Raw genomic sequence first — 115,343 nt, forward strand, 5'->3', positions numbered from 1 at the left:
GAGCTTCAACCTGTTCCCGCACCTGTCGGTGCTCGACAACATCATCCTCGCCCCGACCAAGGTCAAGGGCCTCAAGGGTGCAGCCGCCAGACAGCGGGCCATGCAACTGCTCGACCGGGTCGGTATGGCGCACAAGGCCGGCAGTTATCCGGGCCAGTTGTCCGGCGGCCAGCAGCAACGGGTGGCGATCGCCCGGGCGCTGGCCATGGAGCCGCCGGTGATGCTGTTCGACGAGCCGACCAGCGCGCTGGACCCGGAAATGGTCGGTGAAGTGCTGCAGGTCATGCGCGGCCTGGCCAAGGACGGCATGACCATGATGTGCGTGACCCACGAGATGAACTTCGCCCGCGAGGTCGCCGACACCATCTGGTTCATGGACGCCGGCCAGATCCTGGAGCGCGCCACCCCCGAGGTGTTTTTCAGCAAACCGCAACATCCACGGGCGCAGCGTTTTATCAGCGACTTGCGCGCTCACTGAGTTCATCGAGTCGCCACAGAGCGACCACGCCCTACCCCCACTGCCGGCCATTGTCTTATTCGAGGATCATTGCGATGCGTATCAAACAAGCCCCGTTGGCCCTGATGTTGCTCCCCCTGCTGGCCGCCACCGCCCACGCCGACCAATGGGCCGATATCCAGGCCAAACAGTCGATCAGCTGTGGCGTGTACTCCGACGTGCCGCCCTTTGCCTCGCCCAACCCGCAAAGCCGTGCACTGGAAGGCATGGATGTCGACCTGTGCACTGCGCTGGCCAAACACCTGGGCGTCAAACTGGAGCTCAAGCCGCTGTCGGGTGAAGCCCGGGTGCCTGAGGTGAAGATGGGCCGCGTGGATGTGGTGATTGCCAACCTGGCCTACACCAAGACCCGCGCCCAGCAGATCCAGTACTCCGACCCCTACTACGTGGCCAAGGAAGTGCTGGTGGTCAAGGCGCCGCTGGCTGACAAGCCGCGTTCGTACTTTGCCGGCAAGCGCATCAGCGCCACCAAGGGTTCGACCTCGGAGCAATCGATTCGCCTGGCCGACGCGGTACCGGTGACCTTCCAAGACACCGGCTCCGCCTACCTGGCGGTGCAGCAGAACAAGGTGCTGGGCGTGGTGACCAACACCATGTCGGCGAAAAAACTGGTGAGCCAGGCCAAGGCCGGCGGGGTCGACCTGGGCATCGTTGCCGAGCCGATGGCCCTGGAGCCGGTGGGCGTGGGCATGAAGCTCGAAGAGCCGGCGCTGCTGGCCAAGGTCAACGATGCGTTGTACGCCATGGACAAGGCCGGCGAGATCGACCAGATCTGGAGCAAATGGATCGGCCCGGCCACCGAGTACAACATGGTCCGTGAAGAGCGCGTGCAGAAGCTCGCCGACATGCAGTTCCAGGCCCTGGAATAACCCCGCCCAGCTCCGACACCCCGGCGCAAGGCCGGGGGTGTTTGCTGTTGGCGACCTGCACACAGCCATCCAGAAATCTTATGACCCGACAACAAAGCGCTATTGGAGCCTGCCGACAGGCCGCTCTTATGCTGTGCCTTGCCCGTTAACCCCCTCAAGAAGCCGCCCATGCCCACTTTTGCCGATCGTTTGAAAAACGTCTCTGTGTCCGCCTCTGTCGCCATGACCCAGAAAGCCCGTGAACTCACCGCCCAGGGCGTCAAGGTCATCAGCCTGTCGTCGGGCGAGCCGGACTTCCCCACCCCGCCCCACGCCATTGCGGCCGCCCATGCCGCCGCGCTGGCCGGTGACACCAAATACCCGGCCATCGAAGGGACCCCGGCGCTGAAAATGGCCATCCAGCGCAAGTTCCAGCGTGATAACCAACTGACCTATGAGCCGAACCAGATCCTCGTCGCCGGGGGCGGCAAGCAGGTGATCTTCAATGCCATGCTCGCCACCCTCAACCCCGGCGATGAAGTGGTGATCCCGACCCCGGCGTGGATCAGCTACGCCGACATCGTCAAGTTCGCCGGTGGGGTACCGGTGCCGGTGCCGTGCAGCCAAGCCAACAACTTCAAACTGCAGCCTGAAGACCTCAACGCCGCCATCACCCCACGCACCAAATGGCTGCTACTCAACTACCCAAGCAACCCCACCGGCTCCGCCTGCTCGCGCGCCGAAATGGCCGCCATCGCCGAGGTCATGCTGCACCACCCCGAGGTGTGGATCATGACCGACGACATGTACGAGCACTTGATCTACGACGGCTTCGAGTTCTGCACCATCGCCGCTGTCGAGCCGCGCCTGTATGAACGCACCCTGACCGTCAACGGCGTGTCCAAGGCCTATGCCATGACTGGCTGGCGGATGGGCTACTGTGGCGGCCCGCAAGAACTGATTCGCGCCGTAAGTAACGTCAACACGCAAAACAGCGGCGGCGTCTGCACCCTGACCCAAGCCGCTGCCACCGCAGTGCTCAACGGCCCACAGGAGCTGCTGGACGAGCGCGCCGGGGTCTACCAGCAACGTCGCGACTACGTGCTGGGCCGCCTGGCCGACATCCAGGGCCTGAGCTGCCACAAGCCCGAAGGGGCGTTCTACCTGTTCCCCAACATCGCCGAATTTATTGGCCGCACCAGCCGCGGCGGACGCAAGATCGGCAACGACACCGACTTCTGCATGGCGCTGATGGAAGAGCACCACGTAGCAACGGTACAAGGCGCGGCCTACGGCCTGTCGCCCTTCGTGCGGCTGTCCTATGCCACCAGCCAGGCCATGCTGGAGCAAGGCTGCGACCGCATCGCCGAGTTCTGCGCCGGCCTGCGCTGATCGGCAAGCACAAAAAAACCGCCGGTATCGGCGGTTTTTTGTGCTTTCCAAACGCTGCCGACAACCGGCACGGCGTCAGAGCATCGCCCGCAACCGCTGCATATCCTCCAGATAAGCCTCGATGGCCTGCTCGGCGGCAATCGCCTCTTGGGGACCCGCCTCGACAAACCGGATACGACTGCCGATGGCGGCCTGGCCGAGTCGCCACAGATCGGCGTCGATGACCCCGGCAATCTTCGGATAACCGCCGGCGGTGTTGGCGTCGCTGAGCTGGATGATCGGCTCGCCTCCCGGCGGCACCTGCACCACGCCTGGCACCAACCCGTAAGAGCGCATCTCCATGGTGGCGTGCGGCACGATCGGCTCGCCGCTCAGGCGGTAGCCGGTGCGGTTGCTCTGCGCCGAGATTTTCCAGGGCTGACGCCAGAAACGCTGCTGGTCGCGCTCGAACAACCCATATTCACCGGCGGGTATAGCGCGCAGCAACACGGTGCCATCCGGGTCGCTGGCAAAGACCTCGGCCATGGCCTGCACGGGGGGCCGCACGCCAAGCCCACCTGCCGGCAGCGGTAAGGCCGCCGTGGCGCCTGTTGCCAGCACATCACCGGCCTGCAACACGCGGCCTTCGAAGCCACCAAAGCCGCCGCGCAACGAGGTGCTGCGCGAGCCCATCAGCTCCGGCACATCGATGCCGCCGGCCACACACAGGTAGACCCGCGCGCCGCTGCGCGGGTAGCTGATACTCAGGGTCTGACCGGCCTTGACCGTTACCGCCCACCACGGCAACAGCGGTTGATCATCCAGTTGCGCCTGACCATCGGCACCGGTCAGCGCGATTGCGGTATCGGCGCCAAATCGCACTCGCAACGGGAAGGTCTGCACCTCCAGCGCCGCCAGGCCGTCGGGGTTGCCCAGCAAGCGGTTGCCGACCCGCAACGCCAGGCCGTCCATGGCGCCGCTGATCGCCACGCCAATATTGCGATACAGCGAACGCCCGAGGTCCTGCACGGTATTTTGCGGGCCGGTGGTTAGCACTTCGATCACAGTTCAATCCTCTCGGGCACGAAACGCAGGGTGTCACCTGGGGCCAGCAACGCAGGTTGCGCGGCCTGGGGGTCGAACATCGGGGTATGGGCAAAGCCGATCGAGTTCCAGCCATTGGGGCCATCCAGCACGGCAATGCCCGACTGCATACCGCCAATGGTGACCATGCCTTTGAGCATGTTCAGTGACGGGACCTTCTTGCGCGGCATGTAGATGGCCGGGTCCAGCCCCCCGAGATAACCAAAGCCCGGCGCGCTGGCGACGGCAAACACGCTGTATTGGCCTTGGTGATGGCGGCGAATCACTTCGGCGTCGCTCAGCCCACTGAAGTCACACAGCGCCGGCAGATCAATCGCGTGCTCGCCGCCGTAGACCACCGGCACCTCGATCAACCGGCCACTGCGATGCAACGGGTCGGCCTCGCGCCACAACTGCTGCAACTCGGCAAACACCGCTTGCGGCTGCAAGGGTATGGCGCTGAACACCACCAGCAGGTTGGTCATGCCAGCGATGGTGGCTTGCACATCACCGCGTTGTTCCAATGACTGCGCCAGGGCCCAGATACGCCGCTGGGTTTCAAGTTCCAGCGCGCCTGGGGCCTCCAGCAGGTAGGCCCGGGCACCGATCATCGAAACACGGGCAAGCGCTTCGGGCAGATGGGCCGCAGGCGTCGATACGACCTGCGCGGTTAGGGTCATGATTCACTCCTTGGGCGAGAACGATAATGGGGTAACTCAACGCAGGGCGCGGCGCTCGCCAAGGTCAACCGCCGGCAGCCGGCTCATCACCAGCAAAGCCAGCAAGGCGCACAAGGCGCAGCCCAGCAGCCCGCTACCCAGCGCCTGAACCAGGGCCTGGCGGGCCAGTTGCAGCTCAGCCATCGGCAACTCGCCGGCCGCGCTCATCAACACCTGAGGATCGGCCAGCCGGGCCAGCGCGTGCAGATCGCCGCTGGCCTGCAGGGCGACCTGCACGTAGCGGGCGTAGAGCAGGTTGACCAACGAGGCCATCAGCGCAGTACCGAGCAGGCCGCCGACCAGGCGCAGCGACTGCTGCAGCGCCGTGGCGATGCCCAGGTATTGGCGCTCGGCGAGGGTCTGGGTGAACACCGTGAGGTTGAGAAATACAAAACCCAGGCCAAGGCCGGCCAGCAGAATCAGCCCCAGCAAGGTATTGAACCCGGCCTCGCGCCCCACTGCGGCCAGTGCGGCGCAGGCACACAACAACGCGGTAAAACCGCCCAGCGGCAGCCAGTTGGGGTTGGCCAGACGGGTCATCAGCCGGCTGTTGACGATGGCCCCCAGAGTGATGCTCAGGGCCAGCGGGGTGATCAGCAGCCCCGCCTCTACCGGGCTGTAGCCGTAGCCGCCCTGCAGCAACAGCGGCAGGTAAAACAGCAAGGTAAACATCACCCCACCGGCCAACACCGCCAGCACAAACAACAGGCGTACGCTGCGGTCGGCAAACAACGCTCCCGGCAGCAGCGGATTGGGGCAGCGTCGCTGCTGCCAGACCAGCCCCAGCCAGGCCGCCAGGGTGATGGCTGCCAGGACCAGGCTGGTGGCCGCACTGCCATTGCTCAGGTGCTCGACGAACAGTTGCAAGCCGCCCAGGCTGAGCACCACCAACAGCGCCCCGAGCCAGTCCAGACGCACCGGCGCGCTGCGCTGTGGCCGGTACCAGGGCAGATAGCGCCAGGCAAAAAACAGCGCTAGCGCGCCCAGCGGCAGGTTCAGCCAGAACACCGAGCGCCAGCCGAACTGCCCGGTCAGGTAGCCACCCAGGCCCGGGCCGATCGAGTTGATCACGCTGAACATCGTACTGAGCAGCATCTGCCAGCGCAGACGCTGTGCGGTATCCGGGAACAGCTCGGGCACACAGGCAAACGCGGTCCCCACCAGCATGCCGCCACCGATGCCCTGCATGACTCGCCCGGCCACCAGCCACGGCATGCTCGGGGCCAGCGCACAGACCAGCGAAGCCAGGGTAAACAGGACGGTGGCCGCCAGCACGAACGGTTTGCGGCCAAAATAGTCGCCGAGGCGGCCAAACACCGGGATGGTCACGATGGACGCCAGCAGGTAGCCGGTGGCAACCCAGGCATAGAGTTCAAAGCCCTGCAGCTGGGCGACGATACTCGGCAGGGCATTGCCAATCACGGTCTGATCCAGTGCCGAGAGCATCAGCACCAGCGACACCCCCAGCATGGCGAGCAGGGCTTGGCGAAAAGTCAGGGCAGCAGGTTCGGCGATCATCGAGTACTCGGGCCAGCGGCAAAAAAACGGTCACCTGGCCACGTTACGGACCCCGGAGCCTGAGGCAAAAGAGGAGTTCGCTCTGTACGGATAAGCCAGCCTTATGACCGCCCGCAGCCGCCTGTCAGGCGGCAAGCGTTGTGCACGCTGACGGGCACGCCCCGCGCTGGCGCCCGACAATGGCGCACCGGGTGCCATAGGCAGCGCTTATGACCGCCTCAGGGGCTGGCCCGCTGCTTGCTACGCGTACCGGACCGTATACGCGAGTACTGCTGAGATGAACCTGCGCCGCCTCAAATATTTCGTGAAGATCGTCGATATCGGCAGCATGACCCAGGCCGCCGACATTCTGCACATCGCCCAGCCGGCCCTGAGCCAGCAACTGGTGACGCTGGAGGCCGAGATGCAGCAGCAATTGCTGATTCGCACCAAGCGCGGCGTGACGCCCACCGAAGCCGGCAAGGTGCTCTACGCCCATGCTCAGTTGATTCTGCGTCAGTGCGACCAGGCCATGAGCGATGTCACCTCCAGCAGCCGTGCCCTGTGCGGCAACGTCTCGGTCGGGCTGGCGCCTGGCACCGCGGCCTCAAGCCTGTCAGTACCGCTGATGCGCCGGGTACGCGAACTGCATCCGGGCATCACCCTGTACCTGAACGAAAACTTCGGCACCACCCTCAGCGAACTGATCATGAACGGTCGCATGGACATGGCCGTGCTGTACGGCGGCCGCGAGATTCATGGCTTGTCATTCGCCCCGCTGCTGCGCGAGCAGTTGTACCTGGTCAGCGGTGAGGCGCGCTTTGCCGACCTGCCGCAGATTCCACTGGCAGCGGTGGCCGGGCTGGACCTGCTGCTGCCACGCCCCTACAACGTGATGCGCCGCCTGGTCGACGAGGCGTTCAGCCAGGCCGGGCTGAGTGCCACGGTGATCGCTGAAGTGGAGTCGGCCACCACCTTGGCCAGCGCAGTGGGCGAATGCTTTGCCTCGACCATCCTGCCGGAGTCTGCGGCGCGCGCGCTCCGTGAGCATCAGGACGTTCATCTTTGCCGCATCGTCGACCCCGGCATCGAAGCACCGCTGACCCTGTGCCTGTCAGGCCATCTGCCGCTGTCGGTGCCGGCCCAGGCCGTCAAGGGTATCCTGCTGGAATTGATCGCACAGATGCGCGGCACCCTGAGCAGCGCCCGGGACTGAGCGCTGCGCAGGGCGTGGAGGTCAAGCGTGAGGTCAGCCCTTGACCGCGCTTGCGGGTACCTTGTCAGCCACTACCAGCGGCGCTTCAGGGCGACGTGCGTAGCGCTGCGCCAGCCAGGCGCAGACCATCAACTGGATCTGGTGGAACAGCATCACCGGCAGAATCAGCAAGCCGATCGTGCTACCGGCAAACAGTACCTGGGCCATGGGTACGCCGGTGGCCAGGCTCTTTTTCGAGCCGCAGAACAAAATGGTGATACGGTCTTCAACACTGAAGCCCAGCAATTTGCCCAGCAGCGCAGTGATGCCCAGGGCGATGGCAAGCAGTACGCAGCACCCCAACACCACCCAGAGCAGCATCACAGGCGGCACCTGTTGCCACAAACCGCCAATCACGGCAGCACTGAATGCCGAGTAGACCACCAGCAGGATCGAGCTCTGGTCGACGTACTTGAGCCAGTTCTTGTTGCGCCCCACCCAGTTGCCGATCCAGCGCCGGGCGATCTGACCGGCAATGAACGGCGCCAGCAGTTGCAGGCTGATCTTGCGGATCGCTTCCAGGGTCGAGCCACTGTCACCGTGCACGTTCATCAGCAAGGCCACCAGCAACGGCGTGAGGAAGATACCGATCAGGCTGGAGGCTGCCGCACTGCAAATGGCCGCCGGGATATTGCCCCGTGCCAGGGACGTAAAGGCAATCGCCGACTGCACGGTAGCCGGCAGCGCACAGAGGTACAGAAAGCCCAAGTACAGCTCAGTACCCACCAGCGGTTGCAAAACCGGCTTCATTGCCAGCCCGAGCAGCGGGAACAGGACGAAGGTGCAGCAGAACACCAGCAAATGCAGGCGCCAGTGGCCGGCACCGGCCAGAATGGCTTCGCGTGACAGCTTGGCGCCGTGCAGGAAGAACAACAGGGCGATGGCGATGTTGGTGATCCAGTCGAACGCCACGGCAACCTGGCCACTGGCCGGCAGGAAGGTGGCGGCGACGACCACCGCAAGCAACGTGAGCGTGAAGTTGTCCGGCAAGAAACGCGAACGGGCCATGGGTAAAGGTCCTTATGAGCAAAATAGCCTGCACACCTTAACGCTGATTGGATGTTCCGGCTAACGCGACAATGGCATCAAATGTCGATTAACGGACAATCTGCGCAGTTTGATGGCCTTATGGAACCTAACAACGGCACCTGCGTCCTATGCCCGGCAACCGGCAAGCACCCGGTTGACCCTGCGCAGGCACGCCGTTGCCGCGCCTGTGCCACATCCCACTGGAGTCATCATCGACATGAACGTCTCGTTCCGCCCGCACTGGCTGCTCGCCCTCGCCCTGCCCCTGGCCCTGATCGCCTGCGGCAATGACGAACCCAAGCAGCGCGCAGCTTTTACCGAGTTCCTGCAAACCCGCATCGTCGACAAACCCGGTGTCCGGGTGCCCAAGCTGACCGCCGAAGAGTCCAAGTCGTTTGGCGACTACACCCGCCATTACGCAGTGATCAGCGATTTCAACGGTGACATGGACACGGCAGCCAAACCGCTCAGCGGCCTGTTGCAAAAAGGTGCAGTGCGTTCGCTCAACGATGTGATCGACCGCCGCGAAGACATCAAGACCGCGCAGGCCGGTCTCAACGACATGGGCGTGCAGCTCAAGGAGCACAAGGCCAAGGCCGACAGCGCCCACGCCCAGCTCAAGCAGCCAGACGATTTGAAGGTGGTGTATGACAAGGCCTATGCAAAGACCGTGAGCGTGCCGGCCGATACCTTTCTGGAGGTTCTGCCGCAGATCAATGGCACCCTGGACAGCAGCCTGAAAGTTGCTGACTACGTGACCGCGCACAAAGAGCAGATCGATATCAAAGGCCCGGTGGTCACTGTCAAGGATCCGAACGTACAGGCAGAGTTGAATACCCTGCTGCAGGAACTCAACAGCCAGGCGCAAGCCGTGCAGAAGGCCCAGCAGAAGTTGCAGGGTGTGATGCTCGGGCGTTGATTCTCGCGCAGCGGTGCTGCGCTGCTGCGCCGTCCTGGCACAGTAGCGCAGTCATAGGCTGTAACGTTCCAGCAATTGCGGTAACGAATCTGCCGTGGGTAGATTTCCGTGAACCTCTATTCAGGAAGCCAACCATTGGACTCTCTCACCCAGGCTGTGCTCGGTGCCGCCATTCAAGGTACGGTCTTGGGCCGCGTACAGGGCAGGCGTTCGTTGCTGTATGGCGCAGCATTAGGCACGCTCCCCGACCTGGATGTGCTGATCAGGTACGCTGACCCCGTGTCGCAGATGACCTTCCATCGCGGCTTCTCGCACTCTGTCTTTGTCCTTACAGCGCTTGCCCTGCTGCTGGCCTGGGGGGTTCATTGGCTAGCCAGGCGGCGCTGGCCGGATAAGGGCTATACCTATACCAGACTGTTCGTGGCCTTCTGGCTGGTACTGCTGACCCATCCGCTGCTCGACTCATTCACGGTCTTTGGAACCCAACTGTTCTGGCCGTTGCAGTGGGTGCCAGAAAGCTGGTCAGCGGTTTTCATCATTGATCCTGTCTACACCGTGCCACTGCTGGCGGCTGTTAGCTACGCGCTGGTCAAAGGTCTTGCCGGACGTGCGACCTATGTCATGGGAACGGCGCTGTTGCTGAGCACGGCTTACCTTGGCTTGTGCCTGGCGGGCCGGGTGGTCATCGAGCAGCGGTTTGCCTCGGCGCTGAGCCAGCAAGGTGTCATCGTAGCTGACGTGCGCGCGGTCCCGATGGCGTTCAACAGCCTGGTATGGCGGGTAATGGCCAAGGCGCCGAATGGGGAGTACTACGAGGGTGTGAGCAGCATCTTTGACCGGGCGCCCCCGGAAATGCAGCGCCATCGTTTCAACCTTGAACTGGCCAAGCCGCTGACCGACGTGCCATTGCATGATCGGCTGCGCTGGTTCACCGATAACTGGCTGCGGTACGACATCGTTGCCGGTGGCTTGATCGTCACCGATCTGCGCATGGGTACGCCTGGCAACTACACCTTCCGCTTCAAAATGGCCCAGCGCAATGCCGCTGGCAGTTGGGAAGCAATCACCCCCCAGAGGCATCGCAGTGCGGGCCCTGATGCTCTGTTCAATCGCCAGGACCTCAGCCTGATCTGGCAGCGCATCCTCGATCAACAGCCACCGCTGCCTTTGGCAGCATGGACCAGCAGATACCTGGCTGAGACCGAGGGGCAGTGAGCGGCTCCTACGGGGCAATGCCGATCAGTCAGGCGGTCGTCTTGCGCACCGCCGGTTGCTCGAACCGGACGGCTTCAGCAGCCATCAGCGACGCTGAATGGGCCTCAAGCAGCGACGCATTGGCAAACAGGCTGTGGGTCAGGCTGTAGCCGGTCAGCAGCATGTAGAACGCGATCGGCAGGCCCACCACGATACTTGCCATCTGGATCGCCACCAGCCCGCCAGCAATGATCAGGCTGGCGGCAATCGCCCCTTCCAGTACACACCACAGTACCCGTATCCAGTTCGGCGGGTTGATGCTGCCCAGTGAGTTGAGCATGCACAGCACCTGGGTGCCGGCATCGGCCGCGGTGACGAAGTGCACGGCCAGCAGCAGGCAGACAATCACACTGAGAATACCGCCCACGGTCGGCCCGTCCAGACGCTCAAGCAGGGTGAACATCGCCAGGGTGGTTTCCTTGCGGGTCGCCTCCAGCACCGGGCCACCCTTGAACTCGCCAGCCGCCTGTTGTTCGGCCACCGGCAATTGCGCATAAGCGTGGCGGGCCTGCTGTTCGTCCTTGAGCGACGCGCCGCCGAACACCGCCATCCACAAAATAGTCACCATGGTCGGCACCAGCAGCGCCCCGAACACCAGTTCACGGATGGTCCGGCCCCGGGAAATACGCGCGATGAACAGGCCCACGAACGGCCCCCAGGTCATCCACCACGGCCAGTAGAACGCAGTCCAGCTTTTCTGCCAGTCAGTATTGGCCTGGGTGTCGGTCCAGAAGCTCATGGCGACGATGTTCTGCAGGTAGTCGCCGGTCGATTCGAATGCCAGGTTCATGATGTAGTTGGTCGGCCCCAGGGTCAGCACCACCAGCATCAGGCCGAAGGAGATCCACATGTTCAGGGTCGACAGGCGCTTCATGCCCTTCGACACCCCGGCCACCAGCGAGATCGAGGCAATCACCGTCACCACGGCGATGATCGACAACTTGAAGCCCATGCTGACCGGTACGCCGAACACCTGATGCAGGCCCATGTTGATCTGCTCGACCCCCAGCCCCAGCGACTGGGAAACGCCGAAGGCGGTCACCGCACCGCCGACAATGTCCACGGTATGACCAATCGGCCCATAGATGCGCTGACCAATCAGCGGATAAAGGATCGAGCGCAGCGCCAGTGGCAGCCCTTCGCGGTAGGCGTAATAGGCCAGGCCCAGGCCGATGATGGTAAAGATTGCCCAAGGGTGCAGACCCCAGTGCAGCAGGGTAATGCGCATGGCCATCGACGCGGCCTGATCGGTCATCCCCGCAGTGAACGGGTTGCTGGCGTAATGCAGCACAGGTTCTGCGACCGACCAGAAGATCAGCCCAACGCCCATCCCGGCGCTGAACAGCATGGCAATCCAGGCGGCAAAGCTGAACTCTGGCGCTTCATCGGGGCGGCCCAGTTTCAGACTCCCGTGGCGGCTGAAGGCGATCACGATCAGCAGCGCCAGGACGCCGCTGACCAAGGCCAGGTAGAACCACTTGAGATTATCCAGAATGGCGTCGGAAGCGCCTTTGAACACCCCCGCTGCCTGGTCACCATAAGAAGCGCAGAGGATCACGAACGCGACGACGATGGAGATCGACCCCACCGTCACAATAGGGTTGAGGCCTTTGAACAGGCCTTGTTTTGCACGCATCAACGATGTCCTTCTTATTCTTGGAAAATGGGTGAAGCGTCCCCCCTGCGGGAGCGGGCCTGCCGGAGTGCCGGACCACAGCGAAAAGGCCGGAAAATTCACGGCATCTGCTGCGAATGTGCCGCCGTCTTCGTCAGCAAGCTGACTCCCACCGAGCTGCCAGAACAGCAGTGGGCTTACAGATCGACCACCAGGTCCGAGGTCGGGCGGCTGCAGCACAACAGGCGCAGGCCCTTGTCAATTTCACGCTGGCGGATGCCACCGTTGTGGTTCATTTCCACGCTGCCTTCCAGCACCGCGGTCTTGCAAGTGCCGCACACGCCCTGGCTACACGACGACGGCACCACTGCGCCAGCGGCTTTCGCCGCCGCCAGCACGGTCTGGCTGGCGGTCATGGTGAACTCCTTGCCGGAACGGGCCAGGCGCACGGTAAAGGTGCCCTGCTCCTGGCCTGGAGTGGCGGCTGGCGCAGGCGCTTCGGCCACCACTTCGGCAGTGATATCGAAGCTCTCCTGGTGGTAGCGCTGCATGTCGAAGCCGGCACTGCCGAGCAGCGACTTGACCGCGTCCATATAGCCCTTGGGTCCACAGGTAAAGACTTCCCGCTCTTGGTAGTCAGGAATCTGCCGTTGCAACTCTTCGACCGACAGGCGCCCTACCGGCCCGCTCCAGTCCGGCTCGTCGCCCAGGCCCTCGCAGAAAAACAGGGTGCGCAGGCGTGGCATCGTGCGCTCCAGACGCGCCAGCTCATCACGAAAAATGATGTCCTTGGGGGTGCGCGCGCTGTGCACGAAGACAATGTCCAGATCCGCGTGCAGATCAGCAGCGGCGCGGGTCATGGCCATTACCGGGGTGACCCCGGAACCGGCCGACAGGTACAGCAGTTTGCGCGCCGGTGCCGCCACCGGGGTGAAGATCCCGGCAGGTCCCGAGGCTGCCAGTGCATGACCGGCGCGCAGGTTATCGTGCAACCAGTTGGACACCGCGCCGCCCGGCACCCGTTTGACGGTAATCGAGAAAGTGAACGGCCGGGTCGGCGTCGAGGACAGCGTGTAGCAGCGTGAGACGCTCTGCCCATCGATGACCGGCGATACGGTGAGGAACTGCCCCGGCTCATAAGCCAGTGCCGAATAATCCGGGCAATGGAAAGTAAAGGTCTTCACGTCGTGGGTTTCATCCACGACGCTCAGGCATTCGATGCGCCTGGTATCGCCGCTGCCCCACTGGGCGCCATAGGCGCTCCAGTGGTCGGTGTCGGCAAAGCGCTGGTCAGCACGCAGGCTGGCCACGTTCTGCTGCAGGTTCTCGAGCATATTCATCGGCGGTCAGACTCCGTGGGCGGCGAGGCGCGCGCGATACCAGCGAGCAAACTGGTCGACATACGGCTCGGTGAATTCGGAATACGGGCCAGGCGCGAACGCCGGGTCCTGAGTGCCGCTCTGGGTGATCGCCACCAGTGCCGCGTCTTGCTGGGTGGTCGCCACCCAGACTTCGGTGAGCCGCTTGAGGTCATAATCGACGCCTTCTACGGCGTCCTGATGCACCAGCCATTTGGTGCGCACCAGAGTGCGGTCCGGCGACAGCGGGAAAATCCAGCTGATCATCGCGTGGTCGCTCATCACGTGCGCCCAGGCGTTGTTGCCCCACATATGCGTATCGCCCAGATCACGCCGGGTCAGGTTGCCCAGCAGCTTGGTGCAGGCCACTTTGGTGTCGAGTGTCTGCGACTCGCCGGCGCCTGCGATGATCATCCGCTGGGTGCGAAATTGAGTCGGCGCGTTGTCGTCCAGGTGCTCGACGGTCTCATACAACAGGCCGTCGCTGGCCCAGCTGGCTTCGATGCCGGCCTTGCGAATCTGATAGGCGTCATAGGAGGCCCGATCGGCTTCGCTCATTTCTTCCAGGCTTACCCCCAGGTCTTCAGACTGATAGGAGACGATCAGTTCCGGGTGGGTGCCTTCGCAGTGGTAGCACTCGCGGTTGTTCTCCATCACCAGTTTCCAGTTGCCGTTCTCGACATAGTCCAGCTCGTAGGCAATCCGGGTCTTGCTCAGGTCAAACGGCTCGAAACGCGGTGCCATCGCCGCCTGTAAATTGGCGATGTCCTCAGGCGGGTTGTCGGCCAGACACACCAGTACATGGGCGCCGACCACCACGCAATTGACCGGGATCAGACTGCGGCACTTGGGATCAAAGCCTTTGCCCATGTTCTTGGCATGCTTGAGGCTGCCGTCCAGGTCGTAAGTCCATTGGTGATAAGGACACACCAGCATGCCCACAGTGGACTTGCCGGCCGGTTTGAGGCGTGCGCCACGATGACGGCAGACATTGCGGTAGGCGCGAACCTGCTCATCGTCGTCACGTAACACCAGAATCGAAGTCTTGCCGATATCCACCGCATACACATCACCCGGCTCCGGCACGTCGGCGGTGACCGCAACGGTGATCCAGTGTTTGTGAAAGAACACATCGACATCGGTCTCGAAAACATCCTGGCGACTGTAAAGTTCGCCATCCATGCCAAAACCGGGGCGGCGTGCATCGAGCAATTCGCTATGCGATTTGTTGGGTGAAGTACTCATGTTGACCCTCAGGCACTTATTTTTTTGTTTGTTAACCCAGCACAGGTTTGAGTGGATTATCAAAGTGCCCCGAAAGTGCGTCAATGCGCTTAATTTTACCGTTCTCATCACCTCAGGTTATTCAGCAATTTCCTGCACCTGAACCGCCTGGGTTTTTACTTGCAGCCATTGCGCAATCGCCAATACATCCGGATTAACACAATGACCATGTGGCACCACCAGGTAATAAGCATCTTTGGGGCGCACGACAAACGGCTCCAGCCGGACCAACGTGCCGGCATCAATAAAGTGCTCCACCATGCGCCCCCAGCCTAACGCCACACCATAACCGTTCAACGCGGCCTGCACCGCGTCGGTATATAAACTGCAACGCAAGTTGTACTTCAGCCCGGCCAGGTTTACCCCTTCATCCTTGAACCAGCTTTGCCAGGTTACCCAACCTTCGGAGGTGGCGTCAGCATCCAGCAAACCGGCACCGGCCAGTTCATCGAGGCTCAGCGGTATGGGATTGCGCGCCAGCCAGGCCGGCGAGCACACCGGGAAGACCTCTTCTTCGAATAGCAACAGCGCATGGCCGTCGTCCCACTCGCCGTTGCCAAAGCGCACATCCAGGTCGAAATCCGGGGTGCGCAGGTTGCCGGTGAACATCTGGGTCGCAAGGCGCAAACGGATATGCGGCAAGGTCTCGCTGAGGCTGGCCAGCCGCGGCATGATCCGGCAATGCGAGAAGGTGGCGGTCGAGCCCAGCACCAGTTCGCGCTTGTCACTGCCCTGGGTGATCTGGTCAAACCCACTGGCAATTTTTTGCAGCGACTCGGAGATGATGGCAAATAACGTCTCGCCGCCTTCGGTCAGGTAGATGCTGCGGTGCAGGCGCTGAAACAGCTGCACGCCGATATTCTCTTCCAGCACCTTGATCTGTTTGCTGACCGCCGCCTGGGTGACGCCCAGCTCCTTGGCGGCCAGGGTAAAGCTGTTCAGCCGTGCGACTGATTCGAACTGTAACAGGGCAGTCATCGACGGGATGATGCGCCGGTAACCCTTCTGGGTACTGCCAGCTTGCTGGGTTTTCATTATTGTTCCGCAATCAGGTTTTAACGAATCAGGTTTTAACGAACAGCTAGCAATAAACAGGCCGACAACGCATGGAGCCTATCGCTCGGGTCGCCATCGTCCGGTCATCGCGTTCAGGCCGCGGCCAATATAGATATCCGCACACCGCCCTACAATAGCGAAGCCAGACAGCAGCACCCTGCATAACCTTAGCTCATGCAAGAGACATTTTAAGTTATCCATCCATTAACTACCCCGACACCCGCCAACCCGACCTGCCGCCCGATCATACAATTTGACCCATCCATACAATCAAGCCCTTGCCACCGGGATTAAAGTGAATCAAGTTCTGCAAACACAAGCATCCCTTAGTGTGCAATGAACGATAATTAATAAAAACAACGCATTGTTAGCAGGCCATCTTTCAACCCACGCCTGCAACAAATAAATCGCCCTACCTTTTTACTCGCTCACTGTGCTGAGCGGCCTGCCAATCACCAGCCGGTATCCAGAACGTTTAGTTGGGTCTCAGGCATTAATTGGTCACAACTATAATAAAGAGGGTCGTATGAGTGATACCGATGAAATCCTTGCGGTAAAAAACATCTTCAAGGTCTTTGGTCCGAATCCGGACATGGCCATGCAGATGTTGCGCAACGGAGCCGATAAAAACGAAATATTCAGCAAAACCGGCCATGTGGTCGGTGTCTTCGACGCCAGCTTTTCGGTCAAACGCGGCGAAATCTTCGTCATCATGGGCCTGTCCGGTTCGGGCAAGTCGACCATGGTGCGGCTGTTCAACCGACTGATCGAACCCACCTCCGGCAGCATTCATCTCAACGGCAAGGAAATCACCGGGCTGTCGGACAAGGACTTGCTTAACGTGCGCCGCAAGGACATGGGCATGGTGTTTCAATCCTTTGCCCTGATGCCGCACATGAGTGTGCTGGAAAACACCGCCTTCGGCCTGGAAATTTCCGGCGTATCCGAGCAAGAGCGCCATGCCCGAGCCAGTGAAGCGCTGCGTCAGGTGGGCCTGGCCGGTCACGAATACAGTTACCCGCATCAACTGTCTGGCGGTATGCAACAACGGGTCGGCCTGGCCCGCGCGCTGGCCAACGACCCGGCGATCCTGCTGATGGACGAGGCCTTCTCGGCCCTCGACCCGTTGATTCGTCACGAGATGCAGGGTGAACTGATCCGCCTGCAGGCCGAGCAGCAACGCACCATCATTTTCATCTCTCATGACATCGAAGAAGCCATTCGGATCGGCCACCGCATCGCGATCATGGAAGGCGGTCGGGTGGTGCAGATCGGCACCCCGCAAGAGCTGATCAATCAGCCGGCCAACGACTACGTACGGACCTTTTTCAAGGGCTTCGACAGCTCGCGGGTGCTCAAGGCCGGTGACGTGGCGCGCCTGGACCCTGGCATCGTGTGCAAACTCAATGGCAAGGCGCCACAGTTCAAAACCGGCAACGATTACGGCTATCTGATCGACGAGCATGGCCACTTGTTGGGCGTGGTCGACACCGATGCGAGCGGTGTTCCGGCGCCAGAACGCTATCGCCTGCATGAACAGCAGCCGGTGTACACCGACACCCCGCTGCACGAAGTGCTCGGCATCGTCGCCCGCCTGCCCTACCCGGTTCCGGTACTGGACCGTGGCGGTGCGTTCAAGGGCACGATTTCCAAGACCCTGTTGCTCCAGACCCTGAGCCGCGACTAAGCGCCCACGCCAAAAAGAGGTAGCCCCCATGTCCGAATTCAGCCTTCTCGATCCATTCCAGTCGATCACCATTCCCTTGGGTGACTGGGTAGAAGCCGCTCTCAATTACCTGGTACAGAACTTCCGCGAAGTGTTCCGCGCCATCCGCTGGCCCATCGATCAGGTGCTCAACGGCACCGAATACATCCTGCAAAGCATCCCGCCGAGCATCGGCATCCTGTTGTCGTCATTGCTCGGCTGGCAACTGGCGGGCAAGCGCATGGCCCTGTTGTGCTTTGTCACCCTGACCCTGCTGGGCTTGATCGGCGTGTGGTCAGAATCGATGACCACCCTGGCGCTGGTGCTGACGGCGGTGTTTTTCTGTGCGGTGATCGGTATTCCGCTGGGCATCCTCTGCGCCCGCAGTGACCGGCTGGAAAAGATCATTCGTCCGGCACTCGATGCCATGCAGACCCTGCCAGCCTTTGTGTACCTGGTGCCGGTGGTGATGCTGTTCGGCATCGGTAACGTGCCTGGCGTGCTGGTCACCATTGTGTTTGCCCTGCCGCCGCTGGTGCGGCTGACCAACCTGGGTATTCGCCAGGTGCCGGAAGACAAGATCGAAGCCGCCCGCGCCTTTGGCTGCACGCCACGACAGATGCTGACCCGCGTCCAGTTGCCGCTGGCGACCTCGACGATCATGGCCGGCATGAACCAGACCCTGATGCTGTCGCTGTCGATGGTGGTCATCGCCTCGATGATTTCCGTCGGCGGCCTGGGCCAGATGGTCCTGCGCGGCATCGGCCGGCTGGACATGGGCCTGGCCACCGTCGGCGGGGTCGGTCTGGTACTGCTGGCGATCTTCCTTGACCGCCTGACCCAGGCGATGGGTGAAAGAACCGCCGCCGAGCCTGGCCGGCGCTGGTATCACACCGGGCCGCTGGGCCTGCTGCTGCGCCTGTTCGGCGCCAACCCGGCTGCAGGGCGGCGCAAGACCGCCTGATTCATTCCCCTCTTGACCTGCCGTACTTGAATAACAACCAGAAGAAGGTATGCCACGATGTTTGAATTCAAGATATCCCAGCGCTTTAGCCAATGCGCCTGCGCCGTCGCGCTGGCGGTCGTGTCACTGGGCATGGCGACAGGCGCCAGCGCGGCGAGCTTCGAAAAACCGGGCGACGGCGTGAAGATCACCCCGGCCTTTCCGACCGTCGATGAAGAACGCTTTCGCGGTGAAATCGCCATCGAGGGTCTGCGTGAGCTGGGTTACAACGTCCAGAAACCCAAAGAAACCGAATACGCCACCATGGTCCTGGCGGTTGGCTTCGGCGATGCCGACTTCAGCGTCAACCTGTGGGACAAGTTGCATGCCAGCTTTTATCAGAAGGCCGGTGGCGACGCGGCGATGATCAAGGCAGGCGACATTCTGCCGGGCGTATTGCAGGGTTACCTGATCGACAAGAAAACCGCCGATGCCTACAACATCAAGTACATCACCGACCTGAAGAAACCGGAAATTGCCAAGCTGTTCGATGTGGATGGCGACGGCAAGGCTGACCTGACCGGCTGCAACCCCGGCTGGGGCTGCGAGCTGGTGATCGCCCACCACATGAAGGCGTACGAGCTGGACAAGACCGTGCATGTCAACCAGGGCTCCTACTTCGCCCTGATGGCCGACACCATCACCCGCGCCAAGGCCGGCAAGCCGGTGCTGTATTACACCTGGACCCCGCAATGGGTGGCCGGTGTGCTGGTCGAGGGCAAAGACGTGGTCTGGCTTGAAGTGCCCAAGACCGACCTGCCGGGCGGCGATAACAGCGTCAACACCCAGTACCAAGGCAAAAACCTCGGCTTTGCCGTGGACAAGGTCGAAGCCGTCCTGAACCGCAAGTTCGCCGAGAAGAACCCGGCGGCGCTGAAGTTCCTGTCGCTGGTGCAGATCAGCGCCGCCGACGAAAGCGCGCAGAACCTGAAGATGCAGAACGGCGAAAACAAAGCGGCAGACATCCGTCGCCACACGCAGGAATGGATCACCGCACACCGTGCCGACTTCGACGCCTGGCTGCAGGCCGCCCGGGACGCCGCCAAGAAGCCGTAAACCGTTCGCTGGCAAGTCGGCTGCCCCTGTCCGGTGGCAGCCGGCTTGCCAGCGAAGCTTTTGACGACTGGCATTACAAGAACAAGGAAAGTCCAGCCATGATGACCTCACCCTTCTCCATCGCGCACCACGCCCGGCGTATCGAGCCGGGCCGCGTTACCGACCGCCCGTGCAAACCCGACGGCTCGGAAAACAACAACGACCGGGTCGAGATCGGCCCGACCCCGCTGGCCTTCGCCGAGTGGGATGCCCTGGGCCTGCAGGCGCCGAACCTGGCAGCCATGCGCGAGTACCGCCTGCAACGCATTCGCGAGCAACTGATCAAGTACGATCTGGCCGGCATCCTGCTGTTCGACCCGCTGAACATTCGCTACGCCACCGACACCACCAACATGCAACTGTGGACCACTCACAACCCGGCCCGTGCCTGCTTCGTCGCGGCCAGCGGCCATGTGGTGCTGTGGGATTTTCACGGTTGCGATCATCTTTCAAGGCACCTGCCGCTGATCAGCGAACTGCGCAGCGGCGCGTCGTTTTTCTACTTCGAAACCGGCGAGCACACCGACCTGCACGCTAAACGCTTCGCCGGGCAAATCAATGAACTGCTGCGCAACCACGCAGGCTCCAACCGCCGCCTGGCCGTGGACCGCATCGAGGTGGCCGGCCTGCGTGCCCTCGATGCACTGGGCATCGAAGTGCACAGCGGCCAGCAAGTCACCGAACTGGCGCGAGTCATCAAGGGTCCGGACGAGATCCTCGCCATGCGCTGCGCGGTGGCGTCCTGCGAAGCATCTATCGCCGAGATGCGCCTGGCGATGCGCGCCGGCGCCACCGAGAACGACGTCTGGGCCGCGCTGCATGCCGGCAATATCCGCCGCGGCGGCGAGTGGATCGAAACCCGGATTCTCAGTTCCGGCCCGCGCACCAATCCCTGGTATCAGGAATCGGGGCCACGGGTACTGAGCGATGGCGACCTGCTGAGCTTCGACACCGATCTGATCGGCGTGTACGGCATGTGCGTGGACATGTCGCGCAGCTGGATCTGCGGCGACCTGGAGCCGAGCGCCGAGCAAAAACGCCTGTACCGCATCGCCCATCAACACATCAGCGTCAACACCCAGATGGTGCGCCCCGGCGTCAGCTTCGCCGAGCTGACCGCCCAGGGTCATCGCCTGCCCGAGAGCTGCCGCGCCCAGCGTTACGGGGTGATGTTCCACGGCGTGGGCCTGTGTGACGAATACCCCTGCATCCGCTACCCCGAAGATTTTGAGTCGCACGGCTATGCCGGCGAGCTGGAGCCGGGCATGGCGCTGTGCGTGGAGGCCTATATCGGCGAGGTTGGCGGCAAGGACGGTATCAAGCTGGAGAACCAGTTGCTGGTGACCGAGACCGGCTGTGAAGTGCTGACCCATTACCCGTTCGAGAGCAGCTTTCTCAACGATTGATTTGCATCGCCGCAGTTTTTGTAAAAGGAGAAGTAGCAATGAGTACAGGCAACAGAGGCGTGGTGTACCTGGGGGCCGGCAAGGTCGAAGTCCAGAACATCGATTACCCGAAAATGCAGGACCCGCGCGGCAAGAAGATTGAGCACGGTGTGATCCTCAAGGTGGTCGCCACCAACATCTGTGGTTCCGACCAGCACATGGTGCGTGGCCGTACCACGGCGCAGATCGGCCTGGTATTGGGCCACGAGATCACCGGTGAAGTGATCGAGAAAGGCTCGGACGTCGAGAGCCTGAAAATCGGTGACCTGGTCTCGGTGCCGTTCAACGTGGCGTGCGGTCGTTGCCGCTCGTGCAAAGAGATGCACACCGGCGTGTGCCTGACCGTCAACCCGGCCCGTCCGGGCGGTGCTTACGGTTACGTTGACATGGGCGACTGGACCGGTGGCCAGGCCGAGTACGTGCTGGTGCCCTACGCCGACTTCAACCTGCTGAAACTGCCGAACCGCGACAAGGCCATGGAAAAGATCCGTGACCTGACCTGCCTGTCGGACATTCTGCCTACCGGCTTCCACGGTGCGGTGACCGCTGGCGTTGGCCCAGGCAGCACGGTCTATGTCGCCGGTGCCGGCCCTGTGGGTCTGGCCGCTGCCGCTTCGGCGCGCCTGCTCGGCGCTGCCGTGGTGATCGTCGGTGACCTGAACCCTGCGCGTCTGGCGCATGCCAAGGCCCAGGGTTTTGAAATCGCCGACCTGTCGACCGACACCCCGCTGCACGAACAGATCGCCGCGCTGCTGGGCGAGCCGGAAGTGGACTGCGCAATCGACGCCGTGGGCTTCGAAGCCCGTGGTCATGGCCATGAAGGTGCCAAGCACGAGGCGCCGGCCACGGTGCTCAACTCGTTGATGCAGGTGACTCGCGTGGCGGGCAAGATCGGTATTCCGGGCCTGTACGTGACCGAAGACCCCGGTGCGGTAGACGCGGCGGCCAAAAACGGCGCCCTGAGCATCCGCTTCGGCTTGGGCTGGGCCAAGTCGCACAGCTTCCACACCGGCCAGACCCCGACCATGAAGTACAACCGCCAGCTGATGCAGGCGATCATGTGGGACCGTCTGAACATCGCTGAAATCGTTGGCGTGCAGGTGATCAGCCTGGATCAGGCACCGGCTGGCTACGGCGAGTTCGATGCAGGCGTGCCGAAGAAATTCGTCATCGATCCGCACAAGACCTTCAGCGCCGCCTGAGCGTCACGCCAGCCGCACTACTGATCTCTGTGGGAGCGACCTTGGTATGGGCGGCATTCCGACGAAAGGGCCAGGAAAGTCACAGCATCTGCTGCGAATGTGCCGCCGCCTTCGCTAGCAAGCCAGCTCCCACACGTCTAATAGAACAGTATCGAGGCGAGCAGTAAGGGGCCGGGTCTTCTGCACATCAGCAGGCCCAGTCCAGCTCCATCTTCACCAGGTCGATCTGGCCGTTGCCGCTACCGAAGTTGAAGCCGCCGAAATCCTCTTCGATCTCCAGATAGCGCGGGCCGAACTCCGGGTAGCCCTGCACCGGGAACATGGTCCCGCCAAGGTGATTGCGGGCATGCCAGCGCTCCAGATTCTGCGCCGTACCGGCATCGCTGAAACCCTGGATGTAACCGCTGTCCTTGCACTCCTCATCCCACTCGCGTGGCGGCTTGCCGACATTCGGGTCGTCCTCGCGCTGTTCGGCGCGGATGGCAAAGGCAGTGTCGATACCCGCCTCCCGGCCCTCACCGGGCAGCCACTCATAAGCATCGGAGCCTGGGTTACGCACTTTTTCATACCCCAGGTATTCGAAATAGCTGTGCTCAAGCCAACGTGGCGCCTTGCCCAGCAGCGGATTGCCGCTCAGTGCCGGCGGCTCGCACAACGCCGCGTCAAACTCGGCCTGGGTCAGCCAGATCGCCGCGTAATGGGTGCCGAGAATGTCACTCATGTCGAACTGCTTTGGGTGGCGCGCCTGCCGATGGGTCCAGAACGGCAGCAGATGCGCATCAGCCGGTGGTTCGTCAGCCAGAGGTGCGGCAAAGAATGCTTCGATAGCCTCACTGGACTCCAGCTCTTCGAACTGGTCATCGACGAACAGGCTCAACGCCACGAACGGCTCACCCTGGCCGCGATACTGCGCCGGCACATGCAGCGTGAAGGCGTGGCGCAACGGGTAACCGTAGACCGGACTCAGCGGCCATTGCGCCGGCGTGATGCCCGGCGGCCGGCCCAGGCTCCAGCCGCCGGCCCATGGCGCGCCACGGTCGGCTACTGGCAGGGGCTGTTGCGGGTCGCGCAGCAGATCCCAGGCGGTGGTCAGGGTCGGGTCAGCGAGCAGTTGAGGCGTTGCGCAGGAAGATGTGTCAGTCATGATCGAGCTTGCCTGGATGGTTACAGATGGCTATCAGACCACGGTCGTGGCGGTTTTATCAGCAGCCGGAGAAAATTCCAGCGCAGACTGATGCAGCAGGTATCGGAAGCAGCACGAATTAAATCAGATTAATTAATATTAAAATCAATAATAATTCTTAAAAAGCATGATTAGCTTATAGCCAAATATGCTTTCCTCGGCTTTTTTAAAAAGCATATCTTTTATCCAACCCGACCCCACGACATGGCGGAGGCCATGGACTTCTGTTGCCGCGTGTGGGGCGGGCGAACTGCCGCCGACTTTCCAGTGCCCGCCGCTCAGCAGTTTCCGACATCACGACCCCGATCGCTGCATGACAGGAAACGTATCAATGCCCAACATCCCTTATCCTTTGCAACCGCTGCTGCTGGCCATGACTCTGGGCGTCCCGGCGCTGGCCAGTGCTGCCGAAGAAGACCGTTTGCCCACGGTGACGGTCACCGCCGAACACCGCGAAGAAAACCTGCAAAAAACCCCGGTGGCGATCAGCGCCTTTGACCAGACCACCTTGCAGGACCAGCAAATCAACAACGTGCGTGACCTGTCTGGCAGGGTGCCGAACCTGACCCTGCCGCGTCAGTCGATTTCCTACAGCGCACAGACCTACGGGATCCGCGGGATCGGCGAGACCGACCCGATCCAGGAAGCGGCTGTTGCGGTGTATGCCGATGACCTGTACATCCCCCGCGCCATTTCATCGATGCTGGACTTCAACGATGTGGAACGGGTCGAGGTGTTGCGTGGCCCGCAAGGCACGCTGTACGGCCGCAATAGCGCGGCCGGGGCGATCCGGGTCATCACCCGTGACCCCGACCAGAGCAGCCGTGGTTTCTTCGAGCTGGGCGCCGGCAACTATGACGCGCGTAACGCTCGCCTGCTGGTCAGTGGCCCGCTGGTGGACAACACCCTGTATGGCAGCTTCTCGGCGATTCGCCTGACCCGCGACGGCACCGTGCACAACCGCACCACCGACAAGGACGTCAATAACGTCGACATCCAGAGTTATCGCGGCAAGCTGCGCTGGGCGCCGGATGAGTCGCCATGGGATGTGCAATTGACCCTGGCTGCCACCGTCGACCGTGGCGATACCACCAGCTACACGCCATTCAACGTGGCCAACGAGCACTATGACAAGTTCACCACCTACAACAGCCTGACGCCGAAGAACAAGCTCGACCAGGGCAGCGCCGTGCTGCGGGCGATCTACAGCATTGACGACAACCTATCGTTCAAATCTGTCACCGCCTGGTCCGAGTTCGACCAGCCGGTGGACTACGACAACTCCGGTAAAGCCAATAGCGGCAATGCCTCGCCGATCCAGAACAACCTGATCACCTACAAGCAGCGTTATGCGACCCAGGAGTTCCAACTCAATGGTGACTATGACCGCTTCAGCTACACCCTGGGCCTGTTCCTTTATAAAGAGCGCTTTCGTGCCGAGCGCGACAGCCTGACCTACTCGGTAGCGACCGACCGGGTCAACGCCAGCGGCCAGTACAGCACCACAGACACCGAAAGCTACGCGCTGTATGGCCAGAGCAATTACAAGCTGACCCCGCGCCTGTCGCTGACCACCGGGCTGCGCTACACCTACGAGCACAAGAACTTCGATTACCAGAACTACGCCATTACCCCGGCGCGGCAAATCACCGGCATCAACTTCAGTGCCGAACCCAGCGAGTCGTGGTCTTCGGTCAGCCCTAAAATTGGTCTGGAATACGCCTGGACCGATGATCTGATCCAGTACGGATATGTCGCCCGCGGCTTCAAGGCCGGCGGCTTCGACAACCGCGCCCCGACCCGGGTAGCGGCTGAACAGGGCTTTGACCCGGAGAACGTCACCACTTACGAAATCGGTTTCAAGGGCGACTTTGCCGACGGCCGCCTGCGCAGCAACCTCGCGTTCTTTTACAACGATTATGACGACCTGCAGACCAACGCCTGGGACCCGGCGATCAGCGCCAACCTGCGCACCAACGTCGGCAGCGCCCACACCTATGGTGTAGAACTGGAAAACACCGCACTGCTGACCCGCGACCTGCGCCTGACCGCTAACCTCGGTTACCTGAAAAGCCAGTACGACGACTTCCAGAATGCCAGTGGTCCGGGGGTAAGTGCCGACGGCAAGGAAATGATCTTCGCCCCCAAATGGAACGCCAGCCTGGGCCTGAGCTGGACGGTGCCGGTGAACCTGCCCGGCGCACTGGTGGCCAGCACCGATTATCAGTACCAGACCCGCTCATACGCCAACCCGCTCAACGCCGACATCTACGAGGTGCCGGCCCAGGGCTTCTGGAATGCGGCCACCAGCTACAGCAGCGGCGACGGGCACTGGACCACCACGGTTTCGGTGAAAAACATCCTCGACCGCGCCTATCCGCAAGGGGTGAGTTATTCAGCGGCGAGCAACACCTCGCACTACGTGATCAACGACCCACGCACCGTGCTGTTGAGCGTGCGGTACGATCTTTGATGCTACCGGGCCAATACGGGTCCATTAGCGTGGAGAGAGTGGCCGGCCGGCGCTCCGGCTACCGACCAACAGGCCAGTAGATTCGCAGCAGATGCAGTGATTTTACTGACCTGCTCGCGAGCAGAGCACCCTCCCACAAGGTGCCGAGTAAGCACAAAACCAATGCTCGGCACAAAACTGTGGGAGGCAGCTCTGCTGGCGAATGCAGCGCCCTGCGGGCCTGATTGAGCAGAAGTGGTATCAGCCCAGAATCGAAAACTCAAATCCGGTGCTAGTGATCGCAATGCCAGATATATCAATTGTCACCGTGTCCTTGTCAGTCACGGTGAAAATGCTTCGTGTCGCACCATCGCCGACGTTGAGGACGTTTACATCCTTAAAGTCTTTGAACACATTATTGGCATCTACGATGCTCAAGATCGTGCCCCCCAACTGAATCGAGGCCCCCACAGGCATGTCGGCGTATATCTTCAAGCGGGTGCCATTCACGTCGAGCTTGATCTGATTGAACGAATTCGGGATGTCCCACTCATCTCCTGAGCCGACCGTAAAGGTAGCCAGCGTTGTATCGTCCGTTGAAAAAGCGCCCAGCGTACGGCCTTCAAAACTGATCGCTTTAGGCGTTGCTGGCGCAACGACGGGATTATCAAAGTAATTATTGATCGCCTGTGCCACGGTCAGTGAGCCTGCGTCACTGGTGACGTAGGTCAACATTGCCTTGGCGTAGACAAGATTGTTTCCAGACACTGACGCCGCGAACTTCTGACCGACCTCAAGCTTGTTTTGCAGCAATTGCTGGTCACTGCCGGTGCCATTCACGATCGCATCGATAAACTCGTGAATCATGATGGCGCGATCCTGCAAACTATCCAGACGCCCCTGCCAATACTGGCCACCCCCAATATCGGGGGTGCGACTCAATGTGTTCTGGTACAGGCTATTCAACAGCCCCTGATCAGTGATGTCAGGTCCAACCATCAAAGTCGCTTCTTTACTGAGCAAAAAACTGCCAATGACCTCATCGAAGGTCAAACCTGCATCCATCTGCGCATTCCAATAAGCCAGCCCGCCTTTATCAGGGGCGCGTCCGAAGGCGGCCACATACAGAGCGGTTATGGACTGGGAATTATCGAGAGCGGCCATGAGCGTTCCTTGGTGGTTTTTATTAGAGTAGGAACCCATTCTGCCACTATCACCTGTGCCTCAGGAATACCTATCCGGTTGACGACTCATGATGAGAGGACGGTAGCGAGTCCGGGGCGAGCTCCTCACGATCCGCAATAGCTGGCTCATCGGTGGCCGGTAACCGGTCAGGGTCACCGGGCCACTGAGGATCAGCGTCGGGCAGATCAAGAGGTGCAGGCTCCAGCGGCTGATCAACAGGCAGCGTAGCCGCGTGGTCAGCACTCTGATCGGTCGCATCTGCGTCACTTGTCATGGCATCTACTGCGCATCGATCTGGCTATCGGTATCGGCACCGCCATTTCTGCGCTGGGTCTGGGCGTCCTGATCCGAGCCTGGATTGCCGGGCGGCGGGCTCCAGTCGACGGGCCTTTTTTCAGCGCCATGTTCATCAACGCCCTGATGCGGCTCGGAAGCGGTCTGCTCCAGGCCAGAACCATGCCCTTCCCCGGTATCAGCGACCCTTTCCGCAGGGTCCGGATATGCACTTTGCGGTCCGTTGTGTTCGATGGTCATGATGGCTCTCCTGTCTGGGCACAGAACGTCTGCGCATACAGGTCAGAGAAAGTCGCCGGTAATGAAGTGCAGCGCAGCCGACGAGCGGCAGACGGCCACTTGCGCCGCAGGGCGTTTCCTGCGAAAAAGCCCGCCCTTTCTTTGTTCATAACGAGCACCCGCATGAGCGATACCCTGCAAATCACCGACCTGCATGAAGGCGACGGCAAGGCCGTGGTCAAGGGCGCCCTGATCACCACGCACTACACCGGCTGGCTGGCCGACGGCACGGTGTTCGACTCATCCGCCGAACGCGGCAAGCCGTTTCAGTGTGTGATCGGCACCGGTCGGGTCATCAAGGGCTGGGATCAAGGCCTGATGGGCATGCGCGTCGGCGGCAAGCGCAAACTGCGGGTGCCGGCGGCGCTGGGTTATGGCGACCGCAAGGTCGGCAGTATCCCGCCAGGCTCGGATCTGACCTTTGAGATCGAACTGCTGGAAGTGCTGACCCGCGACGACTGAGGGGTTCAGTAAATCCGGTAAGCCTTGATCGACACCGCATTGCGCGCCGGTCGCAGGCTGGTCAGGGTGCCGATGAACAGTGACTGGTTAAGCCACTCGTAACGGCCTTTGGGCGCATCGACGGTGATGCGCGAAAACGCATAGCGCTCGGCGCCTTCGCCGCGCACCAGCACCTGATTGCGCACGCTGAGGATCACCCCGTCGTCGGTCTGCATCTCGTAGATCGCGTCCAGCTCGCGCACGCCGTCGCTGCGGATCAACTGCCGGTCAGCGCCGCCCGCCAGCACCTTGCCGGCCAGGCCTTTACCGTGAAACTCACCGCCAGCAATCGGCACCATGCGCCGCTCGCCCAGCGGTCCCTGTCCGAGACTGACCGCAGGTTCGATATCGACGATGGCCTCATAAACCAGCTCGCTGCGCGGTGGCGCGCTTTCAGCGGCATGGGCCTGGTGGGCGGCAAACAAGGCAAGCGACAGAACGATGGCATGACGCATGGAGAAACTCCGTTTTTTTGTTGTAGGTAAGGAAAAGCTTGACCGGGCATTTAGTTAATACTATTAACTTTATAGCTCGTCTTTCCCAACTACCACAACAAGCAAAGGGAATTCTTAATGTCATTGGTTACTCGCCTTACCTTCTGCAGCCTGCCGCTTTTCGCTTTTCCGGTTGTCGCTCAGGCGGCCAGCGACGCCTGCGCCGGGCTCGCCAGTAACGATCCGCAGGTGCAACTGCTCAAGACCCTCAATGTGCCCGCCGGTGAAATCCCCAAAGCCAACCCCGGCCGCGCCGCACTGACCGGCCAGGCCCTGTCCAAAGCCGCGATGCCGGCCCATTGCCTGGTTGAGGGGCTGATCAACCCGCGTCAGGGCAGCGACGGCCAGGCGTACGGCATTCGCTTCGAGCTGCGCATGCCGCAGGACTGGAACGGCCGCTTTCTGTTCCAGGGCGGTGGCGGCATGGACGGGGTGGTGAACCAGGCGCTGGGCGCCATTCCGTTTCGCGGCGCCAGCGCCCTGCCCGCGCTCAACCGTGGCTATGCGGTGGTGGCCACCGATTCCGGGCATGCGGGCAAAGACAGCAGTGATGCGCGTTTCGGCCTCGACCAGCAGGCGCGGCTGGACTACGCCTACGCGGCCATCGGCCAGGTAACCCGCCAGGCCAAACAGCTGCTGGCCGAGCATTACGGGCGTGGCCCCGAGCACAGTGTGTTCATGGGCTGCTCCAATGGCGGGCGGGCGGCGTTAATGGCCGCGCAACGCTTCCCGACCGAGTTCGACGGCATCATTGCCGGCAACCCCGGCCTGCGCCTGTCGCGCGCCGCCGTGGCACAGGCCTGGGACACCCGCGCTCTGGAAGCCGCCGCACCGCGCACCGCTGCCGGTGAGCCGATCCTCGCCCAATCCCTGACCCGTGACGACATGAGCCTGGTCAGCCGCAAGGTGCTGGAACGCTGCGATGCGCTGGACGGTGCCCGCGACGGCAGCATTGATGCCATGAGCCAGTGCCGCTTCGACCCCGCTGACCTGCAATGCACCGCTGACGGCCAGGGCCAGTGCCTGTCGGCCGCCAAGGTCCAGGCTTTGCGCACGGTGTTCGACGGCGCCAAAGACAGCCAGGGCCGCAGCTTGTACGCCAACTGGCCGTGGGATGCCGGGATTGCCAGCGATGGCTGGCGAGCCTGGAAGCTGGGCACCTCGCAAACCGGCCAGCCCAACGCGCGTAACGCCACCCTGACGCCCAACTCGCTGGGCTATTACTTCATGACCCCGCCCAACCCCAACCTGACCCTGGCTGAAGTGGACTTCGACCAGGCAGCCGCCGCCGTGGCAGAAACCGGCGCCATCAACGACCCGACCGGCACTCAGCTGTCGAGCTTCATCACCAATGGCGGCAAGCTGATCGTGATCCACGGCAACAGTGACCCGGTGTTCTCGGCCAACGACCTGCGTCATTACTGGCACCGTCTGGCGCGTGACAACGGCGGCCAGCAACCGCTCGGCCAGTGGGCACGGCTGTTCATGGTGCCGGGTATGGCGCACTGCGGCGATGGCCCGGCGCTGGACAACTTCGATCCGTTACAGGCCTTGCAAGACTGGCAAGACCACAACACACCACCGCAGCAGTTGATAGCCACCGGCAACGCCTTCCCCGGCCGCAGCCGGCCGCTGTGCCCCTACCCGCTCGAAGCCCGCTACAGCGGCCAGGGCGATCTGCAGAACGCTGAGTCCTTTACCTGCAGCTTGCCGGATACTCAGCAACATGCCGTCCGTTAGACGTGCAGACCAAAAAACTGTCGATATAGCAAAAGGCTTACACAGGATAGCGAACAATTGCCATTTGCCTGCATGGCCGACACGCCTATATTTGGATCCAACCACTGGTGAACAGGAAGCTCACCAGGATCAAGGATGATCGACCGTGAAAGGATACTGCTGACAGGGAGTTGGAACGGTATGGACAAAGAACCCGCTTCGGCGGGTTTTTTATGCGTGCGGCAAAAGTCTCTGCTTCCCCCATGACAATGCCTCGCCAAATGGACCCGCACGGCGAGCGAATGACAGAGCCAGCATGACCGGACTATCTCCCTCGTTCGTGCCGCAGCAGTCGCCGCAGAGCGGCCTCCCACATCCGTTGACTGCAATCTCGGGTAACCTCGGCTGATCCACACCAACCGAAAACACGCATGTCTTTGACCCACCAGCAACTGATAGCCATAGCCTCAAACGATCCGGTGAATGCCGAGCTGATCCGGCGCTTGCCCGAACTGGGTCTGGAGCAATGCGCATTGGTTGCCGGTTGTCTGTTCCAGGCCGTGTGGAATCAGCGCTCAGGGCTGGCGCCGGGCTGGGGAATCAAGGACTACGACGTGTTCTACTTCGACACAGACCTGTCGTGGGAAGCCGAAGACGCGGTGATTCAGCGAGCCGGAATTCTGTTCAAGGATCTTGATGCAACCATCGAATTCAAGAACCAGGCCCGGGTTCATCTCTGGTACGGCGAGCATTTCGCCAGGCCTTACCCACAGTTGCAATCTACCCGCGACGGTATTGATCGTTACCTGATCGCCGGGACCTGCGTAGGGCTTGAACTCGACAGCGGCGAACTCTATGCGCCTTACGGGCTGGACGATATCGACCAGGGACTGCTGCGCATCAACCCACTGAATACCGAAGCGGAACTGTTTGCCAACAAGGCCAGCAGCTACCAGGCACGCTGGCCCTGGCTGCGCGTCGTGGACTGAGTCTGAGCAACAGACACAGATGACGCATGGCAGATAGCCAACCCAAAGACATACAAATATCTGATTATTAAAAAATCAATAGATAACCATTTTTCATAATTAGCTTAGAGCGAAAAAGACTTTCACAGTCATTTCTTATAGGGATAAGGTCTGATCCATACCCGACCCCTTTCCTGGTGGAGGCCATTGCCACGATTGATCCAGGACCTTGCGGCCCTGGTCAGGAGCCCTCTATGCCAACCCGTTCCCTGCTCGCCTCGCTGATTGGCACCGCCCTGCTTGGCGGCTCTTTGCTGTTCAGCACTCTGAGCCAGGCCGCCGACCTCGCGCCATTGAAAGTCGCCAACCAGAAATCTTCATACAAGTTGCTGTTGCAGGCGGCCGGTGAACTCAAGGATGTGCCCTACACCATCGAGTTTTCCGAGTTTCCGGCCGCCGCGCCGCTGGGCGAAGCCCTGAACGCCGGGGCGGTGGATGTCGGCGGGCTGGGCGATGCGCCTTACGTGTTTGCGCTCGGAGCCGGGTCGCCGTTGAAGGTGGTCAGCATTACCCACGCCGATGGACGCTTCTCGACTTCGATTCTGGTGCCCAAGGATTCACCACTGAAAACCGCTGCGGATCTCAAAGGCAAGCGGGTGGTGACCAACCGTGGTTCCATCGGCCACTTTCTGGTGATCAAGGCGCTGCGCGATGCCGGGCTGCAAAGCTCGGACGTCACCTTCGTCAACCTGTTGCCCAGCGATGCCCGCAGCGCGCTGGAAAGCGGCAACGCCGATGCCTGGTCGACCTGGGATCCCTACACCACCATCGCCATCACCCAGAACGGCGCACGCATTCTGCGCAAGGGTGACGACCTGCTGACCAACCACCTGTACACCGCCGCGACCAGCAAGGCGATTGCCGAAAAACGCGTGCAGCTCGATGATTTTGTGCAACGTCTGGACCGCGCCTGGGCCTGGGCCAACCAGCATCCCAAGGAGTACGCCCAGGCTCAGGCGAAGGTCACCGGGCTGCCGCTGGAAGTGCACCTGGCCAGCGCCGAGGCCACGGATTTCCAGAAGGTCGCGATTACCGACCAGGTGGTCGCCAACCTGCAGCAAACCGCCGACATCTACCGCGAGGAAGGCATTCTCAGCAAGCCGGTGGACGTCTCCAAAGGGTTCGATCCGAGCTTCAATACCGTGCGCGGTTTGCCCGCAGCGGCGGCGTTAGCCGCAATACCGTCCAGATAAGCCCTACGGACCCTGTGGGAGCGAGCCTGGTCTGGGCGGCATACCGACGAAGAGGCCAGTAAGTCGCAGCCTCTACTGCGAATGTGCCGCCGTCTTGGCTGAGCAACCGGAGCGTCGGCCGGCCACTCCCGCAGGTCTAATCGAACGGTATTGGTTTTAGCAGCCAGGCGGTATTAGCGGCTAACACGGAGCCCCGCCCGGCCGCTCCTACGATGCCCCCCATAAGGACATGTTCCATGAATGCATACACCCGTCTGCAGTCAGGCCCACGCTCGCCCGCGTTTTGCGGTCTGCTGCTGTGTGGCCTGGCCAGTGCAGTCCAGGCTGCCGACGCCGACACCGTGTTGGGCACGGTGTCGGTGATTTCCACCGGCACCCGTGGCAACACCCTGACCGTCGCCGAGAGCCCGTCGCCGATCGATATCATCAGCGGCGAGCAGATCCGCAAGACCGGCAAGGCCAGCCTGCGTGAAGCGCTGGGCAAGATCGTGCCGTCGTTCAGTGCACCGGCCCAGGCCGGTGGCGGGACCTCTTCGTCGGTGCGGCCGGTGTCGATCCGTGGTCTGTCCGGGGATCATCTGCTGGTGCTGGTCAACGGCAAGCGGCGCCACAACACCGCCGTGTACAACAACTTTGCGCGCATCGCCAGCGGCAGCGTGCCGGTGGATCTGGACCTGATTCCCACCGCCGCCATCGAGCGCATCGAACTGCTGCGCGACGGCGCGTCGGCGCAGTATGGCTCCGATGCGATTGCCGGGGTGCTGAACATCATCCTCAAAAGCCAGGCCGAAGGTGGCAGCGCCAGCGTCACCACCGGTCAGCAGCAAGACAAGCCCGGCGACCTGGTACAAACCGCGCTCAATGGCGGCTTCGCGCTGGGCCAGAACGGTGGGTTCTTCAACACCTCACTGGACATTCGCCTGCAAGGCCCATCCTATGCCGCAGGCGATGCTCAAGGCGCCTGGTATTACCCGGTACTCAATGGCCAGTCAGTGCCGTTCGGCACCCCAGGTGCCAGCCCCGACCCACGGGAAGGCTCGGTGGACCGACTGCTGGAGAAAGGCTATGGCCGCTCCAACCGCGACGAGGTCTATAACCTGTCGTACAACGCCGAACTGCCGATTCACGACAACCTCAAGCTGTATTCGTTTTCGACCTACAGCGACCGGACGATTGTCGACACCCGCGGCAGCTTTCGGGCGACCAATCTGGGCTCGATCCCGCAGATCGTCCCCGACGGCTTTCATGCCCAGCGGCTGATCGACGAGCAGGACTTTCAGGTCGCGTTCGGCGGCAAGGGCGATGTCGGCGGCTGGGGTTACGACCTGAGCACCACCTATGGCAAGGACGACGTACGGCTCGGTGCGCAGAACACCCTCAACTCGTCCATCGGCCCCACCAGCAAGACTGACTTCTACCTCGGCTCGCTGGAGTTCGAGCAGTGGACCAGTAACCTGGATTTCACCCGGCCATTCGACATCGGCCTGCCCAGACCGCTGCAGTTTTCAGCCGGGGTCGAGCACCGTTGGGAAAAGTATGTGCAAGGTGCCGGCGAGCCGGACTCCTACCGCGACGGCGGTTATGTGTACCCGGCCGGTCATCCGCGTGCCGGGCAACGCCCTACCGCCGGGCTGCAATCGTTTACCGGCACCTCGGTGGTGGATGCCGGTTCCCCGGACCGCGACAGCGTGGCCTTCTATCTGGACGCCGGCACCAATCTGACCGAGAAGCTCTACACCAGCGCGGCGTTTCGCTTCGAGCACTACGACGACAGCTCGGGCAACACCGCCAGCGGCAAGCTGTCGAGCCGCTATGAACTGGCGCCCGGCCTGGCGTTGCGCGGCACCTTCAATACCGGCTTTCGGGCACCGTCGCTGGCCCAGCAGACCTTCTCGGTGACCCAGAACACCGCGACCCTGCTGCCCGATGGCACCACCCAGTTACTCCTGGCCCGCTACCTGCCGCCAAGTAGCACCGCTGCCCAGGCGCTGGGGGCGCGGGATCTGGAGCCGGAGAAATCCACCAACTTCAGCGTCGGCCTGTCGTGGGAGCCAACCCGCAATGCACGGGTGACGCTGGACGCCTACCGCATCGAGATCAAAGACCGCATCGTCAAGAGCGAGATCATCCGCGACACCGGCACCTCGAGCCGGGTGCGCGACACCCTGGCCTCGCTGGGCATCAACGATTTGTACTCGGCGCAATACAACATGAACGGCGTCGACACCCGCACCGACGGTATCGATCTGGTCAGCGAGTTGCACAGTGACTACGGCCGCTTCGGTACGGTGCGCTGGTCGGCGCAATACAGCTACAACCGCACCACCCTCGAAGGCATCAAGCGCAACGGCACCGTCGACAGCCTGCTGGGTAGCAATTATGTGATTTTCGGTCATCAGGCGCAGACCGACCTGACCGAGGGCTCGCCGCGCGACAAGCTGGTGTTGGGCGGTCACTGGAAGGTCGGAGATTTCATCACCGACCTGCAAGTGAGCCGCTACGGCAAGTACACCGAGGCCGGCACCAGCGCCGCCGCCGATCAGCGTTTCGGCGCCAAGTGGATCACCGATCTGGACGTGACCTACCTGCTGACCGACAACATTTCTCTGTCGCTGGGCGCCAACAACCTGTTCGGCGTACGCCCCGACAAACAGGACCCGACCCCGACCGCCACCGGGTTGGGCAGCAGCAACCCCACCGAGATCAACAACCCCGACGCCTACGGCAGCTTCAGCCCGTACGGGCTGAACGGCGCGTTCTATTACGCGCGGGTTTCGTATGACTGGTAAGCGTCAGTGATTGCTTCGCGGCTAAAGCCGCTCCTGCCACCGCTATTACCGTAACCACAAGAGGACTACAGCATGCCCGCAGAAAACGTTGTATCCATCACTCCACCGCTCAGCGTAAAGCCGCTGGAACCCACTGTCGGGGCCGAGATCAGCGGTATTGATTTGAGTCGCCCGCTGAGTGCTCAGCAACGTGACGAGGTCCACGCGCTGATCCTCAAGCACAAGGTGCTGTTCTTCCGCGACCAGCACATCAACAGCGAACAGCAGATCGCCTTTGCCCGGCAGTTCGGTGAACTGTACGAGCACCCGACCACCAAGAAGCAGGACCACAGCAAGCCCCAGGCCCATCTGATCCTCGCCAGGGAGGCTCGCGAAGCCTACGGCAATGCGCCCAAGGGCCGGTGGCACACCGACACCAGCTGGATGCTCAAGCCGACCTGGGGCGCGGTGTTGCGCGCGGTGGCGTTGCCCGAGCTGGGCGGCGATACGGTATGGGCCGATGCCGGCCTGGTGTATCGCGGGCTATCTGATGAACTCAAAGCGCGCATCGACAACCTGTACGTGACGCATAACTTCAAGTCGTCGCTGGACAAGGTCGGCTATGCCTATCCGATCCTCGCTCACCCGCTGGTGCGCACCCATCCTGAAACAGGCGAAGACGCGATCTTCATCAACTTCTCGATGTCGCCGCAGTTTATCGGCTGGTCGGTAGAAGACAGCAAAGCGCTGGTCGCCGAACTGCTCAAGGAATTCAGCAACCCCGAATACCAGGTGCGCTTCAAGTGGACTCCCGGCACCGTGGTGTTCTGGGACAACCGCGCCCTGCTGCACTACCCGGTCTACAACTACGGCGAATTCGAGCGGGTGATGGAACGGGTGCTGATTGCCGATAACGATATCCCGCACCGGGTGCGCAAGCCTGAGGCGGCGCAATGACCCAGCCACCGGTAAATCGCCAATTGCACCTGGCGCTGTTCGTCAGCCACGCTGGCACGCATCTGGCGGGCTGGCGTTTGCCGGAGGCAGAAACCGGCAATGCGCTGGACATCCGCTGGTATCAGCAGCTTGCGCAAAAGGCCGAGGCGGCCAGGCTGGATATGCTGTTTGTCGCCGACAAACTGGCGCTGGACGATATTCATGGCGGCTCGTTCGACGCCGCCGTGAGCTGGCGACCGAATGGCTCACCGGAACCGCTGGCGCTGCTTTCGGCACTGAGCGTGCTGACCTCGCACATTGGCCTGGGCGCGACCATTTCCACCAGCTACCACCAGCCGTACCACGCGGCCCGCCAGTTCGCCACCCTGGACCACTTCAGCGGCGGCCGCGCGGCATGGAACGCGGTGACCTCGGTCAACGACGGTGAGGCGCGCAACTTCGGCTTCGACCAGCACCTGGGCCATGCCGAGCGTTATGCCAAGGCGGCCGAGTTTCTCGATGTGGTGCGCGGGCTGTGGGACAGCTGGCAAGACGAGGCGATTGTTGCGGACAAGGCCAGCGGTCGTTATGCCGACGCCAGCAAGCTGCACTACCTGAACCACGACGGTGAGCACTTCAAAGTGCGCGGGCCGTTGAACCTGCCGCGCCCGCCGCAGGGCCACCCGGTGCTGATCCAGGCTGGCGTATCGGCTGCGTTCCAGTCGCTGGCCGCGCAAAACGCCGAGGTGGTGTTCCCGGTGCAATCGACGCTGGAAAAGGCCCAGGCGTTCTACCGTATCTTCAAGCAACAGGTGGTGGATGCCGGACGCCAGCCAGACGATGTGAAGGTGCTGCCGGGCCTGTACCCGATCATTGCCGACACCGACCAGCAGGCCCATGAACTGGCCGCACGACTGGACGAATCAATCCTGCCCATCGCCGGCCTGGCGTTCATGTCGGCAAGCATGAACTACGACCTCGCCCGGCACGACCCGACCGCGCCGGTGCCCGACATCCGCGAGCAGATTCGCGGCAGCAAGGGCCGCTTCGACGTGGTGATCGGCAATGCCATCGAAGCCGGCTGGACGCTCGAACAACTGGGCCGCTGGTATGCCTCCAGCCTGGCCTTCGCCAAATTCATCGGCTCGCCGCAAACAGTGGCCGACCAGATGCAGCAGTGGCTGGAACAGAACGCTGCCGACGGCTTCGTGATCATGGCCCCGTACATGCCCGGCGGTGCCGAGCGTTTTCTTGAACAGGTGGTGCCCGAGCTGCAACGCCGCGGGTTATTTCGTACCGAGTATCAAGGCACGACGTTACGAGAACACCTTGGCTTACGAAAACCACAACGGCTGAATAGAGCCAGCCAATAAATAACCATTGAAAATAATATAACGATATTTTTATACGTTCTTTGCATATAAAAACCACCCCTCCTAGTATCGCCCTATTGCCCTGACGTGCATCACGACGCCGCTCCATGCAGAGCGGCGCCCACGGCGCCTCTGAAAACGCAGACAGTTTTGCGAGGCCCCATCCACCGGATCAACAGGAGTTTACCCACCATGAGTCTCGAATTTATCGGCCTGATCGGCCCTCAGGAAGGCAGCGAATCACAGGCACCGCGTGGTCCGGTGGTGGACGTGGCGTTCGTCAAGGCATTGGCCCAGGCCCAGGAATACGGCGGTTTCGACAAAGCCTTGCTGGCGGTCAGCACCAGCTCTGCCGACTCGATGATTCTCGCCAGTTATGCGGCGGCCGTGACCGACAAGCTTGGCCTGCTGGTCGCCCACCGGCCGGGCTTTCAGGCACCGACCTTCGCAGCCCGGCAGTTTGCGACCCTGGATCACCTGAGCAATGGCCGCGCCTCGATCAACGTGATCACTGGTGGCGACAGCGGCGACCTGCAACGCGACGGCGACTTCCTCGACAAGGACGCCCGCTATGCTCGCACCGACGAATACCTGGAGGTGGTGCGCAAGACCTGGACCGGCACCCAACCGTTCGATCATCAGGGCGAACACTACCGCGTCGAAGACAACCTGACCCTGGTCAAGCCGCTGCAAAAGCCCCACCTGCCGATCTACTTCTCGGGCGCCTCCGATGCCGCCGTGGAAGTCGCCGCCAAGCACGCCGACGTGTACATGATGTGGGGCGAGCCGCTGGAGCAGGTGCGCGAGCGCATTGCCAAAGTGCGCAAGGCCGCCGCCAAATATGGCCGCGAGCAACACATTCGTTTCAGCCTGTCGCTGCGGCCGATTCTGGGCGGCACCGAAGCCGAAGCCTGGGCCCGCGCCGAGCGCATTCTGGAAGACGCCCGGCATCTGCATCACCTGCGCCAGGGCAAGCGCCGCGACAAGGTCGGCATCAACAATATCGGCTCGGCGCGGCTGGTCGAACTGGCCAGCCAGCGCAAGGTGCACGACAAACGCCTGTGGACCGAAATCGCCGCGCTGACCGGCGCGGCCGGCAACTCCACCTCGCTGGTCGGCACCGCCGATCAGGTTGCCGAGGCGGCGCTGGATTACTACAACGCCGGTATCACTACTTTTCTGTTCCGCGGCTTCGAGCAACTGCGCGATGCCGCCGAGTATGGCCAGGACCTGCTGCCCCGCATCCGCGCACGGGTCACCCAACAAGGTTCGGCGAAGACCGCCCACGCCGGCTGATTGATCTCCTCTGGCAGTGCTGCGCACTGCAATCGCCGACAGAGCCGCCTCCCACTGGCTATGTGGGAGGCGGCTCTGCCGGCGACAAGGCCAGTAAACCGATATAAAGGACTCTGATCATGTCTCAACGTCAACTGCATCTGGGCGCCATCCTCACCGGCGTCGGCACCAGCCAGCATGAATGGCTGCACCCGGAAATCCCTGGCGACGCCAGCATCGATATCGACTGGTACAAACAGCAGGCCCGTGCGGCCGAAGCGGCGAAGTTCGACTTTGTGTTCATCGTCGACAGCCCGTATATCACCCCCGACTCCGCACCGCATTTTCTCAACCGCCTGGAACCGCTGACCCTGCTCTCGGCGCTGGCCGGCGCCACCGACAAGATTGGCCTGGTGGCGACCCTGACCACCTCTTACACAGAACCCTTCAACGTGGCGCGCCAGTTCGGTTCGCTGGACCAGATCAGCCGCGGCCGGGCCGGCTGGAACGTGGTGACCACAGGTCTTGAAGGCGCTGCCGGCAACTTCGGTCGTGAGCAGCACATCGACCACGGCGAGCGTTACCGCCGGGCCCACGAACATGTGGCGGTGGTGCAAGGACTGTGGGACTCCTATGAGGACGATGCCTTCCCGCGTGACAAAGCCGCCAAGCGCTTCATCGACCCGGACAAACAGCATCGCCTCGACCATCAGGGTGAGTTCTTCTCGGTCACCGGGCCGCTGAACATCTCCCGCTCGCCGCAGGGCCAGCCGGTGATTTTCCAGGCTGGGGTGTCGGAGTCCGGGCGCGGCCTGGCGGCTTCGATTGCCGAGGGCATCTTTGCCGGCGTCGATAACTTCGAAGATGCTCAGGAGTACTACGCCGACATCAAGCGTCGTGCCGCTGCGGCAGGGCGTAATCCTGAGCAGGTGCTGCTGTTTCCCGGCATCGACCCGATCATTGCTGATACTGACGAACAGGCCCAGGCCATCGAGCGGGCGCGCAAGGGTGAGCTGGACCTGAACAAGGCGCTGATTCAGTTGGGCCGGCCATTCAACTATCACGACTTCAGCCAGTATGACCTCGACGGGCCGTTCCCGGATCTGGGTGAGCTGGGCAGCAACGGTTATCGCGGCCATGCCGAGCGCATCAAGCGCGTGGCCCGCGAGCAGAACCTCAGCGTGCGCCAGGCGGCGCTGCGTTTCGGCCAGCCCTATTCCAGTTTTGTCGGTTCACCGCTGACTGTCGCCAACGAGATCGAACGCTGGTTCCGCGAAGGCGCAGTCGACGGCTTCAACATTCATGTCGGCGCACCGAGCGACTTCGCCCGCTTCACCAACGAGGTATTGCCAATCCTGCGCGAGCGCGGGCTGTTTCGCGACGACTACCGGCACAGCACCCTGCGTGGCCATCTGGGCCTGACGGTGCCACAGAACCGGCATGCCCTGGCCGCTCAGGCCGAACACACCATTGGAGAACCGGCATGAGTACTGTGCAAAGCCTGTGGCAACAACGCTATCGCCAGGCCGATGACTACGCCCCGGCGTTAGCCAACCCGGTGATCGAAGCCCTGCTCGGCCATCGCAGCGTGCGGCAGTATCTGGATACACCGTTGCCCGAGGGCACCCTGGAAACCTTGCTGGCCGCTGCGCAATCAGCGTCAAGTTCGTCCAACCTGCAGGCCTGGAGTCTGCTGGCGGTGCAAGACCCGGCGCGCAAGGCGCGTCTGGCAACGCTGGCCAATGATCAGCAGCACATTCGTCAGGCGCCGCTGTTTCTGGTCTGGCTGGCCGACTTCTCACGCGCCCAGCGGATTGCTGACGTGCAGGGTCTGGAGCTGGAAGTACCGGCCTTGCTCGACAGCCTGCTGGTCGGCAGCCTGGATGCGGCCCTGGCTGCGCAGAACGCGGTGGTCGCAGCCGAATCGCTGGGCCTGGGCACGGTGTACATCGGTGCGCTGCGCAATAACCTGCAGGCGGTGATCGATGAGTTGCAACTGCCGCCGCTGGTGTTTCCGGTGTTCGGTCTGGTGGTCGGGCATCCCGACCCGGCACGCCCGGCAGCGATCAAGCCACGCCTGCCGCAACCTGTGGTGCTGCACCGCGAGACCTATACCATTGCCGACGATGAGCAGCAACGCATCAGCGGCTACGAAGCGCTGGCCGGCGCGTTTGCCCGCGAGCAGGGACAGACCACGCCGTCCTGGAGCGAGCAGGTGCTCAATCGCCTGAAAAGCATTGAGGCGCTGCATGGCCGCGAGCGTATCGCCGAGACTTTACGCGGCCAGAAGCTGGCCCTTCGTTGATTACTGGTGAGTGAGTCATGACTGTACTTGTTGTCGAAAAACCCATCGCGCCCAGTGTCGACGCTGCCAGTTTCAAGCTGGCGATGCGTAACACCGCAGCGTCAGTGAATGTCATCACCTGCGGCAGTGACGAGGGGGATTTCGGGCTGACGGCCACCGCGTTCAGTTCGGTCACGGCCGACCCGCCAACGGTGCTGATTGCGGTCAATAGCGGCGCCAGCATTTATCCGCATCTACTCAAGCAGCGACGCTTTGCGGTGAATGTGTTGAGCGCCGATGCGCTGCAGGTGTCCAACGATTTTGCCGGTGGTCTGCCGCCTGAGGAGCGTTTTGCCCGACATGCGTGGACGCGCCTGAGCAGTGGCAACCCGGCGTTGGCGGCAAGCAGTGCCGGGTTTGATTGTGTGGTGACCGAGCTGAGTCAGGTGGGCTCGCATCTGGTGGTGCTCGGCCGGGTCGAGCATTGCTGGTACTCGGACCAGCAACCACTGCTCTATTCCAATGGCCGTTACGGGCGGTTTGTGTAGGCGCGAGCCTGGTCACGGACGGGCCGGCAGCATCAACACTTGCAGACCCGACCTAGATCAGCTGGGCGTCGGCTCGGCCGACGAATCCTGACACCACCCAGACAGCGGCATTTACCGCCGCTTCGCCAGCGAAGCTGCCTGCCACCAAGATCGGTGCTGTGCGCTTGAACCAACAAGGCGGCTTCAGCCGGACAAATACTCGGACACCTCGATCAGGTTCAGGTCCGGATCACGCACATACACCGAACGGATCGGGCCGGTGGCGCCAGTGCGTTGCACCGGGCCTTCGATGATGGGCCAGTTGTGCTGTTGCAGGTGCTTGATGAACTGCTCCAGCGGCACGGCGCTGATAAAGCACAGATCCAGCGCTCCTGATACTGGCAGATGGGCCTTGGGCTCGAATTCGCCGCCCTTCACATGCAGGTTGATTTTCTGATTGCCGAACCGAAAGGCTTTGCGACCCGCGCCGAAGACCTCCAGCTGCATCCCCATCACCCTCACATAGAAGTCTTCGCACGCGTGCGGGTCAGTGGTGGTCAGCACCAGATGGTCGAGCTGATCGATCAGCATGGGTCACTCCTTGGGGGTTGCGTTGAGGTTGTCGCTGCGCGCTTGCAGCAGCTCTATGAAGCTGGACAGGCTGCGCGATACCGTGCCTTTGCGCCATACCAGCCAGGTGTTGAGGTGACGAAACTGTTCGTTCAACGGCCAGACGCTGACCATCGCGCTGCCGGGCATGCTTTCGAGCATGCTGCGCGGCATCAGGGCCAGGCCGGCGCCGGCGCTGACGCAGGCGAGCTTGCCGTGGTAGGACTCCATTTCGAAGATTTTGCCCGGCACCGCCGAGTCATGGGCGAACCAGCTTTCGAAGTGGTGGCGGTAAGAGCAGTTGGAGCGAAAAGCGTAGATCTGCTCGCCGTTCACATCGCGGCCGCCATGGATCGGTGCGTGGTTGAGCGGCGCGATGACGACCATTTCTTCCTGAAACACCGGGATGCCTTCCAGCGCCGGGTGCAGGACCGGGCCATCGACAAAGGCCGCCGCCAGGTTACCGGCCAGCACGCCGTCGATCATGGTCCCGGAAGAGCCGGTGGACAATGCCAGTTCAACCTTGGGAAAAGCCTGGTTGTAGGCTGCCAGCAACGCCGGAATGCGCACCGCAGCGGTACTCTCCAGAGAGCCCAGCGCCAGCGGGCCGCGGGGTTCTTCACCGGCGACGGTCATCCGCGCCTCTTCGACCAGGTCCAGAATGCGCCCGGCGTAATCGAGCAGGTTCCAGCCGGCCGGTGACAGGCGCAGGCGTTGTTTCTCACGGATGAACAACTCAACGCCAAGATCTTCTTCGAGCTGCTTGATACGTGTGGTGAGGTTCGAGGGCACCCGGTGAATATGCTGCGCCGCAGCGCTGATGCTGCCGTGCTCGGCAACCGCCTTGAAGATTTCCAGCTGGACAAGATCCACAGCATTCTCCAAACGTGAATGGGTTCGTCATTATTATTCAGTTTTCAGGATCATAGCAGGGCATTAGTCTGGCATCACTTTCCAATAAGACCGGAGCCTGAAAATGACCAGCGTTTCCCATACGACCCACGCCATCTCGATCAACCCGAACGACGGTGAACAGATCGGCGCCTATCCCTATGAAACCGAAGCGGCACTGGAAGCCGCACTGTCGCGGGCTGCGGCAGGTTTTAGCGTATGGAAACGCAAGTCGCTCGCCGAGCGCGTCGAGCTCGTCACCGTGCTGGCCAGTGTGCTGCGCGAACAGGCCATCGACATGGCCCGCATGGCCACCCAGGAAATGGGCAAGCCGGCCACCCAGGCGCGTGGCGAAATCGAAAAATGCGCGCAGTTGTGCGAATGGTACGCCGAGAATGGCCCGGCCATGCTCGCCCCGGAACCGACCCAAGTGCCGGGCGGCAAGGCGCGTATCGAGTACCGCCCGCTGGGTCCGGTGCTGGCGGTGATGCCATGGAACTTCCCGTACTGGCAGGTGCTGCGCGGCGCGGTGCCAACCTTGCTGGCCGGCAATACCTACGTGCTCAAGCACGCGCCGAACATCATGGGTTGTGCCTATCTGCTGCGCGATGCGTTGCAGCAGGCCGGTTTCCCGGACGGCGTATTCGAGGTGATCAACGTCACCCCGGACGGCGTATCGAAAGCCATCGCCGATGACCGCATTGCCGCCGTGACCCTGACCGGCAGTGTGCGCGCCGGTATTGCCATCGGCTCGCAGGCCGGTGCCGCCCTGAAAAAATGCGTGCTGGAACTGGGCGGTTCCGACCCGTTCATCGTGCTCAACGATGCCAACCTGGATGAAGCAGTAAAAGCGGCCGTGATCGGCCGCTACCAGAACACCGGCCAGGTCTGCGCAGCGGCCAAGCGGCTGATCGTCGAGCAGGGCGTGGTCGAGGAATTTACCCGGCGGTTTGTCGAGCAGACTCGCCAGCTGGTCGTCGGTGATCCATCACAAAACGCTACCTATATCGGCCCGATGGCGCGCTTCGACCTGCGCGACGAACTGGACGGCCAGGTGCAGGCGACCCTGAGCGAAGGCGCGACCCTGCTGCTTGGTGGCAGTAAAGCCGAAGGCGCGGGTAACTTCTATCTACCGACCGTGCTGGGCGATGTCACCGACCGGATGACTTCGTTCCGCCAGGAGCTGTTCGGCCCCGTTGCCTCGATCATTACCGCCCGGGATGCACAGCATGCCCTGGAGCTGGCCAACGACAGCGAGTTTGGCCTGACGGCAACGATTTACACCCAGGATGTGGCGCGGGCTGAACAACTGACCGAACAGCTGGAAACCGGTGGGGTGTTTATCAACGGCTACAGCGCTTCCGACCCACGGGTAACGTTTGGTGGGGTCAAGAAAAGCGGCTTTGGTCGCGAGCTGTCACACTTTGGCGTGCGTGAATTCTGCAATGCGCAGACGGTGTGGCTGGATCGTAATTGATCGGCAGGCAACTTTGACATCCTCCCCGCCCTAAAGGGCGGGGATTCCCACAACTGGACGCTCATGCCCGAGCGCGAGAATGTTCTTTGCGGCGTTGACGTCGCGGTCGTGGGTGGCACCGCACCCACAACAAGTCCATTCCCTTATTCCAAGCCCTGCGATACCTCTGGGCCTCGAGTCCGGCAATTGCTTGCAGCTCGAACAGGTTTGGGTGGTGTTTCTCTCGCTAACAACCTTGAAAACCGTGCCTGCGTGATCGCATTTGTATTCCAGCATGGTTTTCAATTGACCCCAGCCGGCGTCCAGCACCGACTTGGCCATCCTGGTTTTCGCGAGTTTCAGTGAGTTCACATCGCCCACCACAATGACGCCACAACGCGCTACCAGCGCGTTGCTGAACTTATGCAGGCAATCCTTGCGGCGGTTCGCAATCCTAGCGTGAATCGCCCGCACACGGGCCTTCTTGCCGGCGCGCTGGGCAGTGCCCAGGGCGCTCTCCAGATCCCGGTAGAACCTGCCGCTTTCAAGGCGATCACCGTCGCTGCAGGTGGCCGTGGTTTTCAGTCCGAGGTCGATCCCCACTGCATCCTGGCCTGGCGATAACTGGCGATCGACCTCGACCACGACGTTGAAATACCAGCGTCCACGGCTGTCCTCGTTGAAGCTACCGGACCTGAATTTAAAGCCCGCCAGGCCGTAGCTGTCCCAGACCTTGAAGTGCTGTTTGTTGAAGACGACCTGGCCGTTTTTCCAGACAGCAGCGCCGGCCTTGAGGGGCACCCAGCCCAGGCTGCGCCGAGCGCCGCCCGAGCAGCGCCAGCGGAGCTGGTGCTTTTTGAACTGCTTGCGCCGTGTGACATATTCGTCGGCAACAGCCTGCACCGATTGGCTGTGCAGGCTCAGGTCTTTGCCGGCCCCGTTGGTGTACTTGTGAATGTCGAACGCCGACAGAAAACGACCACGCTCACGAATCGTGCGACTGCTCAACTCGTTTACGTAGTTCCACACAAAATTCACGGCACGAGAAGCTTCACGCAGCTGCGCTGCGTGCTTGTCTCGCACTCGAACCTTGAGGGTTTTGGTCGCTTTCATTTCGGTCATGAAACACAGAATAGGGGCGGTTTTTGGGATGTTAACCCCTATGACCGCTTCGCGGTGGCGCTTTCATCCCCCACCTGAAGGAAGGGGCTTTTCGCACCAGTTTGGTAAGGACACCCCGTAGGAGCAGCTTTAGCTGCGAAGCCTTTCGCAGCTAAAGCTGCTCCTACGGAGGTTGCGTGTTTGCTGCGCGACAGCGCGGTGCCATGGCAGCGGGTGATCTCCCACCGAAGCCGAGCCAAACCTGCTAATCGCTTAACTGATCGGCATTGTTTCTACTGCCCCTTTCGCAGGCCAGCGGGTTGCTAAGCCACCACCGACTCGCCAATGGCGTAATACTGCCCACCCGCAATGTAATGCAGGCTGCGCCATTCGGGGCCAGCCTCGGCGAATTGCCAATGCCCGTTGCGGAACACCCGATCGTCCGCCCAGGCGCCCACCACCTCACCAATGAACAGGTCGTAGGCTTGCTGGTTATGTGGCTCGTCGATCACCTTGCAGATCAGCCACGCCGAACAGCCCACCACCAGAGGCGTTTTGAAGCCGTCCACGTGCATCAATTGCACGCCACATTTTTCCAGTTTGTCCGGGTCGTCGTTCAGGCTGTGGGTGCCCACCGCCTGGGTCAATTGCAACTGGGCAACATTGGGCACTTGCAGGGCAAAGTAGCCACTGCCCTCGACCAGAGCACGGGTGCGGGCGATCTTGTCGATGACCACAGTGACTTTGGAGGGCGAGAAATCCAGGCCACAGGCCCAGGCGGCGGCCATGACGTTGTCGGTGCCGCCGTGGCTGGCCGAGACCAGGATGGTCGGGCCGTGGTTGACCAGGCGGTAGGCTTTGTCCAGTTCAACGGGAAGCATATGCGGATTCATGGGCGCTCTCTTGCTGATAAACGTGGTGCTGGCGAAGATGGTCGCCTTACACAAGGCTGCAAAGATGCCACACTTGCGGCTGGTAATGCTCAAACAAGGACTCAGCGCTTGATGTCTCCATCCCCTTCCCCTCTGGTGGCCGCGCTGATTCTGGCGGCGGGCAGCAGCCGACGTTTTGGCAGTGACAAGCGCCAGGCATTGATTGCCGACGGCCGCCGTGTGCTGCAAAGCAGTTGCACCAATGCCTGCCAGGCGTTTGCCGATGTGCGCGTGGTGCTGCGCGAGCAAGACGATGCCGCCGCGCTGGGCCTGGACCCTCAAGTGCGTGTGGTGCGCAGCCCGCAGGCAGATCTGGGTATGGGCCATAGCCTGGCCAGTGGCGTATCAGCGCTGACCGACGCGCCTGCCGAGGCGGTGGCCATCCTGCTGGCAGACATGCCCTGGCTGAACCCGGCAACCTTAGTGGCGTTGGCGGCGCTGGCAGGTCCGCAGCGCATCATCGTGCCGATGCATGAAGGTCAGCAGGGCCATCCGGTGATCATTGGCCGACACTTCTGGCCGCAGTTGCAGCAGTTGCGTGGCGACCGAGGCGCCAAGGCACTGCTCGCCGCGCACAGCGAGTACTGCGTGAGGGTCGAGACGGCCGACCGGGGCATCCTGCTCGACGCCGATACCCCGGCCGCGCTGGCTCAGGTGCTGCGCGACCAGACCTGTTGAGCGTGCATGCCATTGGCGCTGGCAAGGATATCCGCCATCACCGCCAGGGCAATTTCCGCCGGGGTCTTGCTGCCCAGATTCAAGCCGATCGGCGCATGAATACGTGCCAACGCCCGGGCGTCCAGCCCGCCGATGCGCTGGAGGCGCTCCATGCGCTTGTGACTGGTCTGCCGCGAACCCATGGCACCGATGTAGAACGCCTCGCTGCGCACCGCCTCCATGAGTGTCAGGTCATCCAGGCGTGGATCGTGGGTCAAGGCGACTACGGCGGTCGCCGCATGACAACCGCCCTGCTCGATGTACAGCGCTGGCAGCACCGGACACACCTCGACGCCCGGCACGCAAAACCCGGCCAGCAGTTCGGTGCGCGGTTCACAGAGAATCACCTCGTAGCCCAGCGCCAGAGCGAAGCTGGCACAGAACTCGGCCACCGGTGACAAGCCGGCCAGCAGCAGCCGGTGTACCGCGCCGATGCGGATTGAAACCTGCTCCGCACTGACCGCCACCCGTGGATGACTCAGGCTGCCGGGCGATACCGCTGGCAGTTGCCCGTGCAGGCTGACCTCGCGAATCAACCACGGGCCGGCGCTCAGGGCCCGCTCCACGCTGGCCAGATGCCGATCGACCTCGGCACGCGGTGGCAGGTACTCCACCAGCACGTCCAGTACACCGCCACACGGCAGCACCAGATTGGGCGCAAACCCGCCTTCGCCATAGCGCACCCGCTGGTTGCAACGCGGTAATGTGCCGTCGGCCAGACGCTGCAAAAAGTCCTCTTCGATGCAGCCGCCGGATAATGAACCGCGATGCTCACCGCCAGCCAGCGCAACCAGCATCGCCCCCGGCCCGCGCGGTGCCGAGCCATAAGTGGACAGCACCGTACACAACCACACCGGCCGGCCTTGGGCCAGCCAGTCACGGGCCTGCTGTATGACCTGCAAATCAAGCTGTTGCATGACACTCCCCTGGGCTCAGACCCCGGCCATCAGCTTTTCCTTGGTGATCGGCAGGCTGCGGATACGCTGCCCGGTGGCGTGGTACACGGCATTGGCGACTGCTGCGGCCAGACCGGTGATGCCAATCTCGCCGATGCCCCTGGCGCCGAATTCGTTGAGGTTCAGATCCGGATAATCGAGCAGGATCACCTCGATTTCGGGCTGATCGGCGTGCACCGGCACCAGGTATTCAGCGTAGTTGTCATTGACCGGCAAGCCTGTGCGCGGGTCGTGCTCGGTGGCCTCGAACAGGGCCATGCCGACCGCCATCACGATGGCGCCTTCGACCTGGTTGCGCGCTGCCAGTGGGTTGACTACCTTGCCGACATCGATGGCACTGACCACCCTGGCCACTCGCAGCCGCGAGATGCCCGGGTCCCAGCGCACCTCGACAAAATGCGCACCGAACGAGCGAAACGAGTATTTCTGTTCTTTGCCCTGCTCGCTGTGATACGTGCCTTCGGCGCGGGCCAGACGTTGCTGAGCCAGTACGTCGGCAAAGCTGACCTGCCGCTCGCCCTTGACCAACCGACCGTCACGGACCTGCAGGGTGTCGGGCTTTTCACCGGCAAAAAAACCGCTCTCGGCAGTGGCGTAGCTGCGCAGTTTATCAAGCGCCTCGCGGGTTGCACCGGCCAGCGCCGGCATGATGCTGGCGGTGACCCAACTGCCGCCAGACACCGGGCCTGGACTGAACGACGAATTGCCCAATTGCACCTCGATGCGCTCGACCGGCAGCCCGGTGAGTTCGCTGACCGTCTGGGCGACGATGGTGTAGGTGCCAGTGCCGATGTCCTGCACCCCGCATTGCACCAGCGCGGTACCGTTGGCGCGCAGGCTGACCCGGGCTTCGGTCGGGACCTGAAACGCCTCCCAGTTGCAGGCGCCCATGCCGTAGCCAATGATCTCGTCGCCATCACGCATCGAGCCGACCTGAGCATTGCGCTGCTTCCAGCCGAAACGCTCGGCGGCCTTGTCGATGGCTTCGGGCAGGTGATTACTTGACCACGGCAAATCAGTGCTCTCATCCTTGCTGGCCAGGTTGAGCTGGCGAAATGCCAATGGGTCAAGGCCGGCAGCCAGGGCCATTTCATCGATAGCCGACTCCAGGGCGAACAATCCTGGCGCGGCGCCGGGCGCGCGCATGGACGTCGGGGTGCCGCGATTGACCGCACTGGTGTGGTGAGTGACCAGCACGTTGGCGCAGCTGTACAGGCTCTTGGTCACGCTGCCGCAGGTTTCGATGTAGGTGTCCAGGGTCGAGGTGCTATTGAACGACTCGTGACGCAGCGATACCAGCCGGCCCTTGTCGTCAGTCGCCAGGCGCAGGCGCTGGCGGGTCTCGGGACGATGGCCCACGGTGCTGAACATCTGCGCACGGGGCAGCATCAGTTGCACCGGGCGGCCGGTCAGCCTGGCCGCTGCACAGGCAGCAATGGAGTGCGGCCAGGGCCAGAGCTTGCCGCCAAACCCGGAGCCAATGAACGGCGCCCGGACTTCGACCTGTTCCGGTGCCAGATCAAACACATTGGCCAGCAGGTTGCGATGGTTCACGACCCCCTGAGTGCTCTCTTCCACGTACAGCCGACCGTCCTGCCAGTGGGCGGTGGTGGCGTGCATTTCCATTGGGTTGTGGGTTTCCACCGGCGTGGTATAGGTCGCGTCGATGCGCTGCGCGGCCGACTGATAGGCCGGCTCTGGCGTACCCCGCTCGTGACTGCCGCTGGCGGGTTTGAAGCCGTTGATGCGCAGCCCCTCTTCCAGGCTCCGCACCGGGTCCTGGGCCGCGTAGCGAACCGTGACGCGCTGGGCCGCTGCCCGCGCCTGCGCGAACGTCTGCGCGACCACCAGCGCGACGAATTGGCCGGGGTAGTAAACCTGGTCATCTTCGAACGGCAGCCGGTGTTCGTCGGTCTTGCTGGCCTGCAGCAACTTGTCAAAGCTCATGGCCTCATCAGGTGTACGGTGCATGTCCGGGCGATGGCCGTGATGCAGGATATCCACCACACCCGGCATGGCGCGGGCGCTGGCATCATCGATTGCCAGAATCTTGCCACTGGCGATGGTGCTGAATACCCCGTAGGCGTAGAGCAGGCCTTGCTGCGGATAATCGGCCGCATAGCGCGCCTCACCGCTGACCTTGAGGCGGCCATCAACACGCTTGTGGGCCTTGCCAATCACGTTCTGGTTCATGCCAGCTCCTGGGCCGTGAGATCACGGAGGTTACGGGTGATGACCTGTTGGCCGAGAGGAATCTTGAACGCGTTGTGGGAATAGCCACGGGCGTCCTTCATCGCCAACTGCGCGACCTGGCCATACAGCGCCAGCGATACCGGCTGGCCAATCAGTGCCCGCTCGGCTTCGCTGGCGCGCCATGGCTTGCTGGCCACGCCGCCCAGGGCAATGCGCGCGTCGGTGATGCGCTCGCCATCGAGCACCAGCACCACAGCGCTGGAGGCCAGAGCGAACTGGTAAGAGGTTCGATCACGCAGCTTCAGGTAGGCCGAACGACTACCCGGCAACGGCGCATCAAGGGTCAGGTGAGTGATCAACTCGTGAGCTTGCAGAGCATGCTCCTTCCATGGCGTGCTGCCTGGCAGCAGATGAAAGTCGGCAAACGCAATGTCGCGGCTGCCTTGCGCGCTTTGCACCGTCACCTGAGCACCCAGTGCGGCGATGGCTACGCACATGTCCGAGGGGTGCGCGGCAATACACTGGTCACTGGTGCCCAGTACCGCGTGAACACTGCGGTTCAGGCCGTCAACGGCTGCGCAACCGGAGCCCGGCTCACGCTTGTTGCACGGTGACAGGCCGTCACGAAAGTAATTGCAGCGCACCCGCTGCATCAGGTTGCCGGCGGTGGTCGCCTTGTTGCGCAGCGCAGTACTGGCGCCCTGCAGAATCGCCTGGGCCAGTACCGGATAGCGCTCACGGACCAAGGGGTGATTGGCCAGCTCGGTATTGCTGACCAGCGCGCCGACCCGCAGACGGCCGTCGGACAGCGGCTCGACCTTGCGCAGGTCAAGCCGATTGATGTCCACCAGATGCTCGGCCTGCATCACATCAAGCTTGACCAGATCCAGCAAGGTGGTGCCGCCAGCCAGGTAGAACCGCTGACCGTCGCCGCTGGCCTGGCCGACCGCCTGGGCCGGCGATGAAGCTCGCAGATAGTCGAAGGTACGCATCAGGCCGACCTCCCCATCTTGCCCCGCGCCGACTGCACGGCCGCAAGGATGTTCTTGTAGGCCCCGCAGCGGCAGATATTGCCGCTCATGGCCTCACGCACGCTGGCGTCATCGCTGCCGATATTCGGGTCATTAAGGATGGCGACGGCGCTCATGATCTGCCCCGAGGTGCAGTAACCGCATTGATAGGCGTCGTGCTCCCAGAACGCTTGCTGCACCGGGTGCAGCTTGCCGTCCTGAGCCAGGCCTTCGATGGTGGTGATTTCATCACCGTCATGCTGCACGGCAATGGACAGGCACGAGTTGATCGCCACGCCATTGACCAGCAAGGTGCAGGCTCCGCACTGACCGTGATCACAGCCTTTCTTGGTGCCGGTCAGTTGCAGGCGGTCACGCAGCACATCGAGCAGGATCGCGTTGGCCGGCACGTTGAGCCGGTGGCTCTGGCCGTTGACCTTGAGTTCGATGCTTTGCTCCCCGGCGGCCGGCCCGGCGGCAGGTGGCTGGCTGACAGCCGGTGCTGATTGAGCCATACCGTCAGGAACCCAGGTTGCAACGGTGGCGGCGGCGATGCCGGAAGCGCCAGCCTTGAGAAAATTGCGCCGTGAGGCATGTAATGCGGGGCTGTCCTGCCCGGCCGCGGCCGGGCCTGGCGTGTTGGATTTTTTCATCAGGTTCACCATTGAGTGGTGCGCTCACGAAGGCGCTAACAGTCAGGTCGGGCGGTGGTTCATTGCCACACGCCTCGGTCCCGACCGGTCCAATCAGGTGACCCTGCCCGGATGAATAGATTCAGCTTGATTATGCGTTGAGCGGATCAGTTGCACGCCGCGCCCCCGCCTCGCCCCTGATTACCGGGCAGCACAGGCGGTGGGATAAACCTTACACCCCCAACGCTAGGGGTGGTATTAAGCGATTGATCTGTCGTCTTGCTGTGGCTGGCGCCTGAGCTCAGTCGCCGCTGCGCTTGCAGGTCACGATCACGATGCCGCCGAGAATCGCCATTACCCCCCCAATCAGCGGCAGGGTCAGTTGCTCGCCCATGAACAGCACCGACATCAATAGCCCCACCACCGGCACGCCGAGCATCGCGGTCGACATGCTGGTGCTCGACAGCCACATGCTCGCCGCATTGACCGCGCAGAAGCAGAACGCGGTCGCCAATGGCCCCATGAACAACAGGATCTGCCACAGCGCCATGGAGCCATCACCGGTGAACGGCCCTTCCACCACGTGCGCCAGCACCAGCAACGGTACGGTGGCGGTGAGCATCTGCCAGGGCGCCAGCTGATAGGCGCTGGTGCCTGTGGACGCATGACGCAGATGCAATATGCAAAGCGCCCAACAGATCGATGCCGCGATCAGCATCAGGTTGGCTTTGAGCAGGGTGGTATTACCCCAGTCGAGGGTCAGCGGGTTGAACAGCACAGCCACGCCAATGCCGCCGAACAGCGTGCCGATCAATTGCCGACGCGACAGCCGCTCGCCGAGGAAGGTCACCGCAATCGGCGTCACCCACAGCGGGGTGGTGTAGGCCAGCACCGCCGAGCGGCCGGCCGGCACTTCGGTCATGGCCATGGCACCAAGCACGGTAAAGGTCAGCATCTGCAGCAGGCCGACACTGAGAATCAGTGGCAGGTCGCGACGGCCCGGCACGCGCAGGCTACCCGTGGCCAGTTGCAGGGCAAACAGGCAGGCGGCACCGGCGGCGAAGCGCACGGCGGAGAACCACACCGGGGTGATGTGCTGCAAACCGGCCTTCATCACTGGCCAGTTGGCGCCCCAGATCAGGATCGCCAGTACCAGTAACAACACGCCCTTGGCCTGGGGCGAAGCCAACAGACCATGGCTTGCGGGCAAGTGGGTGGCGGGTTTGCTGGTATTGATCATGATGGCTCCGGCGGCAGTGGCTGTGCAGGAGAAATGTTAATAAAGGTGCAAGAGAGATTCTTTGCGCTTTTATCTACCCAGCAAGCCGTTTGCAGAACTAAACTCTGCCAATCAATCCTTTTAAAGAGGTTTATTCTCTTGAAGAAGCTCGACCGTACCGATATCAGCATTCTCGACAGCCTGCAGCGCGACGCCAGCATCACCAATGCGGACCTGGGCCGCGCAGTCAATCTGTCGCCGACGCCCTGCTTCAATCGGGTCAGAGCCATGCAGGAGGCCGGGCTGATCAAGGGTCAGGTCACCCTGCTCGACCCCAAGGTGCTGGGCCTGGACCTGAACGTATTCATTCATGTGAGCCTGGAGAAGCAGGACGAAGGCGCGTTGCAGCGCTTCGAGGCGGCGGTGGCCGGGCGACCTGAAGTGATGGAGTGCTACCTGATGACCGGTGACGCCGATTATCTGCTGCGCATTCTGGTGCCCAATATCCATGAGCTGGAGCGCTTCATTCTTGAGCACCTGACCAAAGTGCCGGGGGTGGCCAATATTCGCTCCAGTTTTGCCCTCAAGCAGGTGTTGTACAAGACCGCCCTGCCCTTGCCGCCAGACGGGCTGGCGTTGGCGGCCAATCGCGTCAGATAAAGCCCAGGGTCAGCCACACCACCACCAGATAGCGCAAGCCCTTGGCCAGGCTGACGATCAAGCTAAAACGCCACAGCGGCTCGCCCATGACCCCGGCGACGACGGTCAGGGCGTCGCCGATCACCGGCACCCAACTGAGCAGCAGCGACCAGTAACCGTAGCGCTGGTAATGACCACGAGCCTGTTGCAGGCGTTTTTCGCTGACCGGGAACCAGCGTTTGTGGCGCAACCGTTCGACCGAGCGGCCGATCAGCCAATTGCTGATCGAACCCAGCACATTGCCGGTGGTGGCGGCCAGCAATAGCAACCAGGTCAGGTAGTGGCCAGAGATCAGCATCGCGACCAGCACGGCTTCGGACTGCATGGGCAACAGCGTGGCGGCGCCGAAGGCGGCGAAGAACAGCCCGAGGTAGCTGGAGAGTTCGAACATGAAGGAAGGGTCGAGGCGATAAAGGCACGCATAGTAGCGTGAGATTTATCGCCGGTTGCATAAAGGTGTTGCTGAATAATGCCATTAGTCATTTTGACCAAAAGAGTCATCCTGACTACAAAAATACAAGAGTCGAAATGACACAAGAGCGCGTAAACCCTTGAATTAAAAGGCCCGAAGGCCTGGCACGGAAGTTGACTCTGCTATGGCAACCGTTAACCGCCAGGGAGTCATTCCATGTTCACCGACCCGCAACGCGCAATCATCAAGGCCACTGTTCCTCTTCTGGAGTCCGGTGGCGAAGCGCTGACCACTCACTTCTACAACATGATGCTCAGTGAATACCCCGAGGTGCGTCCGCTGTTCAACCAGGCCAACCAGGCCAGCGGTGCTCAGCCACGGGCGCTGGCTAACGCGGTGCTGATGTACGCCCGGCATATCGACCGTCTCGAAGCCCTTGGCCCGTTAGTGGGCCAGATCGTCAACAAGCACGTGGCCTTGCAGATTCTGCCGGAGCACTACCCGATTGTCGGCACTTGCCTGTTGCGCGCCATTCGTGAAGTGCTGGGTGAAGACATTGCGACCGACGAGGTGATCGATGCCTGGGGCGCCGCTTACGGTCAACTGGCCGATATCCTGATCGGCGCCGAAGAAGCCGCTTACCAGCACAACGAACAGGCCCGGGGCGGCTGGCGTGGGGCGCGTCCTTTCAAGCTGGTGGGCAAGGAAAAAGAAAGCGCGCAGATCACCTCGTTCTATTTCGAACCGCTTGACGGTGGTGCGGTGCTGGACTTCACCCCTGGCCAGTACCTTGGCCTGAAGCTGAACATTGATGGCCAGGAACTGCGCCGTAATTACTCGCTGTCGGCACTGGCCAACGGCCGTGGCTACCGGATCAGCGTCAAGCGCGATGAGCAGGGTATCGCTTCGAGGTATTTACACGATCACTTGCAGGTCAGTGACCGGGTCGAGCTGTTCCCGCCAGCCGGGCATTTCACCCTGCAAGACTCGTCGCGTCCGCTGGTATTGATCAGCGCCGGTGTCGGCATCACCCCGACCCTGCCGATGCTGGAAAGCGCGCTGGCTAGCGGCCGGCCGATCACCTTCATTCACAGTGCCCGCAATGCCAGCCTGCAGGCGTTCCGCCCATGGCTGCAAGAGCAGCAGCGCAAGCACCCACAGCTGAGCCTGTACGTCTGCTACAGCCAGCCTGAGGCCGGTGACCGTTTTGATGCCCAAGGGCGTCTTTGCCAGGAAGTGCTGGCCAGCTGGCTGCCTGCCGATCGCAATGTGGATGCCTACTTCCTGGGGCCGGTCGGTTTTATGAGCAGCGTGCGCCGCGATCTCAAAGCACTGGGCGTGCCTGAGGCGCAGAGCCATCACGAGTTCTTCGGCCCTACCGGGCAACTGCCTGACTGACCGATTGAGCTGAGCGGCGACAGCCCGCAAAAACAGCTGACCCGGCCTGAGTGCCGGGTCAGCCTTTTGTGTTCAGCCACCCAATAGTCTTCTCAACCTGCCTGGCCTGGCGCTCAGTGCCTGGCGCAACTCTTGGGCACTGATGGTTCTGCACGCCGGCACCAGCGCCAGCGCCTGGCGCAGCGCAGGCCAGCAATGGCTGGGCAGGCGGGCCGGTTTGCTTAGCGAGCGATCCAGCCGCGCCGCCTGGGCCTGGTCGCCGGGCAGGCGCTGGTAAGGGTGCCTGCCGCAGGCCAGTTCGAAGATCAGACAAGCGCAGGCATAGAGATCGGTGGCTTCAGACAACCCACCACCGGCGCAGAGTTCAGGAGCGGCGTAGGCCGGGGTCCAGGCGTTGTAGCGCTCGCGACTCAACTGCGGTACGCCGGGCAGAATGCCGGGCTGGCTCTGACCGAGACCGAAATCGAACAGCTTCAGCCCCTGCTCGCTGAGCATCACGTTGCCCGGTTTCAGGTCGCCATGCACGACCCCCCTTGCATGACTGTGCTCCAGAGCTTCAAGCAGCGCACTCGCCACCTCCAGCAACTCGCTAAACGGCAAGCCGGTCAGTTCGTCACAGAGCCAATGATCCAGAGTCAGGCCACGCAACAGCTCCAGGGTCATGAATGCACAGCCTTGCGGGATATCAACTTCAAAACTGTGGCAGCGCACCACGTTGGGGTGATGCAGATGCCGGGTCAGCGCAAATTCGGCAAACAACAATGACCCGGCATCCGGCACGTGCTGGAACGACTCACCCAGCAGTTTGACAGCGATATCGGCAGCCGGATCACCGTACTGCTCGTGCAACAGGTCGCGGGCCTGCCACACCACCCCCATGCCGCCAACGCCCAGCAAGCGGTCGAGACGATAGCGCCCGGCCAACACCCGTGGCGGCTTCATCGGTCAACCACCACAGCGGTCAGATTGTCCGGCGCCGGCCCCTGCAGAACCTGCGCGAACAACCCGTGCAACGCAGCCTGCGGGGTCGCCAGACCGAGCGCCTGGCCCAGCAGCGCTTGATCCAGCATGCGGTACAGACCGTCACTGCATAACAGATAGCGGTCACCGGGCTGAGCGTGCCAGCGCAGCACCTCCAGTTGCAGATGCTCGCGCCCGCCGAGTGCGCGGGTCAATGCGGCCCGGCCTCGCTCTGCGGCATGATCGCGGGTCAGTTGGTAAAGCTGCTGACCACGCCACAGGTAGCAGCGGCTGTCGCCAACCCAGACACAAGCGCCCTGCTGCCCCTGCAACAACAGCGTCACCAGGGTGCTGCCCATGACCCGCGGCGCTTGCCCCTGGCTTTGGGTGAGCTGCAACGCCAGATGGCGGTTGAGCCCATGCAGGCGGCAGCGCAGCAGCTCCAGGCGCTGCTCCAGCTCGCCGGGCCAGCACAGGCCTGCCAGCGTATCGACGATCAAACGGCTGGCAAGCTCGCCAGCCTGATGCCCGCCCATCCCGTCGGCCACCGCCCACACGGCCTGCTCCGGGCAGTCGAAAAAGGCATCCTGATTACACACGCGCACCTTGCCCGAGTGGCTGCCCGCCGCGCTGCGATACATCACAGTTGCGCCGGCAGACGGAAACCACGCAGCACACTCAGGTCCAATGGGTTGGGCATGCGTTGGCTGGTCAGCAGATAATTGGCGCGCAGGCCGCCGACATCGGCCTTGAACAGCAAGACATCCCGGCCACTGAGCGGCTCACTGGGCATCAGGTCGAGCAGCCGAAACAGCGACCAGGGGCCGAGGTTTTTCTCGATACCTACAGTGCGCCCGGCCATCCGCTCGACCAGCAGGCTCGCACTGCCCTGCCCGGCCTCGTCGGGCCAGCTAAAGGTCATGGGCACGATGGGCCCGTGACGGTACTCATGACGCCGCTCGCCAAAGCGGAATTCAGCGCGGCTGGCGCCGCTGTCAAGGCTGTAGGGTTCCAGCCGAAAACGCACTTGCGGCTGGCTCGGGTCTTCAGCGAAAAAACCCTGTCGGATGCGCTGGCCACGGGCAATCTGTTCCAGCACGGCGCGAGACATCGGCAGGCTATGGCCGTCGATGCTGCGCAGCCGGTAATTATCGGCAGAACCGCTGACAAACGCCTTCAGATGCTGCTCGAAAAAGCGTTCCAGGACCCCCTGAGCCTTGAAGAACTCACGAAAGTCATTGAGCGCCACATCGCTGCTGCTGTGGGCGTGAAACGGATAACGCTGGTCAATGGCACGGCTGTAAAAAGCGTACAGCTCACTCTGATAGCGCTGATCGAGATGCCGGTAGGCATCGGCCAGGATCAGGCGCCAGGCATCATCAGCCAGCAGGTTGAACCAGCCGCCCACCGGCCTTGGCAGGCGCGCTGCGGTGTTGCGCAACTGGCTCAGGGCATCGCGCTGCCCGGCCATCCGCGCCCGGGCCATTTCGTAGGCGAATGGCTCGGGTTGACTGGCACGGGCCAGGCTCGCCAGTTGCTGCTGGACCGCATCCAGTCCTTGCAGGACCGCCACCAGTTCAGCGGTGGGTGCGTCATTGTCATCCAGGAGCCGATGCAGCGGTTCGAAGCGCAACTGCATGGCTTTGCGAGCATTCTCCGGCAGCACCAGGGCCTTGCTCGCGGCCCCCGCAGCGGCCTGCAACGCAGCCCCCGCGACTGGCGCCGGCAGCGCTTGTTCAGGATCCGGCAGAGCCAACGGGAAACGCGTGTTGTCGCGGATCTGGGCCAACAACTGCACCACCGGCGAGTTGGCCGACAACAGACCGCTGACCAGATCGGCGCCCTCCCCGGCCTCGCTGAACGGCAGCAGGCCCAGGCGGCCCACGGCATCACTCCAGTGGCTGGCGTAGTCACGAAAATACAGTTGCTCCAGTTCGACCAGCAGGCGACGCATGTCCGTCCCGCTCAGCTCACTGCCCTCGCCCAGCACCCAGTTATCGCGCAACAGCTCGCTGATCTGCGCGGCACTTTGTACCGAAAAGAACTGCCGATAGCCTTGCCGGGTGAAGAATCCGGGAATCGCCTGCTCGGCACCGACGAACAATTCACGCTGCGGCCCCAGATGCTGGCCGAGGCGGTAATCCGGCAGGCTGCCCGCGCGCTCCCGCAAGACCTTATAGGCCAGGCTGGCTTGCGACTCGTTGCGCAATGCCTGACGGGCCTGGGCCACCAGCGGCTCATCCAGCGGCTGGCTGAAGGACAATTTCAACAGCTTGGCAACGTGCTGCCCCAGCCCTTGCTGCACCGCTGCATGACCTGGATACAACCGTGCCCACTCGCTGCCCAACTGTTCTTCCAGCCAGGCTGGATCACGGCGCGTCGGCAAGTGCAGCATCAGGTAGGCACGCAGATTATCCAGCAACGCCTCACGGTCGTGCAGGCTGGAGCGTACGCGGGCTTCGAGCAGGCGGGTCAGCCGCGGCAGCAAATGGCTGCGCAATTCGTCCTCGTAGCGCGCCTGCAACAACGGATTGCTGGCCCAGCCCTGATACAAACCGTTGCGCTCGTGCCAACTCATGGCCAGACCATCAGGAAACACCTGGGTCGCCTGCCAGCTGATATCAAGGGTTTTCAGCGCGGTCATGGCGTCGGCGGCCGGGTCCAGCGCCTGCCGCTGCTGTTGCCAGTCGCCGGCCAGTCGCCGCAGAGTTTCCAGACGCTGATGATTGGCGGAAAACCCGCTGGTCCATAGCGCGCCGCCGACCATCAAGGTGGCCAGCCCGCCCCCCAACAACAGCCGCTGCCCCCAATGGATACGCTGCCGTTCACTTGGTGCAAGGCTTTGCTGATGCGCCTCACGCAGGATCACCCGGGCGAACAGTTCATGGACGAAACGACCTTGCGCACCACCTGCCCCGCCGAGAGGCTGCGCCTGCGACTCAGGCTCCGCCGCGCTGGCGCAGGTCAGGTAAACGCCGCTCAGCCGATGACCACTGACATAGCGGCCGGAGAAAAACAGCTGATCGATGAGCATCTCCAGTTGCTCGCCAAGAGCAGCCATGCCTGGCGGGAAGTCGAGCATACGACTGCGCAGTTGCTTGTCGCGCTGCTGGTGCAGCCGGCCAATGAGCTGGCTGTCGAGATGGCGCAGCAACGCGTCGATCTGCTGATGTACCGCCTGCCGGTCGGTCGCGGGTTGTTCAGCGCTGAAGCTGACCCCCAGCGCCTGACTGTTTTGCTCGCGGCTCAGTGAATCGAAGAACGCGTTGAAACCCGGCAGTTGATCCGCTTTGCTCAGCACCAGATACACCGGCACCTGCACTTGCAGGTGCCGACGTACCTCCTGCAAGCGCTGACGAATCTGGCTGATCAGTTCCAGTAGCGCTGGCGTCTTGCCCAGCTCAGGATTGCGCGCCTCCAGTAGCATCGGCACCGCAACGGTGATTAGCACGCCGTCGAGCGGTCGCGCCCGGCGACGTTTGCGCAGCAGTTCCAGCAGCGTGCGCCAGCCACCGCCATCCACGCTGGCATCGGCCTGGGCCAGGTAGCGCCCAGGCGTGTCGATCAGCACCGCCTGGTCGGTGAAATACCACTGGCACTGCTCGCCATCGTGGTCCTGGCCGAGCGCCAGAGGTTCGCCGCGGTCGAGGGCGAACTCCAATCCTGAGCACGCCAGCAGACGGCTCTTGCCACTGCCTTGCGGACCGATCAGCAGATACCAGGGCAATGGCTGCCGATCCTCGCTGAACAGGCTGGCGTGCCTGAGGCTGCGCAGCGCTTCGGCAAAGCGTTTGTGCAGGCTGCGGCGCTCATTGTCGAAGCGCTGCTGGTCGGCCTGCTGTGCTGCCCGCTGCGGGTCAATGACCGATGGCCGGCCGCGCCACCAACGACTCAACAGCATGACCGCTCCCCAGAGCAGCAAAAGTGCGCAGACGGCCAGCAATCGGGCAAGCGCGCTGGCCAATACCCGCACATCATTGATCGCCAGTGTCGGGCCGCCCCACCACACCAGTGCGCCGCACGCCAATACCAGCGCCAGGCTCCACACCCAGGTCTGGCACATAGCCCCCGGAACTTTCTTCAGGAAATCTCTCATCATGCTCTCACGGCAGGTTCTGGATCAGGCTCGGGACGGCGACTTGCCAAGGCTGCAGCACGCTCTGACGCTGCTCATCGAGCACCCAGGCAAATCCGCCATACAACATCGCCAGGCCAGCGAGGGTAAACAGCAAAACCATCCACCACGGCACAATCCGCAAGGTGGCCTGGTGACTGTCCGGCACCCCAGGCCAGGCCGGGGTCAACCCGCCGGACGCCTCGCCGCGTAACTGGCGGATCTGCCGGTACAACGCATCGCGAACCTCCTCCAGTTCCACATGGCCGGCGTTACGCACCCGATAGCGGCCCTCGAAGCCCAGCGCCAGGCACAGGTACATCAGTTCCAGCAACGGCAGATGCCGAACCGGGTTGCGGCTCAGTTGCTCAAGCAGGCGAAAGAACTTGTCGCCACCGAAGGTTTCGTTATGAAAGTGGCTGAGCAGGCTGTTCTGTGCCCAGTCGCTCTGGCGCCCCCACTCGGTGGTCACCACCTGTTCATCGAGCACCGTGCACAACACGTAGCGAGCAGTGTTCAACTGCTCGCTGTCGATACCGTCGCGCAACGCCTGCCACTCAAACTGACGCACCTGTTCACGCAAGCGGTTGTTGAGCTGGCTGATATCGGGAGGTGGCAGATCAAGCCTGATGCGCACGATGCTCGACAGCAGTGCCGAAGCCGCCGCCACCAGAGCGTTCAGGCCCAGACTGAAGCCGGCCGCTGGCCGCGCCTCAGCGCTGTAGACCATGCGTTCCTGAAGCTGGGCAAAGCGCGGGGCGTCACTGGCGGTGGTCAGCGGTGCCTGGGTCGGCCCCTGGCCCTGATGGTCGAGCAACACCGTCATTTCATCGTCTGGCTGCGGATTATGTTGATTCATGAGGTTCAGTTCCTGATGGCCCAGAAGGTCAGTTCCAATCCGGCAAACTCGCCGGCGACATGAAAGGCAAAGCCTCCGGAGCGCCCCAGCAGTTCCAGTGCCTCGCGGTCAGGCTCCAGGACGAAGTAGGTCTTGTTGGCATGGAAAGGAATCTGCCGGGGTGCTACCGGCAGCGGTTTGAGACGGATGCCGGGCAGATGCAGGTTGACCAGTTGGCGGATGTGCTCCACCGCACCGGCCTTCAGGTGTGCCGGCAAGCGCTGGCGCAGCTCTTCGCTGTCGCACAGTGCACTGGCAGCGAGCACGAAGCTCGACGACGCCAGCAGGCTGTGGTCATGAAGGATCGCCACCTGCACGCCGTACTGGCGCTGTTGCAACGGCAGCTCGATGGCGTGCTGCTCAAGCACCATCGACAGCACCTGGCGGATCGCCTCCAGTAGCGGCCGCAGGCTGGCCCCTTGATCGTTGTGCCGATAATGGCTGTCAAGCACGGGGCGTTTGCTGTCGCTGGCAAAAGTTGCCAGTTCTCCCAGCAACCCCAATAGCAGGCGGTACAAGGCTTCGGGCGCGACCCGCGGTTGTGCCAGGCAGTGCCGCAGCAGCAGTTCGTTACGATTGATCAGTTGCAGCATCAGCAAGTCACCAACCTGGGCGCTGCCCTGCGTGCCGCTGCCGCGAATCCGCTCGGCAATGGTATCGCCTCGATGGGCCAACAGGCTGATGACTTCCTTGAGGCATGACAGCATCCATGGCGAAGCCTGCAGATGCACAAAACTGGGGATGAAGTCAGCCGCCAGAGTGATCGCGCCAGTGGCCGCTGCTTCGCGGATCTGGCAGATTTTCAAGCGCACCCAAGCCTGTTCGCCGGACGGCTCGCCCAGCAACAGCCGCAGGTCGGGCCGCGCACAGTGAATGGCGGTGCTGCCCTGCTCCCCAGCGTTGGAGTCACTGACCTGGGTCTGGTAGACCGTGTAGCGCGCCAGCACGTCGGACTGCTCGGGGTGCCGGGCTTCGATGTGGTTGCCGGTCACCAGTGGCAAGCCCAGATAAACTGCGGTATCGACAGTATTGGCCGGCACGTCGAGCGCCAGCGGCTCGGGCGTGTTGCCCAGTTCGAACAGGCTGCCGTCGGGCAGCACACCGCTGGCCTCGCTGACCACCAGCTTGCCCATATTGAGAAATTGCAGGTCGATCACCAGACTGAAAAAACCCCAGTTGTAGGCCCCCAGCAGGCAGGTGCGGGTCTTGAGCTGATGGTCGTGGTAACGATCGTTGTGTTGCAGGTGCTGGGGGCGCAGCAGCATCCCTTCCTGCCAGATGACTTTATGCGCGTTCATCACCACTCTCCGTCTGGCGCAGGCGGCCCGCGACGCTGTTCGATACCATTGTGATCAAGCAGCAGTACCGCCTGGTTGCGCTGACCGGGGCCGAGGGTCAGCACCTGGCGCCAGCGAGTCTCGTTAAGCTCACGGTAGGCCGCCAGCACGCCGAGGTGCCGGCCGCTTTCCACCAGCAACTTGAGCCGCCGGGTTTCCCCAGGACGCAGTTCAAGCTCTTCGCTGACCAGCAGATCAGCCGCCAGGGTGTCGCGAGGTCGTTCATACAGACTGAAAAAATCCGCCGTCTCGAAGGCCACCGGGTGGCGCAGTTCGAACAGGCGCAACACAACCGGTGAGGGACGGTCATGTTGGTCCGGGTTAAGCCGGTCACTGGCCGCCAGGGTCAGGTCCAGACGGGTCGGTTCAGGGGCGGACGACAAAAGGCTGCAACCGCTCAATGACAGCAGTGCAATCAAGGTCAGCCAGCGCTGTGGCGGGCATTTGAAAAATGGCATCGGCATCACTTGCGAAGATCGCTATGAAGGGCCCTGATCAGGCGCAGTTGTTCGCCATAGGCACGGGTCAGGTCCTGGACCAGCAGGTTCTGGCGCAATAAAGCAGCGCCATCGAGTGCCAGTTGTTCGCACGCGGCCTGGTCAATACCGTCCAGGCAAACCCCAAGCGCTGTTGCGTAGGCCTGCCAGAAGGCTGCGGTCGGTGGTTGGTGCGCGATCGAGTCAGCCAGCAGTCGGGGCACTTGCAGTTGTTCCCTGTCGATGCCGGCAGGCGGCAACTGTTGTTGCTCGGTATGTTGGTCATCCAGATCGCTCAGGAGCCGTCCCAGCGGCTGCCGATGAGCCAGGGACTCACTGAGCAGAAAGGCGTCGTCCGGAATCAGGCTGCCTGTCGGCATCGGTCGCCCGACCCGTATTTCGCTGTCATCTGCTGCTGGCAGCAGGCGTGCATGCAGTGTCAGCGAGCCAAGGCGATAGCAGGCGTCCGCCGCGACCGGTTGCGCCACGCCTCTGGGCAGCCGGCTGCCGGTGCGCAAATCGAAGGAGCCGTTGCGGCTGACATCGGTCAGCCAGAACCGGCCGTCCTGCCAGCTGATGCGCGCATGCCGGCTGGATACGTGGCGCAGCGTGTCCACCAGTACCCAGTCAGCCTCCGGACTTCGGCCAATCAGGCCACCAGCCTGGCCGAAACACATGTGCGCAGTGCTCACCTGCTGGCGCTGAGCGGGGTCGAGTATCTCCAGGATCAATTGCATTTCTACACTCACACTCCAGGCCCACGTTCGGCCGCCCGAGGGTCACCCAACGGGCGGTAATCACTGTCATCATTGGCCTGAAACAGGCCACAAGCGCTAAGACCAAGCATCACCAGAACCAGCAACAAGGCATGCCGAAGGCGCAGGAACATAGGTTTCTCCATTTATGAATCGAGGTTCAGCTCAGCAATCAGCGGGAAGTTCGCAGCGGATGTTGAGTCGTTGCAGGCGGTACAGCAGCGTGCGCCGGGCCATGCCAAGCTCGCGGGCCGTCTGGGTGCGATTGCCACCGTTGTTGTGCAGGCTTTCGATCACCAGGGCACGCTCGACCCGCTCCAGACGCTGGCGAAGATCGCCGCTGCCTGACGCCGGCAAGACGCCGGGCGGGCCGATGAAATGCTCAAGGCGCAACTGGCGGCCCTCACTGAGCAGTACAGCGCGCTCGACCAGGCCTTTGAGCTCGCGGACATTGCCGGGAAAGCCGTAACCATTGAGGTAATCCAGGGCCGCTTCTGACCAGCGCACCGTGCCCTGGCGCTTGGCAACCGCCAGCGCGGCAAAATGGCGAGCCAGGGTCGCCACATCACCCTGGCGATGACGCAGGGCCGGCAACTCGATAGGAAATTGTGCAAGCCGGTAATACAGGTCCTCACGAAAGGCTCCGGCCTTGACCAGCGCCCGCAGGTCGCGATGGGTCGCAGCGATCACCCGCACGTCGATCCGGTGCGGCTGGTTACAACCCAGCGGGCGAATCTCGCCTTCCTGCAAGACCCTGAGCAACTTGGCCTGCAAGCTCAATGGCATGTCACCAATCTCATCGAGCAACAGCGTACCGCCGCACGCGGTATCGAACAGGCCGGGGCGGTCGCGCAACGCACCGGTAAACGCGCCTTTGCGATAGCCGAACAACTCGCTTTCCAGCAGACCTTCCGGGCAGGCCGCACAGTTCTGCACCACGAACGCACCGGCCCGACGCTCTCCGTAATGATGGATCGCCCGCGCCACGACTTCCTTGCCGGTGCCAGTCTCGCCATTGAGTAATACGGTGCAGTCGCTACGCAGAACCTTGCCGATCATCTGCCGGGTCTGGCTGATCGCCAGGCTATCGCCGATCAGGCCATAGCCGTCAGCCGGCGCCACCGGCGAGTGAGTCGGCCCCGCCACGCCGGACGGCTCAAGCGCTGCGTGGTCGGCCTTGCGGGCAAGCATCAGCGTGCCCAACTGCGCCAGCACCCCGGCCGCGCCATGCAGTGGTCGCTGGCGGCTACTGGCGCACAGCATCAGCCCTTTGACCTGCCCGGCGACATCGGCCAGCGGCACACACAACAAGGTCTGCCAGCGGCACTCCGGCAGGAAGCTGATGTCATGCAATACCGCAATGATCGGGTTCAGGTACAGCGGCTCACCCTGACGCAAAGTGAAATGCAACAGCGGGCAGTCGCGGTAGTCCAGCGCCGGCTGCGCGGTGCCGTGCACCACAGCGTCGTCAGCCACAGACGCGGCAACGTGATGTTCTGCATCCAGATGCAGCCTCACGCCTGTGCTGTCGAGCAGGTAGACCTGAGCCAGTTCGCAGCCGGTGATGTCACTGAGAATGCGCACAAAGTCGTGCAGTAGAGTCTCATGCCCGGCGCTGGCCAGGGTCACGCACTGGCGCAACAGCTCAGTGGTTTGTTCATCGAAGCTCAGAAGCGGCATTTCAGGAGAACTCCCAAGCCACATGACCATCGCTGGCGAGACCGGCATGGGCCCGCTCAAGGGGTTCGCCACTGGCCATGGCGGCCAGCAGGCGATCGACCAGAACCGGCATCAGTTGCTGGTCGAACAGAGGGTCGATCAGCCGCGCGCCACTGGGATCCTGCTGGCAGCGCTGCGCCAGTTGCACGACCAATTCAGGGCTGTAGCTGAACTCCAGCTGACGCTGGCGCAGGCGTTGCCCCAGCTGTTGCAGCTTCAGGCCGACCAGTTCGCCCAGCACGGCGGTTCCCACCGGGTAGTAAGGCACCACACGCATCCGCGCCAGCAACGCCGGCTTGAAATGGCGACTAAGCGCGGGGCGAATCTGCTCGACCAATAACCCTGGCCCGGGACGCGCACCCTCGGCACACAGCGCTTCGATTTGCTCGCTGGCAAGGTTGGAGGTCAGCAGGATCAAGGTGTTGCGAAAGTCGATCTCGCGGCCCTCGCCATCGTTGGCAATGCCTTTATCGAAGATCTGGTAAAACAGGTTGAGCACATCCGGATCGGCCTTTTCGACTTCGTCGAGCAGCACCACCGAATAGGGCCGCCGGCGTACCGCCTCGGTGAGCATGCCGCCCTCGCCATAGCCGATGTAGCCCGGCGGTGCACCGATCAGCCGGGCCACGCTGTGCTTTTCCTGAAACTCCGACATGTTCAGCGTGGTCAGAAAACCCTCACCGCCATACAGCAATTGGGCCAGCACTCGCGCCGTCTCGGTCTTGCCCACGCCGCTGGGGCCGACCAACAGAAATACCCCTACCGGCGCATCGGGGCGATTGAGCCCGGCAGCAACCGTACGCACTGCTTGATCAAGGATCTGTACCGCCTGGTCCTGGCCTCTGATCCGCGCCTGCAAGTCTTGGGCAAAGCCTGCGACCCGCGCATTGTGTTCGCGAGCCAGTTGTTCTACCGGCACACCGGTCCAGGCACTGATCACTTGCGCGACCAGCCGTGGGCAAACTTCACAACTGGCCAGACGCTGCTGCGCATGGGCGTCGGCCAGGGCTGCGCGGGTTTGCAGCAGCTCACTCAGTGCCACGCCGTCATCCTGGCCGGCCGCTCGGACCTCACTGAGTTGCTGACGCAGCTCAGGCAAGCGCTCGGCCAACTCGCGCTGCCGATGCCAGTCGGCTTCCAGCGCCGGGAGCTGTTGTTCGGTATGCACCAACCGGTCTTGCAGCCGGGCCATGGCCTGCGCCGCCACGGTGAGTCCGGCGTCCTGATCGCGGCGCAGCGCCTGAAGTTGGCGCAGTTGTTGGGCATGCTCATCACGTAGCCGCTCCAGCTCCGCTGGCGCCGCGACCAGACTGATGCGAGCTCTGGCACAGGCGGTGTCCAGCACATCCACGGCTTTGTCCGGCAGTTGTCGGCCTGCCAGGTAACGTGCTGAAAGTTCGGCAGCGGCCACCAGCGCATCGTCGCGGATGTAAACACCGTGGCTGTGTTCATAGGCAGGCGCCAGCCCACGCAGGATCGTCAACGCCTCAGCCACGCTGGGTTCGTGCACCTGCACAGGCTGAAAGCGTCTGGCCAGGGCCGGGTCTTTCTCGAAGTATTTTTTGTATTCCGACCAGGTGGTGGCCGCAATGGTACGCAGCTCACCGCGGGCCAGGGCCGGTTTGAGCAGGTTGGCGGCATCGCTGCTTCCGGCCTGGTTACCGGCACCGATCAGGGTGTGGGCTTCGTCAATGAATATGATCACCGCTGGAGTGGCTGCGCGGGCCTCCTCGATCACGCCCTGCAAGCGCCGCTCGAACTCGCCCTTGATGCTCGCCCCGGCCTGCAACAGCCCCAGATCCAGCGCCAGCACGCGAACGCCTTGCAGCGCCGGCGGCACTTCACCGGCGCTGATGCGTAGCGCCAGGCCTTCGATCAAGGCGCTTTTACCGACGCCAGCCTCACCGACCACAATCGGATTGTTCTTGCGCCGCCGCAGCAGAATGTCGATCAACTGACTGATTTCGGCATCCCGGCACAGCACCGGGTCAAGTCGGCCCTCCAATGCCTGACCGGTTAGATCATGGGTAAAGCGCGGTAACAGTGCTTCGCTACTGGCCGCCAGCACAGCGTGCTGGCTGTCGGCTTGCGCGGCCGCCTTGAGTCGTTCGAGATTGAGTGACGCCAGCAATGGCTGATAGCCCTGACCGGCGTGCGCCAGCGGGTTGCCCAGCAGCGCCAGTAACAGTGCCGCCTGGTCGATGCAGGCCCGGCCCAGATCCAGATTGGCCACCAACAGCGCTTGCTGCAGCCATTGCACCAGCTCCGGGGCAAACGTCGGATGGCGCGAGGTGCTCTGGCCTGGGCGCGGTTGCAGCACAGCCTGCAACCGGCCAGCGTCGACACCGGCATCGCGCAAACCGCGCTCAAGCAGGCCCTGTGGGCGCTCAAGCAGACACAACAGCAGGTCGTCGACCAACAACTGACTGGCGCCACGGCTGACACAGCGCTCGGCGCAGGTTTGCAGGTCGGCGCGGGTTGGGGCATCGACTGCCTGAATGAGTTTTTGCAGGTCCAGGTTGATCATGCTTCAAGAGGTCCTTTAGTGAGTCCGGTTGCCCAGCGTGACCAGACCATCCGCCTGGTCAGCGCCCAGCCAGCTGGTCCAGCCCAGCCGGCAGGGGTTCTGCTCGCCAATGCGCAATTCACGAATCTGCTCGTGGCGCAGTTGCAGGCGGATGTCGTAGTCGAGCGGGTCACGCAGCGTGAAACGCACCAGCGCGCACAGCGGCGCAAAGCCACTGCCGATCGGTAGAAAGTCGTGGAAGCCTTGCCAGTCGAGCTGGCAGACATGAATGCGGAATTTGCCGCCACCATCGCGCACCCGATGGCCGACAATCAGGTCGTTGCCCAGGCGGCAATTGTCTGCCCCCAAACGGTTGCGTTGCTGCTGGTGCACCGTGACCCGGCGCTCGACACACTGCTCGATGTGCAAAAGCGGATGCTTGAAGTAGTAGCGCAACACCGCCTCGATCAACGCCGCCGAATGGGCGCGCAGGCTGAGCAGCCCCAGATAGGGCAGCAGGCGCTTCCAGTTCAGGTGCCGAGACTGGCGAATCGTCTCGCCGCCCAGGCCAATCAGCGCAAACAGCCGCTGCGAAAAGCGGTCATCGGCCCCACTCCTGAAGCTGGCGTGGTATCGGTATTTGGTCCATACCGGCAGCAGCAGCCGCTGCAAACGATGGTGGAAAAGATCGAGAAACAGCCGGGCTCGCTCACCCTCGCAGCCGTCGCGCAGTGCCTGCTCGGCATAGAAGGCCGGTAACGGTGAGGCAGAACCACACAGGCCGAGCAGGTTCAGGCGCAGGCGGGCACGTAACCGGCCATGCTCGGTAAAAAACTCGACCCGCTCCACGTCACTGACCGGAAACCCCAGGCTCGGGTTGGCCTGGAACTCCAGCAGCTCGTAAAGCTCGTCGTCGTCCAGTTCAGGGTGTTGCTCAGCCAGCCGGGTAATGATCTGGCGTACCGCCTGAAACAGCGAGTACTCGCGGATTGCGCTGCACAGCCCGCTCAGAGCAGGGGCTGCTGACCCATGCGTGGCGTCCATTGATACACGTCTCCCTGTGTGGTGCTGACTTGCAGCTCGTGAAAGGAATTGAGGCTGGCGTAGAGCGCGAAAAACTCATTGAGTACCGAGCCGAACAGATACAGGTCGCCATCTGCGATGTAGTGACGCGCGTCGATGCTCAGTTCGGTGCGCAGGCCACGCAGCGGCAGAGCGCCGTGCATCCGGTCGACCGCTTCATGGCGCACCGCCTGCAAGCCATCGAGCCGACGACGGCTGACTTTCTCGGCATGCGGGTCGTGGTAACGCGGCCAGTCATAGGTTTGCAGGATGACTTTGAGCGCCTCGACGTTGGCCAGCGACAGGTAGTTGAGCGACATGTTGCTGATCAGCTTCCAGAGAAATCCACGGCTCAACGGCGGCGCATGACTGGCGGTGGCCGGGACGATGTTGCGAAAGCGGATGAAACCCGGGCTGTTCTCGCAAGGCTGGTCAATCTCACCGACCTTGAGCTGGCGTGGCAGGTTCTGGTTGGTGCAGGTCAGTTGCACGGATACGGTTTCATCGCCGCCCCGACCAGCCACCGCAAAACTCAACCAGGTCTCCAGCCCCTCGTGCAGCGCCGATGGCCGCTGGCGCAGGCTGTAATGTGGCCGGCCCTGGGCAACGTCAAAACTCGGATCATGTTCGAAGGACTCGAACGGCACGTAGGTCCGGTAATCCAGCCCGCCACTGTTCCAGCCCGTCACCGAGTCGACCGAATACACACCGCACGTTGCCGAGCCTCGGCTGCCGGGCAACAACAGGTATTCGTCCTGACGCTGGTCGAAACGGATCGGCAACGCGTCCTGGCAAAACAGGTTGACGATGGGGGTGCAATAGAGCTTGATGTTGTCCAGGGTCGGACGCAGGTGCTCGATCGCCTTGCTGCGGATATCCATGCGCAGTTCCAGGCCGCGCAGGTTTTTCAGGGTCTGTTCCGGCAGGCTGCCCAACACGTCGAGGCCATTGATATCGACAAACAGAAACTTGTCCTCAAAGGCAAAGTACTCCTGCAAGAAGCGGTAGCCGCGAAAGGTGTTCAGAGGATAGGGAATCAACGCCTGGTCCTCTGCAAAGCCTACCGGCTGGACGCAGTCAGCAGACAGCTTGAAACTCAGCGGGCTGCCATTGACGTCACAAGCCGGTTTGCCGTGCAGATCCAGCGGCACCAGGCACAGCTCATCCAGATGACGCAGCAGGCTCAGGTACAGCATCTGGCTGATGTAGCGCTCGCCCGCCAGGTGCAGACGCAGGTTAGCCAGTTGCAATTGGCCAAGGTGACCGTCAGCGGTCATGCTCAGGTGCAAGCTGAGCAACGCGCCCTCCCCCTTTACCGAAAACTCCAGGCCGCTGGTTTGCAGAGCGTGTAACCGGGTGGCGTAGCAGGTGCGAAAACGGCAACGCACGCCCTCCACCTCACGGCTTTCCAGCTCTGTATCGCGGGCCACCAATTGACCGGGGCCGGCCTGCGCCAGCGCTTCGAACTGCACGATGCTGAACGCCGGCAACGGCCGCATGTAGTTGGGCCACAACAGGTGGATCAGCGAATGGGTAAGCTCGGGCAGTTCGTCGTCAAGCTTGTGCCGCAGCCGCCCGGTGAGAAAGGCAAAGCCTTCAAGCAGCCGCTCAACGTCCGGGTCACTGCCCGGTTGCCCCAGCCAGGGCGCCAGCGCCGGACTGCGCTCGGCAAAGCGCCGGCCCAGCTGGCGCAAGGCACTGAGCTCACTCTGGTAGAAATGATCGAAAGACAAGGTCAGTCACCTGGGCAGTTCATGATTCGACGCACACCTGACCACCAGCCTGGAGCCGCACCTGCCACCGCAGCGGGCGCCTTACGCCGGCCGCGACCAGTAGCGCCTCGAGCGCAAAGGCCAGGCGCAGCGGGTCACCCTGAGCTGGCAGCGGGATGACCCTGACCTCTGCCAGCCGTGGCTCATGGGCCGTGATAAACGCTTCGATGGCTGCGCGCCCCTGGCTCAGCGCGTCGTACAGGCTCAAGTGCAGGTTATTGAGGTCCGGCAGCCCGTAGTCAGCGCGAATCTGCACGCTGCCGGCACGGGTGCCGAGCATGCGTTGCAGATGGCTGGCCACCGAGTCTGTTACCGCCGCCTCATGACTCATGCCGCAGCGCCGGGCGGCTTCGCCCCCCAGGCGTTCGAACAGGCTGCCGTAGCCGGTCACTGGCTGACGTCCTTGTCCAGTTTGCCGACCAGCGACAAGGTGAAATCAGCGCCCATGTATTTGAAATGCGGGCGCACGTTGAGGCTCACCCGATACCAGCCCGGCTCGCCCTCGACGTCACTGACGCTGATCTGCGCGGCACGCAGCGGGCGCCGGCCACGGACTTCGGCACCGGGGTTTTCCTGGTCGGCGATGTACTGGCGAATCCACTTGTTGAGTTCCAGCTCAAGATCGGAACGCTCTTTCCATGATCCAAGCTGCTCGCGCTGCAGCACCTTGAGGTAATGCGCCAGCCGGTTGACGATCATCATGTACGGCAGTTGCGTGCCCAGCTTGTAGTTCAGCTCAGCGTTCTTGCCCTCGGCGCTGTTGCCGAAGAACTTGGGCTTCTGCACCGAACTGGCAGAAAAGAACGCCGCGTTATCGCTGCCCTTGCGCATGGTCAGAGCGATGAAGCCCTCCTCGGCCAGCTCGAATTCACGACGGTCGGAGACCAGCACTTCCGTGGGGATCTTGGTCTCGATTTCGCCCATGCTCTGGAAATGGTGCAGCGGCAAGTCTTCTACTGCGCCGCCGCTCTGCGGGCCGATGATGTTCGGGCACCAGCGAAACCGCGCAAAGCTGTCGGTCAGCCGGGTGGCGAAGGCATACGCCGTGTTGCCCCACAGATAGTGCTCGTGGCTCGCGGCGACGGTTTCGCGGTAGACGAACGACTTGACCGGGTTTTCTTCCGGATCGTAAGGGTTGCGCAGCAGAAAGCGCGGCAGGGTAAGGCCAAGGTAACGGGCATCTTCGGACTGGCGCAGGCTCTGCCATTTGGCGAACTGCGGCCCTTCAAAGTGATCACGCAGGTCCTTGAGGTCGGGCAGGCCAGTAAAACTTTCCAGGCCGAAAAACCCGGGACCGGTGGCAGCAATGAACGGCGCATGGGCCATGCAGGCCACACTGGCCACGTACTGCATCAGTTTGATATCCGGGGCGCTGGGCGACAGATAGTAGTTGGCAATCATTGCCGCCACCGGCTGGCCACCGAACTGCCCGTATTCGGCGGTGTACACGTGCTTGTACAAGCCCGACTGCATCACCTCGGCAGAGTCTTCGAAGTCTTCCAGCAGGTCCTGGCGCGAGACATTGAGGATTTCGATCTTGATGTTCTCGCGAAAGTCCGTGCGCTCGACCAGCAGCTTGAGGCCGCGCCAGGCGGACTCCAGTGCCTGAAAATCGGGGTGGTGGAGAATCTGGTCGACTTGCTGGCTGAGCCGCGCATCGATCTCGGCGATCATCCGGTCGGCCAGGGCTTTCTTCACCGGCTCGGCGCTGTTGTGCGGTTTAAGCAGTTCGGCGATGAACGCCGACACGCCGCGCCGGGCAATACCCCAGGCTTCGTCTTCGGGATTCAGGCGGGTCTGGGCGATGATGCTGTCCAGCAGGCTGTCGGGCTGGTCACCGGACGGGTTACGGGTTGCGGTCTGGGTATTCATCTAGCGGCTTTCCTTGGCAATGGGCTTACTGGGCGGGCGAGGTTTCAGGGCTGATACCCAGTTCTTGCAGCACGCGGTTGCGCGAAGGTTCGTCGCTCAGCACATCTTCAATGGCCTTGCGGAACGCCGGCGCATTGCCCAGCGGCCCCTTGAGCGCGACCAGCGCATCGCGCAAGTCCATCAGCTTGCGCAACTGCGGCACCTGGTCGACCAGGCTGGCGGGGTTGAAGTCGTTCATCGAGCGCACGCTCAGGCTCAGTGCCAGTTCATCGGTGGCCTCGTCATCCTGCAGGCGGTTAGCCACGCTGAGGTTCAGACACAGCTCCTGCTTGGCCAGCACCTCGTCAAAGTTGTGCTTGTCGATGGAGATGGGTTTGCGTTCTTCAAGCTTGCGTGGGTCAGGGCGACAGGTGTAATCGCCCAGGGCCAGCAGTTTGAGCGGCAGTTCGAGCTCTTCCTGAGCACCTCCGGTGGCAGGTTTGAAGGTGATGTTGATGCGTTCCTTGGGGGCTACCGAGGCGTCTTTGGCCATGCTGTTTCTCCTGGGGTTTGCGGCCCTTGGGCCTGTTCGAGCACCACCTCGGGATCGAGGTGGCACAGCCTGCGAAAAATCTCTTCCTTGCGCTCGCGCACGGCGTTGTTCTGCGGCAAGCGCTCGCAGCAGTTGTGCAGCAGGTGCAGGACCTGAAGTTGCAGTTGTGGCTCCCAACCGGCCTGCTGAGCCTGTAGCAAAAGCTGGTCAAGGCCCTCGAGCTGAATGCGCGCCAACTCATACTGCTGCGCGGCGAAACACAGCCGGGCCAGGCTCAACTGCCAGAAAAATCGCTCGCGGCCACAGGTCGCGCCGGTCAGCCCGGCCTTGAGCGGCTGCCCGGCGACCTTCAGGCCGTCCTTGGCCAGTCGTGCCACGGCCGTTTCCAGGGCCGGCTCCCAGGCCGGTCGCAGGTCTGCTTCGGCGGGTTCGACGACTGTCGCAAGGGGCGCCTGTTGCAGATGGACAGCGACGTATTGGGTGATCCAGAGGCTGGTGGCCGGGTCGACAAATGGCCTGCCGTCTTGAAAGCGCAACTGCGCCAACGCGGGTAAGCGCTGCAACAGCAAAGCCAGATGCAATTCGACGGCGCGCATCGCAAGATCGGCGTTCAGTTGCTCAAGGCACTGCCAGACCATGCGCTGCCCGTCGATCCAGAACGGCGCCTGGCTCAGGCTGTGCTCCAGGTCAATCAACAGATCGGCGTAGCCTCCGTCGGCGAAGCGCTTGTGATAATCGGCGAGCTGCTCAGCGGCCAGGCCGCGTACTGCGGTGACCTCGCCGTTACGCTCTGGCAGTGTCTGCACCGGCAGCCACAACAGGCTGCGGCTCAGATGTACGGCGCGAAAATCGCAAGCCTTGCTCTGCAACCACCAGCGGCACAGTGGCCCGGCCTGCTCTTGCAGGTTGCGCAGGGACTGCTGCGCCTGCTTGTGGCTGCTGACCTCGGCGCTTGGTGCCAGCCACTGGCTGGCGGCCTGACGGACCTGGGTGGTCACCGCCTCGACCACACCGACGGCCGGACGGTTGTCTTGCGCACGCTGAATCATTGCCGCCAGACGCCGACACAGCGGTAACAGCAGCGGCGCGGCAGTACCGAGTTGCTCGCTGAACAGCCGATCAAGTGCTTCGAGCAAGGTCAGTAAACGGCGGAACAGCTCAAGCTGTTCGCCCACTGCGATCTTGTCTCCCAGCAACGGGTCGAGGCGGTTCAACAGCCAGTTGATGGCTGCACAGCGGGTCCGCGGTTTGAGGGGATGCACGCTCGCCCAGTGGCGGCTACAGAGCTGCTCAAGCATGCCTATCCCGGCCAGCAGGCCGACAAAGGATTCGCGCTGGTACAAGGCCCAGGTCAACCAGACCGCCACCCGCAAGTCTTTGGACTGGTTGCGCAACAATGCTTCGCTGCGCTCCAGGACCAGCAGCCAGTCGACTCGTTGCCCGGCGTGCAGCGACTGCGCCTTGGCAATTTCCTGCTCCAGCGCTTCGAACTCGGCGCAGAAACGCACGTCTTCGCCCACGAAACTACGTTCGCTGATGGCGAGCTCGGCAATTTCCAGATAAACAAGGCACAACTTTGCGCGATAAGGCATTGGCATTCCGGCAGCAAAAGTGCGGTTAAGCACAATGCAGCCGAGAATATACCCGTGAATAAAAAACCAGCCAAAACAAGGGTTAGCGAGTATTTTAGGATGTTGTTAAATATTTAAACCATGGCTCAACCTGCAAACAACTCGCATCAATAAACACTGGAAACACTTATCTAGCCCACTCTAAGACACCGCATATACGGCATTAAAAGACCGAAAACAGCACGGCAAAACAAGTTGAAACAATAAATAAATTGCTTTTCAAATCATCACTAAAGTCGTGATCAGAGCGAGATGGCAAAAGCCCATCTCTTTCTTCGCTGATCGTATAACCGACCAACGGTACAGGGCCGCAGGTTCTGTAGAAGCCCTTGAAGCACAAGCCTCTGCGTGTTCATCACCCCCTAAAAAGCACCGCTTCAAGGCACCATGGGAACTTGCCAAGTTGTACGACATCCTATGTTGTGCTTGACTGCATCTCGTCCCACTACAATAACAATCGGAGACTTTCACCATGGCGAACAGTCGATCTGTCACAGCCAAATCCGCCGACGCTGCACAACCGCTACTCAAACGCATGACCAAACTACTGGGGCCAGGCATCATCGCCGTGTTGTCCTGGCTGGGTGCTGGCGATCTGATCACTTCATCGGTCGCGGGCGCCAACTACGGCTACGCCATGATGTGGGTACTCGCGGTGTCGCTGCTGTTGCGTTTTCTGATCGTCAACATCATTGCGCGCTTCCAGCTCTGCAATAACCAGGGCATGACCATCCTTGAGGGCTACGCCCAACTGCATCCCCTGTTTGCCTGGTTCATGCTGGGTTATGCCTTGCTCATGGGCCATCTGATCAATGCCTACATGATCAAAGGGGCCGGTGAGGCATTGGCGATGTTGCTCAATATCAACCAGCCATTGCTGTGCTCGGTGGCCGTAATTATCGCGGTCTGGTTGCTGGTCGGGCGCAACGTCTACAGCCTGATTGAAGGCGTGATGAAAGTCCTGCTGGCAATCATGACCCTGGCCTTCCTGGCGCTGGCCGTGATGTCCGGCCCCGATCTGGGCGGCATTCTCAAGGGCACCATCGGCTTCAGCATTCCACCAGACCAGGGCGTGCATGGCGCCGTGCTGGTGGCGGTTTCGGTAATTGGTGCGGTGGCCGGCTCCATCGCCAACTTCGTGCATCCGTACGTAATGCGCGAAAAAGGCTGGACGGGGCCGGAGCACAAGCGCATGCAGCGCAACGACCTGTTGTTCGCGGTCATCGTCGGTATTGTGATTAACCTGGCGATCTGGGTCGTTGGCGTGGAGATCCTGCGTCCTAATGGCCTGCAGGTCAGCACGCTGGGCGATCTGGGCAAAGCACTGGAAATGTTCTTCGGCCCGGCAGGCTGGTATGTGTTCTTCGTCGGGGTGTTCGCCACCTTGTTTGCCAGCATTGCGGGCAAGACCACGGCCTTTCCGATGCTGATCACCGACGCATTTCAGCACATCCGTCCTGAGCGCCGTGAAAAGTACGGCAAGGAATTTCATCAGGACCCGATGCACAAGTGGTTCATGCTGTTCATCCTGGTGACCCCGATCGTCTGGTCGCTGCCCGGCATGCCGGACTTCGTGACCCTGACCCTGGGCGTCAACGCGCTGAACATCGTCGGCCTGCCGATCATCTCGCTGGGCCTGTTGATCATGTCCAACCAGAAGTCGCTGCTCGACAAGCAATACCGTAACAACTGGTTCGAGAACATCGCGCTGGGCTTTGCCACCGGGCTGGCAATCTGGGTTGCCTTCCAGCTGGGTGGCGAGGTGTTTGGCTGACACTGGCTAAAGGCGGCCGGTTACCACCGCGCCGCCACTTGCCACGCAGCGGCTAAAGATTGGCGTCCGCCAGCCGATAGCGCCTTATCAGTCATGACTGACTCCCGGCTACCCAGGCCGGGTTTGTTCACGCGGACAAGGACCTCTGCAGTGCAGTTGCACACTCTCCCGTTTCATCCCGAACACACCCCACCCGTTGATCTGCGCACCGCTGAGGTGGGCGTATGAGCGGGGATTTTCTGCATTTTTTGCTACCGTCTGCTGACAGCGGGCTGGAACTGACCTTCTTTACCCTGATCATCGGCAGCATGCTGGTTTCACTGGTGGCCGCGGAGTTTTTCGGCCGCGAGCAGACCTGGCAACACAACTGGACCGGCGGAGCACAGCAAGGCGCACTGGATCTTGAGCACGGCTCGATCAGCGAACTTAGCCACGCCCTGGCGTCATTGCCCGAACGCATCGTCGCCAACATGCCAGGCCTGCTGCTGATTTTTGGCTTGCTGGGCACCTTTCTCGGCCTGGGCATGGCGCTGGACAAGGCTTCCGGCGTGTTGCAAGGCAGCGGTGATTCGCTCAATGCCATGAGTGATTCGCTGGCGCAACTGACCGGCATGATGAAAGACCTCGGTTCGAAGTTCAAAACCTCCACCTGGGGCATCATTGCGTTCATCGTTTTGAAACTCTGGGAAGCATCGCGCTGGTCGGCCGATAGCCGCCGGGTTGATTGGTGTGTGCGGCAGATGAAGCTGGAAATGGAGCTGAGCCGCCGCGACCAGCGCGCCGACAACGAACGCCGCGACCTGCAAAGCCGCGACACACAAGAGCGGGTTGGCGAGCGCCTGGTGCAGACCATGAACCAGCAATCGGCGTTGCTGACCGACGCCTTCGCCAAGCTGATGAATTTGCAAGCGACCCTGGCCAGCGAAACCCGCGAGCAGTCCGAGTCGCTGAATAAACGACTGATTACCCTCGCCAGTGTCAGCAATCGTCTGCTGACCAGCCTCGATCAACGCATCGAGACCGGTTTCGGACAACTTGACGGGCTCAAGCTCGAACAACTGCGCCACACTGAACAAACCCGGCAGCACTATGCCGAGCAAGCCAGGCAACTGGCGAACCTCGCTGCGCTGAACGAGAAAGGCAACCTGTGGCTGGACAGCCTCGATCAACGTGCCGAGTCCAGTGCCGGGCAACTGAGCGAGCTGAAGATCTTCAATGCCCGATTGATTGACCTGGCTCAGGAGCGCGACGATCACCTGCTCACGCAGGTGACCGAATTCATCAACCAAGTACGCGAGAGTAACCTGTCGTTGGCCAGCCTCGATCAGCGCGGTGAGTCGGTCGCCCGGCAACTCGATGCGCTGCTGCACGGCACCCGGGAAATCACTCAGCGGCTCGATGCCCTCAACACCTCCAGCGTCGCCCAGGAAACCCATCTGGAATCCACACTGGAAGGCATCGCCAGCGTGCACACGACCCTGCATGCGGCGACCGAGTCAGCCGGGCAGATGCTTGCCGAACTGAACAAGCCTGTGGCCCGGCGCACCCCCAAACATCCTGAATCCACTGAGTTTGCATAACAGCATGAAAGACAAACCCAACGAGTGGGTGTCCATCTCCGACCTGATGGCCGGGGTGATGGCGGTGATCATGCTGATGCTGGTGGTCTCGGTGCTGCAGAACAAGGCCGCCGAGGCCGCCAGCCGGGCTGAACGGCAGTTGCAGGAAGCTGCGCGCAGCAAGGGGCTGGATAATCTGCTGACTCAATTGCAAGCCGATCTGGCCCAGCACGGTCAGTCTGCGTTGGTGGATATTGATCTGGCCAGCCGACGTCTGACGCTGCCCGATGATGCGTTTGCCCGTGGCAGTGCCTGCGTGACACCGGCCACTGAGGCGGTGCTGGTCCGGCTGGGCACGCGGATCGCACGCTTTATGCAGGACAATGCCCAGGCGCAGGTGCAGGTTGAGGGACATACCGATAACGTGCCGGTGAGTCGGGCGGTGACGGATATCCGGCGGTTTTGTACGGTGTATGACGATAACTTCACGCTTTCGGCGGCGCGTGCCAGGGAGGCGCGCAAGCGTCTGGTGGCCGCACTTGATGCCGGCCAGGCGTTGCGGGTAGTGGTGGCCGGTTATGGTGATTCGCGGCCCAGGCCGGGGATCGATCCGGCCAGCCCGCTCAATCGGCGGGTGGAGATTCAGTTGCTGATGGTGCCGCAATTGGCTGCGGCGTCGCAGGAGCGGTTTTAACCGCAACACTGGTCACTTAGGTACTGTATACCCCCGATGGGAGTGACCTTGGTCTGGACGGCACTCCGACGAAAAGGCCAGTAACAACACTACATCTGCCGTGAACGCGCCGCCGTCTTCGTTGGCAACCGGAACACCGGCAGGCTTTAGCCCCTGCGCAATAACACCACGAAAAATATGCCGCCCAACGCTGCGGTGGCGATGCCGATCGGCAGGTCTTGGGGGGCGATCAATGTGCGTGCGGCGACGTCGACCCAGACCAGGAACAAGGCGCCCAGCAAGGCACTGACGGGAATCAGCCGGCGGTGTTCGGCACCGACCAGGTAGCGCGCCAGGTGCGGCAGCATCAGACCGACGAAGCCGATCGCGCCGGCTTGCGAGACCAGCACACCGGTCAGTAACGAGCAGCAGACAAATACCTGCCAGCGCACTTTGCGTGTGTCGTAGCCGAGACTGACTGCGGTTTGTTCACCGCTCATCAGGGCATTGAGCGGCCGGGCGAGGGTCAACAGAAGCACAAACCCCGCCAGGACGCATATCGCCGGTACCGCCAGCAGCTCCCAACGTGCCAGGCCCAGGCCGCCGAGCATCCAGAACATCACCGAACCGGCCGCGTGCGGGTCGCCGATGTACAGCAACAGATTGACCAGCGCCATCAAGACAAACGACACCGCCACCCCGGCCAGCAGCAACCGGTCGCTGGCCAGCCGGCCTTGGCGGTTGGCCAGGTTCAGCACCAGCAGCATGCTGCCCAGCGCGCCGATAAAAGCGGCCAGTGGCAGGCTCAGGTCACCGGCAAAGCGTCCCAGGTACATCACCACCACCACCGCCCCTAACGCCGCGCCGGAGCTGACGCCCAACAGATGCGGGTCGGCCAGCGGGTTGCGGGTGACCGCTTGCAGGGCACTGCCGACCATCGCCAGCCCGGCGCCGACCAGCGCGCCGAGCAATACCCGTGGAGCGCGGATCAGCCAGACGATCTGCTGTTGTCCCTGGCTCCAGTTGCCGTTTACCGAAAAGCCCAGTTGATCCAGGACGATGCCGCCGACCTGGGTCGGCGACAGGCTGGCCGAACCGAAACCAAGCGCCAGTACGCAAGACAGCGTGAGCAGCGCCAGCAGCCCGAGAATCAGGGCACGATAGGCAATCTGTCCGATTATCGGCTTCACTGCGTGCTCTGGCTGAACAGCTGCGGATACAGCGCGGCGGCGAGTTTCTCTACCGCTTCGGCGTTGTGCAGTGAAGGCGTGGCTTGCAGGTAGCTGAGCACGACAAAACGCTGTTTGCGAATCGCCTCGACACTTTGCAGCGCCGGGTGACGCAGCAGGAAGTCGCGTTTGGCCTGCCAACCGATGGGGCCGTAATCAACGATGACGATCAGTTGTGGATCGCGCTCCACCACGCTTTCCCAGTTGACGCTGGTCCAGCTGGCGGCCAGCTCATCCATGACATTGTGGCCACCGGCGCTGTCGATCAGCGCTTGCGGCATGCCCAGTCGTCCGGAGGTCAGTGGCCGGTCTTCACCGCTATCGTAGAGAAACACCCGTGGCCGCTGTGCTTGCGCGGCCACACGCTGATGGACCTGTTGCAGGCGCTGTTGCATCTGCCCGATCAATTGTTGCGCGCGGTCTTGGACGGAAAAGATTTTCCCCAGGTTGCTCAGGTCGCGGTACAGGTCTTCGAAGCGAGCCTCGCGCTGCTGCATGACAAACGAGCAGGATTCGCTGAGTTCATAAACCGGGATACCAAACGGCGCCAGGCTTTGCGGGGTGACCGGGCCGTTGATGCGCATGCCGTAATTCCAGCCAGCAAAGAACAGGTCGGCACCCGCTTCGAGCAGGTTCTCCGGCGACGGGTAACGGGCGGCCAGTTCGGGCAGCCCAGCGAGCTGCTCGCGCAGCGACAGGTCGAGGGTTTTCCAGCCGCTGATGCCGGTGTAGCCGACCATCCGCTCTCGCAGGCCCAGTGCCAGCAGCATGTCGGTCATGTTCACGTCATGACTGACGGCACGCTGCGGCGCGCGCTCGAAGGTGACCTCGCGCTCGCAACTGCGCACGGTCAACGGGTATTCACTGGCCTGAGCCGCATGGCTGACGGCCAGGGTAAGTAACAACAGGATACGAATCATGCTTGGGTTATCCAGGTAATACGCGGGTGGTCAGCCAGCGGGTGACTGTCGACCAGGGCTTGGACACCGAACACTTCGCGCAGCAATTGCGGGGTCAGCACTTGCGCAGGCGTGCCGCTGGCCGCCAGTTGGCCGTCATGCAGCACGTAGAGGCGATCACAGAAGGCTGCGGCCAGGTTCAGGTCATGAAAGCTGGCCAGGGTGCTGAGCCGCAGGCGGCGCAGCAACTGCAGCAGCTCCAGTTGATAGCGTGGGTCGAGGTGGTTGGTCGGCTCGTCGAGAATCAGCAGTTGTGGCTGTTGCACCAGCGCGCGGGCCAGCAGCACCCGCTGCTTTTCACCACCGGACAGGCTGGCAAAGGTGCGCGTTGCATGCAGCTGCATGCCGCTGCGTTGCAGGGCCTGGTCGATCAGCGCCAGGTCCTCGACGTTGTCACCCTGTAACAAGCCTTTGTGCGGCGCTCGCCCCATGGCCACCACATCCTGCACGCTGAGGCCGAAATCCTCCGGGAACTCCTGCTGCATCACCGCGATGCGCCGGGCGCTCCAGCGCTGGGTCTGCTGCCAGAGATTCTGGCCGTCAAGCAGCACCTGGCCGGCATCCGGCTGGCTGAAGCGCCAGGCGCAGCGCAACAGGCTGGTCTTGCCGCTGCCGTTGGGACCGATCAGGCCGACGAACTCGTGCTCACCGACCTGCAGGTCAATGTCGTGCAAGGCGAAGCCTGCGGCGCGCGCCCATTCAAGTTGCTGGATGTTCAGATGCGCCATAAAGGATTCCAGTCGGGGCGCCGGCGGTGGGCCACCAGCGCCAATGGCGGTCAGAAACGGTAGTCAGCACTGACAAACAACGAGCGAGGCTGGCCCATCAGCCATTGCTGACCGCTGTTCTGCCCGGTCACCACGTAGCGGCGATCCAGCAGGTTATACAGTTGCAGCCCCAGACGCACGTCCGACAATATCTGCCAGCCAAGGTTGGCATCCACCACCGTGTAGCCCGGCACCTGAGTGGTATTGGCGGTATTGGCATAACGGGCGTCGACGTAGCGCAGACCGATCCCGACGTCCACATCGTCACTGACCGCCTTGTTCAGCCACAGGTTGGCGCTGCGCCGTGGCACGTCGGTGGGACGGTTGCCAGCCCGCGATACGCTCTGGCCGTTGGAAACTTCGTCAAAATCATCGTATCTGGCGCGTACCACCGAGGCGTTGGCCGAGACCTGCCAGCCCTGCGCCAGGCTCAGGTCGAGGCTGGCTTCCAGGCCATTGGAGGTCTGCTGGCCGACCTGCTGGCTGAGGCGGGTCAGCGGATCGACCGACAACAGCTTCTTCTTGACGATGTGGTAGGCCGCCAGGGTCCATTCACCCTGCCCGTCCCAGAACTGCTGCTTGAGGCCGAACTCAGTCTGTTTCGCCTCGGTCAGGTCCATCTGCTGCTGGGTCGGGTTGAGGCTGATCAGGTTGCTGATGCCGTCCTCACTGGTCGAGTACTGGCCGTACAACGACAGTTGGTCGGTGACTGCGAACACCAGCCCGGCACGCCAGTTGCCGCCATCGAGGCTACGGTCGCTGCGGGTGCCGGCGCGCATGTCGTCGCGATTGATGTGGTTCTGGTCGCGGCGGATGCCGGTAACCAGCGACCAGCGCTCGGACAGTTGCAGGCGGTTTTCGGCAAACAGGGCGAAGGTGTGGGTGACGGTGTTGGCCAGCGGCCGGAACGGCGAGTTGCTCTGGAAATAGCCGTCAGCCGCTTGCCATGGGTCGATGTAGTCGCCGCCAACATCGTTGTACGGCGAGTTGTTATCGAGCTCAAAGCGGATCTTGTTGTACTCGGCGCCCACCACGGTCTGGCTGTCCAGGCCGAACAGCGAGTGCTTGAAGGTAAAGCTCTGGCGGTCGCCGATCTGTTCCTGGTCGTGCTTGATTTCCAGGTAGTCGCCGCGCAGCAGTTGGCCGCGTGTACTGTCCCAGCTGTAGATTTCAGCATTGCGCCAGTGACGGCGGCTCTTGACGTAGTACAGCTGATTGCTGGCGCTGATTGAGTCGCTGAGCGTCCAGTCGGTGGTCAGGCGTGTCCATTGATCGTCGTAACGCTGCACGGCGTTACGCAGGTTGTAGTTCTCGTCGCGCAGGCTGTCGCGGTAGTGGCCGTCGATCAATGGCGTGCCGAAGTACGACGAAGGCTCGCTGTTGCCGCGATCATGGGCCAGGGTAAAGCTCAGGTCATCGCTGGCCTGCCAGCGCACGGCCAGGCTTAGCGCATTGCTGCGCGAATCGCCGTGATCGACCCAGCCATTGCTCTGTTGCTGGTTGAGGGTCAGGCGATAGCTCAGGCTGTCGCTCAACGAGCCGCCACTGTCCAGTGCCGCCTGCTGACGATCGTATGAGCCATAACCCAGGCGCAGGCGGTTGCGAATTTCGCCTTCGAACGGTTTCTTCGGCACGATATTGACCGTCGCCCCGGTCGCACCTTCGCCATACAGCACCGATGCCGGGCCACGCAGTACATCAATGTGCTCGACCATCCAGGTGTCCACCGGAAAGGTCTGGGTGCCCATGCCGGTGTAGAAGCGTGAGCCGTCAAACAGGGTCATTACCGATTCGTGCCCGGTAAAACCGCGCGCCGACAGCGCGGTGTTGCCGTTGCCCGGTGCGGCAATGCTGGTAATCCCCGGCGCACGGGTCACCGCGTCCTGCACGCTCTGATTGTTGCGCTGCTCGATGGCAGTGCTGTCGATGCGGGTGGCGCTGGCCGGCGTTTGCAGTGGCGTCAGGTTGAGCCGCGAAGCGCTGGGCAACGGGGTGCTCAGGGCGGTTTGCGGCTGATCGGCCTGCTCTTGAACTGTGGTTGCCGGCAAGGCCAGGCTGCCGGGTTGCTCGGCCAGGGCTACAGGAGAAAGGACCACCGGCGAGAGCGCCAGCAGGCTGAACTGCAATGGAGAAAAACGGGACATGCTATTCCAACTCGATGAGGAAAGATGAACCCGGAGGGGAATAACGCATAGGCAATCAGGCACGCAGACGCACCCGAATACCGGCCTGCGCCCGCCCACCGCGGGGTTGCCAAACTGAAGTTGCAGGCCGGTCTCCGGGCTTGCGAGGATCATGAAACCTTCACCTTCCCATGCAGCCTGTGAGGCTGTAGCACAGTGGTATATAGAAGGTTTCGCTCGCCTACCGTTGCGGGGGCAGCGCCGGACTGGTCATCTGAGTGACGCACCGGCTTCCCGTTTCACCCCATGCACGGCGGCATGGGACACCTGAAACTGGGCGGCATCTGACCACCGATGAACGGTCGAGTCAATAGTAGATGACTCACCGCCGTAGGAGCGGCTTTAGCCGCGAATTGGTCTTGCGTTTTGTGCATGGGTCATTGTCGCGGTTGTCTGGGCTGCCGGTTTCGCCCCCGAATCGACGCCTACCCTCGGCCAGCGCCCAAGTCGCGATTTGCGTCGTCTGTGCCATCTCTACTCAAAGATCAAAGGCAACGGCAACAGCAACTGAAGAAACTTCAGTTGCTTGAGTGTTCAGTCGTAACGAAACGCTGCTGCACGCTGACCCGGATAAACGCGCCGATAAACAGCACGGTATAGAACATCACGATGGTCGGCGCCGGGGCGCTGTCGAGGAAGAACGCCAGGTACACCCCGAAGAACGCCGCCAATAGTGAAATCAGCATGGACACCAGCAGCATGGCCTTGAAGGTCCGGGTCAACAGCAAGGCAATCGCCCCTGGCGCGATCAGCAAGGCGATCGCAAGGATGATCCCCGCCGCCTTGAGCGCACCGACGATGGTCAGGGATATCAGACTCAGCAGTCCATAATGCAGCCAGCGCACCCGCAGGCCCACCGCCTGGGCGTGTGCCGGGTCAAAAGCATGCAGCAGCAGGTCTTTCCATTTCAGGCCGATGACCAGCAGGGTCAACGCGGCGATCAACGCTGAGCCGAGGATGTCGTCCAACCCTACCCCGAGAATGTCGCCGAACAGGATGTGGTCCAGATGCACAGCCGATTCGATCTTCACATACAGCACCAGCCCCAGACCGAACATCCCGGAGTACACCACGCCCATCACCGTGTCCTGTTTGATGCGGCTGTTGTCCTTGAGAAAGCCCGAACTGATGGCGCAGAACATCCCTGCCACGAAGGCGCCCACGGCGTAGGGAATATTGATGATGTAGGCGATCACCACCCCCGGAAACACTGCGTGGGACACCGCATCGCCCATCAACGCCCAACCGCGCAGGACCATGAAGCACGACAGCAGCGCCATCGGCAGCGAGACCAGCACCGCAACGATCAGTGCGTTGACCATGAAGTCGAACTCAAAGGGGCTGAGCAAGGTTTCCAGCAGGCTCATGGCTGCACGTCCAGAGCCGCCTTGCCGCGTCGCCGCGCCGCCAGCATGCCGTGTTTGGGGGCGAGGAAAAAGGCGCAGAGGAAGATCACGGTCTGCAGCACCACGATGATCCCGCCGGTGGCACCGTCGACAAAGTAGCTCAGATAGGCACCGGCAAAGCTGGTCAGCGCACCGATGCTCACCGCAATGATCAGCAGCCGCTCGAAGCGGTCGGTCAGCAGGTAGGCCGTGGCGCCGGGGGTGATGACCATGCAGATCACCAGAAACGCCCCCACGGTCTGCAATGCCGCCACCGTGCAGGCTGACAACAGGGTGAAGAAGATGCCCTTGAGCAGGGTCGGGTTCAGGCCAATCGAGCGGGCGTGGTTTTCATCGAAAAAGGTGACCATCAGGTCTTTCCACTTGGCGGTGAGAATCACCAGCGAGATCATGCCAATCAACACCAGTTGCACCGTATCGCCCGGCGTAATCGCCAGAATATTGCCCTGCACGATGGTCTGGATGTTCACGGAAGTGGGCGACAGCGAGACCATGAACAGGCCCAGGCCGAAGAACGAGGTGAAGATCAGGCCGATGATCACATCTTCCTTGAGCTTGCTGCGCTGGTTGAGAAACAGCATCACTGCTGCGGCCAGGCCGCCAGCGAAGAACGCGCCGATCGAGAACGGCAGACCGATCATGTAGGCACCGGCCACACCGGGCACGATCGAGTGCGACAGCGCATCGCCGATCAGCGACCAGCCGCGCAGCATCAGGTAACAGGACAGAAACGCACAGACACCGCCGACCAGCGCCGCGACCCACATAGCGTTGCGCATGTACTCATAGGCGAAGGGTTCCAGCAGCCCGGCAATCACGACTGCGGCTCTCGCGGTTCACGGCGGGTGGCGATGCCATCGCGAATCACCAGCGGCCGTTCGTCATCGGTGAAGATGCCGACCCGATGCCCCGGATCGCCCACCGCCGGGTTGATCATGAAGTGGCGTAATACACCACCGAACGCCTGTTCCAGATTGTCCTGAACAAACACCTCTTCGGTCAGGCCGTAGGCCAGTACCGTGTTCTTGACCAGCACGGTGCGGTCGCAGAACTCAGGCACCGAGCCCAGGTTGTGGGTAGAGACCAGCATCACCCGGCCTTCGTCACGCAGCTCACGCAACAGCGTGATGATCTGGTCTTCAGTCTTGACGTCCACGCCGGTGAACGGTTCGTCGAGCAGGATCACCTTGCTGTCCTGAGCCAGCGCACGGGCAAGGAACACGCGTTTTTTCTGGCCACCGGACAACTCGCCGATCTGGCGCTTGGCCAGACTGGTCATGTCGACCCGCGCCAGTGCTGCTTCGACGGCCAGCCGATCAGCCTTGCGCGGGATGCGCAGCATGCCCATGTGGCCGTAGCGGCCCATCATCACCACATCTTCGACCAGCACCGGAAAGGTCCAGTCGACCTCCTCGGCCTGCGGCACATAAGCCACCATATTGCGCTTGAGCACCTGAGCCACCGGCAGCCCCATGACCCGGATCTCGCCCTTGGCCAGCCTGACAAAACCCATCAAGGCCTTGAACAAAGTGGACTTGCCAGCACCATTGACGCCGACCAATGCGGCGATGGTGCCAGCCGGAATGCGAAAGCTGGCATCGTGTAGTGCCGTGTGTCCATTGCGATAGGTGACCGTGACATCGGTCACCTCAATACCCCAGTGCTGCAGGGCCAGGTCCGCTACGGCGGTCGATTCAGTCATGGCTCAGCCCGGCCTGCAGGCCTTTGGTCAGGGTGTCGGTGGTCACGCGCAGCAGATCGAGATACGTCGGCACCGGGCCATCAGGCTCACTGAGCGAATCAACATAAAGCACTCCACCGTAATGCGCCCCGGTCTCGCGGGCAACCTGGCGAGCCGGTTTGTCCGACACAGTGCTCTCACTGAACACCGCCGGGATCTGCTGCGCCTTGACCTGATCGATGACCTTGCGCACTTGCTGCGGCGTGCCCTGTTGGTCGGCGTTGATCGGCCACAGGTACAGCTCTTTGAGGCCCAGATCGCGAGCCAGATAGGAGAACGCGCCTTCGCTGGTGACCAGCCAGCGCTGCTGCGGGGCAATCTGCTCAAGCTGGGCGTGCAGCGGCGCGACCGTGGCCTGAATGCTGGCCTTGTAAGTCTCGGCATTGCGACGATAGGTGTCGGCATTGGCCGGGTCGTATTTGACCAGCGCATCGCGGATGTTATCGACGTAGATCTGCGCATTGGCCGAGGACATCCAGGCATGGGGGTTGGGCTTGCCGGTGTAAGGCCCTTCACCGATGCTCATCGGCTGCACGCCGTCGGAAACCGTCACACTGGGCACATCCTTGAGGTTCTGGAAAAACTTCTGGAACCACAACTCAAGATTCAGGCCGTTCCACAGAATCAACTGCGCGCCCTGAGCCCGACGCAGGTCGCCAGGGGTTGGCGAATAGTTGTGGATCTCGGCACCGGGCTTGGTGATCGACTCGACCGTAGCGGCATCACCGGCGACATTGCGCGCCATGTCGGCGATCACCGTGAAGGTGGTGACCACCTTGAATTTTTCTTGCGCCGGATCTTGAGCAAAGGCCGTAACGCTGCAGCTTAAGGCCAGCAACGTGCCCGCTAAATGGGCTGACAGGCGGCTCCATCGAGTGTCGCGTTTTCGCATGTACAGCACCTCCGGACAACAGGGCCAAGACGGCTTGCACGGTGATCGCCTGACAAATCAACGACCTGCAACGACCGGCAAGGTAGATAAGATTGATTTGCATTATGATTTCATCCGTCGCATCCAGCAAGACGAGTTTACTCCCGGCCTCGCAGCCAGACAGCTTGCAGACAGTAAAGGCCAGGTTCGGGAGTCGCGCTGAAGAGGCCGGGTTACATACCGAACGCTCCGACCAACCGGTGCAGCTCACGCGATGACTCGGCCACTTCGTTGCTGGCGGTGACCATATGACCGGCAGATTCGGCGGTCGATGCACTCAAGGTACGAATCTGCCGGGTGTTGCGCTCGACGCTCTCGACCACGCTGGTCTGCTATGCGGCTGCAGTAGCGATCTGCACGTTGTGCTGGACGGTCTCGCCCATGCCTTGGGTGATTGCTTCGAATGCCCCGACAGCCAGGCGTACTTCGCACATGACGTCTTCGGCGCTGACATGGATGGCTTGCATACGCTGCGCCGCGTTGTCGACTTCCAGGCGCAACCGCTCGATGGTGTTGTGCATCTTGCCGGTCAGCCCCTGCGAGTGAGTGGCCAGGCTGCGCACCTCGTCGGCAACCACGGCAAAGCCCCTGCCCTGCTCGCCGGCCCGTAACGCCGGTGCACAATGGCGGGTCATCGATCGGTCTCTTTGAGCGCGTTGTTTTTACAGGCAGATGAGCTCGGCGGAACAGCATTGTCGACGAAATTGTATTCAGCCTGTATACAGGTCAGGCGCAACGAATTATTCATTTCAACAAGACATAGCCGGCTGCCTTGGGTCGTCTGCCTTAACATCTGCATCGCCAATTGGGCCTGCAATCGGGCGGGGATCTGGGTCATGATGCGCGTCTGTCCAGACCGCCATACGGTTTGATCCTGACCCTGAACATTTTGGTTTTGCGCCCGGCAAAGGGCGCCGCATCGCTCCAGGAGGTTATCCGCATGACCCAGGCTGCATACGTTCCGCCCAAGGTATGGACCCACGAAGCCCCGTCCGGCGGCGAGTTCGCCAATATCAACCGTCCGGTGGCCGGCCCGACCCACGACAAGGCCCTGCCGGTCGGCCAGCATCCGCTCCAGCTGTACTCGCTGGCCACGCCCAATGGTGTCAAGGTCACCATCCTGCTAGAAGAACTGCTGGCGCTGGGCATCCACGAGGTCGAGTACGACGCCTGGCTTATCCGTATCAATCAGGGCGAGCAGTTCTCCAGCGGCTTCGTCGAGGTCAATCCCAACTCCAAGATCCCGGCCTTGCTCGACCGCAGTGTCGAACCGCCAATCCGGGTGTTCGAGTCGGGCTCGATCCTGCTGTACCTGGCAGAAAAATTCGGCCACTTCATTCCGGCCGATCCTGCCGGCCGCGCCGAGACACTGAACTGGCTGTTCTGGCAAATGGGCTCGGCGCCTTATCTGGGCGGTGGCTTCGGGCATTTCTACGCTTATGCACCGGAAAAACTCGAATACCCGATCAATCGCTTCACCATGGAAGCCAAGCGCCAGCTGGATGTGCTGAATCGGCGCCTGGCCGAGAGCCCTTTCCTGGCGGGCGAGCAGTACAGCATTGCCGATATCGCGGTCTGGCCATGGTACGGTCAACTGGTGCGCGGCAATCTGTACTCGGCAGCAGAGTTCCTCGCGGCACACGAGTACCCGCATGTCCAGCGCTGGGCTGAAGTTATCGCCCAGCGCCCGGCGGTCCAACGCGGCCAGCGGGTCAACCGGACCTGGGGTGAAGAAGCCAGCCAGTTGCCAGAGCGTCATCAGGCCAGCGATCTGGATTGAATCCAGGCTTCAGCAGGGGGCTCACCGCCCCCTGTAGGGTGCCTCTAAAAACGCAGGCGATGGCAACGCAGGCCGTTTTTTGCCTGAGAATGCACCAATCAAGCGCTGATCCGCGCGTCACGATAACGCCCGTGAATCATAAAGGCTTGTCTGTCGATCGACGGCTATAGTTAAGTCACCCGGTATCGATACAAGATACCTACCCCGTCTGTAAGCCTTATGTTTACGTCAGCGTTCAAGAGGTGCTGAACATGGCGACCCACGTGATCAACTTCACCGCCCCGGTCAATTCCACCACCTGCGGCCAGCTCATCGAAAAGGCCTCACTCGCAGCCCAACAGCAAGCTTCCAGCCTGATTCTCAATATCGCCACCATGGGCGGCGAATGCAGCTATGGCTTCACCCTGTACAACTTTTTACTGACCCTGCCGATGCCGGTGCATACCCATAATCTGGGTACGGTCGAGTCAATGGGCAACGTAATTTTTCTTGCCGGCGAACGGCGCACCGCCTGCCCGCACAGCAAATTTCTGTTCCATCCCTTTCACTGGCACCTCAACGGCGCAGTGGACCACTCGCGAATGTCCGAATACGCCATGAGTCTGGACCACGACATGCACCTGTATTGCCGCATTGTCGCCGAACGCACTCAAGGGGCAGCACAGGCCCTGGAAACAGAAAAGTACCTGACAGCCGCGCCGCGCATTCTCGAACCCGACCAGGCGCTGGAGTGCGGAGTGATTCATGCGGTGGAATCGCCGGGGTTGAGTGGTGAGTTCGTGACCCATTGCGTGCACTCCTAGCGCCTGCTGCTCAGCCGACAGCACACACCTGAGACCACGCTGCCCGGAACGTCTAAAGGCCCAACTGAATCGGCACAAAGCGGCTGCAATTGCGGCCGTCATGTTTAGCCTGATACAACGCGCGGTCGGCTTCGGCCAGCAGTGCCTGGGCTAGCACCGGGGCGCCTTTTGCGCCAGTAGCGCCTGACTGCGCGTGTGGCAGCGCACCAGCCTCCAGGCTCGCCACGCCCACCGAAACCGTCACCCGGCCGTAATCGCTGGTTTCATGCGGACGGTTTTGCGCCCGCACATGCTGGACTATCTCTTCGCCGAGTTGGCAGGCGCCTTGTGCTCCGGTGCCTGGAACAAGCACGGCAAACTCTTCGCCACCATAACGGGCAACCAGATCGGTAGAGCGCTGCACGCACGCCTTTACGGCATGGGCCACAGCGATCAGGCATTCATCGCCTTGCAGATGCCCATAACAGTCGTTGTAGCGCTTGAAGAAATCGATATCGAGCATTAACAACGAGAAAGCCTCTTGGTTGCGCCGCGCGCGCGACCACTCACGCTCGATGTTCTGGTCCAGGAAACGGCGATTGGCCAGGCCGGTCAGGCCATCGGTCTGAGCCAGCAGGCTGAGCTGGTCGATGGCTATTTTCAGGCGCAGGTGGGTCTTGACCCGGGCAGTGACAATCGCCGGCTGCACCGGCTTGCCAATGAAGTCTACCGCGCCCAGCGCCAATCCGGCCTCCTCCACGCGGGCCTCGGTGTGGCTGGTGATGAAAATGACCGGCACATCCTTGAGCAGCGGGTCGGCCTTGATCGCCTCACACACTTCAAAGCCGCCCAGATCAGGCATTTCAGCGTCGAGCAAGATCAGGTCCGGGCGCATCTGCTGAATCATCTTCAACGCTTGGGTACCGCCGGTGGCAAAGCGGATTTGCCCCAGGCCATGCAGGATCTTGCTCAGCACGCGGATAGCGGAAATATCATCATCGACAATCAACAAGCTGGGTATCGGTTGCATCGCGCACGGTTCTCCGTTCATAAATCGGCGCGTTCGAGCAGTTGTAAGGCGCGCTCGAACTCCAGCCCTTCAATGGCCTGCCAAAGCTGCTCGACCAGTACCTGGCCGGCAGCCGCCTGAAGCGCTGGCGCGGCCAGTGCAAAATGGTTAAGCGCATCAATGTCATGGTTTTCCAGCAGCCGGTGCAGGCTCGCAAGAGCCTGACGAGCCGTCGTCGGATCAGTATCGGCACAAGGCACTGGAGCAGTTGAGGCCTGTATGCTGGCAGCCTGTTGCTGTAGGGCGACGAATGCTTCGCTCAATTTACCCAGCGTCTGCCTGGCATCACCGCCATTGCACAACATGGTCTCGGCCTGCCCGGCCAGTTGCGCCAGCGCCTGGGCGCCCAACAGGCTGGCGACACCGCGCAGCTTGTGCAGCTCCGCGATCAATGGGTCACATGGCAAGTCTGTACGTCGTACCACCGCATCCGCCTCGGCAAAGGTGCCAAATTCTGAAAAAAACCGCCGCAGTGACGACAGGTACAACGCTTTGTCGTGACCAAACCGGCCGGCGGCCTCACGTACATCAATACCTTCGATCAGCGGCCAGTCCTCAGCATCCAGTGCCTGGGTCGACGCGATGTTGCTGACCGCCAGAGGCGATCCACGTACCCGCTCGACCGCCCTGCGGATCGCCCGGATCAGTGCCGTGGGTTCAAGCGGCTTGGTAAGGAAATCATCCATGCCGGCCAGTTCTGCCTGGCGGCGTTCCTCGGCCAGTGCCCCGGCGGTCAGGGCCAGCACCGGCAAAAGGGTCAGGCCCAGTTCGGTGCGTAACCGGCGCGTGGCTTCATAGCCATCCATTTCCGGCATTTGCACATCCATCAGTACCGCATCAAACAGCGCAGGCGCCTGCCGCAGCCGCTCCAGAGCCTGCAAACCCGTGGCACAGGTCTGCACGCTCGCCCCTTGCTGTTGCAGCAACAGGCTGGCTACCTCCAGATTGATTTCGCTGTCATCCACCAACAGCAGGTGCAGACCGCTCAGCCAGCGGGTCATGGCAGTATCCAGGCGCGTAGTGTGCAGGACCCGCTCGGTACTGCCGTGATAGCGGGCAATACAGGCATTGACTGCATTGAACAATGCCGAACTGTCGAGCGGCTTGAACAGCACATTGTCGACCGGCCATGATGGCTGGACTCCTTCTACCGGACCGGTCACCAGAATGACCGGCAACCGGGTGACCTCGCGCAAGCGGTGCAGGTCTTGCAGCGCCGGACGCTGCCAGTCCACCAGCAAGAGGTCGGGCAGCGGACTACCGGTTTGCTGGCGCTCCTGCACGATCAGACACAGTGCCTGCAGATCAGCACAGTTGGCCACCCGCCAGCCCAGACCACGGCACAGACGCTGCAGGTTCGGCACGCCTGACTCATCGCTGAGCACCAGTACTTCAAGGCTGCTACCCAGCGCAGAAGGCTCCAGTTCGCCAGGACACAACTGAAAAGGCAACGCTACCCAAAAATCACTGCCCATGCCCGGTTCGCTGCGAACCCCCAACTGCCCACCCATCTGGTCTACCAGCCCACGCACTACCGACAGCCCCAGCCCGGTGCCGCCAAACCGCCGGGTGGTGGAGGCATCAGCCTGGGTGAACGGCGAAAACAGCCGGTCGAGCACCTCGGCAGCAATACCGCAACCGGAGTCCTGCACAGAGAAGCGCAACCAGCAGCGCTCGGCGCTTTGTTCCTGGTGACTGACACTCACCTCAACACCGCCCTCGGTGGTGAACTTCAATGCGTTGCCCACCAGGTTCATAAGGATCTGATTGACCCGCAGGGCATCACCGATCAGCAGATCGGGCATCTGCATCGCACCATTGACGGCAAAACGCAGGCCTTTTTGCTGGGCCTGTGCGGCAAACAATTCGCCTAGCTCAGCAAGCAGTTGCCGAGGACTGAATGGCTTGTTTTCCAGACGCATCTCGCCGGCTTCGATTTTGGCGATATCGAGGATGTCGTTGATGATCCCCAACAAGGTCCGACCGGCGATCTGCAACTTGGTCAGCAGTTGTCGCTGCTGCTCGTTCAAGGAGGAGTTCTGCAAGAGATGAGCGATGCCGATCACGGCATTCATGGGCGTACGGATTTCGTGGCTCATGTTCGCCAGGAACAGGCTCTTGGCGGCATTGGCAGCCTCGGCACTGGCTTTGGCCGCCTGCATGTCAGCGCTGTGACGTAGCCGTTCGGTAATGTCCTGAGCAATCCCAAGGTGGCCGATAAGCTCACCATCGGTGGTGCGGATCGGTGTGATAACCATCGATATCGGCACCCGTGAGGCATCCTTGCGCACGTAGGTCCACTGCCGGGTTTCGGCGCCCTCCAGTGCCGCCTTGTAGCAAAATACGTCGATACCTTCGATGGGGATGCCATACTCGCGGCTCAGTTCGGCAGAGCGCAGATCGACTTCTTCGGGCAGGTGAAAATCCATCGGCGTCTTGCGCCTGACCATTTCGGCATGACTGTAACCCAGCAGTATTTCGGCACCGCGGTTGAAGACCACGATCTGTCCGTCAGTGTCCGTGGCGATGATCGACACCTCCGATGATGCATCAAGCACCGCCTGCAGCAGCCCGGCAACTCTGGACAGCTCGGCAGTGCGCTCACTGACCTGTTGTTCGAGTTGCGCATTGAACTCCATCAGGTAGCGCTCGACCCGCTTGCGGTCGGTGATGTCGTGCATCATCTTTGCCGCCCCCAGAATGGAACCATCAGCCTCGCGGATCAGGCTGCCGGTAATAGTCACATCAATCAGTCGACTGTCTTTATGCAGACGCTGGGTTTCCAGGGTTGGACCACGCTCGCCACGTGCCACTCGCTCCAGCAGTTGCTCATCCTCATGAATCCGCTGCAACGGCACCAGCAAAGGAGCCAGCGGACGGCCCAGCACCTCATGTTCGGCATAGCCGAACATCTGCTCAGCGGCGCGGTTCCAGGTAATGATTCGGCCGTTCAGGGCTTCACCGATGATAGCGTCACTGGAGTTTTCAACGATGGTTGCCAGCCGGGCCTGACCGGCAATCACCTCCTGCTGACGCTGGCGCGACAACAGCAAGGTGCCGACCATCGTGGTCAGCAACAGGCTGGCCAGCACGCCAATGACAAACACCCGGCTGGGCGACACTGGATCCAAAGCTTCGACGAACTGCGGATGGGCGCCGACTTCCATGCGCCAAATCCGGCCATAAATTTCGCGCTCGAAGGTGTGCACATGAAGAACTTCCGGGTCAGGGCCGTTTTCCGGGGTCTGGTAGATCAGTTGCCGGGTATCACTGACGTCATAAAGCCGCAGATGCAAGCGGTGGTTGGCCGGGTCCAGACTGGACATCACCTCAAGCATGGTCAACGGCGCATAAGTCCAGCCGATCAGGTTGGTCTCTCGTTGTGTGGTGTCGGTCGGGGTTTCCGGGGTGTTGTAGACTGGCAGCAAAAACAGGAACGCCCGCAAACGCTCTTCGCTGCTCTGCTGCAGGGTGATCGGCGCAGACAGGGTTGCCGCACCGCTGCGCATGGCCTGGACGGCCGCTTCGCGGCGGCGCGGCTCCGAGGCGATATCCAGACCCACGGCCTGAGCATTACGCGCCGGCGGGTCGATGAACTGGATAATGTAGCGATCGCCCTGATTGACACTGAGCCGACTCAACGTGAACTCAGGCTTGCCGTCAGACCTGACCCGCCGCAGGAAATCAGCCTCATCAGCAATCGCTACCCGGCGGATGAAACCAAAGCCACGCGCACCGGGATACTCTTTCTCGATATTGCGCCCCTGACTGTAACGGCTCATCTGACTAATACTGATATAGCTCAGGTCAAGCATGTGAATGGCGCCGCGCAGACCGCGCAGCCGATACTCATAGACCCTCAACCGTGCTTGCAGACTGTCGCCGATGCCCTCCCCGGCATCCCTAAGCGCATCCTGGACGTGCCGGTCGATTGCCTTGCCCTGCTGGTAACTGGCCAGGTAGCTGACCATTAAACCGGCCAGCAGCACCAGCGCCATCCAGCCACCAAGCCCTGTCAGAGAATTCGTCTTCATCGCCCGCCCCGCTATCCCTGCCGCTCAAACGACCGCCACTGACTCTGTCGAAATCCGTTACACCCCGGCAGACCGCAGGACACACGAACCACACAGTGTCAGGGTGATAGCACCGATCAGGGTTCCGTTTTCCAGCGTAGATCGTCCTGCCTTATATGCCAGCCAATATGAGGCTCAGGACTGGCTCAACACCCACTTCCTGAACTCGCTCACCACCGGTTCCTCGGCAATCTCTTCGCGAATGGCCAGGTAGTGAAAGGTCTGCGGCTGGACCACGTCGAAGCCCACCAGGCGCACCAATTGGCCTTGCCTGATCAGATCGCTGACCAGATGGTGCCAGCCCAGCGCCAGCCCTTGGTCGCGCAGGGCCATCTGGATCAGCATGCTGTAGTCGTTGGCCTTGACAATGCCGGGTGCACTGAGCGAACGCCCGTCCAAGGTCACGCCCTGCAGGGCGAACCAGATTTTCCAGTCAACATATTCGGCCAGCGAGGGTCGGCCGTAGGGGCTGAGATTGAGCAGTGCCAGGTCGCGCAGCCCTTCAAGGCTCATGTTCTGGGGCAACTGGCTGAAATAGCCGGGGCTGCACACCGGGTAGATCAATTCGCCGAACAACCGGGTGCTGACATACCCTTCGCGAATCCGCGCCGACTGGGTGATAAACGCATCCGGTCGCACATCGGCTTCCAGACGATGAAAATCATGGGTCGCGACCACGCTCAATTCGATGTCCGGGTACAAGCTGGAGAAATGCGCCAGGCGCGGCGCCAGCCACAGGTTAGCGGTGCCGGGCGAGCAGCAGATGGTCAGGCTTGGGCGCTGGTAATCCTGCTCGCGCAACCGCTCGGCGGCCTGGGCGATGTTCATGAACGACAACTGCGCCACGTTGAAAAACAGCGTGCCGGCGGTGGTCAGTTCCACCGCGCGGCCAGAACGGTTGAACAGCTCGGTGCCCAGCGCATCTTCGAGTTCCTTGATCTGTCGGCTGATGGCCGCAGGCGTTACGCACAATGAATCGGCAGCACGGGTGAAACTCAGGCACTTGGCCGCTGCTACAAAAGACCGCACCGCACGCAGTGATGGCATCTTGATCAGCAGTTGATCGGGTTCGGTCTTCTTCAATCTTGTGCCTTAGAGGTTGCAAGACCGCCCGGCCCAACCCGGGCGGCGACTGTATATTTATATCAGCAAGCCATGCGCCAGCGGGTCGTTGTCATCAACAAAAATGGTGTTATGAACAATGCCCTTGGCCCAACCGGTGACAGCGGGTTCGATGGCCTGGTCACCATAGAACACCGCGCAACGACCATCGATGTCAGGAGTCGGCAGTTGGTCGCACCAGATCCCATGATGAACACCGCGAATGCGCGAATCCTCCGGGTGCACCGGTTCAGGCAACTGTGCCAGAGCGCTGCGCAGGCTCTGGCTCAGTTCAACGATGCGTTTGGTCGGCATGCCGTCCAGACCGGCCCACGTCGCCTGAGGCTCGACCACTGCGTAATAGTTGCCGCCATAGGCGATGTCGGCACTCAAGCGACCGAGCCCCTCGACGTCCACGACCACGTCTTGGGCATGCAGGTAGCTGGCGACACTCAGCATCTTTACGCTGGTGACCTTCGCGGGTGTAGCGGATATCGACCCGGTCGGCGTCTCAATGCTCAACTGGCCTGGCACCTGCGGCGTGACCAGCCCCGCCTCCAGTGCCGAAGTCACCAGGCCAATGGTGCCGACGCCACACATCGGCAGGCAGTCGCTGACTTCGATAAACAGCACAGCGAAGTCGCAGTCTTGCCGGCAAGCCGGGTAAATGATGGCCCCGGACATCACGTCACAAGAGACTGGCATGCAGCAAGAGGCCCGTCAACGAATTGTATTCTTTATGTAGACACATTAAACCCATAAGAAATACATTTTTCCAGCGGCGTTATCCTTGTAAAACATGAGGTTAGCGGATTGAACGAAGCGGCCAATACGGTCGCAGGTAGATATGCAGCTGTCGTATACAAGTAAATACTCATCAAATGGATGCGAACCTCAAAATCTGAGCGGCGCATCAAACCTTGCCTGAGTCGATGATTGACAGAAATACGGCGCAATTGGCCCCGATTGCGATTACAACGACGCGCAGGAAGTAACTTTCTGATACCGTTCGCTGATTCATCCTGTGCCCAAAAATCCGGCCTCGATAGAACGGACCCTACAGGAGAGCCACTTTTGCCTATTGCCGATAATGCCCTGGATCAAGCCATCGAGCGTTGCAGCCAGGAGCCGATCCAGATCCCTGGCAGCATTCAGCCCCACGGGTTTTTGCTGGTGCTCGACGAACCCAGCCTGCAGATCCTGCAGGCCAGTGAAAATACCGAACAGTGGCTGGGCGTAGCCGCTGGCGACCTGATCGGCAAGGATTTCCCCGGCTGGGTGGATGACCGCTTTGATCTGGCCGGCCATCTGCAGGAACTGCCGGCTGACGAAATCTTTCCGTTTCATATCGGCGACGTGCACCTGCGCCGGGGTCCTTGCAGCGACCAGCGCATGACCCTGCTGGTGCACCGTCATGATCAGGTACTGATCGCCGAATTCGAGCCTGTACCCGAGCAATCGGCCCGCCGCAGAAACGACTTCTATCCGTTGATCCGCGGTTTTGTCAGTGGCTTGCAGCAGATTACCGATATCGAAGAGCTGCTGCGCCGCTCCGTGCAGCAGATCAAACAGATCACCGGGTTTGGCCGGGTCAAGGCGTACCGCTTCGATGCCGAAGGCAACGGTCTGGTACTGGCCGAGGCCGTCGACGCGGGTTATCCGCACTACCTGGGCCTGTGTTTTCCAGCCTCGGACATCCCGCGCCAGGCACGAGAGCTGTATCGCACCAATCGGATCCGGCTGATCCAGAGCGCCAGTTACCAGCCCTCGGCGCTGATACCTGCCAACAACCCGCGCACCGGTCAGCCGCTGGACCTGAGCTATGCCTCGTTGCGCAGCGTCTCGCCCGTGCACCTGCAGTACATGCGCAATATGGGCACGCTGGCCTCGATGTCACTGTCGATCGTGGTCGACGGCAAACTCTGGGGGCTGATTTCCTGCCATCACCAGCAGCCTCGCCCGGTGGACTTCCAGACCCGCACGGCCTGCGAACTGCTCAGCAGCCTGCTGTCGTTGCAGATCGAGTCTCTGGAGTCTCATGCCAGCACCCGGCAATTACTGGATTTGCGCAAACGCATCGTGCAGATGCTGTCGTCGATGGCCGATCATGACAGCGTCAGTGACGGCCTGCTGGAACTGCCTGAAGTGCTGCTGGCCTTCGCCGGCGCCCAGGGCGCGGCGATCATTTCTGCCGGGCGCTGCGAACTGATCGGCGCCACGCCGCCCGAGTCGATGGTCAATGCACTGGTGCACTGGCTGGGCCAGCAGGATGCCGAGGAAGTCTTCCACACCGACAACGTGCAGCGCGACATCGACGAACTCCCGGAGCTGGGCCAGTACGCTGCGGGGGTCATGGCGGTGGCCATCTCGCAAATTCACTCACACTATCTGGTGTGGTTCCGTCCTGAACAGGCGCGTACCGTGAACTGGGCCGGGCGCCCGGAAAAAGACATCAGCCCACAGGGCACTCTCAATCCGCGCCACAGCTTTGAGCGCTGGCAACAGGACGTACGTGGTTTTTCCGCGCCCTGGAACCCGCTGATCATTGAAGGTGTGGTTGAGCTGCGCAGCGCGGTATTGGGTATCGTGATGCGCAAGGCCGAAGAGCTGGCGCAACTGTCTGGCGAATTGCAGCGCTCCAACAAAGAGCTTGAAGCGTTCTCTTACAGTGTCTCCCACGACCTGCGCGCGCCGCTGCGACACATTGCCGGCTATACCGAATTGCTCAGTGAAATCGAAGGCTCGGTGCTCAGCGAGCGCGGCAAACGCTTTTTGCAGCACATCGAAGACGCCGCGCGCTTTGCCGGGACACTGGTCGATAATCTGCTGAATTTTTCCCAGATGGGCCGCTCTGCGCTGCGCTTGTCGGATGTCGACCTCAATGCCCTGATCGACAATATCCGCAGCGACCTGCAGCCTGATTATGCTGGCCGCGAGGTTGTCTGGGAAATTGCCCGGTTGCCTAAAGTGATTGGCGATCCGGCATTTATTAACCTGGCCCTCAACAACCTGATTGCCAACGCGCTCAAATATACGCGTGGGCGCACCCCGGCGCGCATTGAAATCGGCGCCCGGCAGACCGAGAATGAAACCGAAGTGTGGATCCGCGATAACGGCGTGGGTTTCGACATGGCCTATGCCAACAAGCTGTTCGGGGTCTTCCAGCGTCTGCATCGCATGGAAGACTTCGAAGGCACCGGCATTGGCCTGGCCAGCGTGCGGCGCATTATCGAGCGCCACGACGGCGAAGTCCGCGCCGAGGGCGAAATCGACCGTGGCGCGACCTTCTACTTCACCCTTCCTCGTCACCTTTCGCATAGCTGAGAACCACCGATCATGCTCAAACCCATTCTGTTGGTCGAAGACAACCCCAGGGATCTGGAGTTGACCCTTGTCGCGCTGGAGCGCAGCCAGTTGGCCAACGAAGTCATTGTGCTGCGTGACGGTGCCGACGCTCTGGATTACCTGCTGCGCCGTAACGCCTTTGCCGAGCGTGACGACGGCAACCCGGCGGTGCTGCTGCTGGACCTGAAACTGCCCAAGGTCGATGGCCTGGAAGTGCTCAAAGTGGTGCGCGACACCCCGGAACTGCGCAGCATCCCCACGGTGATGCTGACCTCCTCGCGAGAAGAGCCAGACCTGCTGCGCGCCTACGAGCTGGGGGTCAACGCCTACGTGGTCAAACCCGTCGAGTTCAAGGAGTTTGTCGCGGCCATTTCCGACCTCGGGGTTTTCTGGGCCGTACTGAATGAACCTCCACCGGGTTCTCTGCGTCTGAACCGTCGACGCAATTAATGACGGAGCCCGGATGTTGGCCAAGCCAATGAATTTGCTGATGGTCGAAGACAGCTCGATGGACGCCGAGCTGACCCTGTTGAGACTTGAGCGCAGCGGCATGCTGATCCAGGCCCGGCAGGTGTTCGACCACTGGGGCGCGGAGCGCGCCCTGCAAGAGCAAAGTTTCGATCTGATCCTCTGCGACTGCGTACTGCCTGGCTCTTCGGGCAGCGACGTGCTGGCCATCGCGCGGCGCCTGGCCCCGGACACGCCCTTTATTTTCCTGTCCGGCATCTACGGCGAAGAACACGCGGTGGAAATGATCCGCCTGGGTGCGACCGACTACGTCCTGAAAAAGAACCTGTCATTGCTGCCCAAGGCGGTGGGCCGCGCGCTTACCGAAGTCCAGGAACGCCAGCGCCGGCGCCGGGCCGAAGAAGCACTGGCGGATGTAGAAGCGCGTGCGCGGATCGCGATTGACGCGGCAGGCATGGGCAGTTGGGACTTTCGCCCGCAGGACGGCCTGTTGCTCTGGGACGATCGCTGCAAGGCGCTGTTCAGCCTGCCCGCAGATACCGAGATGGATCTGCCATTGTTCTATGCCGGCCTGCATCCCGATGATCAGGGCGCTGTCCGTGAAGCCGTGGAACAGGCCATGGCACCGGACAGCGATGGCAGCTATCGCATGGAGTTTCGCTGTATCAATGGCAAAGAGCCGCGCTGGCTGCTGAGCAGTGGCCAGGCGCGGGTCGTCGATGGCCAGTGCGTGCGTTTCTCCGGTGTATTACAGGACATCCACCAACAGCGTCAGGCCACCCAGGCACTTAAACAGCTCAATGAAATCCTTGGCGAACGGGTCGAGCGGCGCACCCGCGAGCGGGATCGTGCCTGGGAGTTGTCGCAAGACCTGCTGGGCGTGTTCAACAAGGACCTGACGCCGGTGGCGCTCAACCCGGCCTGGGAACAGGCGCTGGGTTTTAACCGCCAGACCCTGGCGCAGATTTCACTGATGCAATTGCTGCCCGAAGATGACCGCCAGGCGTTCTGCAACGAGCTGGCGACCCTGGCGCGCAACGGCGCCAGCGTGCGTTTTACCGGCCGGATCCGCCACGCCAATGGTCAGCAGCGCTGGCTGTCATGGGTGGTGGTGCCGGAAGACACTCTGCTCTATGCGGTGGCGCGGGACATTACTGGCGAGCGTGAGGCGACCGAAAGCCTTGCCGAAGCCAATACCCGGCTGCGCGATCAGATTGCCGAGCGCGAGCGGATCGAAGCCGCCCTGCAACAGATGCAGCGCCTCGAAGCGGTCGGCCAATTGACCGCAGGCGTGGCCCACGACTTCAACAACCTGCTGACCGTGATCCTCACCGGCTCCAGCTTTCTTGAACGTGAGCTGGACAAGCCAGACCTGGACAAGGCGCGGCGGCGCCTGAAGCACATCCGTGAAGCGGGCGAGCGCGGTGCCAAGCTGACCTCACAGTTGCTGGCCTTCTCCCGGCGCCAGCGCCTGGAGCCGGTGCCGCTGAACCTCAACGACACCTTGAACGGCCTGGAAGAACTGCTGCGCCGCACCCTGGGCGGGAGCATTCTGGTTCGCCTGGATCTGCACGCTCAGTTGTGGCAGGCGCTGACCGATCCGACCCAGACCGAGATGATCATTCTCAACCTGGCGATCAACGCCCGCGACGCGATGCCGGCCGGCGGCCTGCTGATCCTGCGCACCCACAACACCCGCGTGCGGCAGGCCGCGCAACGGCCGGAAGATCCCGAGCCTGGCGACTACGTGATGCTGTCGATCCGCGACACCGGCTGCGGCATGAGCCAGGATGTGCTGGCCAAAGTGTTCGAGCCGTTCTTCACGACCAAGGACATCGGCAAAGGCTCCGGGCTGGGCCTGGCGCAAGTGTTCGGTTTCGCCAAACAGTCCGGAGGCGGCGTGCGCATCGACACCGAGCCGGGCCGTGGCACGGAAGTCAGCGTCTATCTGCCGGCGGTGCAGCACACCGCTACACAGGCCGAGCCGCCGGTGCCTGCTCAAGAGCCACAGAACAGCGGGCATAACCGCTGCATCCTGGTGGTCGACGATGAACACCTGATCCGCGACATGCTCAGCGAAATGCTGGTGCTGCAAGGTTATCGGGTCCGTCAGGCCAACAGTGGCGAACAGGCGCTGCAATTGCTCGACGATCAGGTCGATCTGCTGCTCACCGACTTTGCCATGCCCGGCTTCAACGGCGCACAACTGGCCCGCGCGGCACGCGACCGTTATCCGCAGTTGCCGGTGGTGTTTCTGACCGGCTATGCCGAACTGCAAGGTCTGGAGCTGCCTGAAAGCCTGGTGCTGCAAAAGCCGGTCAAGCCTGATGAACTGTTCCGCGCGCTGAGCCAGATGCTCTGATGACGCTGGGGTGGCGGTCGCGGCCAAAGCCAATACTGTTCAGACAAGCATTGCGCACCAGGTGGGAGCGAGCTTGCTCGCGAAGAGGCCGGTAAACGACCTCTGCTGCGAGCTATTTCTCAAGATTCAATAGCAACGGCGACCTTGCTCTGAGCGGCACACACTCAGCGTTTGGCCGCCATTGCGGTCACTTCCACGCGCATGCCCGGCACAGCCAGCGACGCGACACCAACGGCGGCACGGACTGGCCAGGGCTTGCTGAAAAAGCGTTGATAGACCTCGTTGAAGGCACCGCGCTCATTCATGTCGGTGAGGTAGATGGTCAGGTGCAACACACGATCCAGCGAACTGCCGGCGTTTTCCAGGGCGACCTTGAGCGCCTGCAGGGTGCATTCGCTTTGCGCAGTGATGTCACCCAGTTCCAGGCTGCCATCGGCACGGGTCGGGATCTGGGTGGACACTAGCAAGCCAGCGAAACCGGCGACGTCGCTAGAGATGGACTCCGGGTCTGGATCGGGCAGGAAATCGATATCAGAATTGGCCATGTGAATCTCTGGTCAGGTGAATGAAGGCCGACCAGTGTAATGCCCTATCGCGGCTAAAGGCGAAAGCGATTTGCCGATGAAGCGCCGCTGCCCGTTACCAAGCTGGCGCGAAAAGCCCCTTCCTTCAGGTGGGGGATGAAAGCGGCACCGCGAAGCGGTCATAGGGGTTAAGATCCATAAAACCGCCCTATCATGTGTTTCATGACTGAAATGAAAGCGACCAGAACCCTCAAGGTTCGAGTGCGAGACAAGCACGCAGCGCAGCTGCGTGAAGCTTCTCGCGCTGTGAATTTTGTGTGGAACTACGTGAACGAGTTGAGCTGTCGCTCGATTCGTGAGCATGGTCGTTTTCTGTCGGCGTTCGACATTCACAAGTACACCAACGGGGCCGGCAAAGACTTGGGACTGCACAGCCAATCGGTGCAGGCTGTTGCCGACGAATATGTCACACGGCGCAAGCAGTTCAAAAAGCGCCAGCTACGCTGGCGCTGCTCGGGCGGCGCCCGGCGCAGTCTGGGCTGGGTGCCCTTCAAGGTCGGCGCGGCTGTCTGGAAAAACGGCCAGGTCGTCTTCAACAGACAGCACTTCAAGGTCTGGGACAGCTACGGCCTGGCGGGCTTTAAATTCAGATCCGGTAGCTTCAACGAGGACAGCCGTGGACGCTGGTATTTCAACGTCGTGGTCGAGGTCGACCGGCAGTTATCGCCAGGCCAGGACGCGGTGGGTATCGACCTCGGACTGAAAACCACGGCCACCTGCAGCGACGGTGATCGCCTTGAAAGCGGCAGGTTCTACCGGGATCTGGAGAGCGCGCTGGGCACGGCCCAGCGCGCCGGCAAGAAGGCCCGTGTGCGGGCGATTCACGCCAAAATTGCGAACCGCCGCAAGGATGCCCTGCATAAGTTCAGCAACGCGCTGGTCGCGCGTTGTGGCGTCATTGTGGTGGGCGATGTGAACTCACTGAAACTCGCGAAAACCAGGATGGCCAAGTCGGTGCTGGACGCCGGCTGGGGCCAATTGAAAACCATGCTGGAATACAAATGCGATCGCGCAGGCACGGTTTTCAAGGTTGTCAGCGAGAGAAACACCACCCAAACCTGTTCGAGCTGCAAGCAATTGCCGGACTCGAGGCCGAGAGGTATCGCAGGGCTTGGAATAAGGGAATGGACTTGTTGTGGGTGCGGTGTCACCCACGACCGCGACGTCAACGCCGCAAAGAACATTCTCGCGCTCGGGCATGAGCGTCCAGTTGTGGGAATCCCCGCCCTTTAGGGCGGGGAGGATGTCAAGCCTGAACAATACCGCGAGCGCCTGGTTGGCGCTTGCCCCCAGAACCGGAGCCCTGATGAATATGCAAGACACCCTGCGCCAGCAACTGATTGGCCAACCCCTGCCCTCTTTGACCCTGACCGCCACTGACCACTCCAGTGTCGACCTCAGCACCCTGCCCGGCCTCAGCGTGGTGTTTATCTACCCGCGCAGCGGCAACCCCGAACTGCCCGCCCCGGCAGAAATGGCCAGTGTGCCTGGTGCCAAAGGCTGCACCCCGCAGGCCTGTGGCTTTCGTGATGCGTTCGATGAATTCGCCGCCCTGGGCGTACAGCGAATCTTCGGCCTCTCGTCGCAAGACACCGCCTACCAACAGGAACTCAAGGAGCGCACGCAACTGCCCTACCAGCTGTTGTCCGATCAGGACTGTGCATTAGGCAAAGCGTTGGGCCTGCCGGTGTATCAGGCCGGGCCGCTGCAAGTGTATGGCCGCGCCGCACTGGTGATCGACGACGGCCGGCTGGCGCAGCTGTACACCGAGATCCCGAAGCCGGCGCGCAATGCCGAGGACATTCTTGGCTGGTTGCGCCAGGCACAGAACTGACGCAAACCGCTGCTTCAGAACATGGTATTGGTGTTGGCCGCCTGCTGCGGGACGTTCTGAATCACGTCCCAGTGCTCGACGAGCTTGCCATTGGCAACCCGAAAGATGTCCACCACGGCCTGACCCGGATCCTTGGCGCCATTGGTGGAGTGCACGTGCAGGTACACCAGGTCACCATCGGTGGCGCTGCGCACGACACGTGCCCTCGATTGCGGGTTTTCCTTGAAAAAGCCCGCAAAGAATTCCACGAACGGCGCCTTGCCATCCGGCACCTCAGGGTTGTGCTGCTTATAGTTGTCCGCAACCAGCTGCGCGGCACCAGCCACATCATGCTTGTTGAAAAAGCGTTCGTAAAAATCCAGCACCAGGGTGCGGTTGGCCTCTTCCGCTGCCAGGTTGCGCGGGGTAGCGGCGTGACTGGTCGCTGCCACAACAACGAGCAGCGCGGCCAGCGCCAGACCAGTCAGGGTTTTGAAGGAAAGAGTCATAAGGCTTCCTGCGAGGGTGAATGAGGCGCTGATAGTAGTCTGGCGCGCGGCTGCGAAACTATCACCAGCCTGACATGTGAAACGATTGTCGAGGGGGCCGGACGCTGTCACAGCCGGCCCCGCTGCGGGATCAATAGCCCAGCGACAACCCGGTATTGCGCCGTGGATCGTTGGCGCCGTAGTACTTGTTGTTACCCACCGGTTTGCCGTCCAGCGAAGGCGCGCCGACCAGAATCGCCGCTACGTGATTGAGCGGTTGCGGCCCGGTGAATTTGTGGCCCCAGCTTTCGAGGATCTTGCGCGTATCAGGGCTGATCGCGAAATCTTCCAGGTGGGTTTCCTCAGGCAGCCATTGCTGGTGGAAACGGGTCGCGTCGGTGGCTTCCTGGATGTTCATGCGGTAGTCGATGACGTTGAGCATGGTCAGCAGGGTCGCGGTAATGATCCGGCTGCCGCCGGGCGTACCCACCACCATGACGGTCTTGCCGTCCTTGGTGACGATGGTCGGGCTCATGGATGACAGCGGGGTTTTACCGGGGGCAATGGCGTTGGCTTCGCCCTGCACCAGGCCGTACATGTTCGGCACGCCGACCTTGGAAGTGAAGTCGTCCATCTCGTCGTTGAGGATCACCCCGGTCTTGCTGGCCATCACGCCGGCACCGAACCAGTCGTTGAGGGTGTAGGTCACCGACACCGCATTGCCCCATTTGTCGACGATGGAGTAGTGCGTGGTGTTGTTGCCTTCATGGGGCGCAACGCCAGGTGCCAGGTCTTTGGAGACCGCAGCTTTTTGTGGGTCGATGGCAGCGCGCAGCTTGGCCGCGTAGTCCTTGTCGAGCAGGCGCTCGAGCGGGTTCTTGACGAAATCCGGGTCGCCCAGGTAGCTATTGCGATCGACATAGGCATGGCGCATCGCTTCGATCTGGTAATGCATGGCCTGGGCAGAACGGAAGCCCAGATCCTTCATCGGATAGCCTTCGAGAATATTCAGGATCTGGCAGATCACCACGCCACCAGAGCTCGGTGGTGGCGCCGAGACGATGTGGTAGCCGCGGTAATCGCATTCCACCGGCGCCAGTTCACGGGTCTTGTAGCGGTCAAGGTCGGCCTGGGTGATGATGCCCTTACCGGCCTTGCTGGAACTGACCAGGGCATCGGCCACCCAGCCCTTGTAAAAGCCGTCCTCGCCCTTGGCGGAGATTTCCCGCAGGGTGCGCGCCAGGTCTTTCTGCACCAGCTTCTGGCCCACCTGCATTGGCTTGCCGTCATCGAGGAAGATCGCGCCGGAATCCTTGATGTCCTTCTTGAAGTCCTCGGTGGCGGTCCACAGCAGGTCCACATCGCCCTGCTCCAGCACAAAGCCGTCATCGGCCAGCTTGACCGCCGGGGCGATCATCTCGGCGCGCGGCTTGCTGCCGTACTTGCTCAGTGCATACTCCATCCCCGAGACCGTGCCCGGCACAGCAACCGCCAGGTGGCCGCGCGAACTCAGGCCCGGCACCACGTTACCGTCCTTGTCCAGGTACATGTCGGCGGTGGCGGCCAGCGGCGCCTTTTCGCGGAAGTCGAGGAAGGTTTTCTTGCCGTCAGCCATCTGAATGGTCATGAAGCCGCCACCGCCCAGGTTGCCCGCCGCCGGGTAAACCACCGCCAGCGCGTAACCCACCGCCACCGCCGCATCCACGGCATTGCCACCGGCCTTGAGCACGTCCACGCCCACATGGGTGGCCAGATGCTGGGCAGTGACCACCATGCCGTTCTCGCCGGCCACCGGGGCTTGCGAAGCGGCCAGGGCCAGAGGGGTTTGGGTAAAACAGAAGGCGACAGCGACGAAGGCCGTCAGCTTGCGGTACATCATGAGCCAGATTCCTTGTTCAGTTTTCTGATTGTTTGCGGGTGTCTGCCACCCTTGGCATATGGCCTGCAAGAGCATAGCGCTAAATCAGCAAACGACGCGAACCAGGCCCAATCAACGGTGGCGGGTTGTGGAACGCAGCTTGTAACGCTCGCCGGGGTGAGTCAGGCGCACATAGCTGACCAGATTCTCGCTGGACCAGGTTCGCCGCACCATGCACAGGCAGGCCGCACCGGGGTCGATTTCCAGCCACTGGGCGGTTCGCGCATCGGCGTGGATGGCTTCGACCACATGCTCGATATCGCTGATCGGGCAACTGGCAACCAGCACCTCGTTGGGGGTCTGTTTCGAGAAGTCGCTGGACAGGTAGTGCGGCACCCAGCGCGGGTTGACGTAGCGGTCTTCGAGCTGGATCGGCAAACCGTTCTCGCGATGCACCAGAATGCTGTGAAACACCGGGCTGCCGATGCGCAGGCCCAAACGCAGGGCCACTTCATCGTCGGCGGTAATGGCCTCACTGCGCAGCACATCGTTGGAGTAGTGATGGCCGCGGGCGCGGACCTCTTCAGCGATGTTCATCACCTCCTGCAACGAAGACTCGGCGCGTGGGTCGGTGACGAAGGTGCCCAGCCCGGCCTGACGCACCAGGTAACCCTGCTGCACCAGGTTGGTGATCGCCTTGTTGGCGGTCATGCGGCTGACGGAAAAATCCCGGGCCAGTTGCTCTTCTGGCGGAATCTGGTGATTGACCGGGTAGTCGCCTTCGCGGATATGCGTCAGCAGGAACTCTTCGATCACTTTGTACCGAGGGGGTTTCGGGGTACTCACCAGTTCTCCGGATGTGTGGGCAAGGAGTCGAATAATACCCCGCGGCCCACACCTTGCCACCCGTTTTCAGTCACTGCTGGCCAGTGCCCGGCCCTGTGCCTGCGGTTTGACCCAGATCCAGTATGCCAGGACCAGCAGGCCGAGCCACACCACCCCGACCCACATGGCCGGACGGCTGTTCGGGAACCAGGCCAGCACACCGAACACGAACAGCATGAAACCGATGGCCGCCGCCGGGGCAACCGGCCAGAACGGTACCCGGAACTTCAACTGCGCAACCTCGGCACTGCTCATGCGGCGGCGCATGCCCACCTGGGAAACCAGAATCATCAACCACACCCAGACGGTGGCAAAGGTGGCCAGCGAAGCGATGAGCAGGAAGATGTCTTCCGGGATCAGGTAATTGAGCACCACGCCGATCAGCAACGCAGCGGCCATCACCAGCGCCGTGAGCCACGGCACGCCATTGCTCGACACCTTGGCAAAGCCGGCCGGCGCCTGACCTTGCAGCGCCATGCCGTACAACATGCGCCCGGCACCGAAGACATCGCTGTTGATCGCCGAAATGGCCGCCGAGATCACCACGATATTAAGCAGCGCGGCAGCAAAGCCGATGCCCAGGTTATCGAAGATCTGCACGAACGGGCTGCCTTGGGTGCCGATCTGCGGCCACGGGAAAATCGACATCAGCACGAACAGGGTCAGCACGTAGAACAGCAGGATGCGCAGCGGCACGGCGTTGATCGCCTTGGGCAGTACCCGTTGCGGGTCCTTGGCTTCGCCGGCAGTGACACCAATGATCTCGATGCCGCCAAAGGCGAACACCACCACGGCAAAGCAGGCGATGAAGCCGCCAATGCCATTGGGCATGAAGCCGCCGTGCTGCCACAGGTTGTGGATGCCGGTGCCGCCGTCACTCAGGCCGAAGCCGTAGAACATGATGCCCAGGCCACCCAGAATCATCGCCACGATAGCGCTGACCTTGAGGATCGACAGCCAGAACTCCATTTCGCCGAAGACCTTGACCGTACACAGGTTCAGGGCGCCGATGAAACAGATGATCGACAGCACCCAGATCCAGCGCGGCACATCGGGAAACCAGAAGCCCATGTAAATGCCAAACGCGGTGACGTCCGCCAGGCAGACGATGATCATCTCGAACGCGTAGGTCCAGCCGGTGATAAATCCGGCCAGCGGCCCGACATAGGAGGTGGCGTATTCACCGAACGAGCCGGACACCGGATTGTGTACGGCCATTTCGCCCAGGGCGCGCATGACCATGTACACCGCAGCGCCCGCGATCAGGTAGGCCAGCAGTACCGACGGGCCAGCCAGCTTGATGGCCGAGGCCGAACCGTAGAACAGCCCGGTGCCGATGGCCGACCCTAGCGCGATAAAACGAATATGACGGGCACTCAGACCCCGTTTGAGCCCAGTATGGGTACTCATGTCAGTGCATCTCCGATTGTTTTTATAGTGCAGAGATGGCCGCCCGCGTGCCGGGCGGCCTGTGCTCAATCGAGCGTCAGAGGCTAGGCAGCAGGCGCGGCGGCACCAGGGCATTGAGACAACCGCTGGCCAGCAGAGCACTGGCGGTCTCGATGTCAGGGGCGAAGAAGCGGTCTTCCTGGTAGTAAGAAACCTCAGCGCGCAACAGGCTGCGGGCTTTTTCCAGCTTCTCGGAGCTCTTGAGGCCGTTACGGAAGTCCAGGCCCTGACAGGCACCCAGCCATTCGATAGCCAGGATGCCACGCACATTGTCGGCCATGGCCCACAGCCGCTTGCCGGCGTTGGGTGCCATCGAGACGTGGTCTTCCTGGTTGGCCGAGGTCGGCAGGCTGTCGACGCTGGCCGGGTGCGCCAACGCCTTGTTGTCGCTGGCCAGGGCCGCTGCGGTGACCTGAGCGATCATGAAACCGGAGTTGACCCCGCCGTTTTCCACCAGAAACGGCGGCAACTGCGACATGTGGCGGTCCATCATCAGCGAAATGCGGCGCTCCGACAGCGAGCCAATCTCGGCAATGGCCAGCGCCAGGTTGTCAGCGGCCATGGCCACGGGCTCGGCGTGGAAGTTACCGCCGGAGATCACATCACCCTGCTCGGCGAACACCAGCGGGTTGTCCGACACGGCGTTGGACTCGACTTCCAGCACTTCGGCGGCCTGGCGCAACTGGGTCAGGCAGGCACCCATCACTTGCGGCTGGCAACGCAGCGAGTACGGGTCCTGGACCTTGTCGCAGTTGGCATGCGAGCGCGACACTTCGCTGCTGTCGGTAAGCAGGTCGCGGTAAGCGGCAGCCACGTCGATCTGCCCGCGCTGGCCACGCGCAGCATGAATGCGCGCATCGAACGGCGCCCGCGAACCCAGCATGGCTTCGACGCTCAGGCCGCCGCAGACAGTGGCGGCAGCAAACAGGTCTTCGCCTTCGAACAGCCCGCGCAGCGCGTAGGCCGTGGACACCTGGGTGCCGTTGAGTAGCGCGAGGCCCTCCTTGGCGGCCAGGGTCAGCGGCTCAAGCCCCGCCACCGCCAGAGCTTCGGCGGCTGGCAGCCACTGGCCTTTGTAGCGCGCCTTGCTCTCGCCGATCAGTACCAGCGACATGTGCGCCAGCGGTGCCAGGTCGCCGGAGGCACCCACCGAGCCCTTGAGCGGGATGTGCGGGTAGACCTCGGCGTTGATCAGGGCGATCAGCGCGTCAATGACCTTGCGGCGAATCGCCGAGAAACCACGGGCCAGGCTGTTGACCTTGAGCAGCATGATCAGGCGCACCATCGCATCATCCAGCGCCTCGCCGACACCGGCGGCGTGAGACAGCACCAGCGAGCGTTGCAGCTTTTCAAGATCTTCAGGGGCGATGCGGGTCGAGGCCAACAGGCCAAAACCGGTGTTGATGCCATAGGCAGTACGGCCTTCGGCCAGGATACTCTCGACACAGGCGACGCTGGCGTCGATGGCGGCATGGGCGCCGGGGTCCAGCTCGACGCGCACCGGTTGCTGGTAGGCCTGACGCAACTGGGTCAGGTTCAAGGTGCCGGGTTTGAGGGTCAGGGCATTCATCAATCAGGCTCCTTTGTTGTTCTTGCTGCCGATCATCGGCAGGTTCAGGCCCTGTTCATGGGCGCAGTCGATTGCAATCTGGTAACCGGCATCGGCATGACGCATCACCCCGGTGCCCGGGTCGTTGGTCAATACCCGGGCAATACGTGCCGCGGCGTCATCGGTGCCATCACAGACGATGACCATACCCGAATGTTGCGAAAAGCCCATGCCTACGCCGCCGCCATGGTGCAACGACACCCAGGTTGCGCCGCCGGCGGTGTTGAGCAGCGCGTTGAGCAGCGGCCAGTCCGATACAGCGTCGGAGCCGTCACGCATGGCTTCGGTCTCGCGGTTAGGGCTGGACACCGAACCGGAGTCCAGATGGTCGCGCCCGATCACCACCGGCGCCGACAATTCGCCAGAGCGGACCATTTCGTTGAACGCCAGACCCAGCCTGGCACGCTGGCCCAGGCCGACCCAGCAGATCCGCGCTGGCAGGCCCTGGAAGGCAATGCGCTCACGGGCCATGTCCAGCCAGTGATGCAGGTGGGCGTCGTCGGGGATCAGTTCCTTGACCTTGGCGTCGGTCTTGTAGATGTCTTCAGGGTCACCGGACAGCGCCGCCCAGCGGAACGGGCCGATGCCGCGGCAGAACAGCGGACGAATGTAGGCCGGCACGAACCCCGGGAAGTCGAAGGCATTGGCTACGCCCTCTTCCTTGGCCATCTGGCGGATGTTGTTGCCGTAGTCGAAGGTCGGCACGCCGGCTTTCTGGAAGTCGAGCATCGCCTGTACGTGCACGGCCATCGATTGCTTGGCCGCCTTGATCACCGCTGCCGGGTCAGTCTTGGCACGGTCGCGGTACTGCTCCCAGCTCCAGCCGATCGGCAGGTAGCCATTGAGCGGGTCGTGGGCGCTGGTCTGGTCGGTGACCATGTCCGGGCGTACCCCACGACGGACCAGTTCAGGGAGGATTTCAGCCGCGTTGCCGTGCAGGGCGACCGATACCGCTTTGCCTTCGGCGGTGTATTTGGCGATGCGTGCCATCGCGTCGTCCAGGTCAGTGGCCTGCTCATCGACATAACGGGTGCGCAGGCGGAAGTCGATGCTGGTCTGCTGGCATTCGATGTTCAGCGAGCAGGCACCGGCCAGCGTCGCCGCCAGTGGCTGCGCGCCGCCCATGCCACCAAGACCGGCGGTCAGTACCCAGCGCCCGGTGAGGTTGCCGCCAAAGTGCTGGCGACCGGCCTCGACGAAAGTCTCGTAGGTGCCCTGGACGATGCCCTGGCTGCCGATGTAGATCCAGCTGCCAGCGGTCATCTGGCCGTACATGGCCAGGCCCTTGGCATCCAGTTCGTTGAAGTGCTCCCAACTGGCCCAGTGCGGCACCAGGTTGGAGTTGGCAATCAGTACCCGTGGCGCGTTGGAGTGGGTCTTGAACACGCCGACCGGCTTGCCGGACTGGACCAGCAGGGTTTCGTCGTCGTTGAGTTCCTTGAGGGTCTCGACGATCTTGTCGTAGCACTCCCAATTGCGTGCCGCACGGCCAATGCCGCCATACACCACCAGCTCTTTCGGATTTTCCGCCACCTCGGGGTCGAGGTTGTTCATCAACATGCGCAGCGGCGCCTCGGTCAACCAGCTCTTGGCGTTGAGGGTGGTGCCGCGGGGTGCACGGATTACGGTGTCACGAAACGTCGTCATGGTCAGGTCCTGATACAGGGTGTTGTTCTTGTTGAAAGGGTGTTCTTGAAAAACTTGCCGTCAGCGTTCAGCCGCCTAGCGCCAGGGTATGAATCAGCCGCGCCGCCGCCTTGGCGGTGTGGCTGTCGATATCGAACGCGGGGTTGAGCTCCGCCAGGTCGATCAGCCGCAACCGACCGCTGTCACGCAAGCGCTCGACCAGCGGTTCGAGCAGGTGCATGGGCACGCCCCGCGCCGCCGGCGCGCTGACGCCTGGCGCTTCGCTGGCCGGCAGTACATCGATGTCGATGGTCAGGTACAGCGCGTCACAGCGGCGGGCAAACGCGTGCAGCTCATCACCGATCACCTGCAGCGTGGCTTCGCGGATCTGGTGATCCTCACGGACCAGCACATCGAGCTCGGTTGCGCGGTTGAACAGCGCCTGGGTATTGCTGGCACGGCTTACACCGACACAGGCATACAAAAACGGCCAGCCACGCGCGGCGCATTGCCCGGCGATCTGTGAAAACGGCGTGCCGGAGGAACGGGTCTGGCTGAAATCTCGCAAGTCGAAGTGCGCATCGAAGTTGACGATGCCGATGCGCGGGGTGTCCGCCCGCCCGGCAAAGTGCTGCGCCAGCCCCGACCAGCTGCCGTACGCCACTTCATGACCGCCACCGAGCACCACCGGCAGGTGGCCGTCGTCGAGCAGCCGGCACACACCGTCGGCCAAACGTTGCTGCGCGGCCTCCAGATCAGCGTCATCACAGACCACGTCACCAGCATCGTAAGCCGGCCCCTGGCGATGCCAGGCCAGATTGGCCAGCGCCTTGCGCATCGCCAGCGGCCCGGCCGCTGCACCGGTACGGCCGTGGTTGCGGCGCACACCTTCGTCACAGGCAAAACCCAGCAGCGCCAGACCAGGGACCGCGCTCGCAGCCCAGGGCTGGATGCGCTGGTGCCAGCGCGCGCTGTCCTGCTCCGGATCGACGCGCCCGCTCCAGGCGTCCAGGCTCTGACGATCAGCGAACATAAGTAACGACTCCTGCAAAAACGCGCTGGCGCAGACGGCCAGCCTGAATGGCATAGGCAAGTTCGGCCGGGTGACGGACATCCCACAGGCACAAGTCGGCCGGTGCGCCCACGGCGATCCGACCCAGCTCCTTGTGGCCCAGCGCATAGGCCGCATGGGCGGTCATGCCGGCCAGGGCTTCGGTGGGGGTC

Annotated in this window: 99 protein-coding genes, 1 pseudogene and 1 riboswitch (2 of these 101 only partly in view); of the genes and pseudogenes, 38 read left to right on the forward strand and 62 right to left on the reverse strand. The window is 62.0% G+C overall.

The window, feature by feature from the left end; genetic code table 11:
- From PSCI_RS25015 to PSCI_RS25025, 3 genes are all read left to right on the forward strand, one after another.
- On the forward strand, positions 1-478 hold the 3' portion of the coding sequence (locus tag PSCI_RS25015; RefSeq protein WP_045494904.1) for an amino acid ABC transporter ATP-binding protein. The gene continues 251 nt to the left of window position 1, outside the view; the window shows 478 of its 729 coding nt (coding positions 252-729); its start codon lies off the left edge, out of view; its stop codon occupies positions 476-478.
- A gap of 74 nt (positions 479-552) precedes the next feature.
- A complete protein-coding gene (locus tag PSCI_RS25020) occupies positions 553-1,386 on the forward strand; it encodes a transporter substrate-binding domain-containing protein (RefSeq protein WP_045492198.1) in 834 nt (277 codons plus the stop codon).
- A 168-nt stretch (positions 1,387-1,554) separates the two neighbouring features.
- Positions 1,555-2,757 carry a pyridoxal phosphate-dependent aminotransferase gene (locus tag PSCI_RS25025; RefSeq protein WP_045492201.1) on the forward strand — a complete coding sequence of 401 codons (1,203 nt, stop codon included), beginning with the start codon at positions 1,555-1,557 and terminating at the stop codon, positions 2,755-2,757.
- 75 nt (positions 2,758-2,832) lie between these two features.
- Here the strand turns inward: PSCI_RS25025 and PSCI_RS25030 are convergent, their stop codons facing one another.
- From PSCI_RS25030 to PSCI_RS25040, 3 genes are read right to left on the reverse strand one after another with little or no spacing between them, the layout of a single operon-like run.
- Positions 2,833-3,801, reverse strand: coding sequence for a biotin-dependent carboxyltransferase family protein (locus tag PSCI_RS25030; protein WP_045492203.1), 969 nt, complete (start codon positions 3,799-3,801; stop codon positions 2,833-2,835).
- Positions 3,798-4,499 (reverse strand): 5-oxoprolinase subunit PxpB, encoded by a 702-nt coding sequence (pxpB, locus tag PSCI_RS25035; protein WP_045492205.1) that lies wholly within the window; start codon positions 4,497-4,499, stop codon positions 3,798-3,800. Before pxpB ends, PSCI_RS25030 begins: the two co-directional genes overlap by 4 nt.
- 36 nt (positions 4,500-4,535) lie before the next feature.
- Positions 4,536-6,056: an MFS transporter gene (locus PSCI_RS25040; protein WP_045492206.1), complete on the reverse strand. Its 1,521-nt coding sequence runs from the start codon at positions 6,054-6,056 to the stop codon at positions 4,536-4,538.
- Positions 6,057-6,333: 277 nt separating this feature from the next.
- On the opposite strand from PSCI_RS25040, the gene nac reads away from it, so the two are divergent.
- Positions 6,334-7,251, forward strand: coding sequence for a nitrogen assimilation transcriptional regulator NAC (gene nac, locus PSCI_RS25045; protein WP_045492208.1), 918 nt, complete (start codon positions 6,334-6,336; stop codon positions 7,249-7,251).
- A gap of 33 nt (positions 7,252-7,284) precedes the next feature.
- On the opposite strand, the gene PSCI_RS25050 is transcribed toward nac, so the two are convergent.
- Entirely contained in the window at positions 7,285-8,298 is a 1,014-nt protein-coding gene (locus PSCI_RS25050) for a bile acid:sodium symporter family protein (protein WP_045492209.1), read from the reverse strand.
- A gap of 238 nt (positions 8,299-8,536) precedes the next feature.
- Between PSCI_RS25050 and PSCI_RS25055 the strand changes: the two genes are divergently transcribed.
- Together PSCI_RS25055 and PSCI_RS25060 are read left to right on the forward strand one after the other, a co-directional pair.
- Complete coding sequence (locus PSCI_RS25055) at positions 8,537-9,238, forward strand: DUF3053 domain-containing protein (RefSeq protein WP_045492211.1); 702 nt, start codon at positions 8,537-8,539, stop codon at positions 9,236-9,238.
- A gap of 135 nt (positions 9,239-9,373) precedes the next feature.
- Positions 9,374-10,453 (forward strand): metal-dependent hydrolase, encoded by a 1,080-nt coding sequence (locus PSCI_RS25060; RefSeq protein ID WP_045492213.1) that lies wholly within the window; start codon positions 9,374-9,376, stop codon positions 10,451-10,453.
- Between the two features lie 28 nt (positions 10,454-10,481).
- Here the strand turns inward: PSCI_RS25060 and PSCI_RS25065 are convergent, their stop codons facing one another.
- The 4 genes from PSCI_RS25065 to PSCI_RS25080 all read right to left on the reverse strand — a co-directional run bounded on the left by PSCI_RS25065 (position 10,482) and on the right by PSCI_RS25080 (position 15,784).
- The gene (locus PSCI_RS25065; protein WP_084710128.1) at positions 10,482-12,128 is read right to left on the reverse strand and encodes a BCCT family transporter; all 1,647 of its coding nucleotides are present in this window, start codon (positions 12,126-12,128) and stop codon (positions 10,482-10,484) included.
- Positions 12,129-12,304: 176 nt separating this feature from the next.
- Complete coding sequence (locus tag PSCI_RS25070; protein WP_045492215.1) at positions 12,305-13,447, reverse strand: hybrid-cluster NAD(P)-dependent oxidoreductase; 1,143 nt, start codon at positions 13,445-13,447, stop codon at positions 12,305-12,307.
- A 6-nt stretch (positions 13,448-13,453) separates the two neighbouring features.
- Positions 13,454-14,710, reverse strand: a complete 1,257-nt coding sequence (locus PSCI_RS25075; RefSeq protein WP_045492217.1) for an aromatic ring-hydroxylating oxygenase subunit alpha — start codon at positions 14,708-14,710, stop codon at positions 13,454-13,456.
- 117 nt (positions 14,711-14,827) lie between these two features.
- Positions 14,828-15,784 (reverse strand): LysR substrate-binding domain-containing protein, encoded by a 957-nt coding sequence (locus PSCI_RS25080; RefSeq protein ID WP_045492219.1) that lies wholly within the window; start codon positions 15,782-15,784, stop codon positions 14,828-14,830.
- Positions 15,785-16,331: 547 nt separating this feature from the next.
- On the opposite strand from PSCI_RS25080, the gene proV reads away from it, so the two are divergent.
- The 5 genes from proV (at position 16,332) to fdhA (ending at position 22,255) form a co-directional block, all read left to right on the forward strand.
- Positions 16,332-17,492, forward strand: a complete 1,161-nt coding sequence (proV, locus tag PSCI_RS25085) for a glycine betaine/L-proline ABC transporter ATP-binding protein ProV (protein WP_045492221.1) — start codon at positions 16,332-16,334, stop codon at positions 17,490-17,492.
- A gap of 28 nt (positions 17,493-17,520) precedes the next feature.
- The gene (proW, locus tag PSCI_RS25090; protein WP_045492224.1) at positions 17,521-18,474 is read left to right on the forward strand and encodes a glycine betaine/L-proline ABC transporter permease ProW; all 954 of its coding nucleotides are present in this window, start codon (positions 17,521-17,523) and stop codon (positions 18,472-18,474) included.
- Between the two features lie 57 nt (positions 18,475-18,531).
- On the forward strand, positions 18,532-19,569 hold the full coding sequence (proX, locus tag PSCI_RS25095) for a glycine betaine/L-proline ABC transporter substrate-binding protein ProX (protein WP_045492226.1): 1,038 nt from the start codon (positions 18,532-18,534) through the stop codon (positions 19,567-19,569).
- A 98-nt stretch (positions 19,570-19,667) separates the two neighbouring features.
- Positions 19,668-21,014, forward strand: a complete 1,347-nt coding sequence (gene dddP, locus PSCI_RS25100) for a dimethylsulfonioproprionate lyase DddP (RefSeq protein WP_045492228.1) — start codon at positions 19,668-19,670, stop codon at positions 21,012-21,014.
- A 38-nt stretch (positions 21,015-21,052) separates the two neighbouring features.
- On the forward strand, positions 21,053-22,255 hold the full coding sequence (gene fdhA, locus PSCI_RS25105; protein ID WP_045492230.1) for a formaldehyde dehydrogenase, glutathione-independent: 1,203 nt from the start codon (positions 21,053-21,055) through the stop codon (positions 22,253-22,255).
- Positions 22,256-22,442: 187 nt separating this feature from the next.
- Here the strand turns inward: fdhA and PSCI_RS25110 are convergent, their stop codons facing one another.
- Positions 22,443-23,399 carry a hypothetical protein gene (locus tag PSCI_RS25110; protein WP_052483521.1) on the reverse strand — a complete coding sequence of 319 codons (957 nt, stop codon included), beginning with the start codon at positions 23,397-23,399 and terminating at the stop codon, positions 22,443-22,445.
- A gap of 370 nt (positions 23,400-23,769) precedes the next feature.
- Here PSCI_RS25110 and PSCI_RS25115 point away from each other — a divergent pair, with 370 nt between their 5' ends.
- The gene (locus tag PSCI_RS25115) at positions 23,770-25,911 is read left to right on the forward strand and encodes a TonB-dependent receptor (RefSeq protein WP_045492232.1); all 2,142 of its coding nucleotides are present in this window, start codon (positions 23,770-23,772) and stop codon (positions 25,909-25,911) included.
- A gap of 240 nt (positions 25,912-26,151) precedes the next feature.
- On the opposite strand, the gene PSCI_RS25120 is transcribed toward PSCI_RS25115, so the two are convergent.
- Both PSCI_RS25120 and PSCI_RS25125 read right to left on the reverse strand, forming a co-directional pair.
- Complete coding sequence (locus PSCI_RS25120) at positions 26,152-27,054, reverse strand: DUF4214 domain-containing protein (protein WP_045492234.1); 903 nt, start codon at positions 27,052-27,054, stop codon at positions 26,152-26,154.
- Positions 27,055-27,354: 300 nt separating this feature from the next.
- Complete coding sequence (locus tag PSCI_RS25125) at positions 27,355-27,609, reverse strand: hypothetical protein (protein WP_045492235.1); 255 nt, start codon at positions 27,607-27,609, stop codon at positions 27,355-27,357.
- 162 nt (positions 27,610-27,771) lie between these two features.
- On the opposite strand from PSCI_RS25125, the gene PSCI_RS25130 reads away from it, so the two are divergent.
- The gene (locus PSCI_RS25130) at positions 27,772-28,110 is read left to right on the forward strand and encodes an FKBP-type peptidyl-prolyl cis-trans isomerase (RefSeq protein WP_045492236.1); all 339 of its coding nucleotides are present in this window, start codon (positions 27,772-27,774) and stop codon (positions 28,108-28,110) included.
- A 5-nt stretch (positions 28,111-28,115) separates the two neighbouring features.
- On the opposite strand, the gene PSCI_RS25135 is transcribed toward PSCI_RS25130, so the two are convergent.
- On the reverse strand, positions 28,116-28,604 hold the full coding sequence (locus tag PSCI_RS25135; RefSeq protein WP_045492238.1) for a DUF3237 domain-containing protein: 489 nt from the start codon (positions 28,602-28,604) through the stop codon (positions 28,116-28,118).
- 117 nt (positions 28,605-28,721) lie between these two features.
- Here PSCI_RS25135 and PSCI_RS25140 point away from each other — a divergent pair, with 117 nt between their 5' ends.
- From PSCI_RS25140 to PSCI_RS25185, 10 genes are all read left to right on the forward strand, one after another.
- Positions 28,722-30,383 (forward strand): tannase/feruloyl esterase family alpha/beta hydrolase, encoded by a 1,662-nt coding sequence (locus PSCI_RS25140; protein ID WP_052483522.1) that lies wholly within the window; start codon positions 28,722-28,724, stop codon positions 30,381-30,383.
- Positions 30,384-30,793: 410 nt separating this feature from the next.
- Positions 30,794-31,351 (forward strand): nucleotidyltransferase family protein, encoded by a 558-nt coding sequence (locus tag PSCI_RS25145; protein ID WP_045492240.1) that lies wholly within the window; start codon positions 30,794-30,796, stop codon positions 31,349-31,351.
- A gap of 233 nt (positions 31,352-31,584) precedes the next feature.
- Entirely contained in the window at positions 31,585-32,583 is a 999-nt protein-coding gene (locus PSCI_RS25150; RefSeq protein WP_045492242.1) for an ABC transporter substrate-binding protein, read from the forward strand.
- A gap of 236 nt (positions 32,584-32,819) precedes the next feature.
- Positions 32,820-35,372: a TonB-dependent receptor plug domain-containing protein gene (locus PSCI_RS25155; protein ID WP_045492244.1), complete on the forward strand. Its 2,553-nt coding sequence runs from the start codon at positions 32,820-32,822 to the stop codon at positions 35,370-35,372.
- 72 nt (positions 35,373-35,444) lie between these two features.
- The gene (locus tag PSCI_RS25160) at positions 35,445-36,308 is read left to right on the forward strand and encodes a TauD/TfdA dioxygenase family protein (RefSeq protein ID WP_045492246.1); all 864 of its coding nucleotides are present in this window, start codon (positions 35,445-35,447) and stop codon (positions 36,306-36,308) included.
- Positions 36,305-37,660 carry an LLM class flavin-dependent oxidoreductase gene (locus PSCI_RS25165; protein ID WP_197540962.1) on the forward strand — a complete coding sequence of 452 codons (1,356 nt, stop codon included), beginning with the start codon at positions 36,305-36,307 and terminating at the stop codon, positions 37,658-37,660. Before PSCI_RS25160 ends, PSCI_RS25165 begins: the two co-directional genes overlap by 4 nt.
- 192 nt (positions 37,661-37,852) lie before the next feature.
- On the forward strand, positions 37,853-38,956 hold the full coding sequence (locus tag PSCI_RS25170) for an LLM class flavin-dependent oxidoreductase (protein WP_045492248.1): 1,104 nt from the start codon (positions 37,853-37,855) through the stop codon (positions 38,954-38,956).
- Positions 38,957-39,075: 119 nt separating this feature from the next.
- Positions 39,076-40,422, forward strand: coding sequence for an LLM class flavin-dependent oxidoreductase (locus PSCI_RS25175; RefSeq protein WP_045492251.1), 1,347 nt, complete (start codon positions 39,076-39,078; stop codon positions 40,420-40,422).
- Positions 40,419-41,240: an NADPH-dependent oxidoreductase gene (locus PSCI_RS25180; RefSeq protein ID WP_045492253.1), complete on the forward strand. Its 822-nt coding sequence runs from the start codon at positions 40,419-40,421 to the stop codon at positions 41,238-41,240. Before PSCI_RS25175 ends, PSCI_RS25180 begins: the two co-directional genes overlap by 4 nt.
- A gap of 17 nt (positions 41,241-41,257) precedes the next feature.
- Complete coding sequence (locus tag PSCI_RS25185) at positions 41,258-41,767, forward strand: flavin reductase family protein (RefSeq protein ID WP_045492255.1); 510 nt, start codon at positions 41,258-41,260, stop codon at positions 41,765-41,767.
- A gap of 183 nt (positions 41,768-41,950) precedes the next feature.
- Here the strand turns inward: PSCI_RS25185 and PSCI_RS25190 are convergent, their stop codons facing one another.
- Both PSCI_RS25190 and ptrR read right to left on the reverse strand, forming a co-directional pair.
- Complete coding sequence (locus PSCI_RS25190) at positions 41,951-42,334, reverse strand: VOC family protein (protein WP_173426723.1); 384 nt, start codon at positions 42,332-42,334, stop codon at positions 41,951-41,953.
- Positions 42,335-42,340: 6 nt separating this feature from the next.
- Positions 42,341-43,228, reverse strand: a complete 888-nt coding sequence (ptrR, locus tag PSCI_RS25195; RefSeq protein WP_045492259.1) for a putrescine utilization regulator PtrR — start codon at positions 43,226-43,228, stop codon at positions 42,341-42,343.
- Positions 43,229-43,331: 103 nt separating this feature from the next.
- Here ptrR and PSCI_RS25200 point away from each other — a divergent pair, with 103 nt between their 5' ends.
- A complete protein-coding gene (locus tag PSCI_RS25200) occupies positions 43,332-44,723 on the forward strand; it encodes an aldehyde dehydrogenase family protein (RefSeq protein ID WP_045492261.1) in 1,392 nt (463 codons plus the stop codon).
- Between the two features lie 30 nt (positions 44,724-44,753).
- On the opposite strand, the gene PSCI_RS25205 is transcribed toward PSCI_RS25200, so the two are convergent.
- The gene (locus PSCI_RS25205; protein WP_045492264.1) at positions 44,754-45,815 is read right to left on the reverse strand and encodes an RNA-guided endonuclease InsQ/TnpB family protein; all 1,062 of its coding nucleotides are present in this window, start codon (positions 45,813-45,815) and stop codon (positions 44,754-44,756) included.
- A 311-nt stretch (positions 45,816-46,126) separates the two neighbouring features.
- On the reverse strand, positions 46,127-46,696 hold the full coding sequence (locus PSCI_RS25210) for a flavin reductase family protein (RefSeq protein ID WP_045492266.1): 570 nt from the start codon (positions 46,694-46,696) through the stop codon (positions 46,127-46,129).
- A 111-nt stretch (positions 46,697-46,807) separates the two neighbouring features.
- Between PSCI_RS25210 and PSCI_RS25215 the strand changes: the two genes are divergently transcribed.
- Positions 46,808-47,413 carry a nucleotidyltransferase family protein gene (locus PSCI_RS25215; protein WP_045492268.1) on the forward strand — a complete coding sequence of 202 codons (606 nt, stop codon included), beginning with the start codon at positions 46,808-46,810 and terminating at the stop codon, positions 47,411-47,413.
- Here the strand turns inward: PSCI_RS25215 and PSCI_RS25220 are convergent.
- The 5 genes from PSCI_RS25220 to PSCI_RS25240 form a co-directional block, all read right to left on the reverse strand.
- Positions 47,386-48,369 (reverse strand): XdhC family protein, encoded by a 984-nt coding sequence (locus PSCI_RS25220; RefSeq protein WP_045492270.1) that lies wholly within the window; start codon positions 48,367-48,369, stop codon positions 47,386-47,388. The two genes, PSCI_RS25215 and PSCI_RS25220, sit on opposite strands and share 28 nt — an antisense overlap.
- Before the next feature lie 15 nt (positions 48,370-48,384).
- A complete protein-coding gene (locus tag PSCI_RS25225) occupies positions 48,385-50,601 on the reverse strand; it encodes a xanthine dehydrogenase family protein molybdopterin-binding subunit (protein ID WP_045492272.1) in 2,217 nt (738 codons plus the stop codon).
- Positions 50,598-51,593, reverse strand: a complete 996-nt coding sequence (locus PSCI_RS25230) for an FAD binding domain-containing protein (RefSeq protein WP_045492273.1) — start codon at positions 51,591-51,593, stop codon at positions 50,598-50,600. Before PSCI_RS25230 ends, PSCI_RS25225 begins: the two co-directional genes overlap by 4 nt.
- Complete coding sequence (locus PSCI_RS25235) at positions 51,593-52,264, reverse strand: (2Fe-2S)-binding protein (RefSeq protein ID WP_045494919.1); 672 nt, start codon at positions 52,262-52,264, stop codon at positions 51,593-51,595. Before PSCI_RS25235 ends, PSCI_RS25230 begins: the two co-directional genes overlap by 1 nt.
- A gap of 280 nt (positions 52,265-52,544) precedes the next feature.
- Complete coding sequence (locus tag PSCI_RS25240) at positions 52,545-53,483, reverse strand: DMT family transporter (RefSeq protein ID WP_045492274.1); 939 nt, start codon at positions 53,481-53,483, stop codon at positions 52,545-52,547.
- Positions 53,484-53,621: 138 nt separating this feature from the next.
- On the opposite strand from PSCI_RS25240, the gene PSCI_RS25245 reads away from it, so the two are divergent.
- Positions 53,622-54,122, forward strand: coding sequence for an Lrp/AsnC family transcriptional regulator (locus tag PSCI_RS25245; protein ID WP_045492275.1), 501 nt, complete (start codon positions 53,622-53,624; stop codon positions 54,120-54,122).
- On the opposite strand, the gene PSCI_RS25250 is transcribed toward PSCI_RS25245, so the two are convergent.
- Positions 54,115-54,552: a YqaA family protein gene (locus tag PSCI_RS25250; RefSeq protein ID WP_045492276.1), complete on the reverse strand. Its 438-nt coding sequence runs from the start codon at positions 54,550-54,552 to the stop codon at positions 54,115-54,117. The two genes, PSCI_RS25245 and PSCI_RS25250, sit on opposite strands and share 8 nt — an antisense overlap.
- 237 nt (positions 54,553-54,789) lie before the next feature.
- Here PSCI_RS25250 and hmpA point away from each other — a divergent pair, with 237 nt between their 5' ends.
- On the forward strand, positions 54,790-55,971 hold the full coding sequence (gene hmpA, locus PSCI_RS25255; RefSeq protein ID WP_045492279.1) for an NO-inducible flavohemoprotein: 1,182 nt from the start codon (positions 54,790-54,792) through the stop codon (positions 55,969-55,971).
- A 72-nt stretch (positions 55,972-56,043) separates the two neighbouring features.
- Here the strand turns inward: hmpA and PSCI_RS25260 are convergent, their stop codons facing one another.
- From PSCI_RS25260 to tssA, 16 genes are read right to left on the reverse strand one after another with little or no spacing between them, the layout of a single operon-like run.
- Positions 56,044-56,913 carry a serine/threonine-protein kinase gene (locus PSCI_RS25260; protein WP_052483524.1) on the reverse strand — a complete coding sequence of 290 codons (870 nt, stop codon included), beginning with the start codon at positions 56,911-56,913 and terminating at the stop codon, positions 56,044-56,046.
- A complete protein-coding gene (locus PSCI_RS25265; RefSeq protein WP_045492281.1) occupies positions 56,910-57,572 on the reverse strand; it encodes a PP2C family protein-serine/threonine phosphatase in 663 nt (220 codons plus the stop codon). The genes PSCI_RS25260 and PSCI_RS25265 overlap by 4 nt, the downstream gene beginning before the upstream one ends.
- Positions 57,572-61,027, reverse strand: a complete 3,456-nt coding sequence (gene tssM / locus PSCI_RS25270) for a type VI secretion system membrane subunit TssM (RefSeq protein ID WP_045492283.1) — start codon at positions 61,025-61,027, stop codon at positions 57,572-57,574. Before tssM ends, PSCI_RS25265 begins: the two co-directional genes overlap by 1 nt.
- 7 nt (positions 61,028-61,034) lie before the next feature.
- Positions 61,035-61,904 carry a type IVB secretion system protein IcmH/DotU gene (gene icmH / locus PSCI_RS25275; RefSeq protein ID WP_045492286.1) on the reverse strand — a complete coding sequence of 290 codons (870 nt, stop codon included), beginning with the start codon at positions 61,902-61,904 and terminating at the stop codon, positions 61,035-61,037.
- A 5-nt stretch (positions 61,905-61,909) separates the two neighbouring features.
- A complete protein-coding gene (gene tssK, locus PSCI_RS25280; RefSeq protein ID WP_045492288.1) occupies positions 61,910-63,241 on the reverse strand; it encodes a type VI secretion system baseplate subunit TssK in 1,332 nt (443 codons plus the stop codon).
- Positions 63,241-63,738, reverse strand: a complete 498-nt coding sequence (tssJ, locus tag PSCI_RS25285) for a type VI secretion system lipoprotein TssJ (protein WP_045494927.1) — start codon at positions 63,736-63,738, stop codon at positions 63,241-63,243. Before tssJ ends, tssK begins: the two co-directional genes overlap by 1 nt.
- Before the next feature lie 5 nt (positions 63,739-63,743).
- A complete protein-coding gene (locus tag PSCI_RS25290) occupies positions 63,744-64,493 on the reverse strand; it encodes an FHA domain-containing protein (RefSeq protein ID WP_052483526.1) in 750 nt (249 codons plus the stop codon).
- An 8-nt stretch (positions 64,494-64,501) separates the two neighbouring features.
- A complete protein-coding gene (locus PSCI_RS29325; protein WP_144403335.1) occupies positions 64,502-64,645 on the reverse strand; it encodes a type VI secretion protein in 144 nt (47 codons plus the stop codon).
- A gap of 31 nt (positions 64,646-64,676) precedes the next feature.
- Positions 64,677-66,191 carry a sigma-54 interaction domain-containing protein gene (locus PSCI_RS25295; protein WP_045492290.1) on the reverse strand — a complete coding sequence of 505 codons (1,515 nt, stop codon included), beginning with the start codon at positions 66,189-66,191 and terminating at the stop codon, positions 64,677-64,679.
- A 1-nt stretch (position 66,192) separates the two neighbouring features.
- Positions 66,193-68,757: a type VI secretion system ATPase TssH gene (tssH, locus tag PSCI_RS25300; RefSeq protein WP_045492292.1), complete on the reverse strand. Its 2,565-nt coding sequence runs from the start codon at positions 68,755-68,757 to the stop codon at positions 66,193-66,195.
- A gap of 15 nt (positions 68,758-68,772) precedes the next feature.
- Positions 68,773-69,780: a type VI secretion system baseplate subunit TssG gene (gene tssG, locus PSCI_RS25305; RefSeq protein WP_045492294.1), complete on the reverse strand. Its 1,008-nt coding sequence runs from the start codon at positions 69,778-69,780 to the stop codon at positions 68,773-68,775.
- Positions 69,744-71,531, reverse strand: a complete 1,788-nt coding sequence (gene tssF / locus PSCI_RS25310) for a type VI secretion system baseplate subunit TssF (protein ID WP_045492296.1) — start codon at positions 71,529-71,531, stop codon at positions 69,744-69,746. The genes tssG and tssF overlap by 37 nt, the downstream gene beginning before the upstream one ends.
- A 19-nt stretch (positions 71,532-71,550) precedes the next feature.
- A complete protein-coding gene (tssE, locus tag PSCI_RS25315) occupies positions 71,551-71,961 on the reverse strand; it encodes a type VI secretion system baseplate subunit TssE (RefSeq protein ID WP_045492298.1) in 411 nt (136 codons plus the stop codon).
- On the reverse strand, positions 71,958-73,442 hold the full coding sequence (tssC, locus tag PSCI_RS25320) for a type VI secretion system contractile sheath large subunit (RefSeq protein ID WP_045492300.1): 1,485 nt from the start codon (positions 73,440-73,442) through the stop codon (positions 71,958-71,960). The genes tssE and tssC overlap by 4 nt, the downstream gene beginning before the upstream one ends.
- A 25-nt stretch (positions 73,443-73,467) precedes the next feature.
- Positions 73,468-73,974, reverse strand: coding sequence for a type VI secretion system contractile sheath small subunit (gene tssB / locus PSCI_RS25325; RefSeq protein ID WP_045492302.1), 507 nt, complete (start codon positions 73,972-73,974; stop codon positions 73,468-73,470).
- On the reverse strand, positions 73,953-75,566 hold the full coding sequence (tssA, locus tag PSCI_RS25330; protein WP_045492304.1) for a type VI secretion system protein TssA: 1,614 nt from the start codon (positions 75,564-75,566) through the stop codon (positions 73,953-73,955). The genes tssB and tssA overlap by 22 nt, the downstream gene beginning before the upstream one ends.
- Positions 75,567-76,077: 511 nt before the next feature.
- Here tssA and PSCI_RS25335 point away from each other — a divergent pair.
- The 3 genes from PSCI_RS25335 to PSCI_RS25345 all read left to right on the forward strand — a co-directional run bounded on the left by PSCI_RS25335 (position 76,078) and on the right by PSCI_RS25345 (position 79,632).
- Positions 76,078-77,379: an Nramp family divalent metal transporter gene (locus tag PSCI_RS25335; protein WP_045492306.1), complete on the forward strand. Its 1,302-nt coding sequence runs from the start codon at positions 76,078-76,080 to the stop codon at positions 77,377-77,379.
- A 224-nt stretch (positions 77,380-77,603) separates the two neighbouring features.
- Complete coding sequence (locus PSCI_RS28325; protein ID WP_052483528.1) at positions 77,604-78,959, forward strand: hypothetical protein; 1,356 nt, start codon at positions 77,604-77,606, stop codon at positions 78,957-78,959.
- 4 nt (positions 78,960-78,963) lie between these two features.
- Positions 78,964-79,632, forward strand: coding sequence for an OmpA/MotB family protein (locus tag PSCI_RS25345; protein ID WP_045492308.1), 669 nt, complete (start codon positions 78,964-78,966; stop codon positions 79,630-79,632).
- 146 nt (positions 79,633-79,778) lie between these two features.
- Here the strand turns inward: PSCI_RS25345 and PSCI_RS25350 are convergent, their stop codons facing one another.
- The 8 genes from PSCI_RS25350 to PSCI_RS25385 form a co-directional block, all read right to left on the reverse strand.
- Positions 79,779-80,801 (reverse strand): FecCD family ABC transporter permease, encoded by a 1,023-nt coding sequence (locus PSCI_RS25350; RefSeq protein WP_231906509.1) that lies wholly within the window; start codon positions 80,799-80,801, stop codon positions 79,779-79,781.
- Positions 80,798-81,760, reverse strand: a complete 963-nt coding sequence (locus PSCI_RS25355) for an ABC transporter substrate-binding protein (protein ID WP_045492310.1) — start codon at positions 81,758-81,760, stop codon at positions 80,798-80,800. Before PSCI_RS25355 ends, PSCI_RS25350 begins: the two co-directional genes overlap by 4 nt.
- Complete coding sequence (locus PSCI_RS25360; RefSeq protein WP_045492312.1) at positions 81,757-82,527, reverse strand: ABC transporter ATP-binding protein; 771 nt, start codon at positions 82,525-82,527, stop codon at positions 81,757-81,759. Before PSCI_RS25360 ends, PSCI_RS25355 begins: the two co-directional genes overlap by 4 nt.
- Before the next feature lie 50 nt (positions 82,528-82,577).
- Positions 82,578-84,710 (reverse strand): TonB-dependent receptor, encoded by a 2,133-nt coding sequence (locus tag PSCI_RS25365; protein ID WP_045492313.1) that lies wholly within the window; start codon positions 84,708-84,710, stop codon positions 82,578-82,580.
- A 108-nt stretch (positions 84,711-84,818) separates the two neighbouring features.
- Positions 84,819-85,035, reverse strand: a riboswitch (cobalamin riboswitch).
- 232 nt (positions 85,036-85,267) lie between these two features.
- Positions 85,268-86,116 carry a metal ABC transporter permease gene (locus PSCI_RS25370; protein WP_045492315.1) on the reverse strand — a complete coding sequence of 283 codons (849 nt, stop codon included), beginning with the start codon at positions 86,114-86,116 and terminating at the stop codon, positions 85,268-85,270.
- Positions 86,113-86,973: a metal ABC transporter permease gene (locus tag PSCI_RS25375; protein ID WP_045492317.1), complete on the reverse strand. Its 861-nt coding sequence runs from the start codon at positions 86,971-86,973 to the stop codon at positions 86,113-86,115. The genes PSCI_RS25370 and PSCI_RS25375 overlap by 4 nt, the downstream gene beginning before the upstream one ends.
- Positions 86,970-87,857, reverse strand: coding sequence for a manganese/iron ABC transporter ATP-binding protein (locus tag PSCI_RS25380; protein WP_045492319.1), 888 nt, complete (start codon positions 87,855-87,857; stop codon positions 86,970-86,972). The genes PSCI_RS25375 and PSCI_RS25380 overlap by 4 nt, the downstream gene beginning before the upstream one ends.
- Positions 87,850-88,788: a metal ABC transporter substrate-binding protein gene (locus tag PSCI_RS25385; RefSeq protein ID WP_045492321.1), complete on the reverse strand. Its 939-nt coding sequence runs from the start codon at positions 88,786-88,788 to the stop codon at positions 87,850-87,852. Before PSCI_RS25385 ends, PSCI_RS25380 begins: the two co-directional genes overlap by 8 nt.
- Here PSCI_RS25385 and PSCI_RS25390 point away from each other — a divergent pair.
- Positions 88,787-88,990: a hypothetical protein gene (locus PSCI_RS25390; protein WP_045492323.1), complete on the forward strand. Its 204-nt coding sequence runs from the start codon at positions 88,787-88,789 to the stop codon at positions 88,988-88,990. The two genes, PSCI_RS25385 and PSCI_RS25390, sit on opposite strands and share 2 nt — an antisense overlap.
- Before the next feature lie 10 nt (positions 88,991-89,000).
- Here the strand turns inward: PSCI_RS25390 and PSCI_RS29470 are convergent, their stop codons facing one another.
- The 3 genes and pseudogenes from PSCI_RS29470 to PSCI_RS25400 all read right to left on the reverse strand — a co-directional run bounded on the left by PSCI_RS29470 (position 89,001) and on the right by PSCI_RS25400 (position 89,665).
- A complete protein-coding gene (locus tag PSCI_RS29470) occupies positions 89,001-89,150 on the reverse strand; it encodes a hypothetical protein (protein ID WP_158497598.1) in 150 nt (49 codons plus the stop codon).
- A gap of 9 nt (positions 89,151-89,159) precedes the next feature.
- A pseudogene (locus PSCI_RS25395) lies at positions 89,160-89,441 on the reverse strand (methyl-accepting chemotaxis protein); the annotation flags it as partial.
- Positions 89,442-89,458: 17 nt separating this feature from the next.
- Positions 89,459-89,665 carry a hypothetical protein gene (locus PSCI_RS25400; protein WP_045492327.1) on the reverse strand — a complete coding sequence of 69 codons (207 nt, stop codon included), beginning with the start codon at positions 89,663-89,665 and terminating at the stop codon, positions 89,459-89,461.
- A 102-nt stretch (positions 89,666-89,767) separates the two neighbouring features.
- Here PSCI_RS25400 and yghU point away from each other — a divergent pair, with 102 nt between their 5' ends.
- Positions 89,768-90,607 (forward strand): glutathione-dependent disulfide-bond oxidoreductase, encoded by an 840-nt coding sequence (yghU, locus tag PSCI_RS25405; RefSeq protein WP_045492329.1) that lies wholly within the window; start codon positions 89,768-89,770, stop codon positions 90,605-90,607.
- A 251-nt stretch (positions 90,608-90,858) separates the two neighbouring features.
- A complete protein-coding gene (locus PSCI_RS25410; RefSeq protein WP_045492330.1) occupies positions 90,859-91,410 on the forward strand; it encodes an ATP-dependent Clp protease proteolytic subunit in 552 nt (183 codons plus the stop codon).
- Between the two features lie 52 nt (positions 91,411-91,462).
- Here the strand turns inward: PSCI_RS25410 and PSCI_RS25415 are convergent, their stop codons facing one another.
- The 4 genes from PSCI_RS25415 to PSCI_RS25430 form a co-directional block, all read right to left on the reverse strand.
- Positions 91,463-92,419 (reverse strand): GGDEF domain-containing response regulator, encoded by a 957-nt coding sequence (locus PSCI_RS25415; protein WP_045492332.1) that lies wholly within the window; start codon positions 92,417-92,419, stop codon positions 91,463-91,465.
- A 17-nt stretch (positions 92,420-92,436) separates the two neighbouring features.
- Complete coding sequence (locus PSCI_RS25420; protein WP_173426703.1) at positions 92,437-96,492, reverse strand: CHASE domain-containing protein; 4,056 nt, start codon at positions 96,490-96,492, stop codon at positions 92,437-92,439.
- 174 nt (positions 96,493-96,666) lie between these two features.
- On the reverse strand, positions 96,667-97,614 hold the full coding sequence (locus PSCI_RS25425; RefSeq protein ID WP_231906511.1) for a LysR substrate-binding domain-containing protein: 948 nt from the start codon (positions 97,612-97,614) through the stop codon (positions 96,667-96,669).
- A 57-nt stretch (positions 97,615-97,671) separates the two neighbouring features.
- The gene (locus PSCI_RS25430) at positions 97,672-98,337 is read right to left on the reverse strand and encodes a proline racemase family protein (RefSeq protein ID WP_045492334.1); all 666 of its coding nucleotides are present in this window, start codon (positions 98,335-98,337) and stop codon (positions 97,672-97,674) included.
- A gap of 369 nt (positions 98,338-98,706) precedes the next feature.
- On the opposite strand from PSCI_RS25430, the gene PSCI_RS25435 reads away from it, so the two are divergent.
- The 3 genes from PSCI_RS25435 to PSCI_RS25445 are packed head-to-tail and all read left to right on the forward strand — an operon-like array spanning position 98,707 to position 103,807.
- Positions 98,707-100,956: an ATP-binding protein gene (locus tag PSCI_RS25435; protein WP_045492337.1), complete on the forward strand. Its 2,250-nt coding sequence runs from the start codon at positions 98,707-98,709 to the stop codon at positions 100,954-100,956.
- A 12-nt stretch (positions 100,957-100,968) separates the two neighbouring features.
- Entirely contained in the window at positions 100,969-101,427 is a 459-nt protein-coding gene (locus tag PSCI_RS25440; RefSeq protein WP_045492339.1) for a response regulator, read from the forward strand.
- A gap of 13 nt (positions 101,428-101,440) precedes the next feature.
- Entirely contained in the window at positions 101,441-103,807 is a 2,367-nt protein-coding gene (locus PSCI_RS25445) for a response regulator (protein ID WP_045492341.1), read from the forward strand.
- A gap of 164 nt (positions 103,808-103,971) precedes the next feature.
- On the opposite strand, the gene PSCI_RS25450 is transcribed toward PSCI_RS25445, so the two are convergent.
- Positions 103,972-104,352: a RidA family protein gene (locus PSCI_RS25450; protein ID WP_045492343.1), complete on the reverse strand. Its 381-nt coding sequence runs from the start codon at positions 104,350-104,352 to the stop codon at positions 103,972-103,974.
- Positions 104,353-104,562: 210 nt separating this feature from the next.
- Here PSCI_RS25450 and PSCI_RS25455 point away from each other — a divergent pair, with 210 nt between their 5' ends.
- Positions 104,563-105,624 (forward strand): RNA-guided endonuclease InsQ/TnpB family protein, encoded by a 1,062-nt coding sequence (locus tag PSCI_RS25455; RefSeq protein WP_045492345.1) that lies wholly within the window; start codon positions 104,563-104,565, stop codon positions 105,622-105,624.
- Between the two features lie 73 nt (positions 105,625-105,697).
- Positions 105,698-106,225: a peroxiredoxin gene (locus tag PSCI_RS25460; RefSeq protein ID WP_052483529.1), complete on the forward strand. Its 528-nt coding sequence runs from the start codon at positions 105,698-105,700 to the stop codon at positions 106,223-106,225.
- Positions 106,226-106,239: 14 nt separating this feature from the next.
- On the opposite strand, the gene PSCI_RS25465 is transcribed toward PSCI_RS25460, so the two are convergent.
- The 8 genes from PSCI_RS25465 to hutI all read right to left on the reverse strand — a co-directional run.
- Complete coding sequence (locus tag PSCI_RS25465) at positions 106,240-106,713, reverse strand: nuclear transport factor 2 family protein (RefSeq protein WP_045492347.1); 474 nt, start codon at positions 106,711-106,713, stop codon at positions 106,240-106,242.
- 130 nt (positions 106,714-106,843) lie between these two features.
- Positions 106,844-108,568, reverse strand: a complete 1,725-nt coding sequence (gene ggt / locus PSCI_RS25470) for a gamma-glutamyltransferase (protein ID WP_045494952.1) — start codon at positions 108,566-108,568, stop codon at positions 106,844-106,846.
- A gap of 114 nt (positions 108,569-108,682) precedes the next feature.
- Positions 108,683-109,396, reverse strand: coding sequence for a histidine utilization repressor (hutC, locus tag PSCI_RS25475; RefSeq protein WP_045492348.1), 714 nt, complete (start codon positions 109,394-109,396; stop codon positions 108,683-108,685).
- 66 nt (positions 109,397-109,462) lie between these two features.
- A complete protein-coding gene (locus tag PSCI_RS25480) occupies positions 109,463-110,845 on the reverse strand; it encodes an amino acid permease (protein WP_045492350.1) in 1,383 nt (460 codons plus the stop codon).
- A 76-nt stretch (positions 110,846-110,921) separates the two neighbouring features.
- Positions 110,922-112,454, reverse strand: a complete 1,533-nt coding sequence (gene hutH, locus PSCI_RS25485) for a histidine ammonia-lyase (RefSeq protein ID WP_045492352.1) — start codon at positions 112,452-112,454, stop codon at positions 110,922-110,924.
- 3 nt (positions 112,455-112,457) lie between these two features.
- Complete coding sequence (gene hutU, locus PSCI_RS25490; protein WP_045492354.1) at positions 112,458-114,140, reverse strand: urocanate hydratase; 1,683 nt, start codon at positions 114,138-114,140, stop codon at positions 112,458-112,460.
- Positions 114,141-114,207: 67 nt separating this feature from the next.
- Positions 114,208-115,152 (reverse strand): formimidoylglutamase, encoded by a 945-nt coding sequence (gene hutG / locus PSCI_RS25495; RefSeq protein WP_045492356.1) that lies wholly within the window; start codon positions 115,150-115,152, stop codon positions 114,208-114,210.
- Positions 115,142-115,343: the 3' end of an imidazolonepropionase gene (gene hutI, locus PSCI_RS25500; RefSeq protein ID WP_045492358.1), read on the reverse strand. 1,016 nt of this gene lie beyond the right edge of the window; the window shows 202 of its 1,218 coding nt (coding positions 1,017-1,218); its start codon lies beyond the right edge, outside the window; the stop codon is at positions 115,142-115,144. Before hutI ends, hutG begins: the two co-directional genes overlap by 11 nt.

The sequence above is a fragment of the Pseudomonas sp. StFLB209 genome, assembly GCF_000829415.1.
Taxonomy (GTDB): Bacteria; Pseudomonadota; Gammaproteobacteria; order Pseudomonadales; family Pseudomonadaceae; genus Aquipseudomonas.

What these genes read in the sequence shown, in the direction of transcription:
- PSCI_RS25465 (WP_045492347.1), bottom strand. Translation starts at nt 106,713, where the DNA reads ATGACTCTTTCCTTCAAAACCCTGACTGGTCTGGCGCTGGCCGCGCTG.
- tssM (WP_045492283.1), bottom strand. Translation starts at nt 61,027, where the DNA reads ATGAGAGATTTCCTGAAGAAAGTTCCGGGGGCTATGTGCCAGACCTGG.
- tssB (WP_045492302.1), bottom strand. Translation starts at nt 73,974, where the DNA reads ATGGCCAAAGACGCCTCGGTAGCCCCCAAGGAACGCATCAACATCACC.
- PSCI_RS25175 (WP_045492251.1), top strand. Translation starts at nt 39,076, where the DNA reads ATGTCTCAACGTCAACTGCATCTGGGCGCCATCCTCACCGGCGTCGGC.
- PSCI_RS25155 (WP_045492244.1), top strand. Translation starts at nt 32,820, where the DNA reads ATGAATGCATACACCCGTCTGCAGTCAGGCCCACGCTCGCCCGCGTTT.
- PSCI_RS29325 (WP_144403335.1), bottom strand. Translation starts at nt 64,645, where the DNA reads ATGTTCCTGCGCCTTCGGCATGCCTTGTTGCTGGTTCTGGTGATGCTT.
- PSCI_RS25115 (WP_045492232.1), top strand. Translation starts at nt 23,770, where the DNA reads ATGCCCAACATCCCTTATCCTTTGCAACCGCTGCTGCTGGCCATGACT.
- PSCI_RS25070 (WP_045492215.1), bottom strand. Translation starts at nt 13,447, where the DNA reads ATGAATATGCTCGAGAACCTGCAGCAGAACGTGGCCAGCCTGCGTGCT.
- PSCI_RS25200 (WP_045492261.1), top strand. Translation starts at nt 43,332, where the DNA reads ATGACCAGCGTTTCCCATACGACCCACGCCATCTCGATCAACCCGAAC.
- yghU (WP_045492329.1), top strand. Translation starts at nt 89,768, where the DNA reads ATGACCCAGGCTGCATACGTTCCGCCCAAGGTATGGACCCACGAAGCC.
- dddP (WP_045492228.1), top strand. Translation starts at nt 19,668, where the DNA reads ATGATGACCTCACCCTTCTCCATCGCGCACCACGCCCGGCGTATCGAG.
- tssH (WP_045492292.1), bottom strand. Translation starts at nt 68,757, where the DNA reads ATGATCAACCTGGACCTGCAAAAACTCATTCAGGCAGTCGATGCCCCA.
- proV (WP_045492221.1), top strand. Translation starts at nt 16,332, where the DNA reads ATGAGTGATACCGATGAAATCCTTGCGGTAAAAAACATCTTCAAGGTC.
- ggt (WP_045494952.1), bottom strand. Translation starts at nt 108,568, where the DNA reads ATGTACCGCAAGCTGACGGCCTTCGTCGCTGTCGCCTTCTGTTTTACC.
- PSCI_RS25390 (WP_045492323.1), top strand. Translation starts at nt 88,787, where the DNA reads ATGTACAGCACCTCCGGACAACAGGGCCAAGACGGCTTGCACGGTGAT.
- hutU (WP_045492354.1), bottom strand. Translation starts at nt 114,140, where the DNA reads ATGACGACGTTTCGTGACACCGTAATCCGTGCACCCCGCGGCACCACC.
- PSCI_RS25065 (WP_084710128.1), bottom strand. Translation starts at nt 12,128, where the DNA reads ATGCGTGCAAAACAAGGCCTGTTCAAAGGCCTCAACCCTATTGTGACG.
- PSCI_RS25420 (WP_173426703.1), bottom strand. Translation starts at nt 96,492, where the DNA reads ATGAAGACGAATTCTCTGACAGGGCTTGGTGGCTGGATGGCGCTGGTG.
- PSCI_RS25450 (WP_045492343.1), bottom strand. Translation starts at nt 104,352, where the DNA reads ATGGCCAATTCTGATATCGATTTCCTGCCCGATCCAGACCCGGAGTCC.
- PSCI_RS25135 (WP_045492238.1), bottom strand. Translation starts at nt 28,604, where the DNA reads ATGCGTCATGCCATCGTTCTGTCGCTTGCCTTGTTTGCCGCCCACCAG.
- PSCI_RS25185 (WP_045492255.1), top strand. Translation starts at nt 41,258, where the DNA reads ATGACTGTACTTGTTGTCGAAAAACCCATCGCGCCCAGTGTCGACGCT.
- PSCI_RS25210 (WP_045492266.1), bottom strand. Translation starts at nt 46,696, where the DNA reads ATGAATCCGCATATGCTTCCCGTTGAACTGGACAAAGCCTACCGCCTG.
- PSCI_RS25225 (WP_045492272.1), bottom strand. Translation starts at nt 50,601, where the DNA reads ATGAACCAGAACGTGATTGGCAAGGCCCACAAGCGTGTTGATGGCCGC.
- PSCI_RS25220 (WP_045492270.1), bottom strand. Translation starts at nt 48,369, where the DNA reads ATGCAACAGCTTGATTTGCAGGTCATACAGCAGGCCCGTGACTGGCTG.
- PSCI_RS25445 (WP_045492341.1), top strand. Translation starts at nt 101,441, where the DNA reads ATGTTGGCCAAGCCAATGAATTTGCTGATGGTCGAAGACAGCTCGATG.
- PSCI_RS25370 (WP_045492315.1), bottom strand. Translation starts at nt 86,116, where the DNA reads ATGAGCCTGCTGGAAACCTTGCTCAGCCCCTTTGAGTTCGACTTCATG.
- PSCI_RS25250 (WP_045492276.1), bottom strand. Translation starts at nt 54,552, where the DNA reads ATGTTCGAACTCTCCAGCTACCTCGGGCTGTTCTTCGCCGCCTTCGGC.
- PSCI_RS25295 (WP_045492290.1), bottom strand. Translation starts at nt 66,191, where the DNA reads ATGCCGCTTCTGAGCTTCGATGAACAAACCACTGAGCTGTTGCGCCAG.
- PSCI_RS25230 (WP_045492273.1), bottom strand. Translation starts at nt 51,593, where the DNA reads ATGCGTACCTTCGACTATCTGCGAGCTTCATCGCCGGCCCAGGCGGTC.
- PSCI_RS25265 (WP_045492281.1), bottom strand. Translation starts at nt 57,572, where the DNA reads ATGTATCGCAGCGCGGCGGGCAGCCACTCGGGCAAGGTGCGCGTGTGT.
- PSCI_RS25130 (WP_045492236.1), top strand. Translation starts at nt 27,772, where the DNA reads ATGAGCGATACCCTGCAAATCACCGACCTGCATGAAGGCGACGGCAAG.
- PSCI_RS25125 (WP_045492235.1), bottom strand. Translation starts at nt 27,609, where the DNA reads ATGACCATCGAACACAACGGACCGCAAAGTGCATATCCGGACCCTGCG.
- PSCI_RS25430 (WP_045492334.1), bottom strand. Translation starts at nt 98,337, where the DNA reads ATGCCAGTCTCTTGTGACGTGATGTCCGGGGCCATCATTTACCCGGCT.
- PSCI_RS25410 (WP_045492330.1), top strand. Translation starts at nt 90,859, where the DNA reads ATGGCGACCCACGTGATCAACTTCACCGCCCCGGTCAATTCCACCACC.
- PSCI_RS28325 (WP_052483528.1), top strand. Translation starts at nt 77,604, where the DNA reads ATGAGCGGGGATTTTCTGCATTTTTTGCTACCGTCTGCTGACAGCGGG.
- PSCI_RS25345 (WP_045492308.1), top strand. Translation starts at nt 78,964, where the DNA reads ATGAAAGACAAACCCAACGAGTGGGTGTCCATCTCCGACCTGATGGCC.
- PSCI_RS25020 (WP_045492198.1), top strand. Translation starts at nt 553, where the DNA reads ATGCGTATCAAACAAGCCCCGTTGGCCCTGATGTTGCTCCCCCTGCTG.
- tssG (WP_045492294.1), bottom strand. Translation starts at nt 69,780, where the DNA reads ATGGACGCCACGCATGGGTCAGCAGCCCCTGCTCTGAGCGGGCTGTGC.
- fdhA (WP_045492230.1), top strand. Translation starts at nt 21,053, where the DNA reads ATGAGTACAGGCAACAGAGGCGTGGTGTACCTGGGGGCCGGCAAGGTC.
- PSCI_RS25050 (WP_045492209.1), bottom strand. Translation starts at nt 8,298, where the DNA reads ATGGCCCGTTCGCGTTTCTTGCCGGACAACTTCACGCTCACGTTGCTT.
- tssA (WP_045492304.1), bottom strand. Translation starts at nt 75,566, where the DNA reads ATGCCTTATCGCGCAAAGTTGTGCCTTGTTTATCTGGAAATTGCCGAG.
- icmH (WP_045492286.1), bottom strand. Translation starts at nt 61,904, where the DNA reads ATGAATCAACATAATCCGCAGCCAGACGATGAAATGACGGTGTTGCTC.
- PSCI_RS25400 (WP_045492327.1), bottom strand. Translation starts at nt 89,665, where the DNA reads ATGACCCAGATCCCCGCCCGATTGCAGGCCCAATTGGCGATGCAGATG.
- PSCI_RS25460 (WP_052483529.1), top strand. Translation starts at nt 105,698, where the DNA reads ATGAATATGCAAGACACCCTGCGCCAGCAACTGATTGGCCAACCCCTG.
- PSCI_RS25080 (WP_045492219.1), bottom strand. Translation starts at nt 15,784, where the DNA reads ATGAAAACCCAGCAAGCTGGCAGTACCCAGAAGGGTTACCGGCGCATC.
- PSCI_RS25075 (WP_045492217.1), bottom strand. Translation starts at nt 14,710, where the DNA reads ATGAGTACTTCACCCAACAAATCGCATAGCGAATTGCTCGATGCACGC.
- PSCI_RS25215 (WP_045492268.1), top strand. Translation starts at nt 46,808, where the DNA reads ATGTCTCCATCCCCTTCCCCTCTGGTGGCCGCGCTGATTCTGGCGGCG.
- proX (WP_045492226.1), top strand. Translation starts at nt 18,532, where the DNA reads ATGTTTGAATTCAAGATATCCCAGCGCTTTAGCCAATGCGCCTGCGCC.
- PSCI_RS25480 (WP_045492350.1), bottom strand. Translation starts at nt 110,845, where the DNA reads ATGAGTACCCATACTGGGCTCAAACGGGGTCTGAGTGCCCGTCATATT.
- hutH (WP_045492352.1), bottom strand. Translation starts at nt 112,454, where the DNA reads ATGAATGCCCTGACCCTCAAACCCGGCACCTTGAACCTGACCCAGTTG.
- nac (WP_045492208.1), top strand. Translation starts at nt 6,334, where the DNA reads ATGAACCTGCGCCGCCTCAAATATTTCGTGAAGATCGTCGATATCGGC.
- PSCI_RS25290 (WP_052483526.1), bottom strand. Translation starts at nt 64,493, where the DNA reads ATGCAATTGATCCTGGAGATACTCGACCCCGCTCAGCGCCAGCAGGTG.
- PSCI_RS25365 (WP_045492313.1), bottom strand. Translation starts at nt 84,710, where the DNA reads ATGTCCCGTTTTTCTCCATTGCAGTTCAGCCTGCTGGCGCTCTCGCCG.
- tssC (WP_045492300.1), bottom strand. Translation starts at nt 73,442, where the DNA reads ATGAATACCCAGACCGCAACCCGTAACCCGTCCGGTGACCAGCCCGAC.
- PSCI_RS25165 (WP_197540962.1), top strand. Translation starts at nt 36,305, where the DNA reads ATGACCCAGCCACCGGTAAATCGCCAATTGCACCTGGCGCTGTTCGTC.
- PSCI_RS25040 (WP_045492206.1), bottom strand. Translation starts at nt 6,056, where the DNA reads ATGATCGCCGAACCTGCTGCCCTGACTTTTCGCCAAGCCCTGCTCGCC.
- PSCI_RS25145 (WP_045492240.1), top strand. Translation starts at nt 30,794, where the DNA reads ATGTCTTTGACCCACCAGCAACTGATAGCCATAGCCTCAAACGATCCG.
- PSCI_RS25025 (WP_045492201.1), top strand. Translation starts at nt 1,555, where the DNA reads ATGCCCACTTTTGCCGATCGTTTGAAAAACGTCTCTGTGTCCGCCTCT.
- PSCI_RS25235 (WP_045494919.1), bottom strand. Translation starts at nt 52,264, where the DNA reads ATGAAAAAATCCAACACGCCAGGCCCGGCCGCGGCCGGGCAGGACAGC.
- PSCI_RS25380 (WP_045492319.1), bottom strand. Translation starts at nt 87,857, where the DNA reads ATGACTGAATCGACCGCCGTAGCGGACCTGGCCCTGCAGCACTGGGGT.
- PSCI_RS25150 (WP_045492242.1), top strand. Translation starts at nt 31,585, where the DNA reads ATGCCAACCCGTTCCCTGCTCGCCTCGCTGATTGGCACCGCCCTGCTT.
- PSCI_RS25415 (WP_045492332.1), bottom strand. Translation starts at nt 92,419, where the DNA reads ATGCAACCGATACCCAGCTTGTTGATTGTCGATGATGATATTTCCGCT.
- PSCI_RS25180 (WP_045492253.1), top strand. Translation starts at nt 40,419, where the DNA reads ATGAGTACTGTGCAAAGCCTGTGGCAACAACGCTATCGCCAGGCCGAT.
- PSCI_RS25170 (WP_045492248.1), top strand. Translation starts at nt 37,853, where the DNA reads ATGAGTCTCGAATTTATCGGCCTGATCGGCCCTCAGGAAGGCAGCGAA.
- proW (WP_045492224.1), top strand. Translation starts at nt 17,521, where the DNA reads ATGTCCGAATTCAGCCTTCTCGATCCATTCCAGTCGATCACCATTCCC.
- PSCI_RS25455 (WP_045492345.1), top strand. Translation starts at nt 104,563, where the DNA reads ATGAAAGCGACCAGAACCCTCAAGGTTCGAGTGCGAGACAAGCACGCA.
- PSCI_RS25055 (WP_045492211.1), top strand. Translation starts at nt 8,537, where the DNA reads ATGAACGTCTCGTTCCGCCCGCACTGGCTGCTCGCCCTCGCCCTGCCC.
- PSCI_RS25120 (WP_045492234.1), bottom strand. Translation starts at nt 27,054, where the DNA reads ATGGCCGCTCTCGATAATTCCCAGTCCATAACCGCTCTGTATGTGGCC.
- PSCI_RS25440 (WP_045492339.1), top strand. Translation starts at nt 100,969, where the DNA reads ATGCTCAAACCCATTCTGTTGGTCGAAGACAACCCCAGGGATCTGGAG.
- PSCI_RS25140 (WP_052483522.1), top strand. Translation starts at nt 28,722, where the DNA reads ATGTCATTGGTTACTCGCCTTACCTTCTGCAGCCTGCCGCTTTTCGCT.
- hmpA (WP_045492279.1), top strand. Translation starts at nt 54,790, where the DNA reads ATGTTCACCGACCCGCAACGCGCAATCATCAAGGCCACTGTTCCTCTT.
- PSCI_RS25205 (WP_045492264.1), bottom strand. Translation starts at nt 45,815, where the DNA reads ATGAAAGCGACCAAAACCCTCAAGGTTCGAGTGCGAGACAAGCACGCA.
- PSCI_RS25360 (WP_045492312.1), bottom strand. Translation starts at nt 82,527, where the DNA reads ATGGCGCATCTGAACATCCAGCAACTTGAATGGGCGCGCGCCGCAGGC.
- tssK (WP_045492288.1), bottom strand. Translation starts at nt 63,241, where the DNA reads ATGAACGCGCATAAAGTCATCTGGCAGGAAGGGATGCTGCTGCGCCCC.
- PSCI_RS25240 (WP_045492274.1), bottom strand. Translation starts at nt 53,483, where the DNA reads ATGATCAATACCAGCAAACCCGCCACCCACTTGCCCGCAAGCCATGGT.
- PSCI_RS25260 (WP_052483524.1), bottom strand. Translation starts at nt 56,913, where the DNA reads ATGAAGCCGCCACGGGTGTTGGCCGGGCGCTATCGTCTCGACCGCTTG.
- PSCI_RS25385 (WP_045492321.1), bottom strand. Translation starts at nt 88,788, where the DNA reads ATGCGAAAACGCGACACTCGATGGAGCCGCCTGTCAGCCCATTTAGCG.
- PSCI_RS25335 (WP_045492306.1), top strand. Translation starts at nt 76,078, where the DNA reads ATGGCGAACAGTCGATCTGTCACAGCCAAATCCGCCGACGCTGCACAA.
- PSCI_RS25110 (WP_052483521.1), bottom strand. Translation starts at nt 23,399, where the DNA reads ATGACTGACACATCTTCCTGCGCAACGCCTCAACTGCTCGCTGACCCG.
- PSCI_RS25160 (WP_045492246.1), top strand. Translation starts at nt 35,445, where the DNA reads ATGCCCGCAGAAAACGTTGTATCCATCACTCCACCGCTCAGCGTAAAG.
- hutG (WP_045492356.1), bottom strand. Translation starts at nt 115,152, where the DNA reads ATGTTCGCTGATCGTCAGAGCCTGGACGCCTGGAGCGGGCGCGTCGAT.
- PSCI_RS25355 (WP_045492310.1), bottom strand. Translation starts at nt 81,760, where the DNA reads ATGATTCGTATCCTGTTGTTACTTACCCTGGCCGTCAGCCATGCGGCT.
- pxpB (WP_045492205.1), bottom strand. Translation starts at nt 4,499, where the DNA reads ATGACCCTAACCGCGCAGGTCGTATCGACGCCTGCGGCCCATCTGCCC.
- tssJ (WP_045494927.1), bottom strand. Translation starts at nt 63,738, where the DNA reads ATGCCATTTTTCAAATGCCCGCCACAGCGCTGGCTGACCTTGATTGCA.